Origin of the sequence: Bradyrhizobium sp. LjRoot220 (genome assembly GCF_964252915.1) — a bacterium.
In the GTDB taxonomy this organism is placed as follows: Bacteria; Pseudomonadota; Alphaproteobacteria; order Rhizobiales; family Xanthobacteraceae; genus Bradyrhizobium.
This window is the reverse complement of record NZ_CAXUPS020000001.1, coordinates 285,905-401,247: the sequence shown is the minus strand read 5'-3', so window position 1 is coordinate 401,247 and position 115,343 is coordinate 285,905. Positions and strand designations below refer to the sequence as shown.

Here is a 115,343-nt window from a genome sequence, read left to right as displayed (position 1 = left end):
AAGGTGGCGGATTTTGCCGCCTTTCCGGAATTGAAATTCCTGCACCGGTTCGAGCAGCTGCCCAGCGTGATCCTCGCGCTCATCTGTTTCCTGATCGGCGGATGGTCCGGCCTCGTGGTCGGGTTCGTCTGGAGCACCGTGCTGCTCTATCACGCGACCTTCTGCATCAATTCGCTGGCCCATGTTCACGGCCGCAAGCGCTACGTCACCGGCGATGATTCCCGCAACAACTGGCTGCTGGCGTTCTTCACGATGGGCGAAGGCTGGCACAACAACCACCACGCCTACCAGAGCAGCGCACGCCAGGGTTTTCGCTGGTGGGAAATCGACGTCACCTTTTACATTTTGAAGGCGCTGTCTTTCGTTCGCGTCGTCCGCGACCTGAAGACCCCGCCCGCGGAAGTGCTGCGCAACGAGCAGCGGCTCGGCTCGCGCGTCATCAATCGCGCCGCCGACGAACTCGTCGCCCGGTTCAACCCCGAACGGATTGCGCTGGCCGTGTCGGCGGCGCTGCATTCGTCCGAGTTGTCGGCGCTGCAGGAGACGCTGAGCCAGGCCCGATCGCACACGGCCGACGCGCTGGCGTCGCTGCATCCGAGGATCCCCACCCGCGACGAGTTGCTGGCGCAGGCGCAGGCGATGTTTGCGCGCACCCGCTCGCTCGATGAAATCGTCGATCGCGCGCACCAGCTGCTGCTGGGCGCGGTCGGCTCGCGGCTGGTTGCGGTGCGGGCGTAGGAAGAAGCGGCGAAATGGATTGGGCTCCAGTCCGCCCTGCGAGCCATTCGACCATCAATATCGAATGGAGCCGAGCGACATGACCACATTCATGGTCAAATAGCCGGGCGACGGATTCCACCAATCCGGCGCACCGGTGCCGGAGGAGCCTATGGTCGTGGACGTCGGCGGCTTGCTAAACGCCGATGCCAGGCCGCCGCCGTTGACCAATTCCAGTTCATTGATGCCCAGTTCATGATTGACCTTGGTCATGGCAACTCTCCATCCGTTGGCGCAAGCGATCATCGCTCGTGATGACCGCAGCCTATGCCGGCGGAGCAAACCCTTCCGTGACTGTCGTCACGCCGGCGAGGATGTCGGCATTCGCGCGGGCTTTGCCCGCCAATTCCGATTCAAATTTCAAACAGCCCCAGGTCGTCATTGCACTTCTCAGCTCTCTCCACGCGTCGTCCCTGCGAACGCCGATGCGCAATTGCGCATCGGGGGACCCATACCGCGTGGTCTCTCGATGAAGCTTCGATAGCAGAGACCTTTCGCAAAACTTCTCCCTGTGGTTATGGGTCCCTGCGTTCGCAGGGACGACGAGGAAATAGTTTCGCATTCTCGCGACGCATTACGCCCGAGGTTTGCTCGTAATTTTCGCACCTCTTCAAACCGTACGCTCCAGCACCTTTCGTCAAGGGCACCTTCGCGTCCATCGCAACCCGTCCAACGTCCGTGACGACGGCCGACGCCCTTCTGAGTAGGACGGGATGGCCAAGATATGTGCCACTGATTTGGCTTCCGCAAAAGCGAAATATTTTTTATTTCGGGGCTTGACATGAGTTCTGTAAATCGGAAGTGATTTGCCCGTCGGGTTGTTTTGTCGCATCCGAGCAATCCCCTCCGTCGTCATTCGATGCGCAATTGCGCATCTGAGGGCTCGCGAAGCGAGAAACCGGAAAATCCATCGGGCGACAGAGCGTGCGGTCCAATGGATCCTCTGATGTGCAATTGCACATCATCGCTTATGCGCGCCCCGGAATGACAGAGAGATAGCTGTAGGGGCGTCAGGGCGCGCCAATAACCGACCTCACTCCACGATTTTCCAGTACGAGTCCTTGCGGATCACCTTCCCATTGCGAAACGTGTAGAAGTCGCAACCATGGACTTCCTTTCTCGTTCCCTCGCGGGTGGTGCCTGTGAGCGTCCATTTTGAGATGCCAGTCTCAGTGGCCGAATCCACAAAATGCTCAGCATTGCCGTAGTGAACGTCGGGCAAGCCTTCAAAGCGCGTTGCCAGCGCTTCTCGTACGGCGCGCTTGCCCTCGAAACGGGCCCCCCAAGGCTTGCTTCCCCTCGGCATCTCCAGGACACAGTCGTCAGCAAAGAACGCCATGATGCGATCCAGATCGTGGGCGTTGAAGGCCTCACATAGCTCAATCAGCGTCGATCGAATGTCGTCCATCGCCTCTCTCCATGGCTATTGTATCGGTGCTCTATCCTCCGCCCACCAGCGCCAAAAACACCCGCCGCACCTCCGCCTGCGTCTCCCGCACCCGCGCCTGCAGGGTCGAGAAATCCGGTGTATCGCCCGCTCGCGCCATCACGCGCTGCAAGTTCTCCCCCGCCGTTTCCGGGTTGAATTTTCCGCTCACGCACAGCCGCAAAATCTGAGTCAGGTCGTGATAGAGCCGCGCCGCGGAGCGCAGCACTTCGGCTTCGGCCTGCGCGAGCACGCCGGATCGCGCGGCGTTGTCGAGTACCTGCAGCGTCGAGACGCTGAGAATTTCGGGCTTCTGAGCGGCATATGCGAGTTGCAGATACTGCGCGATGAAATCGATATCGACCAGGCCGCCGGCGGCGAGCTTCAGGTCCCAGATATCGTCCTCGCCTTTTTCCAGCGCGATGGCGCGGCGCATGTCGGCGACGTCGCCGGCGGTGCTGGCGGGATCGCGCCGCCGGATCAAGACGCCGCGGATGACATCCTCGATCCTCTTGCGGAACGCAGGCGAAGCCGAAATCACCCTCGCCCGGGTCAGCGCCATGTGCTCCCAGGTCCAGGCCTCGCGCTCCTGATAGTCGGCAAATGAATCGATCCGCGACGCCAGCGGGCCGGCGCGGCCCGACGGGCGCAGCCGCATGTCGACGTCATAGAGCACGCCGTAATTGGTGCGCGTCGTGAAGGCCGAGATCAGGCGCTGCGTCAGCCGCGCAAAATACTGTGCGCCGTGCAGCGACCATTCCCCGTCGGAATCCGGATGCTCCTCGTCGAAATCATAAAGCAGGATCAGATCGAGGTCGGAGGATGCCGTCATCTCGCGGCTGCCAAGCCGGCCCATCGCGAGGATCGCGGTCTCCTGCCCCTTGATGCGGCCATACTGGGTCGCGAACTGCTCGGTGACCAGGCCATGCACGGTGTGCACGATGCCTTCCGCAACGTCAGCAAAGGCGACGCTGGCCTGCTGCGCCGAAACCGTGCCGGACAGGATGCGGGTGCCGATCAGGAACAGGCTTTCCTGTCCGAACAGACGGAGGCGATCGAGGAAATCCTCGTAAGAATCCGCATCCTGCAATGTCGCCGCAAGGCGCGCGGACAATTCCTTCTGGTCCGGCATCGCGCCGAAGAAGCGCGGGTCGATCAGCCCGTCCATGATCTGCGGCTGGCGCGCCAGCATGTCGCCGAGCCGCGGCGCGGCGCCGAGGATCAGCGCCACCAGCGCCACCAGATCGCGGTTCTGGCTCAACAATGAGATCAAACGCCCGCCGCGCTGCAAGGCGCCGAGGAAACGGTCGAACGCCGCCACCGCGTCGTCGGGGTCTTCGGCATGCGCGAGGCCATCGATCAGGCCGGGAATGAATTCGACGAACGCGGTTTTGGTGGCCCCGTTGCGCAGCGCGCGATAATCGCCCGCCATCCATTGCTGCAGGGTCCCGGCGACCGCGATCGGCTTCTTGAAGCCGAGATTCGCCAGATGCTCGAGTAACCGCGGCTCCTCCGGCCCCGCGCCGTAATTGACGTCAGGCAATTTCACGGTGCCGGTCGGATCGCCCTCGAACAGCTTGCTGTAGTGCCCCTGCACTGTCTTGAGGTGCCCGAGCAGATCGTTTGCAAAAGCGGCACGGCTCTCATAGCCGAAGAAGTTTGCAAAACGCTCCACGGCTTCGGGCTCGTCGGGCAGCGCATGGGTCTGCTCGTCCGATATCATCTGCAACCGGTGTTCGACCCGGCGCAGATACTCGTAAGCCGCGGTGAGCTCTTCCTGGGCCTGAAACGTGATCCAGTTGCTGGTCGCCAGCACCTGCAACGCCTGCAGCGTCGGCCGCACCCGCAAATGCGGATGGCGGCCGCCCGCGATCAGTTGCTGGGTCTGGGCAAAGAATTCGATCTCGCGGATGCCGCCGCGCCCGACCTTGACGTTGTGACCTTCGACGGAAATCTCGCTCTGGCCGCGATAGGTCTGCATCTGCCGTTTCATGTCGTGGACGTCGGCGAGCGCCGCAAAGTCGAGATGCTTGCGCCACACGAAGGGGGACAATTCGGCCATCAGCGCCTCGCCGGCCCTGGGATCACCGGCGCACGGCAGCGCCTTGATCATCGCGGCGCGCTCCCAGGTCCGCCCTTCCCGCTCGTAATAATGCAGCGCCGCCTCGGTCGACATCGCGACCTGCGTCGAGGCGGGATCCGGCCGCAGGCGCAGATCGACGCGGAACACGTAGCCGTCGCCGCTGCGCTGCTGCAGCAGCCGCGCGAGGGCCTGCGTGACGCGCACGAAGAACGGCGCCGGCTCGATGTCGGCGACCAATGACGTCGCGGCGGGATCGAAAAACACGATCAGGTCGATGTCGCTGGAATAGTTCAGTTCGCCCGCGCCCATCTTGCCCATCGCGAGCACGATCAGGCCGCTGCCTTCCTCCGGCCGGTCGTGGTTGACGGCCGTCATCCGGCTTCGCGCAACCTCCTGGCGGAGCAGAAACCGCAACGCCGCCTGCACCGAGGCCACGGCAAGATCGGTCAACGCCGCCGTCACGCGCATCACAGGCCAGACCCCGCCGACGTCGCACAGCGCGATCATCAGCGCGGCTTCCGCCTTCATACGGCGGAGCAGATGCATCACTTCGGCCTCATTGGCCGCGGCGAACACGTCGTTGGTGGTTTTCTCGATCAGCGACGCCAGATGCGTCTCCGGGTCGCACGCCAGCAGGCGGAGCAGCCGCGCGGCGTCGGCGCGGACCAGGTCGAACAGAAAGGGCGAGAACTCCGTGATCCCGTGCAGAATGCGCCGCGCAAACGGCTGCTCCAGCACGGCGCGGAGCGCAACCGACTGCGCCGGCTCCAGTTCGGCGAGCCAGTCGTTCAAGGTTCGTTCGGCGTCGCTGGAAGCGGAGACATGCGGCCCGTCCACGAAGCGCGCGGCGAGGCCCTGTCCTTCCGCGTTGCCCGGCGCGGATGAGTTCATGCCACCTTCTGTGGCACATCCTGCGTTTGAGCCGCAAGCCTGTCACCGGAGGCGGCGCGCGCCGGAATGGCCAGCGTCGCGATCAACCCCGGATGGGCATCGCCGAGCCGGAGCTCGCCGCCGTGCAGGGTTGCCACCGCCGAGGCCAGGCTGAGACCAAGGCCGGAGCCCGGCAGCGTCCGGCTGGCCTCCAGCCGCACAAAGCGTTCCACCGCGTGCTTGCGATCGCCTTCGGGAATGCCTGGGCCGTGATCGGTGACACTGAGCAGCACGGAATCGGCCTCGCGCCGCGCCTCGATCAGGATCTCCCTGGAGCGTGCCGCCACGGCGGGGTCCAGCGGCTGCACCGCCGGATCCGGCTTGCCGTATTTGATCGCGTTCTCGACCAGGTTGGCCAGCGCCTGGCTGATCAGCTCGCGGTTGCCGTGAAGCGGCGCCGGTGCGGTCTTGACGCGCAGGGTCAGGCCGTCGTCTTCGGCCAAGGGCTCATAGAGTTCGTGAATGCCCCTGGCGACGTCGGCGGCGTCGAAATCGTCCATGTTGCCGCGCGCCTGTCCGGACTCGGCACGCGCGATCATCAACAGCGCATTGAAGGTGCGGATCAGGCCGTCGGATTCCTCGATGGTGCGTTCCAGCGCGGCGCGGTATTCGGCCTCGCTGCCGGAACTCGCCAACGCCTCCTCGGCGCGGTTGCGCAGCCGCGTCAGCGGCGTCTTCAGGTCATGGGCGATATTGTCGGAGACTTCCTTGAGGCCCATCATCAGGGCCTCGATCCGCTCCAGCATGACATTGAGGTTTTCCGCCAGCCGGTCGAGTTCGTCGCCGCTGCGCCCCACCGGCAGCCGGCCGGACAGATCGCCGGCCATGATGCGCCTTGTGGTGCCGGTCATGGCGTCGATCCGGCGCAGCACCCGCCGCGCCACGAAGACGCCGCCGCCGAGGCCGAGCACGATGACGACGAGCAGCGACCATTGCGCGGCCTTGGCGACGATGCCGAACAGCCGCCTGCGTTCTTCCAGGTCGCGGCCCACCAGCAGGCGAAAACCGTTGCTGAGTTCGGTGACGCGCACCAGCGCGCGGTGATTGGCGCTATCCTGCTCGTCGAGCCGGCGGTACGCCGTCTCGGACCAGCCGATGGAGGACATCACGCCAGGCGACAGCGATTCGACGTTGCCGCCGAACGCCGTCCCCGCGGGCGTGGTGACGAGATAGAGGTTGGCGCCGGGCCGCAGCGTGCGGCGACTAAGCGTGAGGGCAAGGCCCTGCAGCCCGCGGCGTGCGTAGATGATCTCAATCTCGCCGATCTCGGCGTTGACGGTGGCGGTGATCTGCTCGTTGATCATCCGGCGCGTATTCCAGGCGAAATAGCCCAGCAACGAGGCGGCAAACAGCGCAAACAGAAACAGATAGACCAGCGTCAGGCGAAACGCCGTAGTGCGGATCAGTTTACCGAATGCCGTCACGGATCATGTATCCGGCGCCGCGGATCGTATGCAGCAAGGGCCGCTCGAAGCCCTTGTCGATCTTGGAGCGCAGCCTCGAGATATGCACGTCAATGACGTTGGTCTGCGGATCGAAATGATAATCCCAGACGTTTTCCAAAAGCATGGTGCGCGTCACCACCTGCCCGGCATGCTTCATCAAATATTCGAGCAGGCGGAACTCGCGCGGCTGCAGCGTCAGCTCGTCCTTGCCGCGGGCGACGCGGTGCGACAGACGGTCGAGTTCGAGATCGCCGACCTTGTAGGTGGTTTCCTCGGCCGGACCGCCATGGCGGCGCGACAGCACCTCGACGCGCGCCAACAGCTCGGCGAATGAATACGGCTTTGGCAGATAATCGTCACCGCCGGCGCGCAGGCCCTTGATGCGGTCATCGACCTGCCCGAGCGCGGAGAGGATCAAGACCGGCGTGCGGTTGCCCTTTTCACGCAAGCTGCCGATCAGCGACAAGCCGTCGCGCTTGGGCAGCATGCGGTCGACCACCAGCACGTCGTAGTCGCCGCTGTCGGCGAGCGACAGCCCTTCCTCGCCATCGCTGGCGAGATCGGCGACATAACCGACTTCACGGAACGCCTTCACCAGATAGTCGGCGGACTCGCGGTCGTCTTCGATGATCAACAGGCGCATTTGGGAGGCGGTTGCGGTCACGTCAGTGGCTTTCTCTCACCATGGCGCGGGCCGCATGCCGATGCAAGGCAACGGGGAACCCGTGCAATTTTTTGTGTTTGATAGAGTGAAAAAAGCGGGCGGCGAGGCTGGGGGACCTCACCGCCCTTTTCCCTTCCGACGGAGGGGGGCGTATTCCATCGAAAGGTAGCTGGAGGGAGCGAGTTTTGGACCCGCTCCCCGGAAGGAGCCGTCGGCGGGGGCGACTGATGCCGGCGAAACCCTCCATCTCGTACTTAACCCTTGGCCACCGGCACTGCCACGAACCGCGACGAACCGCCGCTCTTCACGCGCATGAGAACGCTGCTCTTGTTGTCCGTGCGCGCCGCGTTGATCGCATCGCGCACTTCGTTGGCGGTGGCGACGCTCTTGCCGGCCACTTCCAGGATGACATCGCCTTCCTTGAAGCCGCGTTCGGCCGCCGCGCTCTTCGGGTCGACCTCAGTGACAACGACGCCTTCCTTGCCGGCGCCGGCCACGCTGTTGGCGGGGGCAACCGTCATGCCGAGCTTCGGCACGTCGGTTCCCTTGTTCGGCTTGGCCTTGTCGCTATCCTCGGTGTTGGCCTTGGCCTCGACCGTGTTCGGCAACTGGCCGAGCGTGAGGTTCACGACCTTGTCCTGACCCTTGTGCAGCACGTTGAGCTTCACAGCCGCACCCGGCGCCAATCCGCCAATGGTGCGGGCGAGTTCGCGCGCATCCTTGACCGGCTCGCCGTTGACGGCGGTGATCACGTCGCCGGATTCGATGCCGGCCTTGGCCGCCGGACCGTTGGCCTGCGGTTCCGCCACCAGCGCGCCTTCCGCCTTTTTCAGGCCGAGGCTGTCGGCGATATCAGCGGTTACGGGCTGGATCTGAACGCCGATCCAGCCGCGGGCGACCGAGCCCTTGTCCTTGAGCTGGGCGACCACGTTCTTCACGGTCGATGCCGGGATCGAGAACGCGATGCCGACGCTGCCGCCGGACGGCGAATAGATCGCGGTGTTGACGCCCATCACCTCGCCGGCCGTATCGAACGCCGGTCCGCCCGAGTTGCCCTTGTTCACGGGCGCGTCGATCTGGATGAAATCGTCATACGGACCGTTGCCGATGTCGCGGCCGGAAGCCGAGACGATGCCGGCGGTCACGGTGCCGCCGAGGCCGAACGGATTACCGACCGCGAGCACCCAGTCGCCGATCCGCGGCTTGGAATCGGACAGTTTCGCGAACGGGAAGTCGGTGCGGCCGGCGACCTTGATCAGCGCGATGTCGGTGCGCGGATCGGTGCCGATCACCTTGGCGGTGTAGCTCTTGCCGTCGTCCATCGTGACCTCGACCTTGTCGGCGCCATCGACGACATGGTTGTTGGTCACCGCATACCCGTCAGGCGAGATGAAGAAGCCGGAACCCTGGCCGGTCACCGGGCCACGGCCACGCGGTCCACCGCGCAAGCCCGGGGGCAAACCGTCAGGTCCACCGAAGCGGCGGAAAAAGCGTTCCATCGGCGAGCCCGGCGGGAACGGCGAGTCCTCATCCTTGTTGGCGCTGTCGTCCTTGTCCTTGCCGGCGAGCTTCTCGGCGATGTTGATCTTGACCGAAATCACCGACGGCTTGACGCGCTCGACGATGTCGGCAAAGCCGACCGGCCGCTCAACCTTGCGGACTTCGGTGTTGACCTGCGCGTGCGCCGCGCTGCTGAAAACATCGACCGGGCCCTGCGACGGGCTGAAACCATAAACCGCGGCACCGAGGCCGGCGACGACGGACGCCATCAGCGCGAATTTGCGCGCCGAGAACAGCGAGCGGCGCGGCGCGCCATAGGACGGAAGCGAGGAAAGATCGACGGGACGTTCGGTCATTTTTAGCAATCTCCAGATCCAGAATTCGACGGTGCGGGGGCGGGCACCTCGGACAGGACGGAAGATGGGGGTTGGCGCCTTACCGCGTGCTGGCGGGGGAATTAAACTTTTGTAATGCTGGGAAGGTATGCATGCGGCAGTTTAGCACAGGCAATCCAAAGGCTTAGCGCGGGCTGAGAATGCCATTTTTGCGAGGTGACAGCCTTCCCCGGCCCGGAAAAACCGAACCGGTTCCGCATCTTTGAACTCCAAGCAAATCGCTACCCGCGCACCGCGAAATGAATGTGGTTCGCCTTGTGCAGGCCCTCAGGTCTTCATCTTGAGCCGGCCCAAGAAATCCCGCTTGCCGAGGGGAACGCCGTTGGTGCGCAGGATGTCGTAGGCGGTGGTGGCGTGGAAATAAAAATTGGGCAGCGAGAACGACATCAGAAAACCTTCGGCCGTGAACGGCAATTTGCGCTCGCCGAGCGCGAAGACGACGTCGCGGCCGGCGAGCGCGTTGACCGCCTCCGGCGTCCACGCGGACAGCGCCTCGCGCGCCTGCGTTACATGCGCCTGCAGGCCTGCGAAGTTGAACGGGGTCTTGAACGACGGCGGATTGAAGACGCCCTGCTGCACGCCCTCGATGGCGCCGCGGGAATGCTGGACCACGGAAATGATCTGGAAGCGGAACGGCAGCATGTCCGAAGCGAGCCGCGTCTCGACGATCGCTTCCGGATCGATGTTGTTCTCTTCAAAATGGGAAAGCGCGCGATCGAGAAAGCCTGAGACGGCGCCGAGGGTTTGCAGATAGTTCGCCACGCTGGCGTCGTAGAGTGAAAGCGCCATTTCGGATTCCCCCTGGGCGATTGTTTGTGACGACCGCCAATGTAATGGCGGAACCGGCCGGCTTGCAATCGACGCAGGTTCAGGCCGGCTTTTCCGGCGAGGTTTCCTTCGAGGTCTCCTTGGCGATCAGCCGCTCCAGGCGGGCTTCTTCCTCGGCGGTCAGCTTGAGCAAATCTCGATCTTCCGTATCGGGGAATTTCGCGCGGCGCCGGCTGTAGATCCATAGCGCGAGGCCGCCACCCCCGAGCGCCAGCGGCGGCAACAGCCACAGCACCAGTGTATGCGGATTGAACCGCGGCCTCAGCAGCACGAATTCGCCGTAGCGCGCCACCAAAAAATCGATCACCTGCGTATTGCTGTCGCCGGCCGCAATCCGCTCGCGCACCAGCAGCCGCAAGTCGCGCGCCAGCGGTGCCTCGGAATCGTCGATCGACTGGTTCTGACACACCATGCAGCGCAATTCGCGCGACAGATCGCGCGCACGCGCTTCCTTGCCCGGGTCCGCCATGATCTCGTCGGGCTGCACGGCGAAAGCGGACGGGCATCCGATCAGGAGAAACGCGGCAAATGCGCTGGCCAGGAGCAGCTTCAATGGATCACTCCGCCGCCTGCAATGCGCGCGGAGCCTTGGCGGGCTTCGGCGCGCCGACGCGCAAGCGCCGGTCCGACAGCGACAGCAGGCCGCCAAACCCCATCAGCACCGGCCCCCACCAGATCAGCAGCACCAGCGGCTTGTGATAGATGCGCACCGCGACCGCGCCTTCGTTCGTGCTCTCGCCGAGCGAGATATAGAGCTGGCTGGCGCCGCGCGTCAGCAGCGCCGCCTCGGTGGTCGACGAACCCCGCGTGGTGAAATTGCGCTTCGACGGCGTCATCACGCTGAGTGTTTCGCCGTCGAGACTGACGGTGAACTGCGCGATCATCTCGCGGAAATTCGGTCCCTGCCGCTGCGTGACGCCATCGAGCTTCAGTTGGTACCCGGCAACCCTGGCGACGTCGTTCGGCTTCAGGGTGCCAATATATTCGCTGTTCCAGGTGGTCTCGCAGACGATCCCGATCAGGGCCACGCCGACGCCGGCATGCGCGAACGCGGAGCCCCAGGTCGCCCGCGGCAAGCCGCGCGCGCGGTGCATCGCGGTGGCAAAGGGGGCGCGGAACAAGGCCGTGCGTTCGGCCAGATCGGTCATCGCACCGGCGATGACGAAGATCGCAAGCCCGATCGCGAGCGGCGCAAAGGTGCTGCCGCCATAGGTCCACGCATACGCCACAGCAATCGCGATCAGTGCGGTGATGCCGGCCGCGATCAGCCGCTGCGCCGCGCCGAGCAGGTCGCCGCGTTTCCACGCTAGCAGCGGCCCGAACGACATTGCCATCATCAGCGGCACGAACAACGGCCCGAAGGTCAGGTTGAAGAACGGCGCGCCGACCGAAATCTTGTCGCCGGTCAACACTTCCAGCGCCAGCGGATACAGCGTTCCGATGAACACCGTCGCGCAGGCCGTGGTGAGAAACAGATTGTTGAGCACCAGCGCGCCTTCGCGCGAGACCGGCGCGAACAGCCCGCCCTGCTTCAGCGCCGATGCGCGCCAGGCATAGAGCGTCAGGCTGCCGCCGATGAACAGGCACAGGATCAGCAGGATGAACACGCCGCGCGTCGGATCGGTCGCGAACGCATGCACCGACGTCAGCACGCCCGAGCGCACCAGGAAGGTGCCGAGCAGCGACAGCGAGAAGGTCAGGATCGAAAGGAGGATGGTCCAGACTTTCAGCGCGTTGCGTTTTTCCATCACCACCGCCGAATGCAGCAGCGCGGTGCCGGCAAGCCACGGCATCAGCGAGGCATTCTCAACCGGGTCCCAGAACCACCAGCCGCCCCAGCCGAGTTCGTAATAGGCCCAGTAGGAGCCCATCGCGATCCCGAGCGTCAGGAATATCCACGCCACCAGCGTCCACGGCCGCACCCAGCGCGCCCAGGCCGCATCGATCCGACCCTCGAGCAGGGCTGCGACCGCAAACGAAAACGAAATCGAGAACCCGACATAGCCGAGATAGAGCATCGGCGGATGCACCGCGAGGCCGATGTCCTGCAGCACCGGGTTGAGGTCGCGGCCCTCGATCGGCGGCGCGGCGATGCGCAGGAACGGGTTCGAGGTCATCAGGATGAACAGATAGAACGCTGCCGCGATCCACCCCTGCACCGCCAGCACATAAGCGCGCAGCGACAGCGGCAAATTGTTGCCGAAGGCGGCGACAAGACCGCCGAACAGCGCCAGGATCGACACCCACAGCAGCATCGAGCCTTCGTGATTGCCCCAGACGCCGGTGATTTTGTAGAGCAGCGGCTTGGTCGAATGCGAATTCTCGAACACGTTGACGACGGAGAAATCCGACGAGACATGGAGCATGACCAGCGCCGTGAACGACACCGCCACGAACAGCAATTGCGCCAGCGCCGTGGAGCGCGCGACATTCATCAAGGCAGCATCGCCCCAGCGCGCGCCGGCGATCGGCACCGTCGACTGGATCAGCGACAGCGCCAGCGCCAGCACCAGTGCGTAATGTCCGGCTTCAGCGATCACTTCGACGCCCCCTGCGTTGGCGCCACTGACGCGCTCGGCTTGGCGCCGTAATCGTCCTTCCAGTGGCCCTGTTTCTTCAGCGCGTCGGCGACGTCCTTGGGCATGTAGGTCTCGTCGTGCTTGGCGAGCACGGTGTCGGCCCGGAACACGCCTGACGCGTCGATCGCGCCTTCGGCAACGACGCCCTGCCCTTCGCGGAACAGGTCGGGCAGGATTCCCTTATAAGCAACCGGCAAGGTTGCGGCGCCGTCGGCGACGCTGAAATTCACCGCCAGATTGTCGCCGCGCACCAGCGATCCCGGCTGCACCAGGCCGCCGAGGCGAAAACGCTTGCCGGCCGGAATCTGCTTCTCGGCCGCCATCGAAGGGGTCGAAAAGAACACGATCGAATCGCGCATCGCGTTCAGCACCAGCGCCGCCGCTACCGCGAGCACCGCGAGCGAGCCGCCGATCATGGTCAAACGCCGTTGCTTGCGCGTCATGTTATCCTCTGGTTCCCTGCGTGATGGTATCCATCAGCCATCAAGCCCGAGATTCTTCAGGCCCTCATTGAGCTGGCGCAAGCGTTCGGCATCGTTGGCAACCGCCTGGCGTGCGTCGGACTGGGCACTCACCGCCTTGTCGCGCTCGCCCATCACCATATAGGCCCGCACCAGCCGCAACCATCCCTCAACGTCGTCGCCGTTCTGCTTCAGCCTTGTGGCGAGGCGGTCGACCATCCCGCGGATCATGGTGCCGCGGTCGGCCTCGTTCATGTCCTTGGCCGCAGCCATCGCATCATTCGACAGTGCGGGTGCAGCCGGACCGCCGACCCGCACTAGTGCGGCCTGAACCAGCGGCCGCCACGGCGCATCGGGTGCGGCCTTGGCCAGCATCGCGCGCCAGATCGCGGCGGCGTCGGTGCGACGGCCGTCCTGCTCGGCGGCAAGCCCGAGGAAATAGCCGGCCTTGGGCTCGTCGGCGTTCAGCGCGGCCGCGCGTTCGAACTCGGCCTTGGCCTGCGAGGTCACGACGCCGCCCGCCAAGCCCGTCAGGGCTTCGCCGAGATCGGACCGGCGCTCGGCGCTGTCGCCATTGTAAGCGATCGAATTACGCAGCGCCCGGATCGCATCGTCGTAGCGGCCGAGCCGCACCAATGCCGGGGCCAGAACGCTCCAGCCGCGGCCATCGCTCGGATTTTTTTCCAGATGCGCCTCGACCTGCGCGATCAGATTGTCGATCGGCTGGTTGGCGTCGGGGGCGCGGCTGCGGCTGGCGAGCGGGAAATCACCGAGCTGCGGCGATCCGAACGAAAGGTAGAAAGCAACCGCAGCGATCGGCAAGCCCACCAGCGCCAAAACAGTCGACGAGCGGCGCAGCGTTTGATTGGCCTGCGCCGGCGCATCGTCGATGCCATCCGCGGCCGCCAGCAGGCGACGGCTGATCTCGACGCGCGCGGCATCCGCTTCCGAGGCCCCAATCAGGCCGGCGGCGACATCGCGATCGATCTCGGCGAGCTGATCCCTGTAGACGGCGGCCTCGCTGCCACCAGCCGGCGCCGCCGAGCCGCGGCTCAACGGCCAGAGCACGGCAAAAATCGCCGCGACCGTCATCAGCGCGAACACAAACCACAGCGTCATCAAGCGGTTCCCGGGCGGAACGGCGCCTTCGAAGCAGGCACCGATGCGCCGCTTTACACCACTGGCGGCAAGCCCGGCAATTGACAAATGCGGCAGAAAAACCGGGGAAACCGGCGCGATCGCAGGCTCAACCGTTCGGAGGGCGCCGGGTCCCGGCGGCGCGACCCGCGAACCTGCGAGAAACGTCGCGCAGATCCGGGACCTGCAAGCCCGGCAGGTTGGCAGACCAAGCCAGGGCAAAATCGTGTGGAAAGCCATGCCCAAATGCCAGATCGGCCTCGAGCTAGAGCATTTGCACCAAGACGTAGGCGATGCTACAAAATGAGGTGAATACGTTAATTTCCAGTCCCTTAGAGGCAAGACTGATGCGCCCCTGTAATGCTATTCAACGCCACGCCCTTCCTTTCAGCCTCGCGTTTCTTTCGATCCCGCTCTTGTTGCTGTCGTTACCGGCCGCTGCGCAGGACGCAACGGAGAGAACGGCGATCGCGGCGGCGCTGCTGCCGCGCGATCTCAGCCCCTGGGGCATGTTCATGCAGGCCGACATCGTCGTCAAAGCCGTCATGATCGGTCTGGTCTTTGCGACCCTGGTGACCTGGACCGTATGGCTCTCAAAGACGGTCGAACTGATCAAGGCGCGCCGCAATGCGCGGAGCGCTTTGCGCGAACTTTCCAACGCCCGGAACGTGGAAGACGCCGTGCGGCACGTGCCCGAGGGAACGGTTGCCCAGTTGCTCGAAGGTGCGATGGCGGAATTGAAATTGAGCAACGAGCGAATGGACAAGGAAGGGATCAAGACCCGGGTTACCTCCCGGCTTCAGCAAATCGAGGCGGCGGCAAGCAGGCGCATCGGGTTCGGCACCGGCGTGCTGGCGACCATCGGATCGACCGGCCCGTTCGTCGGACTGTTCGGAACGGTCTGGGGCATCATGAACAGCTTCATCGGGATCTCGAAGTCGCAAACCACCAATCTGGCGGTGGTCGCGCCCGGGATCGCTGAGGCGCTGCTGGCGACGGCGCTGGGGCTGGTGGCGGCGATTCCCGCTGTCATGATCTACAATCTGTTCGCGCGCCAGATCAGCGCGTACCGCGCGCTGCTCGGCGACGGATCATCGGAGATCACACGGCTGGTCGGCCGCGACCTCGACAGCGGCGCCATGGTGGTTCGGCGGCATCTCGCAGCGGCGGAGTAGCAGCGATGGCTGTCAGCGTTAACCAGAGCAATGGCGATCTTGCGGAGGTCCATGAGATCAATGTGACACCGTTCATCGATGTCATTCTTGTCCTGCTCATCATCTTCATGGTCGCAGCACCACTCGCAACCGTCGATATCGCCGTCGATCTTCCCGCGTCGAACGCGGAGCCGCAACCGCGTCCCGACAAGCCGGTCTATCTGACAGTCAAACCGGACCTTTCGCTGTCGGTCGGCAACGAGACCGTTGGCCGCGCCGCGCTGGCTGGCGTGCTCGATGCGAGCACCAACGGTCACAAGGACACCCGCATTTTCCTGCGTGCCGACAAGCTCGTCCCCTATGGCGAGGTGATGCATGTCATGAACATGCTGCGCGCATCCGGCTACCTGAAAGTCGCCCTGGTCGGATTGGAACAAGCCTCGTCGCCATGATGCAGCTTGCGGCCGAAGATCGTTCCGACCTGCAGCGCTGGATGGTGAGCGGCCTTGCGGTGCTGTGCATCTACGCTGGTGTGACCGCGACGCTCGCGACCTGGCGCTACCCCGACGACACCGCGGCGACGGAGCCTTCCGGCGCGATCGTGATCGACCTGGCGCCGCTGCCGGCAGCGCCGTCGACCACACAATCCGATGTCGCCCCCGGCCCGGAACAGGTGATGTCGGAACCGCAGCCCGTGGCAAAGCCCGAGGTGACGCCGCCCGATGACACACCGGAACTGCCCCCCGCTCCCAACCCGGATGCGGCCGTGGCGCTGCAGGCCAAACCGCAGCCGGACGTAACGCCGCAGCAGCAGGCGGCAGCCGCCACCACGTCGGCACCAGCGGCGGTCCCGGAGCGCATCGCGCCGGTGGCCGTGGCGCCTACACAAGGCGCGCCGAGTGCGAAAGATTCGGAAGCCGTGGTGACATGGCGAACCAAACTCCTCGCGATGATCGAGAAGAACAAGCGCTATCCGGAAGCCGCCCGGCCGCGGCGCGAGCAAGGGATAGCGCAGGTGTCGTTTTCGCTGGATCGCAAGGGCATGGTCGCCAACGCGCGCGTGACTCAAAGTTCGGGCTCAAATGCCCTTGACGAGGAAGCTGTCGCGCTGCTCAAGCGTGCGGAACCATTTCCCGCGCCGCCCGCAACCTTCCCGGGCGATTCCGTTGTCGTAAGGTTGCCGATCCGCTTCACCGTGAAATAGCGCGGTCGGCAGGCCGCGCGTAGCATTCTAATCCGCAACTACCGCGCCGCCGGCGCCGAATTTGTAATTCACACCGACCCTGACGCCATCACTGGTCACCCTTGTGTTGGAATCGAACGCAACGACCGTGTTGGCAGCGGTCGCCGGCGTGGAACGTACCGAACCGAAATCCATATGAAGATATTCGAGCTTGCCGGTCCAGTTGCCTGTCAGCCGGGTTTCGAAACCACCGCCGACGGCCCAGCCGAAACGGTAATTGTCGGTATCCAAAGCTGCCGTTGCCGGGGCTCCCGCATTGTCGAAACCCGCGACAGACGCAGACGTGGTGATCTTGCCGAACGGAACGCCTGCGGTGGCATAGGCAAGCAGACCCGGCGTAACGAGCGCTCCGACGCGCCCGCGAACGGAGGCGACCCATCCCAGACGGTAATCCAGGCTTGCCGTCACGGCTGCGTCGAACGGCGCCAGCGCCGCGTTGCAGACGTCGCCAGGGCATGTGGTGGTGTTGCGTCCGCGCTGGTTGCGGTATTCGAAATCGCCTTCGATGCCGGCGACCAATCGGCCGGATATCCAGTTGTAACCGGCCTGCCCGCCAAAACTCGCGGTGCCGCGCGTGGACGACAGGCGGCCGCCGTCAAGCGGCAGACCGGTTGCACCCTCGCTGAACACCGCGTTGGTGACAGCCGCGCCCCTGACATAGCCGACGTTGGCGCCGGCATAGATGCCGGCCCAGTTCCAGGCCGCATCGAGCGCCGGCTGCGATTTGTAGAACATGTTGCCAGCCGCCCCGCGCGCCAGCCCAAAGGACGAACCCGGCGCCCCGCCCGGCCCGTCGACACCGTATTTGACGTTGAGGAAAAGCTTGAAACCGCGTCCGGGCTGCAGGATCTCGTCCTTGTGGAATTGAACGGCATTGCGGATGTTGGCGTTGAGCAAATTGTCGCCGACCAACCCGGTTACGACTTCGACCGCTCCCCACGGCGAATCCTTCCAGAATTGCCGGTTCTCCACCTGCACCTTGAGCAGATCGTAGCTGGCCGTCGTCGTGTCGAATTGCGAAACGTCGTTCTGCGCGAAGGCGTGCAGCAGGCCGACACGGGCGAACCAGCTGTCGCTGCGCCAATAAGCACCGCCGCCGAGCCGCATCGGCGGGATGCGCGGCACATTGCTGCCGTCGGTGAAAGTCGCCCGAACGACATCGAATTGCCCATCAATACCAAAGGTACCGTTGGCGAGTGGCGCCACGTCCCATTGCCAGGCCAGTTCGCCGCCGCGAAACGTCGCATTGCGCTGATCGTAATTGGCCTGGGTGTAATCGATGCCGGCCCCGCATGATGCAAAGGTTTCCTGACAAAGGTTGCCGGTGGCGCGCGCGAAGATAAATTTGTCGTACGAGGTGTAGTAGACATTGGCGTCGAACCTGAAATCGCCGGCGGTGCGCTTCAAGCCGATTTCCGCCGTCTGCGCGGTCTCAATCCCCAGGTTTGCGTTGCCGATCTTGAACGTCTTCTCCGAACCGTCAGGACCTTGAGCGAACAATTCGAGCGCGCGCGGCGCCCGTTCGATCCGCTGCAGCGTCAGGCGCGCGACCATCGAAGACGGAAGATCCTTGATGATTCCGAAACTGACGCTCTTCGGCATGAAGTCGAGTTTGGCCGCGGCCCTGCCCGGGACATCCGGCGGCGGCAGAAAATTCGGCGGGAAAGTGAACGCCGTTCCCGCGATGTCGACGCCCTCGATGCGTCCCGCCAATTGCGTGCGCAGCGTATCCGTGTGCCTTACTTCATTGAGGAAATACGCCGCCGCGGTTCTGGTCTGGGCGGGCAGCAGGATCGCCTGGCCTGCCGTATCCAGTTGCTGGTAGGAAGCCTGCGCCCCGGCAATGCTGGTCAGCGCACCGATCGGCGTGGCGAACGGCGCAGATTCAAGCTCGATCTTGCCCTCGGTCTGCCGGTTCTTGAACGTGGCTGCAATCCCCTCAAAACCGGGACCGGCGAGCACGGTCTCGTCATGCCTGTATTCCCCATATCCGGTCCAGTACCTGACGGCCGCCAGTGCGGCCGCATCCGGTCGATACTCACCCTTGCTGGTAATTTTGGTCTGCTCGAGGTCGTTGTGCTGGCGCGCGGCCGCGGTCGCGATTCCCGGAACAAAATAGTCGCTGGTGAAGCGAGAGACGGCGATGCCGGCATAGCCGCCGTCGAACAAATAAGAACCGCCGATCGCCGCGCCCGCGCTTTCCGAGGCTGAATTGGGTTGTCTGCCGTTGCCGACGGGTGCGGGGATTGGCGGAACCAGATAGGGGTAGCTCGGGATGGCGTAATCGCTCGAGGATCGGCCGTAGACGTCGGCGTGAACAGCGGCGTTGCGACCGCCGGCGTCCAGCAACAGGCCGCTTTCCCATCCCCTGTTGACGCTCGTCACGCCCGATCTCAGTTCCGCGGCTACTCCACGCACTGGGGCGGCGGTCGGAATCCGGTTGTTGTTGACGTCGACAACGCCGCCGACGGCTTGCGAACCGAAGCGGAGCGCACCCGGTCCGCGAACGACGTCGACCCGCTGGATTGCGAGCGGGTCGATCGGCACCGCGTGGTCCTGCGCAATATCCGACACGTCGACCGCGCCGACGCCGTTCTCCTGAATGCGGACCTTGGCGTCCGACAAGCCGCGCAGAACGGGGCGGGACGATTCCGTGGCCAGTCCGGCGGCGGTCGCGCCGGGCATGTTGGAGAACAGGCTGCCAAACCCACCATTGCTGCTGCCGGTCTGGATTTGATTGCTTCCGATGGTCGACAAGGGCGCAAAGGGCGGATTGAAGGGCGAGGCAGCCGCGGTCGCCGGGGCGGGACCAGGCAGCGGCGCGGCGACGGCCGGTGAACGCCGACCGGGCTCGCCGCGCGCTGCGCGACGCGCCGGCCTGGGCTGGCGGCCCTCCACGGTCACTTGCGGCATGTCGATTTCGGCCGGAGCGGCAGCCTTGTCTTGCGCACCGGCGGCCGTGGCCGGTTGCGGCTGAGCTGCCTGCGAGGGACCGGTCTGCGCCGGGGTTTGTCCCGTTGCCGGCGCGGGCGCCTCGGCAGGCGCCTGAGGGGCGGCCTGGGGCGTCGTCGATGGCGCGGGCGCCACGGTTTGCGCCAAGGCCGCAACCGGGCTCAGACAAAGCACCGCAAGGGCGGACGTGCCCAGAAGAGCCATTCGGGTCGCACGCATCTTTATTCCCCAAACTCAATCGTGCTCAGGGAACCTGCCCGAATAAGCCACGACAGCAAAACGTAGGTTAGGCTACATCTTAATGTTGCCCCGTTAACTGTCAAGATACTGTCGCCAGTCGTCGCAAGCGCGCGCTGGCCTGTTGCGGTTTCGCGACACGCCACCAACTTGCAATGTGGTCGGCAGCACGCCATGGTCTGCCTCCCCTCGATGGATTCGCCTGGAAAGGTGCCGTGTTGCGCAAGCCCTCGACAGACCGGGCCAAACCGATGCAGCCGCTCCCTGCGGAACAGACCCAGGCGCGCCGCTTTGGAAAAGCGCGATCGGCGCGGTCGACCGCGGTTCTGGAAGATTATGTCGAACTGATCTCCGATCTGCTCGGAACCACCGGCGAGGCGCGCCCGACCGACATCGCGCGCCGGCTCGGCGTGTCGCACCCAACGGCGATCGACACCATCGCGCGGCTCAAGCGGGAAGATCTCGTGACGGCGCGGCCCTATCGCGGCGTGTTCCTGACCGAGAAGGGCGAGGCGCTCGCCAAACGTGTCCGCGCGCGTCACCGGCTCGTGGTGGATGTCCTGCTGGCCCTGGGCGTTCCGCAGGAAGCGGCCGAGGGCGATGCCGAGGGCATCGAGCATCACGTGTCTGACCTGACGATCAAGGCATTCGCCGAATTCCTTCGCGCGAACAAGGATCGACGCAAGGTGTAATGGCGCGGCGGCCCGCGCGTCCTGGAGCCTTTCCGTTCCGATTTAATCGGAACGGGATTCTGGATTCTTGATTTGACGCGTTTTCTTGACGCGAACCGGTATCCACCCCGGATCAAGTCCGGGGCAGGCTCTCGCTGGAAAACGCTCTACCCGTTGCGGGTGGACGTGGACTTGCGCTCGGCGGATTTGCGCTCGCCGGTGACGGCATTTTCGGCCGCCCTGCTCATCAGCGACGCATAATCATGGCCGAACAGGACATCGCAGAAGCGGATCGCCGCCTTGGCCTGCATCTGCCGGTAGGCGCGCCCCTTGGTGTCGCCGCCGCGCAGCGACTGCACCAGCGCCTCGGTGGAGTGCTCGACATAATGCTGCAGGTCGGAATAGGTCCGCAACGTCACCTCGTTGATCGCGAGTTCGCTGGCATAGGTGCGGCAAACCGCAACGAAATCGATCAGGGCCGCGGTTTCTTCGACGTCCGACGCGTCGATTTTGGGGGCCGACGAAATGTCCTTGTCGGCGCGCTGGCGCAGGATGCGCCGGACCCGGCCGGGCACGCTGTCGATTTCCGACTGCAGCGAATTGGAAATGTCGGCGCGGATCGACGTCAGCTGCCTGCCCCAGGTCGAATCGTTGCGCAGGTCGAGTTCGGTGCGCAGGCCGCGCACGCCGTCGTGCAGGGTCTTCAGCTGTTCGCCCACATTGTCGAACTGGCCGCGCCTGATGTCCGTGCGCAGGCAGGCCGCGAGGAAGGAGAGATCGTGCAGCGCGAGCGTGACGGCGATGCCGTGGGGCGTCGCGGCCACGCGAATTTCATCGTCGGAAGCCGCCATCTTGATCGCGAGGCGGATAATCTGCCAGGGCGCCGCCAGCCGTTGCATAATCAGCGACAACGCGAACGGCAGCAATTGCGGCGTCTGCAGCGAGGGAACATTGAGCGCCGAGGTCACCGACGCAATCTGGGAATCCGACAAGACCCGCACTTGGCTGGGAAGCCGGCTGCCCAGCGTATCCATCGCCTCGCGGGCCCGGAGCACCGCCCCGATCGACAGGAAGTCCTCGACGACGTTGGGCGGGCCGATACGCGAGAGCGAACGCTGCCTGTCGTCGCCCTGCACCGGCGCCGCGACCTTGGTGATTGCTTCCGCTGCGGCGAACTGGAATTTGCGCGTCTCGGATTCCAGCCCCGCCGTCGAACCGCTGTGCCTGATCTCGGCCAGCGCCGCTTCGAAGGCACGCGCCTGCTCCGGCGCGCCGTCGCGGGCCAACCATTGCCAGACCGGCAGCAGCGAGGAGCGCCGGATCTGGCCCGGCCGCATCGGGAAATTGCTTTCGACCAAAAACGGTTCGATCGGGCGAAACAGCAAGCGCGCCGGATCATCGGTCCGCGGCTGCACTTCTTCGTCTTCCTCGGTTCCGCGCACCACCTTGCGCAATTGCTCGAGCACGAGGGTAGCGACGGCGACTTCCTCGCCGCGCTCGATGGCGCGCTCGAACGAGCGCATCAGCAGCGCCTGCGCCTGAGGCGGGAGCTGGGCGAGATAGTCCCTCAGCCGCTCGGTCGATGTCTGGCTCATGCGCCCGGTGTGGATATGCCTGTGTCGTCCGGACGGCAAAGCGCGCCCAACCGCCATCATAAAAGTGTGCGCGTTAAGAAGTCGTTTAGGAATGATGAAATCACGGGCGGCCTGGCCGGTCTCCGACCAGATTCAATCGCTTTCCGCGCTCAAACCCCCGGCAGCACCAGTTCGGCCCGCAGCCCGCCGATCGGGGCGTCGCCGAGCGCAAGGCTGCCGCCATAAAGCGCGGCGAGATCGACCACGATCGAGAGCCCGAGGCCGGAGCCCGGCTTGGACTCGTCCAGCCGCTGACCTCGGCGCGAGACTTGGGCGCGCTCGGCGGCCGATAGCCCGCGGCCGTCATCATCGACGACGATTCGCAGCCGCGGGCCTGCCTTGGGGTCCAGCGCCGGCTCCACCTGCACCTCAATCAAGACCTGCGAGGCGGCCCATTTGCAGGCGTTGTCGACCAGATTGCCGGCCATCTCCTCCAGGTCCTGGCGTTCGCCGCGAAACTTCGCGTGAGGATCGGCCTTCAGATCGATCGCGACGGCGCGATCCCGGTGGATCTTTTCCATGGTCCGCCGCAACGCCTCGATAGCGGGCGCGACCTCGGTGACGGTGCCGACCACGGTGACGCGCGCGGCGATGCGCGCGCGCTCCAGATGATGGGCCACCTGATCGCGCATCACATCGGCCTGCTCCAGCACCTTGCTGGCAAAGGCACTGACGGGATGCGCGGCGGCCTCGTTGAGGATCACCGACAACGGCGTCTTGATGGCGTGCGCGAGATTGCCGACATGGGTGCGCGCGCGCTCGACGATTTCCCTGTTGGCGTCGATCAGCGCATTGGTCTCGCGCGCCAGCGGCGCGATCTCGACCGGAAAATTGCCCTCGAGCCGCTCGGCACGGCCGGAGCGGATATCGGCGATCGATTCCGAGATGCGCTTGAGCGGCGCAAGGCCGAAGCGGACCTGGAAGATCGTGGTCAGCAGCAGCACGATGCCGAGCGTCGCCAGGGTGCCGCCGAGGTAATAGTCGAAGCTGCGCGTCTCATCGAAGATCTCGGCGGCATCGCCGGCCACGCCGATCAGGAATTTGCCGTCCGCACCGAGGTCGACCGGCCGCTCCACCATCCGCAAATTCTGCCCCTCGGGGCCGTCGACATAGCCGAGACGGATGCCGGCCGCGGTCAGTTCGGCGCCGTGCTCTTCGAGTTTCGGCAGCTTCTTGTCCCACAGCGAACGCGACACCCGCGGTTCGGCCTTCTCGCCGTCGGTGCGCAGGACCTGCCAGTACCAGCCGGACAGCGGCAGCTCGAACAACGGCTCGCCAAGCGACTGGAACGGCTGGTCGGGCGGCTCGTCCGGCGTCGCGACCTCGGCGATCAGGGTGCGCAGATACAGATTGAGGCGGCGGTCGAAAGCCCGCTCGGTGGCATCGCGATAGACCGAGGACAGCACGAACCCGGTGATGACGAGGATCGCCACCACCCACGCGGTCGCCGACAGGAACAACCGTGTGGCGAGCGAGGACCCGCGCATCAGGACGCGATCCCGAACGAGAGGGGCCGGCTTTCGGAACTGATCATGCCCGGACAAAAGAGCAAGCGCGCTACTTCTTCAAGGCCTTTGATCACACGGTCGTCACACCCCGGGCGACGGCGGTGTCAGGAGATAGCCGAGCCCGCGCACGGTCTGGATGATATCGACGTCGAGCTTTTTGCGGATACGGCCGACGAACACTTCGATGGTGTTGGAATCGCGGTCGAAATCCTGGTCGTAGAGATGTTCGACCAGTTCGGTGCGCGACACCACGCGCCCGGTATGGTGCATGAGATAGGCGAGCAAGCGGTATTCGTGCGAGGTCATCTTGATCGGATTGCCCGATACGCTGACCCGGTTTGTGCGGGTGTCCAGCGAAACCGGGCCACAAACCAGTTCCGACTGGGCGTGACCGGTCGAACGGCGCAGCAGCGCGCGGATCCGGGCCAGGACTTCCTCGAGGTGAAAGGGTTTTGCCACATAGTCGTCGGCGCCGGCGTCGAAGCCCTGCACCTTGTCGCTCCAGCGGTCGCGGGCGGTCAGGATCAACACCGGCATCGCCCGTCCGCTGCGGCGCCAGGCCTCCAGCACGGAGATGCCGTCCATCTTGGGCAGGCCGATGTCGAGAACGACGGCGTCATAGGGTTCGCTGTCCCCGAGGAAGTGCCCCTCCTCGCCGTCGAACGCCCGATCGACCACATAACCGGCATCCGTCAGCGCCGTCGTCAGCTGACGGTTGAGATCGGGGTCATCCTCGACGACAAGCAGGCGCACGCTGGCCTCCAATGGTGAGCTTCACGAAACCTGCCTCAAGATGAGGCTCACCGGCGTGAACGGCCAATGAACGGGACGGATGGCGCCAGGTTACTTTTTCGTCATGGCGCCCTGCAACGGCGCGGCCGTCAGTCGCAGGCAAACGCCTAGCATACCGAATCGGATGCCCAAAGAGCCCCAAGGGGCGGCTAGCGACCGCCTTCCCCGCGGACCACGATCAATTCAACGGGGCCGCCCGGCCGGTCATCGTCGAACACCCCAACCGTCAGCCGCCCGGTTTTCCAGGCGGCTGTGTCGAGATTGGTGCGGCCCTCGTACAACAGCGGGCCTTCGGGATCATTGTCGTGGCCGTGCACGACGTGGAGTTCGCCGAACCCGCTCGCGTCGTCCTTCGGGTAGCGTTTCCACAACAGCGTCTTTTCGCTTTGCATTTGAAGCGGCACGCCAGGTTCGACGCCAGCGTGCACATAGAGCCGATGCGCATCGACATGCAGCAGCCGCAGGCGATCGAGCCAGGCGATATGGGCTGGCGGCACCGCGGCGGGATCGCCGCCATAGGACGCCAGCGCCGCATCGCCGCCCCGCTCCAGCCAAAAGGCCAGCTTCGCGGGGTCGCGCAGCCCTTCGACCATCATCGCATCGTGGTTGCCCTTCAGCACAACCAAGCTCCGGCCGCCGCCAATGCCGGGCAGCAGCCGCTCGATCACCTGCCGGCTCTGCGGGCCTTTGTTGACGTAGTCACCGATGGTGACAATGACACCGGCCTTGCCGGACGCGTGCGCTTCAATCTTGCCAAGGGCGCCGCTGAGCAGATCATCGCGGCCGTGAATGTCTGGAACGACGTAGGTGAAGCTCATGCCGCTTGCGCATTTCCGCTCATGGGGATGCGGGAGTGCTATGCCAATCGCACCTCACCGGCAAATCGAGACGGCGCCGTTTGGGGGCTCCCTGTGTCAGCTCGCACCGTTATTCGCGCCCTTCCTCAAACCCGGAAGAATACGAACCAGATCACGCCCAGGATCAGGATCGCGAGTCCGGTTGAGACGCTGAGGAGTGCAAGCACCGAGGGGCCGGGTTCGGCCTGACGGGCCTCGGTCGGGGTTTCGACAATCTGGCCACGTCGACGCGTTGCCATGGGGACCTCATTCTGAGTAAGTGCCTGTAATGTCCGGCTATTGCCTCGACACCACCTGTCAAAAGCAACGCATGATGGCAGCTGATGTTCCGGGCTTCGCACCCGGCATTTCGGGGCGGCGCGTCAAAAAAGGTCGCAGCCAAAATCCCCGGAACACGCCGCGCGGCCACGGTTAACGCCGTTGCCAGATTCCTTGCCCCGCCATGTTTGAAACCGGGTCGGCCGATGGTATTCTTGGCGGTCGTCTGTTGCGTCTGTCGGAGTTTCCCATGGCCCCCCGCGCCAACTGGAAGGGCTTTTTACGCCTTTCCCTCGTGACCTGCCCGGTCGCCCTGTATCCGGCGACGTCGGATACCGAAAAGGTCTCGTTCAACCAGATCAACCGCAAGACCGGCCATCGCATCAAATATGCCAAGGTCGATGCCGACACCGGCGAGGAAGTCGCCAACGAAGACATCATGAAGGGCTACAAGATCGACACCGATACCTACATCGAGGTGTCGAAGGACGAGCTTGACGACATCGCGCTGGAATCGACCCGCACCATCGAAATCGACGAGTTCGTGCCGAGGACCGATATCGACAGCCGCTATCTGATCCGCCCCTATTATCTCGTGCCGGACGGCAAGGTCGGCCACGACGCCTTTGCGGTGATCCGCGAAACCATCCGCAGCATGGACAAGGTCGCGATCGGCCGCGTGGTGCTGACCAACCGCGAACACATCATCGCGCTGGAGCCGTTCGATAACGGTTTGATGGGAACGCTGCTGCGCTACCCCTATGAGGTCCGCAGCGAAAAGGACTATTTCGACGACATCCAGGATGTGAAGATCACCAAGGACATGCTGGATCTGGCCAAACACATCGTCGAGCAAAAATCCGGATCGTTCGAGCCCGAGCAGTTCGAGGATCGCTACGAATCCGCGCTGGTCGAGTTGATCAACCAGAAGCGCAACGGCCTGAAGGTCACAGCGAAAGCGGCGCCGAAAACCGGCGGCAACGTCATCAATCTGATGGACGCGCTGAAACGCAGCCTCGCCAGCGAGAAACAGGCCGCGCCCGCCGCCAGGGATGCCGTGAAGGAAACGGCTAAAGCCAAGGGCAAGAAGCCGCGCAAGGCAGCCGCCGGCCAGCGCGAAATGCTGCTGCCGATCTCAGGCAGCAGCAAGCGCGCCGCCAAGGAGACGGTCAAGGAAGCGCCGAAGAAGGCCGAAAAGCCCGTGCGCGCGCCCGCACGCGCCAAGAAGGCCGGCTGATCGCGCAAGCCCGCCCAACCAATAGCGCGCGATGCCCTGGTCGACGCCGTTCGATGAGCCGATCGCGCTGCGCGGCGGCCGCACCCTCGTAACGCTGCAGCACGCCGCCGACTACGTCATGAAGCTGCCTGAAGCCGAACAGCACGAAGCGCGCTGGCAAACCGCGGTCGAGAACCTGATCAAGGCCGCCGAGACCGGCGGCGGCTGGCTGATGTTCGCGCGGATCGGAATGATGCAGGCGCTATATGCGGATGAAAACGACCGCTAGCACGGTCTCGTGGCGTGAAATGTCTAATCCCCTGCCGGCCGAAGCTGACGATGTGTGGACCCCAGGTCCCGAATAGCAGCTCCAGCATGATGCGAGCCGCCGATCGCTGCTATTTGAGCGAGGTGCTGACGGTGTCGAACTTGGTGCTGAGCGCAGTGCCGACGCCGTTGACGGCACCGACGATCACGATGCCGATGCCCATCGCAATGAGGCAATACTCGATCGCGGTCGCGCCGGACTCATCCTTGAAAAAAATCTTCAACAATCGACGCATGAAACACTCCTGTCGACGCCGCCGGAATTCTTCCCGCGCCAGGCTCCAAATTGGAACCCTAGATTGGAATGATTGACGGCGTTTTGACGAACAGGATGAACGACTGATTAAGCCGGATTCACGATTGCACCGGTATTCCTACGGTGCCAAAAGTTTACTCTGAATTGTGCGGAGGCTCGCCAAGGTCGGCCGATCGGCGTCTTCCGGAGCGAGCGCACATGCCCACGCAGAACCGTGAAACAGGAAAAAACTACATCGGCCTCTTGAGCGATGAGTTGGACGAGCAGCGCGCCGCCGAGGTGCGGTCCGGCAACGATCGCCGTGTGACGGCGTACGTCCTCGGCCTGATGGCGGCGATGTTCAACGCTCGCCGCACCGAAGCGAGGTAGTGCCCTCGCCTCGCCCGCGGAGCGCGGCCGGCTTCGAGGCCGCCGCGGCGAACACCAAGGCTCCCGACATCTTCTGATCGAATGGGGAACCGCTCGATTTCGGACGACGGTCTGCAGCCTCCGCTCCGGCGGCAAACGCATATCAGCACTTCCCGAAGCAAGCGCCGCCTGCGCTTTACGGTGAGGAAAATTCCTGTTCCAACTGTGAGAAATCGACCGGACGAACCGGTCTGCAAACAGGGGGAGACCGTCATGAAGCTCGGCACCGCGATTGCGGAAATCATGAAGCGCGAGGGGATCGAGATCCTGTGCGGCTATCCGGTCAACCATCTGATCGAATATGCCGCCAATGCCGACATCCGCCCGATAATGGTCCGCCAGGAACGCATCGGCATCCACATGGCGGATGCGATCTCCCGCGTCACCTCGGGCCATTCGATCGGCGCGTTCTGCATGCAGCACGGCCCTGGCGCCGAAAACGCCATGGGCGGCGTGGCGCAATGTTACGGCGAATCCGTCCCCGTGCTGGTGCTGCCGATGGGCTATGCGCGGCGGCTCGCCAATATCGACCCGAACTTCAACTCCAGCCAGGCGATGAAGGCGTTTTCGAAGTCCTCCGAGCCGATCATCCTTGCGGCCGAAGTCTGCAACATTTTCCGGCGGGCGTTTACAAAACTGAAGAATGGTCGCGGCGGACCGGTCATCGTCGAAATCCCGGCCGACATGTGGAATGAAGACGTTCCGGAACCGCTGAATTACACGCCGGTGCTGCGCACGCGCTACGGCGCCGACCCCGTTCACGTCAAGGAAGCGGCCGCGCTGTTGGTCGGTGCCAAGCGAGCGGTGATCTATGCCGGCCAGGGCGTGCATTACGCCAGGGCCTGGCCGCAACTGAAGCGGCTGGCCGAGCGTCTTGCCATCCCCGTTACCACCAGCCTTGGCGGCAAATCGTCGTTTCCGGAAACGCATCCGCTGTCGCTGGGCTCGGGCGGCCTTGCTGTACCGCGCGCGGTGCCCAAATTTCTTGCCGAGGCCGATGTGATCTTCGGCATCGGCTGCTCCTTCACCGAAACCTCGTTCGGCATCGCGATGCCGAAGGGCAAGACCATCATTCATTCGACGCTGGACCCCAACCATCTCAACAAGGATGTCGAGGCCAGGATCGGCCTGGTCGGCGATGCCGCCCTGGTGCTCGATGCGCTGCTGGAAGAGATCGGTAAGAGTGTCGCCAGCGATCGTGACGCCACCGCCGTCGCCGCCGAGATCGCCGCCTCGCACAAGGAGTGGTTGGCCAAATGGATGCCGAAACTCACCCACAACGAGGCGCCGCTCAATCCCTATCGCGTATTGTGGGACCTGCAGCACACTGTCGACATCAAGAACACCATCATCACCCATGATGCCGGCAGCCCGCGCGACCAGCTCTCGCCGTTCTGGAAATCGGTCGAGCCGTTGTCCTATATCGGCTGGGGCAAGACCACGCAGCTCGGCTATGGGCTCGGTCTGGCGATGGGCGCCAAGCTGGCAAAGCCCGACAAGCTCTGCATCAATGTGTGGGGCGATGCCGCGATCGGTTTCACCGGCATGGATTTCGAAACCGCGGTGCGCGAGCGGATTCCGATCATGTCGATCCTGCTGAATAATTTCAGCATGGCGATCGAGCTGAAGGTGATGCCGATCTCGACCGAGAAGTATCGCTCGACCGACATTTCCGGCGACTATGCCGCGATGGCCCGCGCCTTCGGCGGCTATGGCGAACGGGTGACCAAACCGGAAGACATCATTCCCGCGATCAAGCGCGGCATTGAAAAGACCAGGGAAGGCATCCCTGTGCTGTTGGAATTCATCACCAGCAAGGAGACCGAGGTCTCCCGGCCGGGAACCTGATAGCCGACCTGGCCGATAACCGCTTAGTCTGCTTCACATTTTGGCGCCCCGGCCTTAAGAAAGGGCCGGGATGGCGCTGGCCCGACCGCGCCTGGAATGGATTAATCTGCCACACGGGTACGCGCGAGGATGGCTCGATGTCATCGGCCTGCAGGGCTTGCTGTAGAATGGATTTGAGTGAATGACCGCGCTTCCCCCGGACGCCGTGGCCGATCTCTACAAGGTGGTTGCCGAGCTCGAGCAGAGACTCGAATCCAGCTTCGCCGCCCACGACGCGGCGATCGCCCGTCAGGCGGCGATGGACGCGGAAAACGGCCGGCTCATCCATGAACTGTGCATCGCGCGGGAGCGCCAGAACGCCAGCGCCGACATCTTAAGCACCATTGCCAGCGTATCGGGCGATGCCGAACGCGCGTTGTACCAGATCGCCGAAACCAGCGCGCGCCTGTTCGATGCGCCCAGCGCCACCATCCATATTGCCGAGGGCGACGGCTGGGCCAAGACCATCCGTGTCGGCGAAAGCTCGAGGCGCGTTGGCGCCGGCGTGCCGGAAACGCAGCTCAAGATCGGCGGCCGCAATATGCCCGGAACCATCGTGGGCGAGAACCGCCAGGTTCACGTGCCCGATGTCGACAATGTCGATCCTGAAATCGCAGATTGGCCGGGATTGCCGTATGTTCGCGCGGCCGGTACGCGCTCGATGTCCGGCTCACCGCTGCGGTGCGAGGGCAAAGCGATCGGCGCGCTAATCGTCTACCGCGATCAGCTTGCGCCGTTCACCGAGGATGAGCTCGCGCTTCAGCAAAGTTTTGCCGACCAGGCCGCAATCGCGATCGAGAATTCGCGGCTGTTTCGCGAGACAAGGGAAGCGCTGGAGCGGCAGACGGCCACGGCCGAAATCCTCAAGGTTATTGCCGCCTCTCCCTCCGACGCGCAGCCGGTGTTCGAAGCCATCGCTGATAGCGCCAAGCGCCTGCTCGGCGGGTTCTCCGCCACCGTGCTGCGCTTTCTCGGCGACGAGCTCCATCTGGTGGCGTACACGCCGACCGACCCCGCCGCCGATGCGGGACTGAAGGCCTCGTTTCCAAGATCGATCTCGGAATTCCCGACCTTCGCGCTGGTGCGCAATGGCGAGACCGTCCAGTTTCCCGACAGCGAAGCCGAGCAAGTCCCGGAGTTGAACCGGGAATTGGCGCGGCTACGCGGCTTCCGCAGTGTATTGTTCACGCCCCTGATGAACCGAGGCGTGCCGGTTGGCATGATCAGCGTCACCCGCGCGGAGCCCGGCGCCTTTGCCGCCGACCACGTGCAATTGCTGCAGACATTTGCCGACCAGGCGGTGATCGCGATCGAGAACGCACGCCTGTTCAACGAGACCAGGCAGGCCCTGGAGCGACAGACGGCAACGGCGGAGGTCCTCAAGGTGATCGCCGGCTCGCCGTCGGACGTGCAGCCGGTGTTCGATTCCATCGTAGCCAGCGCGAACCGGCTGATCGGCGGATTTTCCACCGCGATGTTTCGCTTCGTCGACGACCAGATCCAACTGTCCGCGTTCACACCGACGGACCCCGCGGGCGATGCGGTGCTGCAATCCTCGTTCCCGATGCCGCTTGGCCAGTTCCCGCCCTACCAACTGGTCCTCAACGGTGCGCCGGCGGAACTCGTCGATACCGAATTCGAGCCAGCCGCACGCGACATCGCACGTGCACGGGGGTATCGCAGCATGCTGTTTGCGCCGCTCATGAACGAGGGCAAGGCCATCGGCATCATCACGGTCACGCGTCGGGCACCCGGCTCGTTCGGCGAGCCGCACGTTCGGCTGCTGCAGATGTTCGCCGCGCAGGCGGTGATCGCGATGGAAAATGTGCGGCTGTTCAACGAGACGAGGGAGGCGCTGGAACAGCAAAAGGCCTCCGCGGATATCCTCAGGGTCGTCAGCAGCTCGGTCGCCGACACCCAGCCGGTATTCGACGAGATCCTGCGCAGCATCGAGCATCTGTTTGGCGGCGATGATCGCTTCATATACCTGGCAGGCGATGATGGACTGCTTCATATCGGCGCGGCGCACGGGGCCAACGCCGAACGCGTCCGCGCGCTGTACCCGGTGCCATTGGAGGGCACCGCGAGCGAGGTGGCCTTCCGCGAGCGCCGCCTGATCCATTACGCCGACGTATTCAACGATCCCGACGTTCCCACGGCCCTGCGCGAGATCGCCCGTCGCATCGGCAAAAACTATTCGATGGCGCTCGCGCCCATGCTGTGGGAGGGCCGTGCCATCGGCTCCATCTTCGTCGGCCGCACTTCCATGAAGGCGTTCAGCGAAAAGGAGTGCAGCCTGCTGTGCAGCTTTGCCGACCAGGCTGTCATCGCGATCCAGAACGCGCGGCTGTTCAACGAGACGCGGGAAGCACTAGAGCGGCAGACTGCAACGGCCGGAATCCTCAACGTCATCGCCGGTTCGCCAACCGACGTGCAGCCAGTGTTCGATGCCATCGCCGAAAGCGCCAAGCGGCTGCTCGGCGGCCAGACGGCGCTCGTCACCCGCGTCGTCGGCGACCAGCTTGACCTGGCGGCTCACACCGCCGGAAGCGAGGCCGGCGACGAGGCGATACAGAGTTCGTTCCCGACCCCGCTTGCTTCCTCCGGCATTCACAGCCGGGTGGCGCTGACGGGAACAATCGCGTTCCGCTCCGATATCGAAATCGAACCCGACGTCTCCGAGGCCGTCAAGGAAACAGCGCGCGCCCGGGGCTACCGGAGCATCATCTCCGTGCCGATGCTGCGCGAAGGGCTTGCGATCGGCACCATTGGTGTCTCGCGCGCCGAAGCGGGAGTGTTCACGGAGAGCCAGATCGATCTTCTAAAGACATTTGCCGACCAGGCGGTGATCGCGATCGAGAATGTCCGCCTGTTCAATGAGGTCAAGCAGCGCACTGACGACCTCACGGAATCGCTGCAGCAACAAACCGCGACTGCCGACGTGCTCAAGGTCATCAGCCGCTCGGCGTTCGATCTGCAGACAGTGCTCGACACGCTGGTTGAATCTGCCGCACGGCTGTGCGAGGCCGACAAGGGCGTCATCTTCAAGCGCGACGGCGATCTCTATCGGTGGTCGGCCAATTTCGGCAACCCGCCCGAACTCGAAACTTTCGCAAAGGCCAATCCGTTCAAGCCGGGGCGCTACGCCGTAACTTCCCGCGTGGCGCTGGAAGGTAAAACGTTTCACGTTGCCGACGTGCTTGCCGATCCCGAATACGGTGCCAGTCAATATCAAAAGCTGGGAGGCTATCGAACTATCCTCTGCGTTCCCTTGCTGAGAGAAGGCGTGCCCATCGGGGTGTTCGCGCTGACGCGATCGGAGGTTGAGCCGTTTACCGAACGTCAGATCGAACTGGTTCAGAGTTTCGCCGACCAGGCCGTGATCGCGATAGAAAACGTGCGGTTGTTCGACGAGGTTCAGACTCGCACCAAGGAACTGGCCGCCTCACTCGACGATCTGCGCACCGCGCAGGACCGGCTGGTACAAACCGAGAAGCTGGCCTCGCTCGGCCAACTTACCGCGGGCATCGCGCATGAGATCAAGAACCCGCTTAACTTCGTCAATAACTTCGCCGCCCTTTCAGCGGAACTGACCGACGAACTGAACGACGTGCTCAAGCCTGCCGATATCAGCGACAAGATCCGCGAGGAGGTCGACGAACTGACCGGCCTGCTCAAGGACAATTTGCAAAAGGTGGTCCAGCACGGCAAGCGCGCCGATTCCATCGTCAAGAACATGCTGTTGCATTCGCGCGAGGGAGGTGGCGATCACCGTCCCGCCGACATCAACGCCCTGATCGACGAAAGCCTCAACCTCGCCTATCACGGCGCGCGCGCCGAGCGAGCCGACTTCAACGTCACACTGCAGCGCGACTTCGATGCCAATGCCGGCATGGTCGAGGTGTTTCCGCAGGAAATCAGCCGGGTGTTCCTGAACCTGATCTCGAACGGCTTTTATGCCGTGAACAAGCGCAGGGTCGAGGCCGGCCAGGCCGGCTTCGATCCCGTGCTGATCGCCGCCACCCGCAATCTCGACGACGCCGTCGAGATTCGCATCCGCGATAACGGGATCGGTATCCCGCCCGAGGTAAAGGACAAGATGTTCAACCCGTTCTTCACCACAAAACCCGCGGGCGAAGGCACCGGCCTTGGTCTGTCGATGAGCCATGACATCATCGTGAAACAACATGGTGGCACCATCGACGTCGATACCGAGCCCGGACAATTCACCGAGTTTCGCATTGTTCTGCCGAGGACCAGCAATCTTCTCAACAAGAGCCGAGGTTCGACGTGAGTGTTCTGGTGCTTGTGGTCGATGACGAGCTCGACGTCGAGGCGCTGTTTCGCCAGCAATTTCGCAAGGATTTGCGCGCGCAACGCTTCGTGATGGATTTCGCCAATTCGGCGGCCGACGCGCTCGCCCGCATCGGCTCCACCATCGAGCACTCGCTGATCCTGATCCTGTCGGATATCAACATGCCCGGGATGACCGGGATCGAGATGCTGCCCAAGGTCAAGGAAATCCGGCCCGACGTTCCCGTCATCATGATCACCGCCTATGGCGATGCGGAGACCAGGCGCAAGGCGATCGCCAGCGGCGCGATAGGTCTATTGACCAAGCCGATCGACTTCGCCCTGCTCCGGGACGAAATCGATACGCGGCTGGCACAAGCGTTTTCGAGCGAAAGCCTGCCCCGGACTTGATCCGGGTGGGTACCGGTTCGCACAGCAATAAAGTTTACGCAGATTACGCAGACTTATATGCGGTAGAAAACGCGTCAAAATAAGAAATCTAGAGCTTTGGTTCTGATTTAATCAGAACCAAAGCTCTAGCGCCCTACTCCGCCATCTCGACCGGCGGCGCCGTATTGGGTCCGGCGAGCGGGCGCTCTTCCATCAGGATCATGCAGAGCGTGGCACCGCCCATCAGCGCGGCCGCCGCGCCGAACACGTAGCGAAACGCCGTTATCATGTCGGCGACGGGGATGGAATTGACGGGACCGTGGCGATGCTCGCCGACCAGCGAGACATCCGCGCCCAGCACCATCAGCAGGATCGCGGTGAAGGCCGCGACCGTGAACGACGAGATCAACGCGCGGAAGAAATTCATCGCACCGGTCACCGTGCCGATTTGCGCACGCGCCACCGAATTCTGCAGCGAAACCACGCTGACCGGAAAGGTGGTGCCGAGCCCGAGCGCGAAGATCGACAGCAGCACCAGCAATCCCCATAGCGGCAGCGTGGTGAGCGCCAGCGCGGCTCCCGAGACCGCGGCCAGCAAAGTACCTGTTATCGCGACACGCTTGTAGTGTTTGGCGCGCGCCATGGTCCGGCCGGCGATGGCAGCGCCGCAGGTCGAGACCGCGGCAAGCGGGATCAGCGCAAGCCCGGCCTCGCTGGCGCTGAGGTGATAGACCACCTCGTAATAGAGCGGCAAATTCACGGTTAGCCCGGTGATGGCGCCGAGCGCGCAGCCGCCGGCGGCCATCGCATAGGGCACCACGGTTCCGCCCATCAGCGGCAGCGGCAGGAACGGCTCGTCGGCCCTGCGTGCATGCCAGACGAAACTGAACGCCAGCGCGAGCGAAGCGCCGATCATCGCGATGATGGTCGGCGACAGCCACGGATAACGATTGCCACCCCAGGTCAGCACCAGCATCAACACGACTGCGGCCGCCATCAGCAAGACGCCGCCGAGCCAGTCGATCTTGCGCCGGCGGTGGAACACCGGGATCTTGTCCATCTTCGGCAACAGGAGCGCCAGCGCGCCGAGCGCGAGCGGCACGTTGATCCAGAAGATCATCGACCAGTGCAGATGTTCGGCGAACACGCCGCCGACGATCGGTCCGCCGATCCCAGCTGCGACCCACACGCCGCTGAAATAGGCCTGGTACTGGCCGCGTTCGCGTGGACTCACCACGTCCGAGATCACGGTCTGCACGACCGGCATGATGCCGCCGCCGCCGAGGCCCTGCAGGCCGCGCGCGAGGATCAGCATCGGCATGTTCGGCGCTAACGCGCATAGCACCGAACCTGCGATGAACAGGCTGAGCGCGACAATGATCATGGCGCGGCGGCCATAGATGTCGCTGAGCGTGCCGAACACCGGCGCGACCGCGGTCGATGCCAACAGGTACGCCGTGATCACCCAGGCGAGATTGGATACGTCGCCGAACTGACGGCCGATGGTCGGCAATGCCGTTGCGACGATGGTCTGGTCGAGCGCGGCCAGGAACATCGTCAGCATCAGGCTGATCAGGATGGTGCGGACCTCGTCCTGGGTCAGCGGTGCGCGCGGCGCAATCGGCGGCGCATCGCTGACATCGATGACCTCGGTCGTGATGTGCGAGAGTTCGCTTGAAATTTCGTCGGTTAATGTATCGTGGTCGGCAGGTTGACCGCTCCGCCGTTCGTACTTGTTCATTTGAGACGTAATATTTTTCTTCGCAGCTCAAAGCCGCCGAGATGGAATCGCTATATCGCGCATACTGTAGAACTCAAATTTCTCTCGCGGCAGACGCCTCTGCGCATGGGAGCATCCCGCGAGCGCAGCTTCGCAATCACGTGATCGACGGCTCGCGTGAAACGCTGCGATTTCGGCTGCTTTTAGAGCCCGCCCGCCTCATCCGGCGCGGCCTCGTAGAGACAGGCGAGTGCCGATAACCCCACCGCCGGGACCAGCGTGATGGCCCAGAATTTTCTCGGCAAAGGGACCGATCGGTCAGGCCATACAAGTCAACACCTTGAAGGGCGGGGTCGCGATTCAGCCTGAGCGCCGCGGCGACTTCCGGCCTAGCGTGGGCGGACGACAGCAAGGCCGGTGCCGACCGATCAGGGCGCGCGATCGAGGGACGGCCGCTGCCGATCCCCCGCCGCGGGGTTCTAAGTGCTATCTTTGCATGGGGTTGTTTTCGCGATTTTAGTTGGCGGAGCGAGGCGGGTTCACGCCGGCCGCTTTTTCAGCCGGGCACGTTTCGGCAACAGTGCCGGCCATTGCACGATGTGGTCCTCGAGATCTTCGTCGGCGATCTCGTTCTCGGTTCCCTGCACCCGCCCGCGCACGGAAACGCCGGCCTCATGCACGGTATTGGGATCACCCGAGATCAACGGGTGCCACCAGTAGAGGTCGCGGCCCTCGGAGACCAGTTTGTAGCCGCAGCTCGGCGGCAGCCAGTTCAGGGTTCGGACGTTTTCCGGGGTCAGCCGCACGCAGTCGGGAACCTTGGCGGAACGGTTCGGGTAGTCCTTGCAGGCGCACGAGCCCGAATCGAGCAACTTGCAGGAAACATGGGTGAAATAGATCTTGCCGGTATCCTCGTCCTCGAGCTTTTCCAGGCAGCAGCGCGCGCAGCCGTCGCACAGGCTTTCCCATTCGGCGCTGGACATCTCTTCCAACGTCTTGGTTTTCCAGAAGAATCCCTCCTGGGCGGAAACGGGCTTGGGCGGTGCGGTCATGAATTCAGGGTTTTGTGGATCGGATCGGTCTTGCGCCCTTCTAGGAGGTGCGATGCCCGCCGCGCAAGCAGGACAGCTCCAGCCTGCACAAAAAGCCGGGGGCAGCATTAGTCCTGATCATCAAAATAGTGAGCCAGACCATTGGTTTATAGCCCCCGCTCGGATAGAACAACCGCGAGTCCCCGAGGTTGCCGCGCGAGCCGTAAAAGCGCCTTGGGTTTGCCGCAACATGGAAGCAACACGTCTCGTTCGCGCCAAGCGCGCGCATGAGCGCCTACGAACCGATCAAGGGCCCCGGTGCGCCAGTTCATTCCAGCGCGATGGAAGCAAAAGATCCAGCATGTCATGCTGGATCTCGACGCGCGTATCGACTCGACGCTGTTCTCGTCGGGCAAGGGCGCCCGCGAACTCTATGAGCGCTTCTCGACCTTCATGGATCGCTTCTATGTCGGCCGCTGGAAGCGTTGGGTGTTCATCGAGCCGTTGTCGGAAGCCGCCACCATCGGTCTCGGCGGCCTGATCCTGATGCTGGCGCTCGCGGTGCCCGCGTTTCGCGAAACCGCCGACGACGACTGGCTGAAGAAGTCCGATCTGGCGGTGTCGTTCCTCGACCGCTACGGCAACCCGATCGGCAACCGCGGCATCAAGCACAACGACTCGATCCCGCTGGAAGATTTCCCGGACAATCTGATCAAGGCGACGCTGGCGACCGAAGACCGCCGCTTCTACGACCATTTCGGCATCGACATCGCCGGCACCGGACGCGCGCTCGTCACCAACGCGCAGGCCGGCGGCGTGCGCCAGGGCGGTTCGTCGATCACCCAGCAGCTCGCCAAGAACCTGTTCCTGAACAACGAGCGCACCATCGAGCGCAAGGTGAAGGAAGCCTTCCTCGCGATATGGCTGGAGACGCGCCTCACCAAGAACGAGATCCTGAAACTCTATCTCGACCGCGCCTATATGGGCGGCGGCACCTTCGGCGTCGACGGCGCGGCGCACTTCTACTTCAACAAGTCGGCGCGCGACGTCACGCTTGCTGAATCGGCGATGCTGGCCGGCCTGTTCAAGGCGCCGACCAAATACGCCCCGCACATCAACCTGCCGGCCGCCCGCGCCCGCGCCAACGTGGTGCTGGACAACCTCGTCGACGCCGGCTTCATGACCGAAGGCCAGGTGTTCGGCGCACGGCGTAATCCGGCCGTCGCCGTCGACCGCCGCGACGAGAATTCGCCGAACTACTATCTCGACTACGCCTTCGACGAAATGCGCAAGCTGGTCGACACGTTTCCGAAATCCTATACCGAGCGCGTGTTCGTGGTCCGCACCGCGATCGACATGACCGTGCAGCGTGCCGCGGAAGAAGCCGTCGAGAACCAGCTCCGCCAGTTCGGCCGCGACTATCATGCGACCCAGGCGGCGACCGTGGTCGCCGACCTCGATGGCGGCGTGCGCGCGATGGTGGGCGGACGCGATTACGGCGCCAGCCAGTTCAACCGCGCGGTCGACGCCATGCGCCAGCCCGGCTCGTCGTTCAAGCCCTATGTCTACACCGCCGCACTGTTGAATGGGTTCACCCCGAACTCGAAAATCGTCGACGGCCCGGTGTGCATCGGCAACTGGTGCCCGCAGAACTATGGCCACTCCTACTCGGGCTCTGTCACCCTGACGCAGGCGATCACCCGTTCCATCAACGTGGTGCCGGTGAAGATCTCGATCGCGCTCGGCGGCAAGTCGCCGAACCCGGCCAAGGCCGGCCGCGTCAAGATCACCGAGGTGGCGCGCCGCTTCGGCCTCACGGCGCCGCTGCCGGATACGCCGTCGATGCCGATCGGCTCCGACGAAGTCACCGTGCTCGAACACGCCGTCGCCTATGCGACGTTCCCGAACAAGGGCAAGTCGGTCAAGCCGCATGCCGTCCTGGAAGTGCGCACCGGCGCCGGCGATCTGGTCTGGCGCTTCGACCGCGACGGCAAGAAGCCGGTGCAGGCCATCCCCGCATCGGTTGCCGCCGACATGGCGGGCATGATGAGCCATGTCGTCAGCGAAGGCACGGCGCGGCGCGCCGCAATCGACGGCATTCCGACCGCCGGCAAGACCGGCACCACCAACGCCTATCGCGACGCCTGGTTCGTCGGCTACACCGGCAACTTCACCTGCGCGGTGTGGTACGGCAATGACGATTACTCGCCGACCAACCGCATGACCGGCGGTTCGTTGCCGGCGCAGACCTGGCACGACATCATGGTGGTCGCGCACCGCGGTGTGGAGGTCAAGGAAATCGCCGGCGTCGGCATGGGCGCGAAACTGCCGCAGGCCGCCCAACCCGCTCACGTCGCCGCCAATGCCAATGGTGCCTCGAAGATCCTCGAGACCAAGCCGGGACCGCCGCCGGTGCTCACCAAGCGCGGCGCCGATATCCTGGTGCGCGTCGAGAAGCTGCTCGACGAAGCCAGCAAGACCGCGGGCAAGACGTCGGCCAGCGAACCGGCCAGACCGACATCGTCGAGCGCGCTGGCCTTCCCTGACAATTACGTCGCAGCCGCCGGCGATCAGGCTCCATCGGCGCAGCGGAAGAACTAGTGCGGTGATTTTGCGGAGCACTGGCCTGTGCGGCTGATCTTCATCACTTTGCTCGCGCTGGCGCTCGCCACTGTCGTCGGCCTGGGCTCGACCTATATGACGGCGACGCGCGGCACCGATCTGGGCACGCTCACGATCGGCGCGTGGACGGCGCGGCCCAAGAGCGGCACCGCCGAAGTCGATCCCTATTCGCGCGCCTCGATCGCCCGCAGCGGTGAATTGCCGATCGGCACCGGCGACGGCATCGCTTTCTCGGCCACCTCAGACGACAAGAAGAAGCCGCTCGACGGACGTTGCGACGTCGTGGTCAGCGGCGTGACGCCGGCGGCGCGGTTCTGGACGCTGACGCTGTTCGACCGCAAGGGACACCTGGTTGCCAATTCGCTGCAGCGCTATGGCTTCACCAGCCAGGAAATCATCCGCAGCTCCGACGGCTCGTTCGAGATCCGCATCTCTGCGCGCTCACGCGCCGGCAACTGGCTGCCGACCGGCGGGATCGAGCGTTACGCGCTGATGCTGCGGTTGTACGATACGCCGGTAGGCGTGGCGACGCGGACCCAGCGCGACGCGCCGATGCCTTCCATCACCACGGTGGGCTGCCCATGATCCGGCTGCTGTTCACGATCATCGCGGGCGTGCTGCTCGGCGGCGTGGTGCATCTCGTCAGCGTGCTGGCGCTGCCGCGCATCGCCACCCAGGACGCCTATTCGCGGCTGACGCCGATGACCAGGGTCAACGCCGTGACGCCGCTCGCACTCGCCGACCCCAACAACGCGCCGATGCCGTTCATGGACCCGGCGTTCGCGGTTGCGATCTGCCGCTACGATTTGTCGGGTGGCCCGCTGAAGCTCACGGTGCCGGTCAGCCAGGCCTATACGTCGGTGTCATTCTACACCCGCAACGAGGTCGCCTATTACGCGATCAACGACCGCTCCGCCGGCCGCAAGGTGATCGAACTCGATTTGATGACCGAGGAGCAGCACAGCCAGTTGCCGGAGGATGAAGAAGTCACCGCCGCCGACCGGCTGATCATCGATTCCCCAACCACCACCGGATTGATCGTGCTGAAGGCGCTGGCGCCGGAGCCCGGCCTGATGCCGCAGGCGCAGGCTTCGCTGGCGGCGTCGCGCTGCACGATACAAACCGAAGCCCCGCCGCCGCCCAAGCAGCCCGAACCGGCACCGCCGCCGCCTGCCCCGGCACCAAAGGGCAAGCGTTGACGCCGCGCACCACGCGGGACCGCAAAGTTCAAGTGTGAGACATTAACCCTTCACGGTGACAGCGCGCCCGATCACGGGCTGGACGGCCACCGGCGGATTGGCGGTTTGCGCGGCGAGTTCGCCGATCAGGCGGTCGGCATCGGCCGCAATCCCGTCCGGCGCCTGGATCACCAGCCGCTCCAGCGCCCAGCGATAGGAGGAGATCCTCCGCTCGAGGCACTGCTGCACCCATTGCACGATCAGCGTGTTCTCTTCCATGCGGGCGACCGCGTCGGCCTGTTCGCGCGGCGACAGCTCCGACACCATCCTGAGGCTGGCGCTGCGCTTGCGGTCGAGTTCGATCACGCGGATGGCGGAGGCAAAGAACGGCTCGAACCGCGTGATGTCGTTGCGCACGTCCTCGATCAATTGCTGATAGCGCGACGTATGCGAGCGGTGCGGCTCGTCGATCAGGGCTCGTCCATAGGTGGTGCGGTCGAACACCACCTTCTGCCGCCACGGCGAGGGCAGCGGCTGGTAATCGCCGAACACGCTCTTCCAGGCCGGCCGCGACAGCGGCGGCTCGATCAGCGGGTAAGCAAGATCGCGAAGCTGGCGTTCGTTTTCGGTGAGCTGGAAATGCGACGGCTTGAGCCCGACACTGCCGGTCGCCTCGGCGCCCAGCCAGCGATGCATATCGTCGTTGCGGAAATCGGCGCGGGTGCGGCCGAAATCGCCGCCGCTGCAGCCGCCAAGGGCTGCACCCATCAGGATGAGTACAAGAGCCGGTCGTGACCGAAACCCGGCAGTCCGGATCGGATGGCACATCTCCGGCATTTCAAATGTCCGTTGTCAGGGGCGCCGACGGCGACGGCGGCCGGGAGCTGTACCTTCCTCCGGTCCGCGCCCGCCGCTCTCGTCGAGAGGACGTTCGATCCGGACAACCGGAAGGATCAGGATGGTCCCCATGCCATCGCGTGAAGCGCCATCCAGGATCGGCCGCCGCGCAGCTGCGTCCGCCGGAAATTCAATGATGGTGCCCATGTTCCGTTCTCTCTGGTTGCCGCACAGACCGTGATTTGGCCGGCGACATGCGATCATTCAGAACAGAACGTGGTTAACGGCATCTTAATCGCCGCCCGGCCCGGCCAATGAACGGCGGCTGTGGTTTATGCGATACCCGCAAAAGCTCGGCATTTTTTCAGGGGTTGTTTTCCTTAACCAGCCCTTAAAGCGCTTCCGCGTAGGCTCAACCAAGAGATTTCCAAGTCGCGTATACCTGACATGACCGCAGCAGCACTATTTCCGGGCTTCGACGGGCTGATGACGCTCTCCCGTCGCGAGGGCGTCGATATCCGCCCCACTTTGCTGCGCGTGCTGACCGACCTTTACGTGCAGGCCAGCGCACATTCCGCCGACGAAGAACGGCAGTTCGTCGAGTTGACGTCGCGCCTGATCGACCAGGTCGACGACGCCACGCGCGCGGCCGTGCGCGCCCGGCTTGCCGTCTATCCGGCGACACCCCTCGAGATCATGAACCAACTCGGACTGCGGCGCTCCCGCCCCGGTCAGACGGTGCCGCTCGCGCCGTCGATTGCCGCCGCAGCCCCGCCCGAAGCGGCTGCCCGGGTGCCGACCGAAGCGGAACTGCGGATGGCCTCCAGCCTGGCGATGCGGCCCAACGACGCCGCCGAAATCAGCGACATGTTCTTTGCGGCCACTGCCGGCGAGCGCGCCCAGATCCTGCACAATCTCAACGAGACGCCGCTAAAGGCCTCGGCGCGAATTCCGGCGGCGCGCGCCAAGCGTGCGATCGAGACGCTGGAGATGGCCGCGTTTGCCGAGGACGCCGACAGTTTCGCGCTGGAGATCGGCGAGGCGCTGATCCTGCCGGCGCGGATCGCGACGCAAGTGGTGAACGATCCCGGCGGCGAACCGCTGGCCTGCGCCGCCCGCGCGCTCGACATGCCGAGCGCCGCGTTCCAGCGGATATTGCTGTTCCTCAATCCGGAATTCGGCTCCTCGGTCCACCAAGTCTACCGGCTGTCGCGGCTCTACGACCGGCTGACCGAACGATCCGCGCTGGTGATGCTGGCGGCGTGGCGCGGCTCGACCATGGCGGTCACGCGCGCCAGATATCGCGCCGCGCTTTACGAAGACGAGCGCAATCGCGCCCGCTCCGCCCCCTCCCAGACGCGGCCCGCAGTACAGCCCGGAAGCGCGCCCAACGTGCGCACCGGCACCGACGGTTCGGGGCGGTAGACATAAAATATCGAAAACAACCCCATGCAAAGATAGGAACAGGCCGGCTCAGGCCTTCGCCAGATCGAGAAAATGCCGCCCTGCCCGGTCCTCGGTCTCGACGATCCAGGTGTCAGGATCGAACTTGATTTCCTTGGTAAGGCGCTCTTCCACCGACTGCTCCGGCACCGGCTGCGGCGACGCCGGCACGAACAGGCGCTCGGTCGGCCGGCTCTCGTCATAGACGGTCTGCGGCGCCGGCCCGTACAACATGGCGTTGCCGTCGAGGTGCGCCACCTTGACGAATACCGCACCGGCTTCTTCCGCGCCGCGGCGGCGCACGGCACCGAAGATGCCTTCGGTTTGGCAACGGCGCAGATAGGCCGCCACCCAGATACTTGATTTCAATCGCATGAGGCGGACGATAGGCCAGCGTTCTGGCTGGCGCCAGAGGTCACGGCCCGGCGCGATCCCTCGCTCAGTCATGATCTGCGTGCCGACCTCGCTCTCGCAGGAAGTCGGCACCGCTCTTGGTGCACAGGCCGGCGAAGCCAGGCTCCGCGAAGTCATTCTGAAGGGTGGCTTTAAGAGCGTGCGTCGCGCCACCGAGACGCCGTTCAACATGATCCTGGAAGCAAGGCCCTAGAGCGAAGGCCGACCCCTACTCGATCGGACGGCCGGTCATCGCGGTGAGTTCCTTCACCAGGCGGTCGGACATCTGTCCGGTCACCGGCAGCTTGCGATCGCGCTCGAATTTCGTGATTGCGGCCTGGGTGTCCGAGCCGATCGCGCCGGTCGGCTTCAACTGGCCATAGCCGTATTCGGTCAGCGCACGCTGCACCGACGCCACGCGGCGCGCGCCGGCGGATTGCGAGGAGGCCGGAATCGACGCCGGCGGCCTCATGACATGGGGTGTCGCAGCCGCAGCGGTCCCGGTCGGTTTGGCTGCCGGAACGGCAGTGCTGGAAGCTGCAGCGGGTGCCGAACCAGTCGATCTGACCACCAGATTGGTCATTGGATCAGTGGTCTTGGGGTCAGTAGATTTTGGATCAGTGGTTTTGGCGTCGGCGTTCCTGCTCTCGACGGGTTTCGATTCCGGCGGCGATGGCTCGGCGGGACGCACCGCGAGTTCAACCGGACGCGGACGAGGCAACGGGTTCACAGCCACCGGCGCGGCCGCCGGCAACGTCACGACCGAGCCGAACATCGGCGACGGATGACGGCCGGCCTGCAAAAACAAAGCGTTGGTGAGGATGGCACCGATGGCGGCAACCGCCAGCGCGCCGGCCAGCATGTCCTTCGGACTGTGCAAGAGCATGCGCATCACAAATCCACGCTCTTCCACGTCGATTGCAGCCGCTTTCGCGCCACGGCGGCGCGGCATCTCGTCGTCCTCGATCATTCGCTTAGGCACGTTTCTTCACCTGATGGGCTTGGTCTTGTAATCCCGATCGCAGCGCCGGCTTCAGCGTCGCGATGTTACTCGAAGGAGCTTGGCTCGACGGCATTTGGCTCGAATACTCTTCCGCCGCGGATGGCGTGAAGGCAAGCGGCAACACCACGGTTACCGTGGTCCCCTCATCCACCTTGCTCTGCACACTCACCTCGCCATGGTGCAATCCGACCAGGCCCTTCACGATCGACAACCCGAGGCCGGTGCCTTCGTGCTTGCGCTGATAGGTCTTGCCGGCCTGGAAGAACGGATCGCCGATCCGCTTGAGATCGTCGGGTGCAATGCCGACGCCGGTATCGGTGATGCGAAGCATCAGGCGCGAGCCCTCGACCGCAGCGGAGACCGTGACATTGCCGCCGCGCTCGGTGAACTTGATGGCATTGGCGACCAGATTGAGCACGATCTGCTTGAAGGCGCGCGGATCGCCCGTCATCAGGGGCAGGTCTTCCGGCGCACGGGTGACGAGATCGACGCCGTTCTCGCGCGCTTTCAGGGCCAGCAGGTTGCAGCAATGCAGCAACGCCGCACGCGGCGCGAATGGCTCCGGCGAGATCTCGAAATTGCCGGATTCCATCTTGGACATGTCGAGAATGCCGTTGACGACCGATAGCAGATGCTGCCCGGAATCGTTGATCAGCTGCGCGTATTCCTTGCGCCGCGCAGCATCGATCATCAGCACGTCTTCCTGAACGATCATCTCGGAGAACCCGATGATGGCGTTGAGCGGCGTGCGCAGTTCATGGCTCATGGTGGCGAGGAAACGCGTCTTGGACGCATCCGCCCGTTCGGCGGCGGTGCGCGCCAACTCCAGCGCGTGCTCCTGCACCTTGCGGTCGGTGACGTCGCGCATCACGGCGACGACTTCGGCCTCGGGCGAGGCAGGCTCGAGCGGCCGGCAACGCATCTCGACCCAGATGAAATCGGAGTTGCCCTGCCCGCGGCCAATATCGCGCCGCAGCCGGAACTCGACGCTGCGCGCCTCGCCGCCACGGGCGGCGTCCGACAACGCGGTCAGATAGGCCGGCCGATCGGCCACGTGGACGCGGTCGAACAGACCGTGACCTGCAAGCCGCGCAACTGAAGTGCCCAGCATGGCTTCCGCCGCCGGCGAAATGAACTGCACAGCGCCGTTGCGGCTGTGGCGTGAGATTACGTCGCTCATGTTGAGCGCCAGCAGGCGATAGCGGTCTTCCTCGACACTGAGCAGCGCTACGCTGGTACGCGCCAGCGATTCCGAGCCAAAGGCGAGACCGACGGCATAGAGCGTCGCCGCTGCGATTCCGGCCCCCATCAGGACGCCGCGCAGCGCCGCGTTCGGCTCCGCCACCGGCAACAGCTCGAAATGCCCGAGCGCGATCAATAGTGCCGCACAGGACAACGCCAGCGCGGAGGCAAATGCGACGACGCGGCGCGAGGCCGAGAGCGCGGCCTCGAGCGGAACCACGACCAGCCCGACCGCGGCAAAGGATTCAATGCCTCCGGTCGTCGCGGCGACCATTATGACGAGACCGGCCAGCGCCAGCGACGACAGAATGTGTGCGCCATCGTAACGGCCGGTGCGCGACAGGAACCAGGACAGCAGGATCGGTGCGATCAGCCAGGCGAAAGCCGCAACCTCGATCGCCGTCGGCGCACCGCGCATCGCCAGATAGACCGGGAACGCGGCAAAGGCAGCGAGGCTGCCGAGCAGCCGCGGCGCCATAAAGGCGCGATGACGCGCGCGCGTCAGCGCATCATATCGTGCGGACGGATGCAGCAACGCATCGAGACAATCGCGGATGATACTCAAAACACTCACGGCTTTTGCGCTTCGGCTTGTTGGTCTGGCAGGTTGGCTTTGCAGACGCGCCGGAACGCCCCCTTTATCGTTGGTCCACCGTGTCAGAGTGAACTTAAGCGAACGCTAAGGCACGCCAGCCGGGCGGCAAACGCCGTGCATTCGCGGAGCTTTCGCCCGTCACGGAACGCTCATTCGACGCGGATGGTGAACGACAGGTTTCCAGGGCGATCGATCTATGGTTTCGAAATGGTAGACGGCCAACGCACGCCCACTTTTTCGTGTGCGCGAACATCAATCGAAAATTTACGCCGAATCAAATCATTGGGATTTTCGGCGAAATTCCGGCGAATTTACCTCAATGCAAACACTTGCGATTTATCGACGGCTGATAGTCAGGAGCCAACCTGCGGACATAACCGCAACAGGACCAAAGAAACGACCGGGGTCGCGAGATGTTCTTTCTGCTTCGCATGGTGTTCTGGCTCGGGCTTGTGCTCGTGCTGCTGCCCAGAGAAAAGACGCCTGAATCGGACAAGCTGCCGCAGATCGGCGCGTCCGAAGCCGTATCGGCTGCGACCGCTGCCGTCTCCGACGTGGGCCAGTTCTGCAAGCGCCAGCCGGCGGCCTGCGAAGTCGGCGGCCAGGCCGCGACCGTGATCGGCCAGCGCGCCCAGGACGGCGCGCGCAAGCTGTATCAGATCATCACCGACAAGCCGGACAAGCCGGACAAGAAGACGCCGGATCACACCGGTTCAATCGCCGGCCCTGACGAGGCCGAAGCGAAGCTGGCTGAAGCCGCAGCACGCGGCGATACGCTGACGCAAGACGACCTTGCAACGGAGTGGCGCGGCACGTCCGCGCGCTGAGGGCTGGAAAATAGGCCCGGAACCGGTTCCATTTTCATCGCATTCGTCCCACCCGCATCCTATATAACGGCTTGGATAGAGGACGCGGGCCACGATGACGATCGACGAGATCAGGGAAAATTTTGAGCTGCTGGACGAGTGGGACGACCGTTACCGGTATGTCATCGAGCTCGGCCGCACGCTGGCGCCTATGCCGGAAGCCGAGCATTCGGCGGCCAACAAGGTCAACGGCTGCGCCAGCCAGGTCTGGCTCGCCAAGCAGTTCGACCGCAGCGGAAAAGAAGAACCGCGTCTGAATTACCTCGGCGACAGCGACGCCCACATCGTCCGCGGCCTGATCGCGATCCTGCTAACGCTCTATTCCGGGCGCACCCCGCAGCAGATCCTGTCGACGGATGCGATTGCGCTGTTCGACGAACTCGGATTTCGCGAGCATCTGACGCCGCAGCGCTCCAATGGCCTGCGCTCGATGGTCGAGCGTATCCGCGCCGATGCGCGCGAGGCGCTTGCGACGGCTACGTAGACGCCGTCGCTGCCTGCGACAAACGCGAAGCATTTGCGCAAAGAGCCAACGGCTCCCACAACGGGGCTATTTCCGCTTCCGCGCCTGCTGGCCGAGGCCCATTTTCTTGGCGAGTTGCGAGCGGGCTACCGCGTAATTCGGCGCGACCATCGGATAGTCGGGCGGAAGGCCCCATTTGTCGCGGTATTGCTCCGGCGTCATGTTGTACTGTGCGCGCAGATGGCGCTTCAGCGACTTGAAGCGCTTGCCGTCCTCGAGACAGATCAGGTACTCGGGGGTCATCGATTTCTTGACGGACACGGCCGGCTTTGCCGGTTCGAGCGACGTCTCGATCCGGCCGGTCGACACCCGAAGCAGCGCAGCGTGAACCTGGCTGATCAGGTTCGGGATGTCAGCGGCCGGCGTCGGATTGTTGCTGAGATAGGCCGAGACGATACTGGCGGTCAGTTCGACGGGCGTTTTGCCGGCGGAATCGGTCATGGCTCAACCTTCCTGGGAATCGCAAACGCCATCCTGGGATCGCGATGCGCGAGCGGTGTAGTGCTGAAAGTATCCGGCCGCGCCTATACGCGCACGGAATCCAGTACGACTTGGCAATATGAACGAATTACCCGAAATCTGACAAGAACAGCGGCGTTTTATTTTCAACCCGGACGCTGAGCCAAGTATTGTTCGCTTCAGGACCGCTGATCGAGATGGGTGCGCAACTCGTCGATGGAAGCAAAGCGCATCATGCCCTCGGGCATCTGGGCTTCGATCGAACCGTCCGAATAGAGCGAATAGGCCATGCCGTCGACGACGCCCGATTTCAGCACTGTTACGGCCGGCTGTTCCCCGCTTCGAGCGTCGGCGTCGGCGAAGGTCGACGGTGAGCGCGGGCCGCGCCGTTGCGGCGGCACCTCGCCGGGCTTGGAACGTTCCGATTTCGGCCAGGCATCGTCGAACGACGGCGGTTGCGCTTCGGCCGGCGGCGGGGGCGGCGGCGCCGCCGGCGGATTGGGGCGCAGATCCGGCGACAGCAGATCCGGCGGCAGCGGCTCGCTGGTCCTCACCTGCGCGCGCTCGCGCTCTTTTCGCGACGTCGAGGAAAACAACAGATTGCGCTTCGGCTTGGGCGCGGCCTCCGCCGGCTCAGGTGCCGTCGGCACATCGCCGCGCGGGCGCTCGCGTGTCGTCTCATCCTGCCATGGCGGCGGAGACAACGACGCGGCAGGCTCAACGCCGCCCGCACTCTCGACGGCCTCGGGCATGAGCGGAAAGCCGCCATCGCCCGGGGCTGTTACCATGGCCTCGCCGCGCGGCTGGGCTATCCCGGCACCGAGCCGCCGGCCGATGGTCTTCAGTTCCCGCACCGCCACCCAGAGCCCGAGCATGATCGCGCCCGTGCAAAACCCGGTCACGCCGGTGAGGATCAGCGTGTTGCCGGTGCTGAATTCGTTGATCGTGATTCCGTAGCCAATCGCCATCAGGCCCGCCAAAACAAGGCCGAGACCCGCGACCAACATGCCAACCATCATCGAACTAACCCCCCGGCTGCGCCCGAAATGCCCGCAAGCCGCCTACGCCACGATACCGTCATAATGTGTGCATCGCCAACCAGCAATTCTGCCCAGAGTTCCTCAAAAAACTGTTCGCGGCGAAAGCATTTCCGGGCAAAACTTAAGGTGCCGATCGTGCCATTCAGCTGGCGTTCAGCGCCGTCCGTATATCTACGGCCTACCAATTACCGCCGATTTATTGCATTGCATCAGGCGATTAGACCACAATTCTCAATTACTTGAAAATGGAACTGCGCTATATGGATGCCGGGGAAAGAGGCTCAAGAGCGCAAACGCTGGGCCAAAGGGGACACCGGATTAGCCAATAGTCATGTCAGCCATCACGACATCTGCCGTCGACACGCCCGTGCGGCGCTCGATGGAGCGGACTTGGGACGACCTTGCCATGGTCGTGCTGGCCGCGGTCACCCTGGTCGCGGGTCTGACCTTCCGTGATTACGGATTGGGCTGGGACGATTATACCCACGCCGAATATGCCGAACTGTTGCTGCGCATGTACGGTTCCGGCTTCAAGGATGTCGGCGCATTGTCGTTCGCCAATCTCTACATGTATGGCGGCGGCTTCGACATGGCGGCGGCGCTGCTCCACAAGGTCGTCCCGCTCGAACTGTTCGAAACCCGCCGCCTGCTCGGCGCCGTCGTCGGCGTCATCGGCCTTGCCGTGACATGGCGGCTGGCGCGGCGCGTCGGCGGTCCGCTGGCCGGGCTAGCGACGCTGTTGCTGCTGGCGCTGTGCCCGACCTTCTACGGCCACATGTTCATGAACCCGAAGGACGCGCCATTCGCGGTCTCGATGGTGATCCTGATCCTGGGGCTGGTTCGCCTCGCCGAGGAATATCCGCAGCCCTCGCCGCGCACCATCCTGATCGTCGGATTTGGTGCCGGCCTTGCCATCGGCTGCCGGGTTCTCGGCGGGCTGGCGGTGGTCTATGCCATGGTCGGTTTCGTGCCGCTGCTGATCGAGGAATTCCGTACCCAAGGCGCGCGCGAAGCCGCCCGTCGCTTCGGCCATGTGGTTTACGCGCTGCTGCCGGGTCTCGTGTTCGGTTACCTGCTGATGGGCCTGGTGTGGCCGTGGTCGATCATGGAGCCGGGCCACCCGTTCCAGGCACTGACCTATTTTTCGCATTTCTTCGAAAAGCCCTGGAAGGAAATGTTCGACGGCGCGCTGGTGTCGGTGCCGGACATGCCGTGGTCGTATCTGCCGACGCTGTTCGCGTTGCAGCTTCCCGAAGTATTGCTGGCGCTGTTGTTCGCCGGCATCGTCGGCACTTTCATGTCGCTGTCGCGCGGTGACGTGCCGGCCCGCCGCAAGACCATCCTGTTGATGCTGACGATGGCGGCAACGCTGCCGCTGGTGATCGCGATGGTAAAGCGGCCCGCGCTCTACAACGGCATCCGGCATTTCGTGTTCGTGATCCCGCCGATGGCGGTGCTGGCTGGCGTCGCCTTCGGCCTCGGCATGACCTGGCTGAAGGAAAACCGCCGCAGCTGGCAGCCCGCAGCACTCGCGGCGTTCGCGTTCGGCCTGTTGCTGCCGCTCAGCGAAATGATCCGCCTGCATCCATACGAGTACACCCACTTCAACCACATCGCCGGCACGGTCCGCGCCGCCGACAATTTCTTCATGCTGGATTATTGGGGCCTGGCGCTGAAGCAGGCTTCCGACGGCCTGCGCGAGGAACTGGTCGAACGGCAGGAAGCCGCGCCGAGCGGGCGCAAGTGGAAGGTTGCGGTGTGCGGCCCGCAGCGCCCGGCGCAGGTCGCGCTCGGTCCGGATTTTACCATCGGCTGGGACAGCAACGCCGCCGACTTCGCGATGACGCTGGGCGAGTTTTATTGCAAAGGCCTCACCGCGCCTGTCATCGTGGAAATCAAGCGCGACGACGTCGTGTTCGCGCGCGTCTACGACATCCGCGGCCGCAGCATTTCATCCCTGCTCTCCATTCCGGCACCGTAGCTTTCCTCAACGCTACGGCATAACAGCCAGCTCCTGGCCGCACCTTGCTGTGGCGCGGGCGCAGGGCTAGCTTGCGGGCGAAATCAACAACACACGGGAGAACCGGTCATGTCGCCAGCCGAAGCTCGCCTCAAGGAAATTCCGTCCGGCATGACCGACGCCGAGTGGAACCAGCGCGTCAATCTCGCCGCCGCCTACCGGCTGGTCGCGCTGTATGGCTGGGACGATCTGGTCGACACCCACATCTCGGCGCGGGTGCCCGGCCCCGAGCATCACTTCCTGATCAACCCCTACGGCCTGATGTTCGACGAGATCACGGCTTCCAGCCTGGTCAAGGTCGACCTCGACGGCAACCAGCTCACCCAGAGCGAGTACAGCATCAACCCGGCCGGCTTCACCATCCATTCGGCGATCCATGAGGTGCGCGAGGATGCCGGCTGCGTGCTTCATCTGCACACGCCCGACGGCACCGCGGTCGCGAGCTGCATGGAAGGCCTGCTGCCGATGAACCAGACCGCGCAACTGGTCACCCATGATCTTGCCTATCACGACTATGAAGGCATCGCGCTGGACCATGACGAGCGCCCGCGGCTGCAAAAGGACATCGGCAACAGGAACCACATGCTGCTGCGCAATCACGGCACGCTTACCGTCGGCCGCTCGGTCGCATCGGCTTTCGAGCGCATGTACCATCTGGAGCGGGCCTGCACGATGCAGGTGCGCACCCGCATGCTCGGGCCATCAGCCTATCCGGTCGAGCCGGCCGTGGTCGACAAGAACGCACAATTGTTCAGCAACCCTGATCGTGCGGAAATGCGCTCGACCAACCTGGTGTGGCCGCCGCTCTTGCGCAAGCTCGACCGCATCGACCCGAGCTACCGGACCTGACGCCCGCACGCGGGCGAACAGCGCGAAAGGTTCAGCGACGTGACTATTCTGGTGACCGGCAGTTCCGGCCATCTCGGCGAAGCGCTGCTCCGTACCCTGCAGGCTGAGCGGCGTGAAGCCATCGGTATCGACGTTCGACCCGGCGCGTTCACGCAAGCTTGTGGCTCGATCACCGACCGCGGCTTTGTGCGGCAATGCATGAAGGGCGTCACGGCCGTGCTGCACGCCGCGACGCTGCACAAGCCGCATGTGGTGACCCACAGCCGTCAGGACTTTGTCGACGTCAACGTCACCGGCACGCTCAACCTGCTCGAGGAGGCCACCGCCGCCGGCGTCACGGCGTTCGTCTACACCAGCACCACCAGCGTGTTTGGCGACGCGCTGGTGCCGCCACCGGGCGAGCCGGCCGCCTGGGTGACGGAAGACGTCGTCCCGGCGCCGAAGAACATCTACGGCGTCACCAAGGCGGCCGCCGAGGATCTGTGCCAGCTGTTCGCGCGCAACCATTCACTCGGCGCCATCGTCCTGCGCACCTCGCGGTTCTTTCCCGAGGAAGACGACAACCGCGCCATCCGCGAGTTCTATGCCGACGCCAACGTCAAGGCCAACGAATTTCTCTATCGCCGCGTCGATATCGAGGATGTGGTCAGCGCGCATCTGCTGGCCATCGACCGCGCGCCATCGGCAGGCTTTACGAAATACATCATCAGCGCCACGACGCCGTTCTCGCGTGACGACATCGTGGAATTGCGCCGCGACGCGCCGCTTGTGCTGCGCCGCTACGTGCCCGGCTTTGAGGCGGAATATGCGCGGCGTGGCTGGACGATGATTTCCGGTATCGACCGGGTATACGTCAACGCCAAGGCGCGCGCGGAACTCGGCTGGCAACTGCGCCATGATTTCCGCAGCCTGCTGGCGCGGTTGCAGACCGATGACGACATCCGCAGCCCGCTCGCCCGCGCCGTGGGCCGCAAGGGCTATCACGACCGCGTCTTCCGCGACGGGCCCTACCCGCTGGCGTAAGCGCCCATGCCGGAATTCACCGGCTATCGGAATTGAAAATTCAGGGAATTGGGTGTAGATTGTTCGCCAACGACCTCTGCACTACCGAATCAAAACGCCGCCCAATTCCGGGCGGCGTTTTTATTTGCGAAGCTATTTCGGCGTTTCCGCGAATGCCGCCAAAATCCGCGCCCAGGAGCGGATGCCCTTGTGAAAGCTCTTCAGGTCGTACTTCTCGTTCGGCGAATGGATGTTGTCGTCGTCGAGGCCGAAGCCGACCAGCACGGTATCCAGGCCGAGCGTGCGCTTGAAATCCGCGACGATCGGGATCGAGGCGCCCGAGCCGATCAGCAGCGCTTCCTTGCCCCACTCGTCGGTCAGCGCGCGCTTGGCGGCCGCCAGCGGCTTCATGTTCCAGTCGAGCGCGATCGCCGGCGCGTTGGAGTGATCGATGAATTCAGCCTTGCAATCGCCGGGCAGCCGCGTCGTCACATAATCGCGGAACGCTTTTCGGATTTTGTCGGGGTTCTGCCCCTCCACCAGCCGGAACGAGACCTTTGCGGAGGCTTCGGCAGCGATCACCGTCTTCGAGCCTTCGCCGGTGTAGCCGCCGATGATGCCGTTGATATCGCAGGTCGGGCGCGAGGAGACCTGCTCGATCAGGAGACGGTCCGTCTCGCCGGCCGGAAGCGAAAGGCCGATCGGCTTCAGGAATGACTCCGGCGTCAGATTGAGATTTTTCCACTGCGCCAGGATATCCGGCGGCAGATCCTTCACGCCATCGTAGAAGCCGGGAATGGTGATGTGCCCGTTGTCGTCGTGCAGGCCGCCGAGAATACGCGTCAGCACCCGGATCGGATTCTGCGCGCCGCCACCGAAGATGCCGGAATGCAGGTCGCGGTTGGCCGCCTTGATCTTGACCTCGTCATACACCAGCCCGCGCAATGACGTGGTGATCGCCGGCGTGTTCTGGTCCCACATGCTGGTGTCGCAGACCAGCGCGAAGTCCGCCTTCAGGTCAGCCTTGTTCTGTTCGAGGAACGGCACGAAGTTTTTCGAGCCGACCTCTTCCTCGCCCTCGATGACGATGGTGACGTCGACCGGCAGCGAGCCCGCGACCTGCTTCCAGGCGCGGCAGGCTTCGACGAAGGTCATCAACTGCCCTTTGTCGTCCTCCGCCCCGCGCGCGACAATGATCTTGCGGCCGTCGGCATGGTCGGTCACCACAGGCTCGAACGGCGGACGGTGCCACAGGTTCAAGGGATCGACCGGCTGCACATCATAGTGCCCGTAGAACAGTACGTGCGGCCGCCCATCCTTACTGCCGTTCATCCTGGCGACGATCGCAGGGTGCCCTGCCGTTGGACGCACCTCCGCCGTGAAGCCGAGCGTCGCGATGTCCCTGGCCAGATGATCGGCGGCCGCCTTGCAGTCGCCGGCAAAGGCCGGGTCGGCCGAGATCGACTTGATCCGCAGCAACGCGAACAGCCGTTCGAGGCTGTTGTCGAAATCCGCGTCGATGCGGTCGAGGACCGGTTGAAGCTGTGCGTTGGCCATCACTGATATCCCTTGGCTGTGGGCATTGTTGTCGGGGCGGTTTGTAGCCCGCTTGTGGACTGAGGCAAAGCGGCGGCGGCATACGCGGTGGGCGGATGCAGGATGTGCCAGACCAGCCCCGCCACCAGCAGCGCGGTTGAGGCCAGATTATTGCCGTAGGCCTGCAAGTCGTTCGGAAAGATTGGGAGAGACAGGCACAACATCCCGCCTGCGACGGCCAGAAGCGCCCAGGTGCCGGCCCTCACCGCAGGCCGCGGGTCATAAGCGGCGCGATGGATCAGAACCGTCATCGGAAAGAACAGCCACATGAAATAATATTGACGGGCCAGCGGCGAGGCGACCGTCATCAGGCAGAACAGGATGCCGAGTTCCTCGGCATCCGACCGTTCCGTCCGCCGCGACGCCGGTGGCATCACCGCGATGTAACCGATCCCGATCGCAAGCGAGACCGCCAGCACGATCCAGTTCGCGGTCTTGAAGTCGAGGTTGGCGACATTCATCGTGCGAACCGGCTTGGCCGGATCTTCCTGATTGTAGTTCATCGGCCGGGTCAGGCGGTGCGTCACCGCGATGATGGATTGATTGACCCACGACCAGTTCTGCTCGTCGCGCTGGCCGAACCCCTTTTCCGAGGTCGAGCCCACCATGCCCTGATACCAGGTCTTCAACTCGGCAACGTTGTGCTGGAAACCGCGGAACGGCGCCGGCAGCACGAACAGAAACACGACCAGAAACACCAGCATGCTCGCGGCGGCCGCCCACTGCCTGCGCCAGACCAGATAGGGCAACACCGCCACCGGAAAGACCTTGATCGCCGTGGCGAGCGCAAACATGCTTCCCGCCATCCATCCGCGCTGATCGCGCAGCAGCCAGAATCCGTACAGCATCAACGCCAGCAGGACGAGGTTGGGCTGTCCGAGGTCGAACATGTCGAACACGAAGGTAATGGTGACAAAGCCCGGCAGTGCTTCGAGCCAAGGGCCGGGCTTTTGACCCGACCCTGCCATCGCGTGCGAATACTGCGCCGTCATCCACCACGCGACCACGTTGAGGAACGACAGACACAGATAAAGCGGGACCTTGCCGAAGTAGCTCGGAATCGCCAGCAGCAGCGCCGACAGCGGCGGATAGATGAAGTCGAGGGTCCCCCGCGTCACCCGCAGGTAAAGATCGCCGCCGCTAAGCACTTGCTGGCCGGCCCAATACCAGAGCGCGTAATCTTTGGTTTTGCCGTTCCCCCAGATTTCGGGAACCAGAACGTCGGCCGTCAACCCGATGCAGGCAACGATAAAGAGGACATCCAGCGGACGTCGCAAAGATGGCCATCTAAGCACGAGGATAACTCACTTTCATGGTGGGTGACGGTGCACGGCGGCCGCACGCAGAAGCGACCACCATCTCTTGCACCATCCAGGGCGTCAATTCGGGATGATCATGGCTCTTGCTTGGCCCTGATCTCGTAAATCCTGGTAAGCAGACCCTTGTTCAGTGTGGCGTGGGCAATGGCTGCGAAATCGGGCTTTTGAGCGATGATCTCGGAGAGTTCTGAAGCCCTCAGAATCGCGAAGGCAGGCGGCTTCATATTCTCTATATCCTTCAGCCCCACCATGCGAACAGGGGCGGCGGCGTACGCCAGCGTGTTCAAATCGACACTGGTGGTGACATAGAGCGTAGCCGGCCTGGTTTCCCTGACCGCGGCGATCGCCTGCGCCGATACCTTCGATTGACTGAACGCGGCCGGAGCGAGTGGGATGATAATCCAGCCGAGCAGAATGAGGGCCGTCGATATCCCGGTCACCACCGTGTTGCTGACGGCAATGAGGTTGGACCGTGCGGCCCACCACCGGTCAAACAAGATCCCTCCCAAGACGGCGAGCGCCAGGTTGGCGGGCATCGCATAGCGCGTCGCGACACCGCCGGGCCAGATCAGCAGCATCATCGACGCGACCGTCGCATAAAGGATGACGGCAAGCACGAGATCGCGCTCGCGGCCGAAGGCGTTCCGCGCCAGCGCGGCGATTGCCGGAAATAGCAGGAGCGAACCTGGCAACCATTCCACCAGGAAGAGGCTGATGACAAAATCCAGGTGATCCCTGAACCATTGCATCATCGTCATTCCTTCGGACAACCGCGAATGGGCGATCCAGCCCGTTACGTCGCCGGGAATCATCACCATCCAATACCAGGCCGCAACGATCAGCCCGGCCATTGCGTTGGCCAGCACGAAGCCCGGCAGATCGCTCCAACGCCGCTTCACGAGCAGGTAGGTTCCGACGCCCAGCGCAAAATAGGCAATTGGCTGCGGGCCTTTGGCGAGGCCGGCCGCCGCGAGCAGAAGACCGATTGCGAGCCACCGGAAAATTGAAATGTATCCGGAGGAAACGCCCTTCCACCACAGGAAGAAACCTCCGAACAGCAGGACCGACAACGTCACATCAGGCTCGGCGGTGACGAACTTCTGACTGACCATCGGACAGGCAAACCAGCAAAGCGCGCCAAATACCGCAGGCGCTTTGCGGGTATGCGGCAACACCAGGTTGAAGACCATCAGCCCGCCGGCGAGCAGAAACAGCAAATGCGGCAAGCGGGCCGACCAAACCGAAACTCCACCCGAGAGCTTTCCGATGGCTGCGGCAATCCACGACAGCAGAACGGGGCGCTCGATGTACCGAACGCCGTACAGATGTGGCGACAGCCACTGCCCGTCCTCAACAGCGCCTCGCGCCAGTCCGATAACCGTGCCCTCTTCGAAATGGGCGCCCCGTAGCGAGACGGCTGGAAACGCCATCAGCGCCCAAAGCAACACGACCCAGACCCAGCCCGGAATATCGGCGCCTCGGAGATACGCGACCTGACGCAAGAACCACGTCCATACGTATTCCGTGACGGCCGTCGAGCCGCCAAGCTGGTCCGCCTTTCGCTCCATCTAATCCCCTAACCGGCAAGCCATCGGACCGCCGAATCCATGACATCCGGCGGTCGTCCAAATTGCGTTTCGGCGCTCCGTGAGACCCAAAAAGTTTATCGGCGCAGAAGTCCGCCAAGCGCGCCGCGCACCAGCGCCCGCCCGACCGAACTGCCGAGCGAGCCACCGACCGATTTGCCGAGATCGGCCACAACGCCGCCGATCACCTTGTTGGTGACAGAGCGCGTGACGTCTCGCGCAATGACCTGGCCGGTCGACAGCCGGCGGCGCCCGGTGTTGGTTCCGAAGATGGTGCCGACGATCGCGCCGATCTGTCCGAGGATTCCACCACCGCCACCGCCATCCGATCCTTCCGCCGGCGCGGCCGTTCCCGCCACGCGCTTCAGCAGCATCTCATAGGCGGAGTCAGCATCAACCGCGGTGTCGTATTTTCCTTTCACCGGGCTCTTGTTCATGATCGCCCTGCGTTCCTCCGGCGTGATCGGCCCGATCCGTCCCGTAGGCGGCCGGATCATCACACGCTCGACCATCGTCGGCGTGCCGCCGCCTTCGAGGAACGACACCAGCGCCTCGCCCTTGCCAAGTTCCATGATGACCCGCGCGGTGTCGAGCTTCGGATTGGGCCTGAAAGTCTGTGCTGCCGCCGCCACCGCCTTCTGGTCGCGCGGCGTAAACGCGCGCAGCGCGTGCTGCACGCGGTTGCCCAATTGGGCGAGCACCTTGTCGGGCACGTCGATCGGATTTTGCGTGACGAAATAAACACCGACGCCCTTGGAGCGGATCAGCCGGACCACCTGCTCGATCTTGTCCATCAGCGCCTTCGGCGCGTCGGTGAACAACAGATGCGCCTCGTCGAAGAAGAACACCAGTTTCGGCTTCGGCAGGTCGCCGGCTTCCGGCAATTCCTCGAACAGCTCCGACAGCATCCATAACAGGAAGGTCGCGTAAAGCCGCGGGCTCTGCATCAGCTTGTCCGCGACCAGGATATTGACGATGCCGCGGCCATCGCTGTTGGTTTTCATGAAATCCTTCAACAGCAATGCCGGTTCGCCGAAGAATTTCGCGCCGCCCTGGTTCTCCAGCACCAGAAGCTGGCGCTGAATGGTTCCAACCGTCGCCTTGGAGACATTCCCGAAGCCCTGTGCGGCCTTCCTGATCGGCGCCAGCAGATCCTCTTCGGCATCCGGGCCCTTCTTGGCAGTATTAGGCACGATGGCGTCCAGCAGCGCGCGCAGATCCTTCATATCGATCAGCGTCAGGCCGTTCTCGTCCGCGACACGGAACGCAACATTGAGGACGCCCTCCTGGACGTCGTTCAAATCGAGCATCCGCGACAGCAGCAATGGTCCCATTTCCGTGACGGTGGCCCGGACCGGATGGCCCTGCTCGCCGAACACGTCCCAGAATACGGTCGAGAACTGATCGGGCTGAAAGTTGAGCCCCATCTCGCCCGCGCGCTTGAGGATAAAGTCCTTGGCCTCGCCGACTTCGGAGATCCCGGACAGGTCGCCCTTGATATCGGCTGCGAAAACCGGAACACCGGCACGCGCGAACCCTTCCGCCATCACCTGCAGGGACACGGTCTTGCCGGTTCCGGTCGCACCGGTAACAAGGCCGTGCCGATTGGCGAGCGCGAGCGTCAGCCAGGCTGTCTGTTCGCCCTTGCCGATAAAAATTTTCTCGTCGGTATCGGCTGTCTTGCTATCGGGGGTCGCCATCACATCGCCTCTTCGCGCGCATCGGGGAAGTTCGGTCGCCAAGCAACGCCATCATATCGCATCCTGCCGGTCGATTGAAACCGTCCATGGACAGGACGTAGCCCGGGCCTTGCAGACCCTGTCTCATACTTTTCTCCAAGTCGGGTAGAATACAAAAGGCCGCAGTGCGGTAACATGGCGTGAATCCCGCATTCACTCTTGCATTGCTGCAACACCGACAAGCGATCTAGAACCAAAATCGCCTTCGCGTGCGCGGATCGCTTGTATTTCAGGTCGCAGGCGCTCAAGATAAATTCACAAGGTACGACCCGGTAACAAACCGGCTGAGGGCGGGGCAATATGGACGAACTGATTGGACGGCTGGCCACCAAGGTCGGCATCGATAGCGTTGTCGCTGAAAAAACCATCGGCATCGTTCTGAGTTTCCTCCGTAACGAGGGGCCTTCCGACAAGGTTCAGGCTCTGATCGACCAAATTCCAGGCGCCGAGGCTGCGATCGCTGCCTCGAACAGCAACAGCGGCCTCTCCAGATTGATGGGCGGCGGGCTGATGGCGCTCGGCACCAAGCTGATGGCGCTTGGTCTGGGCATGAACGAGATTCAGAACGTGGCGCGTGAACTTTTCCGGTTCGGCCGCGACAAAATCGGAGCGGACAAAATGGGCGAGATCATTTCGGGGACACCGGGGCTCAGCCAGTTCGCCTGAAACACCCCCTTCAGCCTGCGCACCTTCCTTTGCATCGAGTATCATGACATATCCCCTCTCCGAGATCGAAGGCCTGACCGCCTATTCCGCCTCGAAATTCAAATCGCTTGGCATTCGCACGACCGAGGCGCTGCTTGAAGCCGCCCGCACCGTCAAGGGACGCAAGGCGCTCGCCGCTAAGACTGGGATCAGCGAACAGCAACTGCTCGAATGGGCCAATTTCTCCGACTACATGCGGATTCCCGGGATGGGCAAGGCCAAGGTTGGGCTGGTGCGCGCCGCCGGCGTGCCGACGGTTCGCGAGCTTGCGCTGCGTAACCCGGCACGCCTTGCCCAGAACATGAAAGACGTGAATACCAGGCGCAAGCTGGTCCGCGTCATGCCGTCGGAGAAGTCGGTCGAGCAGCTGATCGCCCAGGCGCGCAAGCTTCAGCCGAAAATCAGCTACTAAAAGTCGGTCAGCCGACATACACTAGCGGGGTCGCACGCCTTGACTCGCCGGCGCGGACCGCGCAAAGCGACCGCATGATCGCAACGATGTCCAGACCCGCCACTGCGGCCGGCCCGGCCGGTCATTTTGATCTGCCGGCGCTGTCATCGCGGCCGTACCCCGCCGTGATGGGCGTGCTGAACGTGACCCCCGACTCTTTTTCCGATGGCGGACAGTTCGCGGCCCCCGAAAGCGCGCTGGCGCGGGCCCGCCAGTTGGTTGCCGACGGTGCTGACATCATCGACATCGGAGCGGAATCGACCCGGCCGTACGGATCGGAGCCGATCTCGGTAGAAGAAGAGTTGAAGCGGTTGCAACCGGTGCTACCGGAGGTAGTTTCGCTTGGGGTTCCCGTTTCGATCGACAGCATGAAGGCCGCCGTCGTGGCCTGGGCGCTCGATCATGGCGCCGTCATCGCCAACGATGTCTGGGGACTGCAGCGCGATCCCGCCATGGCCGGCCTCGTTGCGGCACGCCAGGTGCCTGTCATCATCATGCATAACCGCGACAGTGCCGACGCCGCGATCGACATCATGAAGGATATCGCCGCGTTCTTCGCGCGCTCGCTCGACATCGCCGAGAAGGTCGGTATTTCGCCTGGCAAGATCGTGCTCGACCCCGGTATCGGCTTTGGCAAGACGCCGGAACAGAGCATGACGGTTCTGGCGCGACTGGACGAACTGCAATGCTTCGGCCTGCCGCTGCTGGTCGGGGCCTCGCGCAAACGTTTCATCAGCGTGGTGACGCCGTCGGAACCGCATCAGCGCCTTGGCGGCTCGATCGCCGCCCATCTGATTGCAGCGAAGGGCGGCGCGCGGATCATCCGCACCCATGATGTCGCGGAAACCGTACAAGCGCTGCGCGTCGCAGCCGCCATTGAGGAACAGCGATGACCGATACGATCTTCATCACCGGTGTCGTGATCCATGCCCGCCATGGCGTGATGGAACACGAGACCGAAGTCGGCCAGCGCTTCGTGATCGATCTCGAACTCTCCGTCGACCTGTCGGAATCCTCGCGCACCGACCGCCTGGCCGACACCGTGTCCTATTCCAACGTGGTCGCGACTGCGACGGCGGCATTCAAGAACACCAATTACAAGCTGCTGGAACGCGCGGCCGGCGCGGTGGCCGATGCCATCCTGGCGGCATTTCCGCGCATCGTTGTGGTCGAGGTTACCGTCCACAAACCGCACGCGCCGATCGCCGCAATCTTCGACGATGTCGGCGTGGTGCTGACGCGCCACCGGCAGTCGCCCTGACATGGCGGACGTGCTGATCGCGCTCGGCGGCAATGTCGGCGACGTCCGCGCGACATTCCGCAAAGCCATCTCCAATATTTGCGGCATGACGCAGGCAGCCCTGCTGGCGCGATCATCGGATTATGTCACGCCGCCCTGGGGCAACGAAGCGCAGCCGCCCTTCATCAACGCCTGCATCGAAATCGACACCAGCCTCGATCCGCATGCGCTGCTGTTCACGCTGCACAAGATCGAGAAGAAATTCGGCCGCGACCGCGCCGCCGAGCAGCACTGGGGTCCGCGCCCTCTCGACCTCGACCTGATCGCCTATGACGACGTCAAGATCGACAAGCCGGAACTGACGTTGCCGCATCCCAGGCTTTTCGAACGCGCCTTCGTGCTGGCGCCGCTCGCCGAGATCGTGCCCGACCGTGTCATTGCGGGACGCCGTGTCAGGGACGCGCTGGCGGCGCTTTCGACCGACGGTATTTTGCGACTTCCCGACCTCGGCCAGCCCTGATCAGGCCCCGGGAGTTCCAAAACAACCGTTTGGCTTGGCGGCCGCCCCGTGGCAATTTCCGGCCAAATCAAGCGGCGACCCGAGGAACGATTGGCCTGATGACGAAGACCACTGACGAGTTGCGATTGGCCGCGGATTTTGCCCCCGCGAATTACGAAGACTGGCGCAAGCTGGTCGACGGGGTGCTGAAGGGCGCGCCGTTCGAAAAACTCGTCGGCAAGACATCCGATGGATTGAAGATCGATCCGATCTACCCGCGCGCGCGAGGCGCCGCGCCGGTCGCGGGCCGCCCCGCCGCCGCGCCCTGGCAGATCATGCAGCGCGCCGATCATCCCGACGCCAAACAAGCCAACGCGCAGGCGCTGCACGATCTGGAGAATGGCGCGACCGGGCTCACGCTGGTGTTCGCCGGCGCCAACGGCGCCCAGGGTTTCGGACTGGATCCTTCGGCCGAAGCCGTCGCGCAGATCCTCGACGGCATCTATCTCGACGCCGGCATCGGCATCGAACTTCAGATCGGTCCGCAGTCGCGGATGGCGGCGATCCACGTCGCGGAATATATCCAGCGCAAAGGGATCGACCCTGCGGCCTGCGATATCCGCTTCGGGCTCGACCCGCTCGGGGCCTGCGCGGTGTGGGGATCTAGTCCCTATGGCTGGTCCGAGATCGTGCCCGCCGTCACCGGCGCCATCAAGGGCCTCGCCCCGTTGGGCTTCAAGGGTCCGTTCGCGGCCGCCGATGGGCGCGTGATCCATGATGCCGGCGGTTCGGAAGTTCAGGAGCTGGCGTTCGTACTGGCATCCGGCGTCGCCTATCTGCGCGCGATCGAAACGGCCGGCATTCCGCTCGAAGATGCGCAGGGCATGGTCTATGCGCGGCTTGCCGCCGATGCCGACCAGTTCCTGACGCTGGCCAAATTCCGTGCGCTGCGGCTGTTGTGGGCGCGGATCGAACAGGCCTGTGGCCTCGTGCCCAAGCCGCTGTTCGTGGCGGCCGACACCGCCTGGCGCATGCTGACGCAACGCGACCCTTACGTGAACATGCTGCGGGCGACGATGGCGACCTTCTCCGCCGGGCTCGGCGGCGCCAACGCCATCACCGTGCTGCCGCATACGCTGGCGCTGGGACTGCCTGATCCGTTCGCCCGCCGCGCCGCGCGCAATACGCAGCTCGTGCTGCTGGAAGAATCCAACCTCGCCAAAGTGTCCGATCCCGCGGCCGGCTCCGGCGGCATCGAGACGCTGACAAAACAGCTTTGCGAAGCCGCGTGGTCGCTGTTCCAAGAGATCGAAAAGGCCGGCGGCCTATTCGCCTCGCTCGAGCAGAACCTGATCCAGCGCAAGGTCGCGGCGACGCGGGCGGTACGCGAGGCCAACATCGCCAAGCGGCGCGAGGTGCTGACCGGCGCCAGCGAATTTCCGAACCTGCACGAGGCCGAGATCGCGGTGCTGGATGCCAAGCCGATTGCGCTGGCGCCCTATGGGGAAGCCAAGTTCAAGTTCGATGCGCTGCCGCCAATGCGGCTGGCCGCGCCGTTCGAAGCGCTGCGCGACAAATCGGACGAGAAGCTCAAGAACGCCGGTGCACGCCCAAAAATCTTCCTCGCCAATCTCGGCACACCGGCCGATTTCACCGCGCGCGCCACCTTTGCAAAGAGCTTCTTCGAAACCGGCGGCATCGAGGCGATCGATACCCAGGGCTTTGCCGATCCGGTTGCCCTTGCGGCCGCATTCAAGGCCTCCGGCGCTGCCGTGGCGTGCCTTTGTTCCGCCGATAAGGTTTATGCCGCACACGCGAAGGCGGCAGCGCAGGCCCTTCACGCCGCCGGAGCGAAGCATATCTATCTGGCAGGCCGGCCGGGCGAGCAGGAAGCCGCTCTACGGGCCGCCGGCGTCGGCGATTTCATCTTTGCCGGCGGCGATGCATTGGCGATGCTGCAGGACGCCTGGAAGCGGATGGAGTGAGCATGGCATCGGAAAGAAAAGCTGTTCTGACCGGCGGCTGCCAGTGTGGCGCCGTGCGTTTCGCGCTTTATGCGAGCCCGGTGAAAATAGGATTGTGCCACTGCCGCATGTGCCAAAAGGCCGTGGGCGGCCCGTTCATTTCGCTCGCCGAAGTAAAGCATGAAGACTTTGCGTGGACCCGCGGCAAACCGGCCGCCTTTCGCTCGTCGTCGATCGCCGCGCGCGACTTCTGCGCTGCCTGCGGGACGCCGCTCAGCTATCGAGTGATCGATGGCAACGTCATTGAGATTACCACCGGCAGCTTCGACCGGCCGGACCTCGTGGTTCCGACCTACGCCACGGGCACCGAGTCCCATCTGGCCTGGGTCGGCAGGATCGGCGATCTGCCTGGCAAGAGCACCTTGGAGGGTGCCGGCAGCGAAGTGCTTAGCCGTATCGTCAGCCACCAGCATCCGGACCATGATTGAGGACTGACTGACGGTCCCCGTCGATTATGGTATTGCCCGAGAGAGGTTCGGCGAATGAAGCGAACTCTGGAATGGATTGCTTCGCTCATAGGAATAGGAGCGGACGGTCTCTCGCAAAATCATCAGAACGATCCCGTCTACAAGAAGAATGTCCAAAGATTGATTGAGCGAAATCAACAGTTCGAGGAAGAAAGCAAGAATAGATGACGCGCATCCCGAATTTTGCCGATGTCGCCTTCGAACCCGTCGCTGCAACGCAGCCCCCGGGCAACGCCGAGCCGTGGCTGACGCCTGAGGGCATCCTCGTCAAGCCCGCCTATAATGAGGCCGATCTCGAAGGCATCGACTTCCTCGAGACGTGGCCGGGCATTGCGCCCTATCTGCGCGGCCCCTACCCGACCATGTATGTCAACCAGCCCTGGACCATCCGGCAATATGCCGGGTTCTCTACGGCGGAGGATTCCAACGCGTTCTACCGCCGCAACCTCGCGGCCGGCCAGAAGGGTCTTTCGGTCGCGTTCGATCTGGCGACGCACCGCGGTTATGACTCGGATCATCCACGCGTCACCGGCGACGTTGGCATGGCCGGCGTCGCGATCGATTCCATTTACGACATGCGCACGCTGTTCTCCGGCATCCCGCTCGACCAGATGAGCGTGTCGATGACCATGAACGGCGCGGTGCTGCCGATCCTGGCGCTGTTCGTCGCCGCGGCCGAGGAACAGGGCGTAGCGCCGGAGAAACTGTCGGGCACCATTCAGAACGACATTCTGAAAGAGTTCATGGTGCGCAACACCTATATCTATCCGCCCGCGCCCTCGATGCGGATCATCTCGGACATCTTTGCGTACACTTCGCAGAAGATGCCGAAATACAATTCCATCTCCATCTCCGGCTATCACATGCAGGAAGCCGGTGCGACGCAGGACCTCGAGCTGGCCTATACGCTGGCCGACGGCGTCGAATATCTCCGCGCTGGCCTTGCCGCCGGCCTCGATGTCGACCGCTTTGCGCCTAGGCTGTCGTTCTTCTGGGCCATCGGCATGAATTTCTTCATGGAGGTGGCAAAAATGCGCGCGGCGCGGCTGCTCTGGGCCAAGCTGCTGACGCAGTTCAACCCGAAGGACCCGCGCTCGCTGTCGCTGCGCACGCATTGCCAGACCTCGGGCTGGTCGCTGACCGCCCAGGACGTCTTCAACAATGTGATGCGCACCACCATCGAGGCGATGGCGGCAACGCAAGGCCACACCCAGTCGCTGCACACCAACGCGCTCGACGAGGCCTTGGCGCTGCCGACCGATTTCTCGGCGCGCATCGCCCGCAACACGCAACTGTTCCTGCAGCAGGAGAGCGGCACCAACCGCATCATCGATCCCTGGGGCGGCTCCTACTACGTCGAACGGCTGACCCGCGATCTCGCCGCCAAAGCCTGGGGCCACATCCAGGAAGTCGAGGCGCTCGGCGGCATGGCAAAGGCGATCGAGGCCGGCGTGCCCAAACTGCGCATCGAGGAAGCCTCGGCGAAAACGCAGGCGCGGATCGACGCCGGACGGCAGGCCGTGATCGGCGTCAACAAATTCAAGCCGGTCAACGAGGCAGCCATCGACGTGCTCAAGGTTGAAAACTCCGCCGTGCGGCGGCTGCAGATCGACAAGCTCAAGCGGTTGCGCTCCGAGCGCAATCAAAAGGACGTCGACCAGGCGCTGGCGGCACTGACGCGCAGCGCCGGCGAAGGCAACGGAAATCTTCTGGCGCTGGCCATCGATGCGGCGCGCGCCAAAGCCACCGTCGGCGAAATCTCGGACGCGATGGAGAAAGTTTTTGGCCGCCACCGCGCGGAAATCAAATCCATCACCGGCGTCTACAAGCGGGAGGCGTCCACCATGTCCAACCGGGTCGAAAAGGTGCAGGCGCTGATCGATGCGTTCGAGGATGCCGAGGGCCGCCGGCCCCGCATTCTCGTCGCCAAGATCGGCCAGGACGGCCACGACCGCGGCCAGAAAGTGATCGCCTCGGCGTTCGCCGATGTCGGCTTCGACGTCGATATCGGGCCGCTGTTCGCCACCGCGGACGAAGCCGCCCGGCAGGCGGTCGAGAACGACGTGCATATCCTTGGACTATCGTCGCTGGCAGCCGCTCACCTCACCGCGGTGCCGGAATTGAAGGCCGCGCTGAAGAAGCAGGGCCGCGACGACATCATGATCATTATCGGCGGCGTGGTGCCGCCGCAGGATTACGATGCGCTCTATGCGGCCGGTGCGGAAGCGATCTTCCCGCCCGGCACCGTGATTGCCGACGCCGCCGAGGAGCTGATCCACAAGCTCAACGCAAGGCTGGGACATAGCGAGGCGGCGGAGTAACCTCACGCGGCCAGGCGCGGCCTTCCAGCGAAAGCCGCACATGGATACTTATCCGGGCCTCCCTGATTGCTACCACCGGATTTCCGGATTCAGGGTAATGTCCGCGGGCGATGATGTGCATCATCACGCAACCTTGCGAGCCCAGCGTAAAGCCGACTAGAATGCCGGACGACAAGAGCGCCCGCTGCCAGGGACGCCGCAGGGAGGACTACCATGACCAAAATTACGCGCCGCGCATTTGCGGCTTCATCCGTCGCAGCAGCGGCTTTCGCGGGTTTTGGTTTCAAGCCGGCGTCGGCGCAGGCCTATCCGGCACGGCCGGTGACCGTGATTGTGCCATGGGGCGCCGGCGGCGGCACCGATGCGACCGCGCGTATTGTGGCGGCACTGCTGGAGAAGGACCTCGGTCAGCCGTTCAACGTGGTCAACCGAACCGGTGGCTCCGGCGTGGTCGGCCATTCCGCGATCGCAACCGCGCCGCCCGACGGCTATACCATCGGCATGCTGACGGTGGAAATCTCGATGATGCACTGGCAGGGACTGACCGAACTGGGTCCAAAGAGCTACACCCCGCTGGCACTGATGAACGAGGACCCGCCCGGCATCCAGGTCCCTTCAGCATCGCCCTACAAGACGGTGAAAGAACTCGCCGACGCCATCAAGGCAGCACCCGTCGGCAAGTTCAAAGCCTCAGGCACCGGCCAGGGCGGCATCTGGCATCTGGCGCTGGTCGGCTGGATGCAGGCGCTCGGACTCCCCGCAAATCAGGTGGCCTGGGTACCGTCGAATGGCGCCGCGCCCGCGATGCAAGATCTCGCGGCCGGCGGTCTCGACCTGACCACCTGCTCGGTGCCGGAAGCGCGCGCGATCATCGAGGCCGGCAAGGCGCGCAGCCTTGCCATCATGGCGCCCAAGCGCAACCCGTCTTTCCCCGACGTGCCGACGCTCAAGGAGTCGATGGGCATCGACTATGCGACCGGGGCGTGGCGCGGCATTGCGGGTCCGAAGGGCCTGCCTGCGGATGTCGCGACCAAGCTCACGGCTTCGCTGAAGAAGGTCTACGACTCCAAGGAGTTCAAGGACTTCATGAGCAATCGTGGCTTCGGGACGGTGTGGGGTGACGCGGCGGAATTCGCGGCGTTCATGGAAAAGGGTGACGCCCAGATGGGCCAGGCAATGAAGGCTGCCGGCCTCTCCAAGGCCTGATCTGTCCCACCGGTGCACTTGCTCGGAAATCCGTAGGGCTCGTTTGATGCGTCTTCCCGATCAAGTCACGGGATTGTTTCTCGTCGGCCTCGGCACGGCTGCCGCTTATGGCGGCTGGCTGCTGCCGCCGGTGCCGGGCCAGCCGGTCGGCCCCAACGTATTCCCGCTGGTGATCGGATCGGGCCTCGCGCTGTGCGGATTGGCGATCACGTTCGGAGTCGGCCGCACCTTCGAGGAGGAAGAAGAAATTATTCCGCTCGAGGCCGGCCAAGCGCGGCCACCCAGCGGCAAGCTTTATGGCCTGCGCGCGCTGCTGCCGCCGGCGCTGCTACTGTTCTACGTCGCAGCAGCCGACCGGTTGGGCTTCATCATCACGGCCGCGTTGATCGTGTTCGTGACGTCGAGCGCGCTCGGCGCTCGCTGGAAGCTCTCGCTCCCCCTTGCTGTGCTGGCGCCGATCGCCATCCATCTGATTTTCAGCAAGCTGCTGCGCGTGCCGCTCCCGGCCGGGCTGTTGCCGATGCCTTGGTGACCGATGCTTAACACCCTGATTGACGCATTCGCGCTCATTTCCACCCGAGAGGTTATCGTCGCGATGCTGGCGGCATCGGTCTATGGGCTCGTCATCGGGTCGCTGCCCGGCCTGTCCGCGACGATGGCGACCGCCCTGCTGGTTCCGGTGACGTTCTACCTGTCACCGATTGCTGCGATAGCGACCATCGTGGCGGCGTCGACGATGGCGATCTTCGCCGGTGACATTCCCGGCGCGCTGCTCCGCATTCCCGGTACTCCCGCTTCGGCGGCTTACGCCGACGAAGCCTATGCCATGACTCGCAAGGGCGAAGCCGAATTGGCGCTCGGCGCCGGCGTGTGGTTCTCCGCCGTTGGCGGCATCGCCGGCACGCTCTCGCTGATGATCCTCGCGCCGCCGCTTGCCGAGATCGCGCTGTCGTTCTCGACGTTCGAATATTTCTGGCTCGCTTTCCTGGGCCTGATGTGCGCCACGCTGGTCGCACGCTCTTCGCCCGTAAAAGCCATCGCGAGCATGTTTATCGGCCTGCTCGTCGCCTGCGTCGGCATCGAAAATCCTGGCGGCGTGCCTCGCTTCACATTTGGAATGACCAATCTGTTCGGTGGCATCGAACCGATCCCGGCTCTGGTCGGCGTGTTTGCCGTCGCGCAGGTCATGCGTGCGATGCTGACACCCGAACCGCCGCCAATCCCGAAGCGCAGGTTCGGAAGCATCATGGCGGGCCAGTGGAGGCTCACCAAGAAGTATCACTTGCAGATGACCCGCGGCAACATCATTGGCATCATCATCGGGGTGCTGCCGGGCGCCGGGGCGGACATGGCCGCCTGGGTCAGCTACGCGATGTCCAAGCGCTTTTCGAAGGAGCCAGAGAAGTTCGGAACCGGCCATGTCGAGGGCCTGGTCGAAGCCGGCGCCAGCAACAATGCCAGCATCGCGTCGGGCTGGGTGCCATCATTGCTGTTCGGCATTCCCGGCGACACCATCGCGGCCATCGCCATCGGCGTACTTTACATGAAGGGACTGAACCCCGGCCCGACGCTGTTCACCGAGAAGGCGTCGAGCATGTATGCGATCTATCTCATGTTCATCATCGCCAACATCATCATGATTCCGCTCGGAATAGTCATGATCCGTCTGGCGAGCTACGTGTTGCGCGCGCCCCGGTCCTCGGTGATGCCCTTCATCATGTTGTGCTGTGCGGTCGGTTCGTTCGCCATCGGCAACAACACGTTCGGCGTCGTGACCGTCGCGGCTTTCGGAATCATCGGGTACGTGATGGAAGCCAACGGTTATCCGGTCGCCGCCATGGTGCTCGGTATCGTCATGGGCACCATGATCGAGCAGAGTTTCGTGACTTCGCTGATCAAGTCCGACGGCAGCGTGTTGCCGTTCTTCGAGCGCCCGATTTCTGCGATCCTCGCCGCCATGGCAATCGGCGCATTGATTTGGCCCGTGCTGCTTTGGGGGTGGCGACGGCTCAAAGCCACTTCGCCCGCGACCTCGTCCCCCTGATACATCCGTACGATCCCCTCGCCTGCACCGCGCAGCCGTTGTAAACCAAGGCATGAACCGGCCGATTGCTTCTCCCGATATCGAAAAGCTCGCCAAGGACCTGCGCGCCGGCAGCCGCGCCGCGCTGGCGCGAGCCATCACGCTGATCGAGAGCCGCCGCGGCGACCACCAGGCCGCCGCGCGCGACCTGGTGCAGGCGCTGCTGCCCGACACCGGCAAGGCTGTGCGCGTCGGCATCACCGGCTCGCCCGGGGTCGGCAAATCAACCACCATCGACGGGCTCGGCATGTTCCTGATCGAGCGCGGCCACAAGGTCGCCGTGCTCGCAGTCGACCCGTCCTCGGCGCGGACCGGCGGTTCCATTCTCGGCGACAAGACGCGGATGGCGCGGCTGTCGGCCTCCGACAACGCCTTCATCCGGCCCTCGCCGGCATCAGGCACGCTCGGCGGGGTCGCAGCCAAAACCCGCGAGGCGATGTTGTTGTGCGAGGCCGCCGGCTTCGACGTGGTGCTGGTCGAGACAGTCGGCATCGGCCAGTCCGAGACCGCGGTCTGCGACATGACCGACTTCTTCCTGGCCCTGATGCTGCCCGGCGCCGGCGACGAATTGCAAGGCATCAAGAAGGGCCTGGTCGAACTCGCCGACATGATCGCGGTCAACAAGGCCGATGGCGACAATGTCAAACGCGCCAATCTGGCGGCGGCCGAATATCGCGGCGCGCTGCATATTCTAACGCCCCGTTCGGAGCACTGGCATCCCCCGGTATTGACCTATTCGGCGCTCACCGGCACCGGCATGGACACGCTGTGGCAGAAGGTTCTCGATCACCGCACCGCCATGAATGCGTCGGGCGAATTCGCAGACAGGCGGCGCGCGCAGCAGGTGAAATGGATGTGGTCGATGCTGGAGCAGCGGATGATGGCGCGGCTGCGCGCCGACGCCACGATCCGTGCCAGGGTGAAAAAGACCGAGGCCGAAGTGGCCGACGGCCGCATCACACCGGCGGTCGCCGCCGAACAGATCGCGGAGATGCTGCGGTGAGCGACAGGCTTCGCATTCTCGTCACCGGTTTTGGGCCGTTTCCCGGCGCGCCGTATAATCCGACGCAGGGACTGGTCGAGCGGCTGTTGCGGCTGCGTCGTCCCGCTTTCTCCGACATCGAATTGTCCAGCCATATCTTTCCCGTGACCTACAAAGCGGTCGATCTCGAATTGCCTCAAGCACTCGCAAAATACCGGCCGCAGGCAATACTGATGTTCGGGCTGGCGGGCCGCACCGCGCATCTCCGCATCGAAACCCGTGCGCGCAACGCCGTGACTTTGCTGTGGCCGGATGCGGCGCAAACCCGCGTCCGCAAGGGATCGATCGGCCTCGGCCCGGATGCGTTGCGGTTTGGCCCGCATACGCTGCGGCTGCTGCGCGCCGCGCTCGGCACTGGCATCGATGCGCGGCCGTCGCGCGATGCCGGGAGTTATCTTTGCAATTATCTGAGCTGGCGCGCGATCGAGGCTGCCAGCACCGACGAGCATCTCCGCCTGGCGTCGTTCGTGCACATACCTCCGCTCGCACGCGGCGACGCGTTACGGCGCAAGGGCAACGCACGCATCACGCTGGATGAATTGGTCGATGCCGGCGAAGCGATGTTGCTGGAAATGGTTATGCTGGCAAGACGGGCGGCACGAGCTTCGTAGGGCGGGCAAAGCGCAAGCGTGCCCACCAACGCAGTGCGCGCAAGCGGCGTCAGTCCCAGTTAACCCTACCCGCAACAAACCCCCTGTTCCGCCCTCGCGTTCACCATGCGCCGGGGCATTTTCGCGCTACCTTTGGCGTGCGAATGCCACGGCCTGCATTGCGCGAGGATATCAAATCATGGACGCAAAACGCCGCCAGTTCATGGGGGTTTCCGCTGCCGGTATTGCCGGCGCAATGGCGATGTCGCCGGACAACGCGCGCGCCGCGCCGCCGGCCTCGGCGTTCGGACGCGACGCCACGCAATTTGGCGTGCGCCCCGGCAGCCCTGACGATCAAACCAGGGCGCTGCAGCGCGCGATCGATGAAGCCGCGCGGGCGCAGGTGCCGCTGTCGCTGCCGCCGGGCGTTTACCGCAGCGGGATGTTGCGGCTGCAAAACGGCTCGCAACTGGTCGGGGTGCGCGGCGCCACCAAATTCGTCTTCAATGGCGGCGCATCGATGCTGCAGAGCGAGGGCGCCGGCGGCATCGGGCTATCCGGCATCACCTTCGACGGCGGCACCGTTCCGCTGCCGACGCGGCGCGGTCTGATTCATTGCGTCAGTGGACGCGATATCCGTATCACCGACTGCGAGATCACCGCCAGCGGCGGCAACGGCATCTGGCTCGAGCAGGTCTCCGGCGACATCAGCGGCAATATCTTCACCAAGATCGCCACCACGGCGGTGGTGTCGTTCGATGCGCGGGGCTTGATCGTCTCGCGCAACACCATCATCGACACCAACGACAACGGCATCGAGATCCTGCGCACGGCGATCGGCGATGACGGCACGCTGGTGGTGGACAATCGCATCGAGGACATCAAGGCCGGCCCCGGCGGCTCCGGCCAGTATGGCAACGCCATCAACGCCTTCCGCGCCGGCAATGTGATTGTACGCGGCAACCGCATCCGCAATTGCGATTATTCGGCGGTGCGCGGCAATTCGGCCTCGAACATCCAGATATCAGGCAACAGCGTCAGCGACGTCCGCGAGGTCGCGCTGTATTCGGAGTTCTCGTTCGAAGGCGCCGTCATCGCCAACAACACCGTCGATGGGGCCGCCGTCGGCGTCTCCGTCTGCAATTTCAACGAGGGCGGCCGCATCGCGGTCGTGCAGGGCAACGTCATCCGCAATTTGCTGCCGAAGCGGCCGGTCGGCACCATTCCCGACGATGATGCCGGCATCGGTATCTATGTCGAAGCGGACAGCTCCGTGACCGGCAATGTGATCGAGAACGCGCCCTCGTTTGGGATCATCGCCGGTTGGGGAAAATATCTCCGCGACGTCGCCATCACGGGCAATGTGATCCGCAAGGCCTTTGTCGGTGTCGGCGTATCGGTGGTGCCGGGCGCAGGCACGGCGCTGGTCAACAACAACATGATTTCGGAAACCCCGCGCGGCGCCGTGGTCGGCCTCGACCACGCCCGCGCCATCACGACCGACCTGTCCGCCGAGGGCGCCCAGCGCTACGCGCAGGTGGTGATCGGGGCCAATGCGGTGCGGCGGTAGACCTACAGCGCGTTGCGCAGCAGCGGGTAGCGTTGCTGGATGACGTCGAGATCCAGCGTCGGCGGCGCGAGATCATCCAGCGCCGGCGCGTCGGGCACCGAGGGCGCCTCAGCGGAATCAGTGAGCACGCTTTCCAGCGCGGCGAGGACGTCGCCGGGGATTTCACGCGGCGGCTCGGCCGGAATGGGCGCGGGGCGCTGATACAGAGGAACCCGCTCGCGCAGCCGTTCGCCGTGATGCTGCACCGGCGCTCCGCGTCCGAGCCAGGAGAGGTCGACGGCGGTGTTGTCGAGCGAGGCCTCACGGGTCTCCAGCTTGCGCCAGAGCTCGACCGCGTCCTTGGCTTCCCGGATATTTTCGAGAAATGCGTGTTCGGTGTGAAACCGCCGCCAGCGGCCGGTCTCGAACAGTTCGGTTAGGTAGTCCAGCCGTTGCTCCGCAAGGTTACACCAGCGGGAAACGATATCGCGGCCACGCGCCACGTCTACGTGATGTGTCATAAACCTGCCCGTAAAGAGAAGAACGGACGCAGACGCAACCGAGACGAATCAACTGGACGTGATGGGGATATTCTGTGGAAAACTTCTTGCTTGTCCAGTACGTGGGATTACGGGCGACCATCCAGTGAAAGAAACCCGCATGAATAAGGGGTTACCCGCGCGATCCACGGTCAAGCCGCACAGCGGCATGGCCGCGTTGCGTGGCCAAGTTCTGATCTGATTGATGCGCCGTGACGGCGCGAACCCGGATTTGCCCTGCGGCGGGTGGGCCTTCGCACAGAAAACGATCTTGAAAAGAAAAGACCCGTCCGGGGGGACAACCGGACGGGTCAAGCCATATGGGCGCTTGGGGTGGATGGGCGCTCGCGCCTAATACAGCCGATGGGGAGGGATAACCGCTCCCACATTCATTAGTCGCAGCAGCTTTGCCGGACGTTCAAAAGGCCGATCGATTTTTTTAACTTTTTATCCGGGGCAAGGCGGCCGGAAATCAGCGCGCAGCGGGGCGATTGACGTTGTTTGCGGCCGATTTCTCCGACGCCATCGACGGCGCGGAATCGTTCATCGCCCGGCTCACGGAAGTGTTATCGGCGGCAGCCGGCGTCTTCTGTGAACCCGGAGCTCCCGAAACCGCAGCGAGCGGTACCGCCGGCGCAGCGGTCGAGGCGGTGACCGCCGCGAATGCATCGGCCTCGCCGGCCCCGAACAGATCGTCGCGGCCGGGCGCGCCAAGATCGCGGGCCGTCTTCGTCAGGATCGCGCGCAAATCGTTGGGCTTCAATGCAGGGTTGCGCTCCAGCATCAGCGCGGCCACGCCGCTGACATAGGCGGCAGAAAACGAGGTACCCGACGTGATCTGGTATTTATCGTCCGGCGCCGGCAGGAAAACATCCGCGCCGGGAGCTGCGATCGCGATATGGACACCGCGGTTCGATGCCGCGAACAGCTTTGCCTGCGCATCGGTTCCGCTCACCGCAATGACGTTCGGATTGGCCGCGGGATAGAGTGCTGGCGATTTGGCGCCGGCATTGCCGGCGGCGGCCACCATCAGGATCCCCCTGGCGGCGGTCGCGGCAACGCCGCGCTCGATCAGGGGATCCTTCGGACCGGCGAAACTCATGTTGATGATCTGCGCACCGTGCTCGGCCGCATAATCGAGCCCCTTCAGGATCACATAGGAGGTGCTTTCCGCGCCATTTGCGCCGCCGCCGAACGCGCGGATCGCCAATAGCCGCGCCTCCGGCGCGCTCCCCATCAGCTTGCCATGCGCCACGATCGCACCGGCAATGCCGGTGCCGTGGACATGCGGGCCTTCCTTGCTGCCGAGCGCGTCGAAGCTATCGGCAACCGAATTGACGAGTTCGGGATGTTTGACGTCAACGCCTGAATCGATCACCGCGATGGTAACGTTCATGCCCCGGACCAACTTGTGCGCCTGCGGCAAGCGAAGCTGTGTGACCGCGTATTGTGCGGCGTCGCCCTCGCTCGACCGCCTCTGATCCTGCAGGAAATAGCGGAAATTGAGCTGTACCGACTTCACGATGCCGCTGCTGTCAGCGGCGAGTTCACGGCGGACGAGGTCCACCGGGCGCTGATCGATGATGCGGAACAGGCCGATGGTACCGCCGATCAGCGGAAATTCCTGCGATGCGAGCCGCTCCAGCCCGTGACGCCGGGCCAGTTCATCGGCTTGCGCCGGCGATAACGCGCTGTCAATTTCGGCGACCAGTTCGTTGGGGATCGCGCGCGTGTCGATCGCCGCCTGCGGCGGCGCGTTGTTGCGCGGACCGTTAACGCCCTTCTTGGCCGTGGCCGAGGCGCCATTGCCGCCGCCATCGGCCGAGACCACCGGACGGTCGAAACATTCGCCGTCAGGGCCGCGATTGGCGTATTGGCAGACCGGATAGAGGTTGGGTGAAAAACGCAAGGGAAGCGACGGGTCCACGCCGACCCGCGAGATCTCGGGACGCGAGTGCGGTATTCGCCCGACGGACGTTCCCCCGCCTCCGCCGGGGTTGGTCGGCGGAGTTCGCGCGATGACGCCCACCGTGGGCCGATTGGCGATGACGGGTCGGTTCGCGATGACAGGCCGATTCGTGATCACGGGCCGGTTGGTGATGACAGGCCGGTTGGTGATGACCGGCCGCGACGTCACTGTCGGATTGATGGTCGGTACCCGGGAATCCATGCGCAGGCTCGGCGTGCGCATGATGCCTTGCGCGTAAGCCACCGAACCGCCGAGAAGGACAAGCGGCAGCGCCACCGCCGACAGTACCGATGCCGCGCGCCGCGCCCTTGTCCGCCAATTCACGCCAACATCGACCATGGGACCTCGGCTTGGTCAGATATGCGACCGACGCCTTACGGCGTCGGCACCGCAAGACTGACGATCTTCTCACCTTGCAACTTGCTCATCAAACTCTCGACTTCGTCCTTACCCAGCGCGCGATTGCCAAACTGCAGGCGGAACATGCCGCCCTTGGCGCCATCGACGATCGAGGCCTGATAATTGTCCAGGAGCGCGGTGATGTCGGCAATGCGCGCTTCCGGCGCAAACCGCACCAGCGCGCGCGGCGGCACCGCGACACCGAGATCGCGGGTAAGGGGCGCCGCGGTCTGATTCAGGCTCAGCGAAGCGGTCTGGAACGAAGCGGCCTGGTTCTTCATCAGCACCGCGCCGATCACGCCGGCCTGCAGCAGCAGCGCAACAGCGCCGAGGCTCGCCGACCAGGCCAGCGTCCGCGGCGAAAGCTTTGCGAAGAATTCCGAGACCCGCGCCGAAAGGCTGGTCGACAGCGACGGCTTGCGCACCGGCTCGCCGTCGATCGCCGCGAACAGCTTCTGCATGGCGCGCGCCGACGGCGCACCCAGGCTCTCGTTGAGATGAATGGTCTCGGCGTATTCTTCCTGGATAACGGCATATTGCCGGGCCAGGTCGGGATCGCTGGCGAGCGCCTCATCGACGCGGCGCGTATCGCGCGCGTTCAGCGTGCCGGCCGCGTGGAATGGCAGCAGCATCTCGATTTCGCTGGGCTCTTGGTCCAGCATTTTCTTGCTCATCGCCATCATGGCCAACCTCGTTCAATGCCGGCTGCCTTCAGCAGTTCGGCCAATTTCTTGCGCGCATAAAACAGGCGCGTCTTGACGGTGTTTTCGGGAATTCCGACGATTTCGGCCACCTCTTCCACGGACTTCTCGTGGTAGTAGACGAGATCGACGATCTCCCGATGCTCTGGCGAAAGTGATGTCAGGCACTTGCGCAACGCGTCACTGGTATCTTTCTTCTGCACCGCCACTTCCGGATCATCGGACGTATCCTCGATCGCGTTCGCGGTCTCATCGTCCAGTCCAACATCCTTCCGGCGCCTAAGTGCCGACAGGGCCTTGAACCGCGTAATCGCCAGCAGCCAGGTGGTAACGGCGGATCGGCCTTCAAACTTGCCAGCCTGGCGCCATACATCGAGAAACACCTCACTGATGAGGTCTTCCGCAACCTGTTCGTCCCTTACGAGCCGAAGCCCGAAACGGAACACCCTGACATGGTGCCTTCCGTAAAGCACCTGCATGGCGAGCCGGTCGCCTTGAGCGATCCGAGCGATCAGAATTTCGTCTGAAGCCGCCTGTGTCGCACTCAATTGCCGTCTCGCAAGGTTGGTCGGGGGGAGATGACGGAGGGTTCGATTGCCGAGGCAAGATTCTTCACATTACGGCAATGACCGGACTGCATGTGTGATCTACCCCACAGAGGATCGCCGGACGGCCGAGATGCCGGCGAGAACGAACGAAGGCCCGGAATTGGTACCATAATACGGAATTGCTTTCCTAGAGGTTGTGCGACCCGTTGCGACCTTACCAAAGGCTTGGCCCGCGGGGCAGCATCTTGTTGAGCTGCAGCGCGGGCGTCGCAGCCGTCCGAATCTGCCGAATTTCCGTTGCGAAACAGGGTAATGGCAGTGTTTTAACGGACCAGATTCGGTTCCAAAGGATACCAAACCTAAAGGCTTTCCCACGTAGATTCTTGAGCAGTTCCACCGACTGCGAGACCCATGGGCACTGCGGCCTTCTCATTCGTGAATCCGGCCGATCTGGATGGCGGCGTCGGTTCCCAGCCGACGGCGAAGGCGCTTGCCCGGCGCTCAAAGCAGCGCCGCCAGATTCTCGTGATGATCGGGGCCAGCTACGTGATCGACGCCGGGGTCCTGCTGCTCTATGCGCAGGCCGGCTCGACACCGCTCATGATCGCGCCGGCCTATGCGGCGTCCGGCCTGACACTGGTGATTTTCAGCGCCATCCTTTCGGAGTTCGGGTTCAACGAGCGCTTCAAGGATCATTATCTGGTCGCCCCGCAGGCGACCGTCTGCATGCTGATTGCGCTGGCGTTCACCTATCTCGCGCCGGAAGTCGGCGGGATGTTCCTGTGCACCCTGTTCATCGTGTTCAGCTTCAGTTCGCTACGCTCGAGCCCTGCGCAGACCATGGTGATCTGGACGGCGATGACGATCGGCCTGGCCGGGCTGTTCCTTTTGACCGACAAGCCGATCTCGATGCCGCACGGCAGTCATCTCGAGCGCTTTGCCACCCTGCTGGTGTTCGTCCTCACCATCGGGCGCTGCATGTTCCTCGGGATATTCTCCAGTTCGCTGAAACAATCGCTCTATCAGAGCGGGCTGAAACTCAAGGAAGCCTACAAACGGATCGAGGAACTCGCCGAACTCGACGAGTTGACCGGATCGTATAACCGCCGCTGCATCATGCGGATGCTGGATGAAGAGATCGCCCGCGCCGGCCGCACCGGCGCGCCCTGCTCGATTGCATTGATCGATCTCGACTGGTTCAAGCGCATCAACGACGCCTTTGGTCACCCGACCGGCGACGAGGTGCTGCGGACATTCGCCATCACGATGTTCGCCAACATCCGCGGCATCGACCGCTTCGGCCGCTACGGCGGTGAAGAGTTCTTGCTGGTGCTGCCCGACATGAGCACCGAGAACGCCGTGCGCACGCTCGACCGGCTGCGTGGGATCATTGCCGAGCTCGACTGGAGCGCATTCTCGCCCGACATGCGCGTGACCATTTCCGCAGGCGTCGCGACGCTGACGCCGGAGGAAACCCCGGACCTTTTCCTCGCGCGGGCCGATTGCGCGCTTTACGCAGCCAAGGCACGGGGACGCAATCGCATCGCCAGCGCCTGAACCGACCCTTTCAGTTCCGGTGGCGGAGAATCCGCCGCCGGCTCTTGCTCCAGGATAGAGTCATATGAGTTCGAAGTCCGCCACCGCACCCCTCAGCCTGCTCGACGAGCTGCAGACCACGCTCGCGCACGGGACCGTTGCCCGCCGGGTCGAGACCCTGCGCCGGGTAACCGACCTCTTCATCGACGGTGTGGTGGATTATTCGGACGAACAGGTCGGGCTGTTCGATGATGTCTTCCAATGCCTGATCGTCCACATCGAAACTTCAGCCAAGACATTGCTTGCCAACCGCCTCGCCCCGATCGACACGGCGCCGCCGCTGACGATCCGGGCGCTGGCATTCGACGACGTGATCGAGGTCGCCGGACCTGTGCTGTCGCAATCGGTACGGCTTGACGACAAGACCCTGATCGAGAATGCGCGCAGCAAGAGCCAGGCGCATTTGATGGCGATCTCGACGCGAAAAATATTGAGCGGCGCGGTCACCGACGTGCTGGTCCAGCGCGGCAACGATGAGGTGGTCCAGAGCACCGTCAACAATCCGGGCGCCGAATTCACCGAACGCGGCTTTACGCGGCTGGTCAATCGCGCCGAGGGAGACGACAACCTCACGACCTGCATCGGTCTGCGCCCGACGATCCCGCGGCATCTCTATTTGAAGCTGCTGGCCAAGGCGTCCGACACCGTGCGGCAGCGGCTGGAGGCGGCCAATCCACAACTGGCGGCGCAGGTACCGACCGCGGTCAAGGAGGCGACGCGGCGCGCGCGCTCCGCGCCGTCCGCAGTCACCAAAAACACCGAGATTGCCCACGCGCTGGTCAAATCGCTTTACCAGGACGGCCGGCTCGACGAATTCCAGCTGGCGTCGTTTGCCGAGGCCGGCAAATTCGACGAAGCCAACGCCTCCGTCGCAGCGCTGGCCAACGTGCCGGTGACGATCGCCGAGAACATGATGATCGAAACCCGCGCCGAAGGCGTGATGATCCTGGCGAAAGTGGCGAACCTTTCATGGTCCACCGTTCGGGCCATCATCAACATGCGCGACGAGTTATCGGGCGGGGAGTCCACCGACATCGCGGCGTGCAAGGACACCTATGAGCGGCTGCGGCCTTCGACCGCCCAGCAGGTGCTGCGCTTCCACCGCATGCAGCAAAACGCACCCGCGACGGCAGCTGCTAAGACCTGATCGGAACGATCTGGTCTTAGCTCTTTTGCGTTGACGCATTTTCTTCGCGCGAACCGGTTTCCACCCCGGGTCAAGTCCAGGGCAGGCTTTCGCTTGAAAACGCTCTTTAGAACCTGAGCAGTTTCGATCCGGCGAGGGCGCCGATCGCCGTCACCAGCGCGGTCGAGAGCGTATACCAGGTCGCCACGAACAGCGGTGAATCGTCCGTGCAATGCGACGCGTAGAGCGTCGCCGCCAATCCCGCCGACAACAGTCCCGCGACGGCGCCGGCCAGAGCTGGCCGCGACGGCGCGCCGTGACGCAAGCCAATCAGCGCGCCTGCCAGGATCGGCAATGACAGCAGCGGTATCGCCGTCATGCACATCCGCGAATTGTTGCCCACCAGCCGCGTCATCATCGGCAGCCGCTGCGGCATCATCATCTCGCCGCCGATGCCCGCGGTCAGAAGTCCGGCCGGGATCAACAGCAGCCAGCCGAAGCCGCGCAGCGAGGCTTCCGGCCGCGACAGATGCAGGCTGACGGCAATGGCCGCGATCGCCAGCGCCAGCGTCACGGCGAATTTCAGGTCGAAGAATGGATTGCGCATCGCGGTCATCACGTCGGACCGGATGCCAAGCTCGGTGAAAAACATCAAAAGCGAGACGGGAGCCGCCGCCATCAGCGCCAGCATCAGCGCAAAGCCGACCGGCCGCGCGCGATGCGCGTTGTCGGCCGCCAGGGTTTTGATGAGCTGATCGGTATCCATCATCATTGTTCCCGTAACTTCGCCGTCAGGCTGGTCAAGCCCCGATGCAGCGCTACCCGCACCGCGCCCTCGCTCATCGCCAGTTTGGCCGCGGTATCCTTGATCGAAGCACTCTCGACGGCGATCGACTGCAGGACGTCGCGCTGACGCGCCGGCAGCGACTGCAACTGGGCGGCGACCTCGCCCGCCGACGCCGTCTCAACCGGGGCCTCGCCCGGGAGCACCTCGGCAAAGTCGTCAATGTTGACGAACACCCGCCGGCCCCGGCGCCGCAGCGCATCGATCAGCTTGTTGCGGGCGATCGCAAACAGCCAAGGGGCAAACGGGGCGCTGACGTCCCAGGTGTGCCGCTTCAAATGGACCGCCAGCAAAATGTCCTGCACGATGTCCTCGGACTGATCGACCGGTTGACCTGCACGCGCCAGCCCGCGGCGCGCCGCGGCCCGGAGCACCGGCGTGACGGCCTTGAGCAGGCGATGATACGCCGCACTGTCGCCTGAAATGGCCGACCGCATCAGGCCGGTCCATTCGTCCTCACGTTCGCGCACGCGCGCTCCCACATTGCAATTCGTTCGTTTTTTCAATTTGTTACGCCAGGGCGCTCCGATCACGAATTCGTGATCCGCTAGCCCGAGCGTTTCTCGTCGCGCATCTGGTCCGGGAATCGGCCCGGCCGCTCCTTACTCGCTGGCTCATACCATCGATCGCTCCGCCTCGCACTCGCGAGCCCCCGGACCACGCAATCTCGCAACCAAAATACGCTGGGCTTATTCGCTCGCTGCAACACTGCTGCCCGGTTTTCGCCCGGTGTTGCCCGAAGATTCCCTTTTTCTGCCGCGCTGTGGACACGGGCAGGGTCTCATTTCGCTCTTGGGCGCGGGCAAATGGGGAGATTGCCACATGATGGTCAAAGCCAGCGGGCGCTCGGCGTTGATATTAGCAACAGGGCTCTTCGTATGTCTTGCGGGGCCATCTCCGGTAACGGCGGCCAGCACGGATCGCGCGGCCGCGACGTCGAAATCGGAAGGCGCGACGTCCGGAAAGGCCGTCCGGCAAGGCGTGCACCACTGGAAGCGGTACACGCGTCGATCGGGCAAATTCGCGTCCAAGCCTGCTGCCGAGACCAGGAAGGACGTCGCCGACGCCTCGGCTGACGGCGCGCTCACGATTCCGGCGTCCGTCGCCAATGCCAATGCACAACTGGCTTCCGCCGATGCGCCGGCCGACAGCGCCCGGGCGATGACGGCAAAGGCCAACACCATCCTGCTGGCGGCCGCCGACAAGCCGGCGGAAACGCAGCCCGCGGCTGGCGCAGTGGTTTCCTCCGATCAGCTCAACGATGTCGATCGGGCCCTGCAGCAGAACCCGGCCACGCAGACCGTCGCGATGGCCCCGGTCAAACCCACCGGCGCGGCGCCGGTTCTGGCTTCCAGCAGTGAGAGTTCGACCTGGGATCAGACCTCGCTGATCGGAAAAATCTTCATCGCCTTTGGCGCATTACTGACGATGGCCTCTGCTGCGCGCATGTTCATGGCGTAGGTATCGGGCACCGGACGCAGGCGAAACGGGCCGCCCCTTTCACCCCACTGTAACCCACTTGAAGCCCATCCCGTCAGGGGGCACATTGCCCGCCAGATCAGGCACCGGGGTGGACCATGGCTACGTTCGAACACATCATTGTCGAAAGCAAAGGCGCGGTTGGCATCATCACGCTGAACCGCCCGAAAATGCTCAATGCGCTGTCGTTCGGCGTGTTCCGCGAAATCGCCGCCGCGGTCGATGACCTCGAAGCCGACGACGCGATCGGATGCATCCTGGTCACCGGCAGCGAAAAGGCCTTTGCGGCAGGCGCCGACATCAAGGAAATGCAGCCGAAGACTTTCATCGACATGTTCTCCAGCGATTTTTCCGCCATCGGCGGCGACCGCATCGCCACCTGCCGCAAGCCGACGATCGCGGCCGTCAGCGGCTATGCGCTCGGCGGCGGCTGCGAGCTTGCGATGATGTGCGACATCATCATTGCCTCCGACACCGCCAAGTTCGGCCAGCCGGAGATCACGCTCGGCACCATTCCCGGCATCGGCGGTACGCAGCGGCTGACGCGCGCGATCGGCAAGTCCAAGGCGATGGATCTCTGTCTCACGGGGCGGATGATGGACGCCGCAGAAGCCGAGCGTTCGGGCCTGGTCAGCCGCGTCGTGCCGGCGGCCAAGTTGATGGGCGAAGCGCTGGCGGCGGCGGAGCAGATCGCCGCGATGTCGCGTCCCGCGGCCGTGATGGCCAAGGAAGCCATCAACCGGGCGTTCGAGACACCGCTGTCGGAAGGTATGAATGTCGAGCGCAATCTGTTTCACTCGACCTTTGCGCTGGAAGACCGCTCCGAGGGCATGGCGGCCTTCATCGAGAAGCGCAAGCCGGTGAACAAGAACCGGTGAGTTTCGCGAGCTCTTTCCACCTGTCGTCCCGGCCTTGCGCCGGGACGACGCTGGAGTTATTTCGCCGCCCTGCTCCGCGCCAGCGCCGCGCTGACCAGCGCGCGATAGGCGCGCTCGGCCAGTGTCGCGGGACGGTCGAGGCCCAGCCGCGCCAGACATTCGCTGTCGGCTGCATCCGGCTGACGCGTGAACCCCTGCCACAGCAACCCCGGCAACCGCAACGGCGTGCGTTGCGCCTCCCGCAGCAATTGCAGGGCCGGGATCAGCCGCTGTTCTGTCGCGGTGAAATCGCTGCCGAACGGGAATGACGGCAGCACGCCTGCCTCGCGCGCCGGCCTCAAGGCTGCTGCGATCGTTTCCGGGAAATTGTCGCGATGCGCGCGCGGAATTTCAAAATCCTTCGGCAGCTTGCCGGCATCCTTGGCCACTTTTGCGAGCTCGGCCTGGAAGCGGGAGTCGGTTATCGAAAGCATCGCCGCGACGGTTTCGGCATCGGATTTCCCTCTGACATCGGCGACGCCATATTCGGTGACGAAAACATCCCGTAAATGCCTCGGAATGGTCTGGTGGCCGTAGTTCCAGAGAATGTTGGATTGCGCCTTGGCGCCGGCCTGCCTTGTTGCTTCCAGCGCGAGAATCGATCGCGCACCCTCGAGTGCGAAAGCCTGCGCCACGAAATTATACTGGCCGCCGACGCCGCTCACGACCTGGCCGTTCTCAAGGCCGTCGGAAACCGCTGATCCCATCAGGGTCGCCATCATCGTATTGTTGACGAAGCGGGCATCGACCCGCGCACGACGCTTGATTTCCTCGTCGCCATAAAGCTGGTTGGTGAACGACACCGGCATCATCTGGATGCGCGCGATCTGTTCCGACGTCATCTCGCGCAGGGCGCGATAGAACGCTTTCGGCCCCAGGAAAAACGCGCCGTGCAGTATCACGCCGTCGACTTCGCGCTTGAGAACGCCGGCTTCGATCAGGCCGAGAAACGCTTCGAACAGCATTTCGCTGACGCCGTAGAGACCCTTCTCGAACGGTCCGGCTTGCGGCACCGCTTGTTCCGGCGCAAGGCGTTTCATGATGGCGTGGAATTGGGCATTGTCGCGGTGACGCACGATCAGGCCCTGCGCCAGTGCGTCGCTGACCTGCCCGATACCGATCTGCAGCGTGCCGCCATCGGGCACGAGCCCCGCGGCATGCAGGCCGATGGCATATTTGGTGTCGCTGATCGGCTCGGCCGGTGGCGCAAACAGCGGAAAATCCGTCTCGGGGCTGTCGAGCACCGCGCTGAATTCGTCGCCCGCGAGGTTGCCGGCGCCGGGCATGAACGGCAGCTCGGAATTGACCTGCCCCACCAATTTGAACGCGGCACGGCCTTCAGCGCGGGCGCGCAAAATGTCGAGCGTGGTATCGGTGTTGCAACTCAGGCTATAGCGCGCGACCCCACCCTCCACACGCTTCGCCACCAATTGGGTGACGACATTGAGCCCGCGCACCAGCAGATAGGATGAGGCATGCGTGTAGTTTGCGGAAATATAGTGCTGCTGCGGATACGGCGCGTGCAGCCACTTTCCGGCGAGGAAGAAAAATTCAATCACCTGGATGTTCGGTGGCAGCGCACCCGCATGCAGCGCCCCGGCGTAAGCAAGATCTGGATAACCGCCGAACAGCCGGTCGATGACGGGACCGATGAAGCGCTTTTCAAGCAGGCTACCGGGCTTCGGCTTTTCCAGCGTCAGCGCCGAGAAAAAGGTCAGGTTGATCGAACGATCGGCAACGGCACGCGCATAGAGCGCATTGATGATGTGGTTGGCCTTGCCGAGCCCGAGCGGCAACCCGACGACGAGGTTGGTTCCGACATCGCGAATGATATCTTCCGCGATCGCTTCGGGCTCGGAAAACAGTTTGGGCATCAAAATGCGGACCCGGCTTAACCCAAGCGCCGGCCGCCCTGGAATAGGACGCTGGCTGCTCCGAGCTATAACGCATTTGTTACCGAACTTCGCCTGTGACGAGACTGCAACAGCCAAGCACCGAATTCCTGTGCTGATGTCGCGCGACCGTTTGTCAGTGGCGACACCGCCCCTTAAAAAGGTAGATGTGACGAGGCCGTCGGCGGGGGCGGATGGGCCTGGTAGTTGCGGGATCAAATGGTTGTACGTGCCGTTAGTATTGGTCACGTGACAAGGCGCGTGCTTCGATCGGGCATTGGCCTTGGCGCGATGATTTGCCTGGTTTTTGCCGCCGCCGGTGCGCAGGCCGAGAACCTTCCGGACGCCCTGGCCAAGGCCTATCAGAGTAATCCGCAGCTCAACGCCGAACGCGCGCGGCAGCGCGCCACCGACGAAGGTGTGCCGCAGGCATTGGCGGGGTATCGGCCACAGATCGTCGCCAGCCTGACCGCCGGCCTGCAGGCCGTCCGCAACCTCTTGCCCGACAACACCATTCAGTCGGCGACCTTGAAACCCTGGACCATCGGGGTGACGGTGACCCAGACGCTGTTCAACGGGTTCAAGACCGCTAATAGTGTGCGGGTGGCGGAACTGCAGGTTTCGTCCGGCCGCGAGGCCCTGCGCAATGTCGGCCAGGGCGTGCTGCTCGATGCCGTCACTGTCTACACCAACGTGCTGGCCAATCAGTCGCTCGTCACCGCGCAGCGTTCCAACGTCGCGTTTCTGCGGGAAACGCTGGGCATTACCCAGAAGCGTCTCAACGCCGGCGATGTTACGCCGACCGACACCGCACAGGCTGAAGCCCGCCTCAATCGCGGCCTCGCCGACCTCAACGCCGCCGAGGTTGCCTTGGCCGTCAGCCAGGCGACCTATACCCAGGTGATCGGCAACGCGCCGGCGCAATTGAGCCCCGCCGAAGCCGTGGACCGCATTCTGCCGCGCAGCCGCGATGACGCTACCGGCCTCGCCTTCCGGCAACATCCGGCCGTGATGGCGGCTGCCTTTGACGTCGACGTCGCCTCGACCAGCATTCGCGTCGCCGAGAGCAGCCTGATGCCGACGATCACGTTGCAAGGCAGCGCCAGCCGCAGCAATCAAACGGATACCACGTTGGAGACCTCGAGGACCGACCAGGCCTCGATAGCCGGCCAGCTCAACCAGCCGATCTACGATGGCGGCATGGCGGCCTCACAGACCCGGCAGGCCAAGGAAATCTCCGCCCAAAGCCGGCTGGTGCTCGACCAGGTCCGCAACCAGGCGCGCACCGCGGCAGTCGGGGCCTGGGTTGCCAATGAAGGCGCCAAGGTCGCGGTGTCCGCTTCCGAATCCGAAGTCCGTGCGGCAACAGTCGCCTTGCAGGGCGTGCAGCGCGAGGCCGCGGGCGGCCAGCGCACCACGGTCGACGTCTTGAACTCGCAGCAGGATCTGATCTTGGCAAAGGCGCGATTGATCGGCGCGCAGCGCGACCGCGTGATCGCCTCCTACACCCTGCTCAGCGCCATCGGCCGGCTCGACGTCAAGACGCTGGGGCTCAACACGCCGGATTATCTGCCGGAAGTGCATTACCACCAGGTGCGCGACGCCTGGCACGGCCTGCGCACGCCATCCGGGCAATAATTCGCAACTTGTCGCAGGCGTTAACCGACCGCTGATCATGTCCGGCATTTTCCATCACCGGGAATCTGCAATAGCTTAGAACTCGATCCGATTTGACTGCCTTCGATTTTGAGCGATCCATTTCTGCGAGGCCTTGTGATCTCAAATATTCTGCGCTGGTCGGCCAAAACGCTGCTGGCGCTCCTGATACTGATCGTGCTCGCGACAACAGCGTTCCGGATGGCGGCATCGATCCGCGAAACCCACGCCCGCGCCGAGCTCGCGCCGCCGTCGGGCAAGCTGGTGCCGACCAGTTCCGGCGGTGTGTTCGTGCAGGAAAAAGGCCCGGCGGATGGAATTCCGGTCGTGCTGTTTCACGGCACCGCGGCCTGGAGCGAACTCTGGCGGCACACGACCAGCGTGCTCGCCGCCGCCGGCTTCCGCGTCATCGCGCTCGACCTGCCGCCATTCGGTTTCTCGGATCGTCCGGGCAGCTATACGCGGCAGGACCAGGCCGCGCGCATCAACGATGTTCTTGCTCACCTGAGGGCCAAGCCTGCGATCATCGTCGGCCATTCGTTTGGCGCCGGCGCCGCAACCGAACTCGTGATGCGATATCCGGACCGGGCGCGTGGACTCGTGCTGGTGGATGCGGCGCTGGGATTGACCACGGCTCCGTCAGACGCGCCATGGATCGTCCAGCCGAAATGGATTCGCGAAATACTGGTATCGCTCACCATCACCAATCCGGTGGCGACGAAGACGCTGCTGGAGGCCATGATCGCAAAAAAGGAACGTGCGTTGCCTGAGTTCGTCGCAATCCTGCAGCGGCCGACGACGCAGCGCGACACCACCTCCGACATCGCCGACTGGCTGCATTACTTCCTCGGCGCCGACCGCGAAGCCGTCAGTGCCGACCGCAACGCCTATGCGCGGATCAAACTCCCCGTCGCCATCCTGTGGGGTGACAAGGACAGCATTACCCCGGCTGAGCAGGCGCTTGATTTGCGAACGCTGCTGCCGCCGGAGACCACCCTGACCTTGCTGCCCGGGCTCGGCCACATTCCGCAAATCGAGGACCCGACTTTGTTCAACGACGCCCTGCTCAAGGCGCTCGGAAAACTCTAGACTCAGGCACAGATTCGAGAGGGCGGAGACATATGGACATCATCAGATTATGTGCCTGGGGCTATGCGGCCCTGCTCGGCTTCGTGATCCTGACCGGATACATTCCGGCCTTCATCGACCAGAACGACATGATCTTCGGCCTGTTCCGCCGCACCTGGTATGCCGACGGGCTGCATCTGGTTTCCGCGCTGTGGGCGCTTACGGCAGCGTTGACCTCTCGCCGTGCCTCGGAATTGTTTTTCCAATTGTTCGGCGCGTTCTACTTTGCCGACGGCTTGCTCGGTCTCTTCACGGGTTCGGGCTATCTCGACTTCGGCATCCTGATCAACGGTGTGCTCAACCTTCCGCTGGCGACGCGCTTTTTCGCCAATGCGCCGCATCTGACCCTCGGCGGCGTCGCGATCCTGATCGGGTATCTGCTGGCGCCACGGACGCGGGCCGCCGTTCATGCTTAAAGGGCTGCGGCGTATTCTTGCCGTCATCGCGATCCTGATCGCGGTCTCGGTGCTTGGGCCGCTCGCCTATATCGAGGGCACGTGCCGCCCCTCAACGTCAGCTTCGGCGTCACCTGTGCCGTCCGTGACGCTTCCTGCGATCAATGAACAGGGTTACCAGCGCAAGCAGAACAACACGTTCTTCACCTTTCCCGAATGGTACATCGTCTATTCCTTCGAGGATTTCGGCCGCTTCCTCGATCACTCCAGCGAAAGCCATTTCAACTATCTCGGGCACATCTTCGGGTTCTGGCGCAGCTTCTGCACCATCAATCAGGCGGTGCCGCCGGGCGGCGAATCGCTCACCGAAGTCAAGACCATGATCTATGTCATCGGCATCAGCTACTCGATCGAGTACGCGATCAAGGGGCTTTACGAAAACACCATCGGCCGCGTGTTCGAATGGATCCGGGGCGAGGAACGGACCCCGCAAGATCTGTACGCCCGCAAGGTGCTGCAGGACTACGCCGCGTTTCTCTACACCATTCCCTGGTACAAGTTTCCGTTTCGCGAGAAGCTCGACGGGTTGATGGCGATCTCGGCGCGGACCGAAAGCCCGCTGCGAACATGGGAGCGCACGTTCGCGCTCGGCACCGAATATTACCTCAAGGTCGGCTACGCCGCGCTGCTCCAGAAAGCGTTAGATGCCGGCGGCGACAGCGAACCGCGCGACATCATGTTCGTGGTCGCCACGCTGCCGCCGACGGTACTGGCGAAGGAGCCGCGTATCAAACCAATCCGTGCGCTGACGCCGCAATGGCAGCTGGCGCAGGCGCCGCGTTACAAGGACTTGACGGAAATCCTGCAGAGCCTGCTGGACCAGGGTTTTGGCTTTGCCGAGATCGCCGGCAACCGTGAAATCCTGATCACAGTCATCGCGCCAGACACCGCCAAGCTCGACGTCAGCGGGACCACGGAACTGTTTTCGCTGGAGCTCGATGGCAAACCCGGCTTCCGCAGAGCCGGCCTGAAGGCTGGGATCAACCGCCTCGTCGATATCAACCGCGACCTCAAGTCCAGGGGCGTGAGCATCGAGCATTTCTATGACTACTGAAGTGCGACATCGCAGCAGGCTGCGGCCATTGCGCCAGATCGCGGGCGCAGTGGCGCTCGTGGCATGCGGCTGGCTTGCCGTCGTAGTGGCCCTGACTTTCGGATCGGCGCCGGGCAAATCGATCGCGATCGTCGGCCCGCCGGCGCAGGCGCTGGCCATCATCGCCAAGGCCAACGGCCGGGTGCTCGCGGCCAACGACTATGTTACCTTTGCCCGCTCCGACGATGCCGGCTTCGTCGCCCGCCTCTATGCAGCGGGTGCGCTGCTGGTGCTCGACGCGGAACAAGCCGGCGGCTGCCGCGGGCTGCCGCCCAAGCGCAATGCGCGGCTGTGATCTTTCTTACCTCGCCCCGCTTGCGGGGAGAGGTCGGATCGCCCTTGCGATCCGGGTGAGGGGGTACAGGTCTAACCAATAATACCGGTATCGCGGATAGAGCCCCTCACCCCAACCCTCTAAGAGCGAGCTTCGCTCGTCTCGACCCCGCAAGAGTGGGGCGAGGGAGTTGACGCAGATCACGACGCATACTTCTGATAGAACGTGTTCGTGAACAATTCCGCCGGATCATACTTGCGCTTGGCTGCGAAGAAGTCGTTGATCTCTGGGTAGGACCGCTGCAACTGGTCCTTCGAATAATACAGCTGATAGGGCAGGAAGAAGCGGCCCTTGTGCGCGATGGTGATATCGATCAGCTCTTCGGTCGCCTTCTTCATCCGCTTGTTGCCTTCATCATCCGTGGTCTGGTTGATGTAAAGCACCAGCGAGAATGCCGGCTCCGGCGAATAGGTCAGGAAGTTGTCTTCCTGATGCACGATGCGCACCGACGCGTTCAGCAAATTGGTCTTGTTGTCGATCAGCACCTTGCGCATGCCGTCGACGAAGGAGACGAACTGGCTGCGCGGGATGAAATATTCGTGCAGGATGTCGGTGTCGTCAGGCAACGCGTTGCGCAAGTACGGCACCGAGTCGTGCATCGGGTCGTTGCGGTTGACAAGGCAGGCTTCCGCCGACCCGATCGCCTGCGCCCGCGTCACCGTGCAGGTTTCCATGCGGTGCTCGATGTGCTTCTCGGACAGCCATTTCATTTCCTGGAACAGCGGGCCCTGCTTGGACAGGTTGATCGTCAGCCGTCGCAGCTTGGTGCCTGAGACCTCGCCCAGCGGTTCGCGCTTGAAATCCGACCCGTCAACCTTGGTGTAGGTATAGAGCAGCAATTCCCTGAGAAAACTGCTCGGCGCGGTCGAGAGGTGCCCGTACATCAGGCCGATGTTGGCATCCTTCTCGATCTCCTTGGCGAACAGGCCCGGAAACTCCTTGTAGTCCATCACGCGCCGTCCGGTCTGGTAGACCAGGTTGTCTGATATATCGAGTTCGGCCTCGACGATGACGCCGAACAGGCCGTAGCCGCCGACCACGAGGTTGAACAGGTCCTTGTTCTCGGTTTCCGACACCGTGCGCAGCGTACCGTCCGCCAGCATCACCCGCATCGACTTGATCGATTTTCGCAGCGCGCCGGCCTGATGGTCCATGCCGTGGGCGTTGACCGAGATCGAGCCGCCGACGCTGAAAATATCGGTCGACTGCATGGCACGCACCGCAAAGCGCGGGTGCAGCAGGTTCTGGATCTCGTGCCAGGTCGCGCCCGGCTGCACGGTGATGGATCGCCGGCTCTCGTTGAGCACGATCTTGTTGAAGCCGCGCATGTCGAGCACAATGCCGCCCTTGCGGAACGCCTGCCCGCCCATGCTGTGGCGCACGCCGGCGGTGGTGACCGAGAGCTTGTGATCCCGCGCGAACGTCAGCGTTTTCTCGATGTCATCGACGCTGCGCACCTCGACCACCCCGTAGATTTCTGTCTTGTTGAGGCAGCTTGCATCGTTGATGCTGCCGCCGAGCTGCGACCACTTGACGTCTTTCAGCGGCGCAATCGCCTTGATCCGTTCTAGGTCGATTTTGGCCTGCTCGCCCCCGCCGGCCGCCGGCCCGCAATCCTTTTCGCCATTGGGATCGGCGGCAAGCGCCTGCAGTTTGCGGTAACTGTAAATGCCGGTCAGCACGACAATCACCGCGGCGACCGATGCCCCGGTTTTGAATTTCTGTGAAAATGTTCGCATGAATTGATTCCAGGTGATGCCTGATAGTCCGGGCGGGCGGACGATTAGTCAAACGGCATAGCTTATGGTTCGATAAGCCGTTGATCTTACCGAACGATAAATCCGGACATTCAGATGAGAAGCCGCCGCATTCACATCATGGGCCGTCAGGTTCGAGCGTTACCAGTCTCGGCCGAGCTCTCGCCGATTCACCTGCCGTGCCCACGTAGCAATCGCCCCTGAGATCAGGTTTTCAAGATCGCCGCTCGCTCCATTTGCCGGAGCGGGTCGCGATCATAATTCCGCAGCCACTCGCCGCTTTTGCGCAGGCCGCCGAACGGGAACAGGTGGAAGCCCGCGATCGGCGCCGTCGCATCAGCGGGCGCAATGCACAGGCCTCTGACGACGTCATCCGGCCCAGTGTCGGTCAACAGACGGCCGAACCGACCGATCTGGCCGCGCAACGCGCGGATTGAATTGCCGATGCCGCAACGGAGTGCGAACTTTGTCAGCGTCGCCGGTGTCGCCGGACCGGCCAGACCGACGATCACCGGAAGATCGATGCTGGCGGCATTGAGCGCCGCGATCCATTGCAGGATCGGCGCGCTCTCGAAACAGAATTGCGTGACGACATCGACCTCGATGTTGGTCTGCCGGCCCCAGTCCCGCCAAGCGCCGAGCACTTTCAGCGCGTGGGCGTGATCGAGGAATGGATGGCCCTCGGGATGGCCGGCCACGCTGAGGCGCGCGATACCATGGGTCTCGATCAATCCGCTGGCGCCAACGTCCAGCGCCGATTTGAAGGGGCCCTTGGCGGCCGCGACGTCGCCTGCAATCAGCACAATGCGCGTGACGGCGGCCTCGCCGCGCAGCCGCGCCAGGAAATCATCGAGCGCGGGCTGCGAGACCATTTCACGGGCAGCGATATGCGGCACCGGATTATAGCCGGCACGGCGCAACGCAGTCGCTGTCTCGACGTTGTGGCGATAATTGTCGCCGGGCAGGAACGTGATGGTGACATCGATGCCCGGCGCGAAATTATCGCGCAACTCCGGCAATTGACGGCCATGCGAGGAAATCTCGACGCTGGCCGAAGCCAGTTGCGCGGCGAACTCGCTGGAGCGGGTTTGGTCGGGCGCGGTCATGGACGCCTCCCCCGGTCAGGCCGGCGCGCGGCGGCGCGAGATCACATAGGTTTCGTCGTTGAACCAGAGGCCGCCGTGTTTCTTCAGGACCTTGTCGGTGGCCTCCAGATAGCGGCCGCCGCGCACGACTTCCGACAGGCGGACATCCTCGATCTGCGCGACGTAAATCGCGGCATTCCAGGCCGCGAACAGCGTCGAGGTTCCGATCGGCCCGCTGACCTCATCGGGCAGCGTGTGCATGTGGTAGCGGAAGATCGAGCGCGCGTCGGACGATGCGTTGAAATTGTAATGCCGCGCCGCTGCGCCAAGCTCGTGCTTGACCTGGCGCAGGATCGCGTAGCGGTCGGTCTTGAAGGGATCGTCACCCGGCCAGACCTGATCGATGATCTCGATGCCGGGATCCTTGCCGTGCGAATGAATGCCGATCAGCCGCCCGCCGGGCCGCAGCGATTTCACCAGCGGCGTCACCACCTTGGAGGCCTTGAACTCGACGCTGGCCCGCGCCCGGTAGGGCTGTGAGGCGATGACGAGATCATAATCGGCCATCACCCGTCCCGGCCGCGGCATGATCGGATCGAGCAGGAACGAATGATCCTCCCGCCGCAGCGTCAGCACGATCGGCCGTTGATAGACCGGATTGCCGGTGGTCAGGCTGATGCCCGCGCGCCAGTTCTCGGCGAGGAATCCCTCAAGCTCGCCGATCTGCTCGGCGAAGCCGTGCGCGGTGTTGCCCGACAGCGTGACGTCTTTCCAGATCAGGCCCTGGGCTGCGGTCGCCGAACGCGGCGTCAGCCACGGTGCTTCGGCGTAATAGAGATTGGTGACCACGAGCACGGTGGCGGGGTGCTCGAACAGGCGGTCCGCCATCTTCTCCAGCATGAGGCGCACGTCCTCGTAGCTGATCTCCTTGGCCACGACATAGAGCGGCATGGTCGGGAAGCGCGCATGCACTGCCCGCATCACCCGCGACAGCACGGTGCCGTCGCCGACCCCGGCATCGAAGATCCGCAGCGCCGGCGGTGTCGGCTGCAGGTTGCCGAGCTCGAGCGATATGCGGTGGCCGACCTCGGTCTTCTCGCTGCAGGTCGAGACGAACAGCAGGTATTTTTGGCGGTTGTCGAAGAATCGGAAGCCTGGCGGGGCGACGGCCGGGGCGGCACCATTGACGGGTTTAACAGCTGGCGACGGCAGGTTCTGCGCCGACGGCGCAGCGGGGCGGTGCTCGGTCAGATAGGCGCGGACCTTGTCGAGCGTGCCGGTCGTGATCTTGGCGCCGTCGCGCAGCCGCGATACCAACTTGCCGTCGTTGACGACCAGCCGCCCGAACGTGGACTCGGCGGTCTGCGTCGCGCGGCAATAGTCGCGGATCTCGCCGAGAATCTGCTCGGCGGTGGCGCCCGATGGCGCGCGCTGATCCCGACCCTGGCCCTGGCTTTCCTCGATCCGCACGGTGTTCTCCCGCGGTTGTATGGAGCCGGTATCAGGGGACGGCGGCTAGCTCACGTCAACCACAAACGGAGTGGGCAGAAAACATGGGCACATGCCCATAGCCTGGCGGTAGGCCAGCATCAGCGCGCCCTACGCGAGAATACCGAAATCAGCACCGGCAACGTCACCAGGATGACGATCGGCGCCAGCATCATGCCGGTGACGACCACCACCGCCAGCGGCTTTTGCACCTGCGAACCGATCCCCGCCGACAACGCCGCCGGCAGCAGCCCGACGCCGGCGACGACGCAGGTCATCAGCACCGGCCGCAATTGCAATTCGCCGGTGCGGATTACGGCCCGCGTCCGCTCGTATCCCTCGTCGATCAATTGATTGTACTGCGACAGGATGATGATGCCGTCCATCACCGCGATGCCGAACAGCGCGATGAAGCCGATCGCCGCCGACACGCTGAAGGCAATGCCCGAAATCAGCAGCCCGAGCACGCCGCCGAAGATCGCCATCGGGATCACGCTCATCGCGAGCAGCGTGTCGACCATCGAACTGAAATTGAAGAACAGCAGCACCGCGATCAGCGCCAGACTTAACGGCACCACGATCGAGAGCCGCTTGATCGCGTCCTGCAGATTGCCGAATTCACCGACCCACTCCACCCGCGATCCCGGCGGCAACTGGACCTGCGCAGCGACCTTGTCCTGCGCCTCCTGGATCGCGCTGCCGAGGTCGCGTTCTCGGACCGAGAACTTGATCGGCAGATAACGTTCCTGCCCTTCGCGGTAGATATAGGCGGCGCCCGAGATCAGGTTGATCGAGGCGACTTCGCTGAGCGGAATCTGCGTGACGCTACCATTCGGGCCCGGGGCGCCGATCCGCAAATTGTGGATCGCTTCCGCGCTCTTGCGGTATTCCGGCGCAAGGCGAACGATGATCGGGAAATGCCGGTCGCTGCCGGGCTCATAGATGTCACCGGCGCTGTCGCCGCCGATCGCGACCTTGATGGTGGCGTTGATATCGCCCGGCGACAGGCCGTAGCGCGCCGCCCGCGCCCGATCGATGTCGATCTGGATCGTCGGCTGGCCGAGCGAGGTGAATACCGCCAGATCCGTCACGCCCTGCACGGTGGCGAGGACGGATTTGATCTTGTTGGCGGTGTCGGTCAGCGCTTGCAGATCGTTGCCGAATAGTTTGATCGAGTTCTCGCCCTTGACGCCCGACACCGCCTCCGAGACGTTGTCCTGCAGATACTGCGAGAAGTTGAATTCGACGCCGGGAAATTTGTCCTGCAACTGCGCCAGCAACTGCGCGGTCAATTCTTCCTTGTCACGCGTGCCCGGCCACTCGCTCGCGGGCTTTAGCGGCGCAAAGAACTCGGCGTTGAACAGGCCGGCGGCGTCAGTGCCGTCATCGGGACGGCCGTGCTGCGACACCACCGATTCCACCTCGGGACGGCTTCGGATCAGCTTGCGCATCTCGTTGACGTAGCTGTTGCCTTCCTGCAGCGAGATGGTCGGCGGCAGCGTGGCGCGGATCCACAGATTGCCCTCTTCCAGCTTGGGCAGGAATTCCAGTCCGAGCAGCCGCGCGAACATGATGGTCGCGAGGACGAGGACCGCAGCGCCTGCCATCACGAGCTTGCGGTTGGCGATCGCCCAGTTCAGCACCGGCAGATAGAGCCGGTCGAGCTGCCGCATGATCCAGGTTTCGGTTTCCTCCATATGCGAGGGCAGGATGATGGCGCTCAGCGCCGGTGTCACAGTGAAGGTCGCCAGCAATCCGCCCGCCAGCGCATAGGCATAGGTCCGCGCCATCGGTCCAAAGATGTTGCCTTCGACGCCGCTGAGCGTGAACAGCGGCAGGAAGGCGGCGATGATGATGGCGGCGGCAAAGAAGATCGAGCGCGACACGTCGGCAGCGGCGGATAGGATGGCGTGGCTCTTCATGTCCATCGTGGTGTCGAAGGAGATGTGGCTGCGCTCGGCTTCCGACAGGGCAGCGGTCTGCGACAACCGGCGGAAGATCGCCTCCACCATGATCACGGTGGCATCGACGATCAGTCCGAAATCGATCGCGCCGACCGAGAGCAGATTGGCGGATTCGCCGCGCAGCACCAGGATGATCACGGCAAAAAATAGCGCGAACGGGATCGTCGCGCCGACGATCAACGCGCTCCTGAGATCGCCGAGGAAGATCCACTGCAGCAGCACGATCAGGATGATCCCGACCACCATGTTGTGCAGCACGGTGTGGGTGGTGATGTCGATCAGATCCTTGCGGTCGTAGATCCGCTCGATCTGGACGCCCGGCGGCAGGATGCTGGAATTATTGATGGACGCGACCAGCCGCTCGACGCGGGCAATGGTCGGCGCGCTCTGTTCACCGCGCCGCATCAGCACGATGCCCTGGACGATGTCGTCATCCTGGTCGAGGCCGGCGATTCCGAGCCGTGGCTTCTCGCCGATGGTGACATGCGCGATGTCGCTGACCAGCACCGGATTGCCGCCCGATTGCGACACCATGGTGTTGTTGAGATCGTCGATCGAGCGGATCAGGCCGACGCCGCGCACCACGGCGGATTGCGCGCCGATATTGACGGTGTTGCCGCCGACATTGATATTGGCGTTGCTAACGGCCTGCAGCACCTGCGGCAGCGTCAGCCCATTGGCAACCAGTTTGTTGAAGTCGACCTGCAGCTCATAGGTCTTGGTCTTGCCGCCCCAGCCGGTGACGTCGATCACGCCGGGCACGGCGCGGAAGCGACGCTGCAGCACCCAGTCCTGCAGCGTCTTGAGGTCGAGCACGCTGTAGTTCGGCGGGCCCTTCAGCCGGTAGCGATAGATTTCGCCGACCGGACTGAGCGGCGAAATGCCGGGCTGCACGTTGCCCGGCAGCGGCGCGAGTTGCGACAGCCGGTTCAATACCTGCTGCAGCGCCTCTTCATAGGTGTAGTCGAACGAGAACTGCAGTTTGACGTCGGACAGGCCGTACAGCGAGATGGTGCGGATGGTGCGCAGGTTCTTGATGCCGGCAAGCTGAGTCTCGATCGGGATCGTGATGTAGCGCTCGATCTCCTCCGACGACAGCCCCGGACTTTGCGTCACGATATCGACCATCGGCGGGGTCGGGTCGGGATAGGCTTCGATGTTGAGCTGCCTGAACGCGATCAGGCCGCCGACCATCACCGCGACGAACATGCCGACCATCAAATAGCGGCGGCTGACGGCAAGGGCGACGAGGCGATCCATTCAGCTTCCGGACGCGGCGCGGTCGATAAACAGTGCACCCTTCGTTACGATCTGCTCACCGGGCTTCAGATTGCCGATCACTTCGACGAGATCGCCATTGGCGAGGCCCGCTTTGATCTGACGCAGTTCAATCGTCTGGTCCGCATGCGCGACCCAGATCCGGACCTGGTCGCCCTCGTAGATCAACGCCTGCTTCGGCACGCCGACCGCCGGATGATCGCCGGCCGAATAGATCGTCACATTGGCGAACATTTCCGGCTTGAGCACGCCGTTGGTGTTGTCGATGGTGGCGCGGACCACGAGCCGCCGCGTCGCCGGATCGATCGCGGTGGAAACGTAATTGACGCGCGCCGACAGCGTTTTGTTCGGCAACGCCAGCACGTTGAACGTGACGTCCTGCCCGATCGCGACGTTGGCGGAATCGGTCTCGCGCACGAAGGCGACCAGCCAGACGGTGGAGAGATCGCCGATCACATAGACCGGATCGCTGGCGCCGGAGTTCACATACTGGCCGGGACCGATCTTGCGCTGGACCACGGTGCCGGCGATGGGCGCGAAGATGGTGGTCTCCGGATTGATGCGGCCCTTCTCCTGAAAGGTCGCGATGTCCTCATCGGTGAGGCCGAGAATGCGCAGCTTGTTGCGCGCGGCCTCCATCGCCGTCTGCGACGAGCGCATGTCGTTCTGCGCCTGGATCAGCGTCGCCTGGCTCTGCTGATAGTCCTTGAGCGGGACGGCCTTGCCTTCGAACAGGTCCTTGGCGCGCTGGCCCTGCAGTTGGGCCAGATCGAGCGCAGACTTCGCCTTGTTCATGGCACCTATCGCGCCGATGAAATCGTTCTGCGCCTGAACGTTGTCGGCGGCCTCGATCACGAACAGCGGCTGGCCTTTAACCACACTGTCGCCGGGCCGGACCAGCAGCCGGGTGACCCGGCCGGCATAGGGCGAGAACACTGGCGTCGAGCGATCCTCATCGATCGCGATCTTGCCTTCGGTGACGTGCTCGGCGCGGAAGCCGCGCGCAGTAACCGGCTGGATGGTCAGGCTGGCCCATTCGGCCGGCGACGGCTTATAGCGCTGCAGCCCGCCCTTGCGGGACTGGCTCGACACCTCGGAATGCCTGGGTTTGGTTCCACTGAGCTGCAGGAAGCCATAGACGCCCGCGCCTGCGAGCGTCAGCAAGGCTATCGCCACCACCGCTCGCCGGCGAATAAGCACCTGTAATTCCTTAATAAATCTGCTTCGCATGCGGGCTATTCAATAACCAATAGCGACAATTTGTCTCACCTACTCATAAGGCCTAATCCGAGTTCCAAACAAGCTAAAAAACCAGCACGGCCGTTAAATTCTGGAGAGGCAGGCTTGAGGGCCGGCTTGAAAATCTATTCACGCGGCGGCCATTGCGGCGGATGACTGCCGAGCGGCATCGCCGGGCGGGCCCAGAATGCGGGGGTTTTCGACAACAGCGCCGAATGGCGGACCGACCGCAGGGCGCCAAAGCCGGAAGCCGCCTCCTCGATGAAAAGCGTCACGGTTTCTCCCTCCAAGTCCGCGGTCTTGAAGCCGTCGGCGACGCGGCCGAGATTCCACAGCCATCGGCCGGTCTGCGCCAGCGACACCCGAACATGCCAGCTGCCGCCTTCGCGCGATTGCCGCGCCTTCGCCATCATGGCGCCGAACGCCATGAGGTAACCGGTGGCGTGATCCAGCATCTGCGCCGGCAATTCCTTTGGCCCGTCAACGCCGGCCGCCTGCCCTTCGGCATGGTTGAAGCCGGTCGACGTCTGCACCAGCGAGTCGAAGCCGCGCCGTTCCGCCCAGGGGCCGGCATGACCATAGGCCGACAGTGTCACGTAGACGATCCCCGGGCTGATGCGGGCCGCCTCTTCCGGCGCGAAGCCAAGGCCGGCGATGGCGCGCGGCCGATAGCCCTGCGAAATAATATCGGCCTGCGCCAATAGATCGCGAAACACCGCGCGGCCCTGCGCGCGCTTGAGTTCGACAAAGCTCGTCAGCTTGCCGCGCCCGGTATCGATGGTGAGCCAGGGAATTGCCGGCAGGTCGGGACCTGAGATCAACAGCACATCGGCGCCATGGGCGGCGAGCGTGCGGCCGGCGACCGGACCCGCGATCACGCGCGACAGATCGAGCACGCGAACGCCCGCGAGCGGCCGCTCGCCCTTCGGCCACGGTTTTGGCGCGGCGTCGCCGATCTTCTCGATTCCGATCAGCGGCAATCCGGCAAGCGCCCTGGCGTGCGGCGTTGCCGACCATTCTTCATATGAACGCATCATCGACACCACGCCGCCGCCGGCATAGGCCGCGGTCTCGAACGGCTCGCCGTCCCACTGCATCAGCGCGGCCTGGACGTCCTCACGCTCCGGCTTGCAGTTCAGCACCTGGCAGACGGCGTCGCGGTGATGCGGGAAATTGGTGTGCAGCCGCACGAAGCGCGCGTCGCGCGTCTTGTAGATGCCGGCAATCGCGTCCCAGGCCGGCGGCGGCGGTTTGTCGTCGACGCGCAGATAACGCTCCGAGCGGCATTCGACCACGGCGTGGCGCATGTCGACGGTAACGTCCTGCGATTGCCCGCTGCGCAGCTTCCAGATCTCGGCGGCGGCAAGGCCTGTTGCTGCGACGCTGGCCTGCGCCGCGGCTGCGACACGAAACGACGACGGCAGTTGCGGCTCTTCGCCGGTCAGCTTGACTGCGTCGAGTGCGGAAACGTCGCCGCCGGCTGATGTCCAGATATCGCGGAGGATTTCTGATGTGCTTTTCACAGGCGTCTCGCTCCCTTGCTTAGGGGATGTGCCTCACCGCGGAAGAAGTTGCAATCGCCACCAGGCCGGTTCTACGAACTGTCATCCCCCGCGAAGGCGGGGGATCCAGTACGCCGCGGCCTCCCGGTTGTACCATCGACGTCTCTGGAATACTGGATCACCCGCATGCGCGGGTGATGACAGCTGAATGTGAGTTCGCGATCTCGCGGCGCGTTGCGCCCGAGGTTTGCTGTTGAACTTCCCGCCCTCTCCAAACAGAGGGCGCAGGGAAGACCGGGTGCGCGCTGCACCCGCGGTCCCGTGTGCGGTTTGTAGATAGAAAGCTGCACACGAGCATACAGGGCAGCGGAGAACACCCGGCCTTCCCTGCGCAATGGCTTTACGGCTTATAACGAGCTCTCCCCGGAGAACGGCTCTTTTGCCTCCGTTGCGCCCTGAAAACTATTGTCTCCAGGTGCATTGACGCCAGCACCGCGACGTCAGGACCACACGTCTTCGCCGTACGCTATCCGCCACGGTCGTCTCCGTGACATCAGCGTCCACCGCAACCCGTCCAACGTCCGTGACGACGGCCGACGCCCTTCTGAGTAGGACGGGATGGCCAATATGTACCCTGATTTTGTATTCTGTAAAAGCGAAATATTTTTTATTTTGGGGCTTGACATTGGTTCTGAATAACAGAAGTGACTGCCCGGCTCGCCAAGGACCTATGCGGTATTTTTTATACGGCCATGTTTGGCTTGTATATCGGCATGATGCAAAACCGTCAGACAGGCAGCTTGCCCGCCTTGCGGTTCTGCTACAATGTCGCAGGGCAACAAAGCAGAACAACAACAAACGCCAACAACGGAAAGACAACATGGATCTCGGTCTGAAGGGAAGAAACGCCATCGTGCTCGGCGGCACGCGCGGCATTGGACGGGCGATTGCCGATACGCTGGCCGGCGAAGGCGCCGGCGTCGCCGTCTGTGCGCGCAACGCCGATCAGGTCGCAAGTGCCGTTGCCGAACTGAAGGCCCGGGGCGTGAAGGCGACCGGTGCACCGGTTGATATAACCGACGCGGCCGCGCTGAAATCCTGGATCGCGGGCGCCGCGCAGGAGCTCGGCAGCATCGACATGCTGTTCTCCAACGCCGGCGCCATGGCGCAAGGCGGCGACGTCGCCTCGTGGGAGCAGAATTTCCGGCTCGACGTGCTCGGCGCCGTCAACGCATTCGAATCCGCGCGGCCGTTCCTGGAGGCGAGCGGCGAGAAGAACGGCGACGCCGCCTTTGTCATGATTTCATCCATCTCGGCGGCGCAGGCCGACAACGCCAGCTCCTACGGCCCGATCAAGGCGGCGCTGGTGCACATGGCGAAGGGCCTGGCGCGGCAATACGCCCCGAAGAAAATCCGCGTCAACGTGGTCTCGCCGGGCACGGTCTATTTCAAGGGCGGCGTCTGGCACATGGTCGAGCAGAACATGCCGAAGCGCTACCAGGACACGCTGGCGCGCAACCCGACCGGCCGCATGGCGACGCCGCAGGAAATCGCGAACGCCGCCGTGTTCCTGGCAAGCCCGGCCTCCTCGTTCACGACGGGCTCGAACCTCATCGTCGACGGTGCGATCTCGAACCGGGTGAATTTCTGAGGGCCAGTCCGGAGAACGTTTGCCCATCGCCAGGGATTGACTTGACGATTGGAACGGCAAGACATTGGCTTGCTCTACTTTAGCTTGCGCTCCTGTGCGGAGCGCGTTATTTTGACATCACTCAATCCTGAAAGGAGGGCCGCGCGATGACGTCGTTTTTCCGGCACTATCGCCAGCGTGGCCCGGTCAACGCCCTGCAAATGCGTTTGCAGGGCTGACCAGAGACTTCTACCGAACTTCTTCCTGGTCTGCCCTTCGTGGCCATGCGGCGTTGCGCGTTCTTGTGCTCGCGCCTGCATTCTCATCCATCGCCGCGCTTTGACACCGACATCCGCCGACGGCTGCATGCCCCGGATATCGTGTTCGCCGGCAAGACCAGAGAACGATCATGACGCTTATTACTATCCGCAATCTCGGCGTGACGCTGAGCGCGCCGCTGTTTTCCCGGCTGAACCTCGTCGTCAATCCCGGCGACCGGATCGGGCTTGTCGCCGCCAATGGTCGCGGAAAGACCACCCTGCTGCGCTGTATGGCAGGCACCATGGAAGCGAGCGAGGGCGAGATCATCCGATCGCGCGGGCTGACGGTGGGCTGTGTCGAGCAGAACGTGCCGGAAGCGCTGATGGAGACACCCCTCTATGCAGCCGTGCTCGAGACGCTCTCCACCGAACAACGGCTCAGCGAAAGCTGGCGGGTCGATGTTGCCCTGGAATCGCTCGAAGTGCCCGAGGCGTTGCGGCAGCGGCCGCTGAAACAGTTAAGCGGCGGCTGGCAGCGGCTTGCCATGCTTGCGCGTGTGCTCATGACGGAGGCCGACGTGCTTCTGCTCGACGAGCCAACCAACCATCTCGACCTCACCAGGATCAGCCGGCTTGAGAACTAGCTGAACGCGCTGCCGCGCGAGTTGCCCGTCGTCATATCCAGTCACGACCGCGCCTTTCTCGATGCGACCACGAACCGGACGCTGTTCCTGCGGCCGGAGCAATCACAGCTGTTTTCATTGCCCTATACACGGGCACGCGCCGCCCTCCGTGAAGTGGACGCATCGGACCAGCGGCGCTATCAACATGACCTGAAGTCTGCCCAGCAGCTTCGCCAACAGGCCGCGAAGCTCAGCAATATCGGCATCAATTCCGGCAGCGACCTGCTGTTGTCAAAGACCAGGCAGTTGAAGCAGCGGGCCGGGAAACTGGAAGATGCGGCGAAGCCTGCGCATCTCGAACGATCCGCCGGCGCAATCAGGCTTGCCAATCGCGGAACCCACGCCAAGGTGATGGTGACGCTGGACGACGCCACAGTCGAGACGCCAGATGGCAGGCTGCTGTTTCGAACCGGCAAGCAGTTCATCTGCAAGGGAGACCGGATTGTGTTGCTGGGATTGAACGGGTCCGGCAAGACCCGGCTTGTCGCCATGCTGCGCGCAGCAATCGAAAATCGGGACGCGGTGCAAGCCGGCTTCAAGGCCACGCAGTCGCTCGTTCTCGGCTATTGCGATCAGGCTCTTGCCGGTCTTGCAGATGCCGACACACCGGCACACGCGATCGTCCGTCGCTTCGATGTCGGCGATCAGCGTGCGCGCACTTTGCTCGCGGGCGCCGGCCTCTCGATCGAGATGCAGGGCCGTCCGATCGGCCAGCTTTCCGGCGGACAGAAGGCGCGTCTGGGCATGCTGTTGCTGCGGCTTGTGCAGCCAAATTTTTATTTGCTGGATGAACCCACCAATCATCTGGATATCGAGGGGCAGGAAGCATTGGAGGCTGAATTGATGGTGCATCAGGCAAGCTGCCTTTTGGTGTCACATGACCGCAACTTCGTGCGAACGGTGGGCAATCGCTTCTGGCTGATCGAAAAGAAGAAGCTGGTCGAACTGGAGGAACCGGAAGGGTTGTTTGCAGCAGTCAGTGCAGGGAGTTAGCCGCGCGACAGCCCTGTTTGCTGTGTGACAGGCGTTACGGCGGCAACGCGGCCGACGCTGGGCACCTATCACCAGCAATTCTCATTTTGAGAATATCCGGGATTTGGCGGCGGCCAGCCGCCGCTATCGCAAGCGGCCAACCAGCGCAACCAGCTCGCCTTGCCGATGGGTGTCGGTCTTGCGGAAGATCGCTTTGAGGTGCGACCGCGCGGTTTCATGCGCGATTGCCATTTCCTGCGCGACTTCTTCCAGCGACTTGCCGCCGGCCAGGCACAGCGTAATACGCGCTTCCGATGGCGTCAGGTGAAAGGCCTGGCGCAGCATCGCCGACTGTTCGGCCTCCGCTTCATCGAAGCCGGAGAAGATGAGAATGGCGCGAGCCCCGAGAAACGGGCTGCGCGCCGCGCCATCGACCGGGAGAATGCGGATCACGATGGGCAGCTTGCCGTCGCGCCGGATCACGATGGGCGCGACGCCAAGCGCATCGAGGTCGGAGGAGGTTCTCAGCCGGTCGAGGAAATTGTTGAACGCCGATTGCGCGCGCCCGTCGGTGATAACGAGGCGCTGGCCAATGACCTGAATATCGCCGCCAAGCGCGGCTTCCGCTGCTGGATTGATGTCGACGACCGATCCGAACCGGTCGAGCGCAATCGCGGCACGCTTGATGAAGGTCAACGCATTGGTGATGCCGGACAGCACGCCCCTTCCGACCGCGGTCGAAAGCGTGGCCGTCTCGGTCAACCGTTGCGACAGGCCAGCTAGCGCCATTTTTTCGGATTCGTCAAAAGCGCCCTCGGCGATCGAGCGCTGGATGGAAAAACCCCACAACGCCGGTCCCGCAAAAAAACCGACAACCGCAAACCAGCGCAGCCCGAAACTGTTCGCATGCGCATACAGGGGATCGCGGAGCATTTCAGTCTCGGACGTGAAGATGTCCTGGTCGCTGACGATCTGACGTCCTGCCATCAACAGCGGCACGCCGCGAACCGCACGGATGTCGTTTTCGTGGTAGTGATTGTCGAAATAGGCCTTGAAGAATTCCCGCCCGGACTCCGTCATCGGCACGTCGGGAGTCCGGACGTCGCTTTGCAGCAGACAGGCGCTGGTCGAACCGCTGGCGCTGCAAACGTCCTGCATCAGGACCGGCCACAGCGCAGGGTCGAGCACCGCTTCTCCAAGCCGGTTGCTGATGGACTGCAACCGGTCAACGTCCACCTTCGTCCCCATTGGCTATGCCTATGCCATCGTTTCAGCCACGCGCTTCGAAACCGGTGTCCAAATCGGGTTACGCGGCCCGCTTCCAAGCGGCTCCACGTTCCGACAAGGGATCGTCAAACGCCACCCCCATTTGGGTGAGACCGGCAGGTAACGTTACCATCGCTTCTGGGGCGGGTTGACCGATTTTGACTCGATGCACCGCCTCGCGTCGGCTAGATTAGGGATCACCCGGGGCTAGAGGTTTCATCAACAATCAATTTGTTCTTCCGGGACGGCCGCTGGATGTACGTCCAGCGGCCATTTTAATGTGCGGGGTGCGCCATGGCGTTCGCGCCTCAATGAAAATCCCGCGACGGTGGCAATATCCGGACGTTGCGCGGATGGCGGATCTTGTGCGCTGACGTCTCGGGGTGATCGCGGCGATCGTCGTTGAGCGGTTCGATCAACGCGGGGCCGGTCGGCACCGGATGCTTGCGGCTGAGTGCGTCGTTGGCCAGACCGATCAGATCGTGCGAGCGGTCGAACAGCCGCTGCGCGACCAGATGCGTCACCTGTTCCGGACTGCTCTGGATGTAGCCCTCGACCATGATCAGGCGTGCACCCATCACTTCCTTGCGGTATTTTTCCATCACCGCCGGCCACACCACGATGTTGGCGATCCCGGTTTCATCCTCCAGCGTCATGAAGACAACGCCCTTGGCGCTGCCCGGACGCTGCCGCACCAGGACCACGCCGGCGCAGCGGACATGCTTCCGGTCGTTGCGATGCGCGATGTGTTCGCAAGGCACCACGCGCTCTCTTGAAAGCATCGCGCGTAAAAATTCCAGCGGATGGCCCTTCAGCGACAACCGGATGGTCTGATAGTCGGCGACCACCTGCTCCGGCAGCGGCATGTCAGGCAAAGGCTTTGCATTCTCGTCCGGCTGCTCGCGCGCGACCGCCGCCTCGAACAGCGGCAGCGGCACGTCGTCGGGCAGCCGCCGCACCGCCCACAGCGCGGCGCGGCGATCGAGCCCGAGGGAACGGAACGCGTCGGCATCTGCCAGCAGGATCAGCGCGCGCTTGGGCAACGCGGTGTCGCGCGCGAATTCCTCCAGCGAGGTGAACGGACAGCGTGTGCGGGCGGCGATGATGCGGTCGGCCCAGTCTTCTGCGCTCTCGTCATTCTCCGATGCGCAATTGCGCATCGTAGGCGCGCGTAGCGCGAGCCCGGAATCCATTTTACCACGCGGATGCGGCGCAATGGTTTCCGGGCTCGCGCCAAGGGGCGCGCCCCGGAATGACAGTTGAGATTTCTTCAAACTCTCCTCATCCGGATCGGTCCATTTGAAACCGTCAATCTGGCGAAACCCGAGCCGCACCGCGCAATATTTTCCTTCGCCCTCTTCCAGCGTGTTCTGCGCAAAGCTATACGACACGTCGATCTCGCGTACTTCGACGCCGTTCTTGCGGGCGTCGCCGACGATCTGGGCCGGGGCGTAAAAGCCCATCGGCTGCGAGTTCAACAGCCCGCAGCAGAACGCGTCGGGATGGTAATGCTTGAGCCATGACGAGACATAGACGAGCTGCGCGAAACTTGCGGCATGGCTTTCCGGAAAGCCGTAGGAGCCAAATCCCTTGATCTGGTTGAAGCAATTATTGGCGAACTCGGGATCGTAGCCGCGGCGGATCATGTTGCCGACCATCTTGGCTTCGAACTTGCCGATGGTCCCGAGATTGCGGAACGTCGCCATGGCGCGGCGCAGCCCGTTGGCTTCTTCGGAGGTAAATTCCGCAGCCTCGATGGCGATACGCATCGCCTGTTCCTGGAACAAGGGAACGCCCAGCGTCTTGTGCAGGACGTTACGCAGCTCATCCTTGTTGCCGCCCTTTGGATAGGGATACTCGATATCCTCCGGCCGCATTTTGCGGCGCTTGAGATAGGGATGCACCATGTCGCCCTGGATCGGGCCGGGCCGCACGATCGCAACCTCGATGACGAGATCGTAAAAAGTTCGCGGCTTCAGGCGCGGCAGCATGTTCATCTGGGCGCGGCTCTCGACCTGGAACACGCCGAGCGATTCACCTCTCTGCAGCATTTGATAGACTGCGTCGTCATCCTTCGATTTGATATCGGCCAGCTCGTATCGCTTACCCTTGTGATCGGCGATGAGATCAAAACATTTGCGGATGCAGGTCAGCATGCCCAGCGCCAGCACGTCGACCTTCATCATGTTCAGCGCGTCGACGTCGTCCTTGTCCCATTCGATGAAGGTGCGGTCGTCCATCGCCGCGTTGCCGATCGGCACGTAAGTATCGAGCCGGTCCTGCGTCAGCACATAGCCGCCGACATGCTGTGACAGATGCCGCGGGAATTCGATCAGTTCGGTCGCAAGCGCCACCGCGAGCTCGATCATCGCATTTTGCGGATCCAGTCCGGCCTGCCGAACCTGCATCTCGTTGAGGCCCTTGCCCCAGCTGCCCCACACCGTATCGGCCAAGGCCGCGGTGACGTCTTCCGTCAGCCCCAGCGCCTTGCCGACATCGCGGATCGCGCTGCGCGGGCGGTAATGAATGACGGTGGCAATGATCGCGGCGCGGTGGCGGCCGTAGCGCCGATAGACATATTGCATCACCTCTTCGCGGCGCGAATGCTCGAAATCGACGTCGATGTCGGGCGGCTCCAGCCGCTCCTTGGAAATGAACCGCTCAAACAGCAGATCGACCTTGGTCGGGTCGACCGAGGTAATGCCGAGCACGTAGCAGACCGCCGAGTTCGCCGCCGATCCCCTGCCCTGACAGAGGATGTTCTGGCTGCGCGCATAATGGACGATGTCGTGCACGGTGAGGAAATAATGCGCGTAGTTGAGCTCGGCGATCAGCGCCAGTTCCTTGCGCAAGGTGGCGCGGAGCGTGTCATCGATCTCTCCACCAAAATAACTGATAACACCCTGCCATGTCAGGTCTTCCAGATGCTGCTGCGCGGTCTTGCCCGGCGGTACCGGCTCGTCCGGATACTGGTATTTGAGTTGGTCGAGCGAGAAGGAGATACGATCGGCAAAGCGCATGGTTTCCGCGATCGCGTCCGGCAGACCGCGGAACAGCCGCGCCATTTCATGCGGCGGCTTGAGATAGCGTTCCGCATTGGCCTCGAGCCGCTTGCCGATCGCTTCGATGGTGGTTTTCTCGCGGATACAGGTCAGCACGTCCTGCAGCGGACGGCGCGCGGCATCGTGGTACAGCACCTCGTTGGTTGCCAATAGCGGCACCTTTGATGTCAGCGATATCAGATGCAGCCGCGCCAGCCGGCGGCGGTCGTCGCCGCGATACAACAGGCTCGCGGCCAGCCACACGCCATCGGCGCGGCTGGCCTTCAGACGGTCCAGGATTTTCAGAGATTCCGGAGAGTCGAAGCGATGCGGCAGCGTCAGCACCAGGAGCTGGCCTTCGCTGAATTCCAGGAGGTCATCGAGTTTCAGATGGCATTCCCCCTTGGCGATCCGCTCGGTATCGCCGCCGCGTTTGCCGCGGGTCAAGAGCTGGCACAGCCGGCCATAGGCGGCGCGGTCGCGCGGATAGACCAGAATATCCGGCGTGCCGTCCATGAAGACGAGGCGCGATCCGATCAGAAGTTTTGGCTTGTATAAAACCTCGGGATTGTCGAGTTCCTTGTAGGCGCGCACCACGCCGGCCAGCGTGTTGTGGTCGGCGATCCCGATCACGGGAATGCCAAGCCGGCTCGCCTCGTGCACATAGGCGCGCGGATCGGAGCCGCCGCGCAGGAAGGAGAAATTCGTGGTGATGCCGATTTCGGCATAAGCTGCGTTGTTCATGCGAATAGCCCGTGCACGAACCATTTGGGCGGGACGGGTTCGCCTTCCTGCTCTGCTTGTTCGCCTTCATAGAGCCCGTCGCGATAGACCCAGAAGCGCCGTCCTTCAGCGTCCTCAATGCGGAAATAATCCCGCGTCAGCGCCTCGCCATTCTGTTTCCACCATTCCATCGCGATGCGTTCGGGGCCTTCCACCCGCACCACCGCGTGCGTCACGCGGCGCCAGGTGAATTGATGCGGCGGCCCGTCGGGCACGGACGCAAACGGCACCTTGATGGGCTCCGGTTTTTCGAACAGCCGCAGCGGCCGCAATGGCGGCTCGCTCGCGATCCGCTCAGGCCAGGCAGCCTGCGTCGCGGCGGCCAGATGATGCTGCGCTGATACCGCCAACACCGCGCGTTCCGGAATATGGGTGTCCTGCGGCAGATGCACGACCACGCGCTTTCCGCCGATCCGCGCGGCGATGCGGTCGATCAGGGCCGCCAGTTCGTCATTGTCATGGATATTGGCGTCGAGATCGCGCTGCTGCTGCACCACGATTTCGGTGCGGCTGGCGGACAGACGGATGAGATCGAAGCCAAAACCGGGATCGAGCGGATCGTTCAAGGCATCGAGCCGCTCGCGAAACAGCCGGTCGATCACCTCAGGCTTGGTCACGGGGCGGCCGGTATCGACCAGGATCGTGCGCACCGCGCCGTCGGTGCGGAAGAAACTCGCCTCCAGCCGCCGCGCGCCCTTGCCCTGCTTGTCCATCGCGGTGACCAGCGTACTGGCCAGCGCCGACAGGTTCATCACGATCACATTGTCGGTGGCAACCGGTTCGGGAAAGCGTTTCTCGACGATGTAATCCGGCAGCGGTTTTCGTGGGCTGATCGGCGCATCGCCCTGCCCCAGCGCGTGTTCGAGCAGGACCGTGAAGCTTGCGCCAAATCTGGCCGTGATCTCGTGGCGCGCGCGCGCGGCGACGTCGCCAATGGTTTTCAACCCGGCGCGGCGAAGACCGCTGGTGATGGCGGTATCGGCGCCGAGGGCTGCGACCGGCAGCGGGCCGACGGCGTCAGCTTCCTCGCCATCGGCAATGATTTTCCCTGAAACATGCCGCGTCATGGTGCGCGCGCAGATCGAGGTTCCCGCGATGCCGGCGCTGACGACAAAACCTCTGCGGGTCAGCGCGCCGCACAGGGTCTGCAGCAGCGCGCGCTCGCCGCCGAACAGATGGGCGCAGCCGGTGATGTCGAGATACAGCCCGTGCGGGGGATCGAGCGCCACCAGCGGCGTGAAGCGATCGCACCAGTCGGCGATATCGCCAAGCGTTTTGGCGTCCGCAACCGGGTCGGCATCGAACACCGTCAATTCCGGGCAGATGGCGCGGGCATTGGCGAGCGGCAGACCGATCTCGAGACCGGAACGCGCCGCGAGATCGTCGAGCGCATAGATCTGCAGCGCGTTGTTTTGTTTGGCGACGACGACGGTGGGGGTGTCTCGTTGCATCTCTTCCGCTTGCGGGGATGCGATCCTGGCGGAGGAAACTCTCTCCACACGAACAGTCTGACTCGCGGCGGCACCCCCACCCCAACCCTCCCCCGCAAGCGGGAGAGGGAGCGCACCGTTCGTGTCGTGAGAGTTTTGCTCACGCGCTTCGTCTGAAAACGCTTTGCGCTTGATGCGGTCGATGGGCAGGCGTGGCAGCCAGAGGCTGAGGATTCGCCGCCGGTTCGCTGAAAAGGCACTCATCACATTTCCATTCCATGATCCACCGCCCAACCGGGCCGTGACGGTTACGAATGAGCTCGGCGTCGAACATTGGCGCGCCCCATGCCTGCCAAGGCGCCGCAGACCTTGAAGACGCTGATGGCGGCGAATGCGCCGCGCGCACGATCCATCTGGTCTCCGCGGTCGAGGGCGACGGCACGGCCGCCAGCCGCAACAGCAACGCGGTGACGCCGGAAGCCTGCGCGGCCAATGTCAGTTTGCGGCTGGCGACGAGATCGAGCTGCCGCGGCTCGCCCCAGACTTCCAGCACCACGGCGCCGAGCGCATCGCAGGCCAGCGCGTCGGCGGCGGTCCGCAACGCGGCATCGACGTCCGCGGCGCGCACGGTCACCAGCAGCCGCGGATCCAGCCCGAGTTCGGCCAGCCCGCTCATCGAGAGCGCGCCGGATTCGATTTCCGAAAAATCCTGCCGTACCCAGACCAGCGGCCGGCGCGAAATCACCCGTCCCGCAAGGCCGGCGATAAATCCGCTCGCCGCCGCCCCCTGATGTCCTTCGGCAAAGACTTCATGCACCGCGGCGCGGGCGAGGCCGCCGCACAGCGTCGCATCGGCCTCGGCATGGCCGAGCGCCACTTTATGGAGCGCATGCATATCCACGCCCGCCTCGATGCGCTCGATGCGGCCGCGCAAACTCGCAAGCGTGCTCATGCGTGCGCCGGTCATGCGCCGTTCCTCGGAATTCTGGAGCCGTTGCGGTTCTTGGGATGAACCTGCTGCTGGCTCATTTGTTCATGATATGTTCTAATATAAAGCTAACAGGGCCTGCAGAGTCAATCGGGATTGCGACTCTGGCGATTCATGAATGGAATCAAAGAGATTCTGAGATGAAACCGGCATACTCAATCACCCTCGACTGCGAAACCGATTTCGACGGCTGGCGGAAAGCGGCACGGGCCCTGGCACTGACCGAAGTGCAGCCCCTGGATGTGACATGGCGGGTGCGCGGCACCACGCCCGAACCTTTCGAACCATCCGCCTCGCCGCTCGAACCACCGCACGGCGCTTTCAGCGTATCCGCAAAATTCGTTGAGTTGGCGCAGGCCGCGATCCTGCACCGCGATGGCGAGCGCTTCGCTCTTCTCTATCGCCTGCTGTGGCGGCTGCGCGGCGATCACGATTTGCTCAATGTTGCGACCGATCCCGACGTTGCGCGCGTCTCGGCAATGGCCAAGGCCGTGCATCGCGACACGCAGCGGATGCAGGCCAGCGTCCGTTTCCGCGAAATCGGCCGCGAGCATAAATCGCATTTCGTCGCCTGGTTCGAACCGGAGCATCATATCGTCGAGCTGGCTGCGCCCTTCTTTGCCCGTCGCTTTGCGGACATGCCCTGGTCGATCCTGACGCCGGACGTCTGCGCGCATTGGGATGGCCATGCCGTCTCGATCACGCGCGGCATCGACACGTCCGAGGCGCCGACAGAAAATCGCCTGGAAGAAACCTGGCGGCGCTATTACGCCAGCGTCCTAGATCCGGCCCGGCTGAAGGCGAATGCGTTGCAAACCGGGATATCGCGGAAATACCCGAGGAACCCGCAGGGCTCATCGATTAAGCCTCTGACCGAAAGCGCCGAAGGCTTGCCCGGCGCGATGATCGCGAATGCCGCAACGGAGCCGCCCATGCGCCGCAAGCAGGCTGCCGACGATATCGAAATCCTGCGCGAAGAAGCCGCCGATTGCCGCGCCTGCCCGCTCTGGAAGAACGCGACCCAGACCGTGTTCGGCGAAGGCCCGCAAGCCGCTGAGATCATGCTGGTCGGCGAGCAGCCCGGCGACAAGGAAGACCTCGCGGGCAAACCGTTCGTCGGACCGGCCGGCCAATTGCTGGACCGCGCGTTAAAAGAGGCCGGCATCGACCGCTCAAAGGTCTACGTCACCAACGCGGTGAAGCATTTCAAATTTGTGCCGCGCGGAAAAATCCGCCTGCACCAGAAGCCGAATACGCCCGAAATCAAGGCCTGCCGCCAATGGTATGAACGCGAACGCGCCGCGATCAACCCCGCTTTGGTGGTCGCGATGGGCGCTACCGCGGCGCAGAGCGTGTTCGGGAAAATCACCCCGATCGGCAAAAACCGCGGGCATGCAATCAATCTCGACGACGGTACGAGGGCGCTGGTGACGGTGCATCCGTCCTATCTTCTGCGCGTACCCGATGCCGACGCCAAGGCGCGGGAATACCAGCGCTTCGTCGGCGACCTCAAAATCGCGGCGGCATTGCTGCGAAAATCGGCGCGCGCCGCCTGAAGTTCCCGCGCATTCTGGAACCGCAAATTCCTGTTACCGCCCGCTCGAAAAATGACAAAATAGATGTACAACCTTCAATTGATGGAGGATACTATCTCATTCTCTGGGGAGGATTTTGGGACGTCCTGTTCACGCCATGACGTTCCCATAAGGTCGGCGCGCTGTACGGCTTCCTCTAGCCCCGGTGCTGCACAGCGCGCGGCCTGCCCCTCGTCAGCCACGACGGCGGCTGACGCAACAAAAAAGGCCCGCTCCGCGCGGGCCTTTTGCTTTTGGCGCTAATCTCACCTCACGCCGGCAGCGCGTTCTCCACCAGCTTGATCCAGTATGACGTGCCGTGGACGATCGCCTCGTCGTTGAAATTGTATTCGGGGTGATGCAGGCCCGCGGTATCGCCATTGCCGCAGAAGATGAACGCGCCGGGACGTGCCTCCAGCATGTAGGAAAAATCCTCCGCACCCATCAGCGGCGGGGTCTCGTGCACATTGGCCTCGCCGGCGATCTCCCTGGCGATCCTGGTTGCGAACTCGGTTTGCGAAGCGTGGTTGACGGTGACGGGATAACCACGCTTGTAGGTGAGGTCGATTTTCGCGCCGGTGATTTGCGCCACGCCGGCGACCACCTCGCGCACCCGCTTCTCGACCAATGCGCGAACTTCCGGCGTCAACGTCCGGATCGTGCCGCGCAATTCAGCGGTTTGCGGGATCACGTTGCGGGCGTTGCCGGCCTGGAATTCGCAGACCGAGATCACCGCCGACTCCAACGGATCGATGCTGCGCGACACGATCGACTGCAGCGCGGTGACCACCTGCGCCCCGACCAGCACGGAATCGATGCAGATATGCGGCCGTGCCGCGTGGCCGCCAAGCCCGGTGATCTTGATATCGAGTTCATCGGTCGCCGCCATGATCGGGCCGGAGCGAATGGCGAAGCTGCCGACCGGAATGCCCGGGCCATTATGCATGCCATAAACCTGATCGATGCCAAAACGATCCATCAGGCCGTCCTTGATCATCGCGTCGGCACCGGCGCCACCCTCTTCGGCCGGCTGGAAGATCACGACCGCATCGCCGGCGAAATTGCGGGTCTCGGCGAGATAGCGGGCCGCCCCGAGCAGCATCGCGGTGTGGCCGTCATGGCCGCAGGCATGCATCTTGCCTGATATCTTGGAGGCATAAGGCAGGTTGGTGGCTTCCTCGATCGGCAGCGCGTCCATGTCGGCGCGCAGCCCGATCACCCTGATGTCGCCCTTGCCGGCCGGCTTCTTGCCCTTGATGACGCCGACGACGCCGGTCCGGCCGAGGCCGGTCGCGACCTCGTCGCAGCCGAATTCGCGCAAGCGGTCGGCCACGAATGCCGCAGTGCGGTGCACGTCATACAGCAATTCGGGGTGTTGATGGATATCGCGGCGCCAGGCCTGAATATCGGGTTGAAGGTCGGCGACGCGGTTGACGATGGGCATTGAAATTCTCTGCTTCCGGGTTGAACGCCCGTCCTGTCTAGCATGCAAGACGGGCTCGACCCAGCACTCTGCCGCAGAGCCCCATTCCGCCCCGGGGTGCTCGCTTGACCGAAATCCCGGCGCAGCCTTTGCCGGCCCGAAGACCCTCTCATTGGCGTCGTTTGAAAAGCCGGTGAACGGCCTCACGCTGCCAGCGTGTTCTCGACCAGCTTGATCCAGTACGAGGTGCCGAACACCAGCGCCTCGTCGTTGAAATTGTATTCGGGGTGATGCAGCCCAGCGCTGTCGCCGTTGCCGCAGAAAATCAACGCGCCCGGCCGCTGCTCCAGCATGAAGGCGAAATCCTCGCCGGCCATCAGCGGCGCCATCTCCTCAACGTTGGCGTCGCCGGCGATTTCCCGGGCGGCGCGAACAGCGAGGTCGGTCTGAGCGACGTGGTTGACCGTCACCGGATAGCCGCGGTTGTAGGTCAGGTCGATCTTGGCGCCCGTGATCTGCGCTATGCCGGCGACGACCTCGCGCACGCGCTTTTCCACCAGTTTCCGCACCTCGGCGTTCAGGGTGCGGACGGTGCCTGCCAGCTCAGCGGTGTGCGGGATCACGTTGCGGGCATTGCCGGCGTGAAACTCGCAGATCGAAATGACAGCCGATTCCAGCGGATCGACGCTGCGCGACACGATCGACTGCAGCGCATTGATCAGCTGCGCGCCAACCAGCACCGAATCGATGCATTTG

General features: G+C 63.7%; 95 protein-coding genes and 2 pseudogenes (2 of these 97 running past the window's edge). 47 read left to right on the top strand and 50 right to left on the bottom strand.

Annotated elements, in window-relative coordinates:
- Nucleotides 1-738, top strand: partial view of an acyl-CoA desaturase gene (locus tag ACSQ84_RS01735; protein ID WP_436209921.1) — the 3' portion only. It extends 429 nt beyond the left edge of the window; only the last 738 of its 1,167 coding nucleotides appear in the window; the start codon falls outside the window, past its left edge; the stop codon is at nucleotides 736-738.
- 54 nt (nucleotides 739-792) lie between these two features.
- On the opposite strand, the gene ACSQ84_RS01730 is transcribed toward ACSQ84_RS01735, so the two are convergent.
- The 11 genes from ACSQ84_RS01730 to ccmI form a co-directional block, all read right to left on the bottom strand.
- Nucleotides 793-990, bottom strand: a complete 198-nt coding sequence (locus ACSQ84_RS01730; protein WP_436209920.1) for a hypothetical protein — start codon at nucleotides 988-990, stop codon at nucleotides 793-795.
- Between the two features lie 820 nt (nucleotides 991-1,810).
- Nucleotides 1,811-2,185 carry a nuclear transport factor 2 family protein gene (locus tag ACSQ84_RS01725; protein ID WP_436209919.1) on the bottom strand — a complete coding sequence of 125 codons (375 nt, stop codon included), beginning with the start codon at nucleotides 2,183-2,185 and terminating at the stop codon, nucleotides 1,811-1,813.
- A gap of 31 nt (nucleotides 2,186-2,216) precedes the next feature.
- Nucleotides 2,217-5,177: a bifunctional [glutamine synthetase] adenylyltransferase/[glutamine synthetase]-adenylyl-L-tyrosine phosphorylase gene (locus tag ACSQ84_RS01720; protein ID WP_436209918.1), complete on the bottom strand. Its 2,961-nt coding sequence runs from the start codon at nucleotides 5,175-5,177 to the stop codon at nucleotides 2,217-2,219.
- Complete coding sequence (locus ACSQ84_RS01715) at nucleotides 5,174-6,640, bottom strand: sensor histidine kinase (RefSeq protein WP_436209917.1); 1,467 nt, start codon at nucleotides 6,638-6,640, stop codon at nucleotides 5,174-5,176. Before ACSQ84_RS01715 ends, ACSQ84_RS01720 begins: the two co-directional genes overlap by 4 nt.
- Nucleotides 6,624-7,304 carry a response regulator transcription factor gene (locus ACSQ84_RS01710; RefSeq protein WP_074280906.1) on the bottom strand — a complete coding sequence of 227 codons (681 nt, stop codon included), beginning with the start codon at nucleotides 7,302-7,304 and terminating at the stop codon, nucleotides 6,624-6,626. The genes ACSQ84_RS01715 and ACSQ84_RS01710 overlap by 17 nt, the downstream gene beginning before the upstream one ends.
- A gap of 275 nt (nucleotides 7,305-7,579) precedes the next feature.
- The gene (locus tag ACSQ84_RS01705) at nucleotides 7,580-9,181 is read right to left on the bottom strand and encodes a Do family serine endopeptidase (RefSeq protein WP_436209916.1); all 1,602 of its coding nucleotides are present in this window, start codon (nucleotides 9,179-9,181) and stop codon (nucleotides 7,580-7,582) included.
- Nucleotides 9,182-9,487: 306 nt separating this feature from the next.
- The gene (locus tag ACSQ84_RS01700) at nucleotides 9,488-10,009 is read right to left on the bottom strand and encodes a DUF1993 domain-containing protein (RefSeq protein WP_436209915.1); all 522 of its coding nucleotides are present in this window, start codon (nucleotides 10,007-10,009) and stop codon (nucleotides 9,488-9,490) included.
- A 79-nt stretch (nucleotides 10,010-10,088) separates the two neighbouring features.
- Entirely contained in the window at nucleotides 10,089-10,601 is a 513-nt protein-coding gene (locus ACSQ84_RS01695) for a cytochrome c-type biogenesis protein (RefSeq protein WP_436209914.1), read from the bottom strand.
- A gap of 4 nt (nucleotides 10,602-10,605) precedes the next feature.
- A complete protein-coding gene (locus ACSQ84_RS01690; RefSeq protein WP_436209913.1) occupies nucleotides 10,606-12,588 on the bottom strand; it encodes a heme lyase CcmF/NrfE family subunit in 1,983 nt (660 codons plus the stop codon).
- Nucleotides 12,585-13,070 carry a cytochrome c maturation protein CcmE gene (gene ccmE, locus ACSQ84_RS01685; protein ID WP_436209912.1) on the bottom strand — a complete coding sequence of 162 codons (486 nt, stop codon included), beginning with the start codon at nucleotides 13,068-13,070 and terminating at the stop codon, nucleotides 12,585-12,587. The genes ACSQ84_RS01690 and ccmE overlap by 4 nt, the downstream gene beginning before the upstream one ends.
- A 33-nt stretch (nucleotides 13,071-13,103) precedes the next feature.
- Nucleotides 13,104-14,207, bottom strand: a complete 1,104-nt coding sequence (gene ccmI / locus ACSQ84_RS01680) for a c-type cytochrome biogenesis protein CcmI (RefSeq protein WP_436209911.1) — start codon at nucleotides 14,205-14,207, stop codon at nucleotides 13,104-13,106.
- Nucleotides 14,208-14,641: 434 nt separating this feature from the next.
- Between ccmI and exbB the strand changes: the two genes are divergently transcribed.
- Genes exbB through ACSQ84_RS01665 form a run of 3 tightly spaced genes read left to right on the top strand, consistent with a single transcriptional unit; the run spans nucleotide 14,642 to nucleotide 16,583 of the window.
- Nucleotides 14,642-15,400, top strand: a complete 759-nt coding sequence (gene exbB, locus ACSQ84_RS01675; protein WP_436209910.1) for a tonB-system energizer ExbB — start codon at nucleotides 14,642-14,644, stop codon at nucleotides 15,398-15,400.
- A gap of 5 nt (nucleotides 15,401-15,405) precedes the next feature.
- On the top strand, nucleotides 15,406-15,831 hold the full coding sequence (gene exbD, locus ACSQ84_RS01670; RefSeq protein ID WP_436209909.1) for a TonB system transport protein ExbD: 426 nt from the start codon (nucleotides 15,406-15,408) through the stop codon (nucleotides 15,829-15,831).
- The gene (locus tag ACSQ84_RS01665) at nucleotides 15,828-16,583 is read left to right on the top strand and encodes an energy transducer TonB (protein ID WP_436209908.1); all 756 of its coding nucleotides are present in this window, start codon (nucleotides 15,828-15,830) and stop codon (nucleotides 16,581-16,583) included. Before exbD ends, ACSQ84_RS01665 begins: the two co-directional genes overlap by 4 nt.
- 27 nt (nucleotides 16,584-16,610) lie before the next feature.
- Here the strand turns inward: ACSQ84_RS01665 and ACSQ84_RS01660 are convergent, their stop codons facing one another.
- Nucleotides 16,611-19,793, bottom strand: coding sequence for a TonB-dependent receptor domain-containing protein (locus ACSQ84_RS01660; RefSeq protein ID WP_436209907.1), 3,183 nt, complete (start codon nucleotides 19,791-19,793; stop codon nucleotides 16,611-16,613).
- A 233-nt stretch (nucleotides 19,794-20,026) separates the two neighbouring features.
- Here ACSQ84_RS01660 and mntR point away from each other — a divergent pair, with 233 nt between their 5' ends.
- Nucleotides 20,027-20,503 carry a manganese-binding transcriptional regulator MntR gene (gene mntR, locus ACSQ84_RS01655; RefSeq protein WP_436209906.1) on the top strand — a complete coding sequence of 159 codons (477 nt, stop codon included), beginning with the start codon at nucleotides 20,027-20,029 and terminating at the stop codon, nucleotides 20,501-20,503.
- A gap of 146 nt (nucleotides 20,504-20,649) precedes the next feature.
- Here the strand turns inward: mntR and ACSQ84_RS01650 are convergent, their stop codons facing one another.
- The 5 genes from ACSQ84_RS01650 to ACSQ84_RS01630 form a co-directional block, all read right to left on the bottom strand.
- Entirely contained in the window at nucleotides 20,650-22,077 is a 1,428-nt protein-coding gene (locus ACSQ84_RS01650; RefSeq protein ID WP_436209905.1) for a hypothetical protein, read from the bottom strand.
- Between the two features lie 149 nt (nucleotides 22,078-22,226).
- A complete protein-coding gene (locus ACSQ84_RS01645) occupies nucleotides 22,227-23,603 on the bottom strand; it encodes an ATP-binding protein (protein ID WP_436209904.1) in 1,377 nt (458 codons plus the stop codon).
- A gap of 102 nt (nucleotides 23,604-23,705) precedes the next feature.
- Entirely contained in the window at nucleotides 23,706-24,377 is a 672-nt protein-coding gene (locus ACSQ84_RS01640) for a response regulator transcription factor (RefSeq protein WP_436209903.1), read from the bottom strand.
- 188 nt (nucleotides 24,378-24,565) lie between these two features.
- Entirely contained in the window at nucleotides 24,566-25,234 is a 669-nt protein-coding gene (locus tag ACSQ84_RS01635; RefSeq protein ID WP_436209902.1) for a metallophosphoesterase, read from the bottom strand.
- A 125-nt stretch (nucleotides 25,235-25,359) separates the two neighbouring features.
- Nucleotides 25,360-25,512 (bottom strand): hypothetical protein, encoded by a 153-nt coding sequence (locus ACSQ84_RS01630; protein WP_436209901.1) that lies wholly within the window; start codon nucleotides 25,510-25,512, stop codon nucleotides 25,360-25,362.
- 269 nt (nucleotides 25,513-25,781) lie between these two features.
- Here ACSQ84_RS01630 and ACSQ84_RS01625 point away from each other — a divergent pair, with 269 nt between their 5' ends.
- The gene (locus ACSQ84_RS01625; protein ID WP_436209900.1) at nucleotides 25,782-26,768 is read left to right on the top strand and encodes a Ku protein; all 987 of its coding nucleotides are present in this window, start codon (nucleotides 25,782-25,784) and stop codon (nucleotides 26,766-26,768) included.
- 31 nt (nucleotides 26,769-26,799) lie between these two features.
- A complete protein-coding gene (locus ACSQ84_RS01620; protein WP_436209899.1) occupies nucleotides 26,800-27,036 on the top strand; it encodes a hypothetical protein in 237 nt (78 codons plus the stop codon).
- Between the two features lie 109 nt (nucleotides 27,037-27,145).
- On the opposite strand, the gene ACSQ84_RS01615 is transcribed toward ACSQ84_RS01620, so the two are convergent.
- Nucleotides 27,146-27,310 (bottom strand): Flp family type IVb pilin, encoded by a 165-nt coding sequence (locus ACSQ84_RS01615; RefSeq protein ID WP_436209898.1) that lies wholly within the window; start codon nucleotides 27,308-27,310, stop codon nucleotides 27,146-27,148.
- A gap of 218 nt (nucleotides 27,311-27,528) precedes the next feature.
- Between ACSQ84_RS01615 and ACSQ84_RS01610 the strand changes: the two genes are divergently transcribed.
- The 4 genes from ACSQ84_RS01610 to ACSQ84_RS01595 all read left to right on the top strand — a co-directional run bounded on the left by ACSQ84_RS01610 (nucleotide 27,529) and on the right by ACSQ84_RS01595 (nucleotide 34,329).
- On the top strand, nucleotides 27,529-27,699 hold the full coding sequence (locus ACSQ84_RS01610) for a hypothetical protein (protein ID WP_436209897.1): 171 nt from the start codon (nucleotides 27,529-27,531) through the stop codon (nucleotides 27,697-27,699).
- 252 nt (nucleotides 27,700-27,951) lie between these two features.
- Nucleotides 27,952-29,586, top strand: coding sequence for a thiamine pyrophosphate-requiring protein (locus ACSQ84_RS01605; protein WP_436209896.1), 1,635 nt, complete (start codon nucleotides 27,952-27,954; stop codon nucleotides 29,584-29,586).
- A 181-nt stretch (nucleotides 29,587-29,767) separates the two neighbouring features.
- On the top strand, nucleotides 29,768-33,919 hold the full coding sequence (locus ACSQ84_RS01600; RefSeq protein ID WP_436209895.1) for a GAF domain-containing protein: 4,152 nt from the start codon (nucleotides 29,768-29,770) through the stop codon (nucleotides 33,917-33,919).
- On the top strand, nucleotides 33,916-34,329 hold the full coding sequence (locus ACSQ84_RS01595) for a response regulator (RefSeq protein ID WP_436209894.1): 414 nt from the start codon (nucleotides 33,916-33,918) through the stop codon (nucleotides 34,327-34,329). The genes ACSQ84_RS01600 and ACSQ84_RS01595 overlap by 4 nt, the downstream gene beginning before the upstream one ends.
- Nucleotides 34,330-34,462: 133 nt before the next feature.
- Here the strand turns inward: ACSQ84_RS01595 and ACSQ84_RS01590 are convergent, their stop codons facing one another.
- On the bottom strand, nucleotides 34,463-36,049 hold the full coding sequence (locus ACSQ84_RS01590) for an MDR family MFS transporter (RefSeq protein WP_436209893.1): 1,587 nt from the start codon (nucleotides 36,047-36,049) through the stop codon (nucleotides 34,463-34,465).
- Nucleotides 36,050-36,567: 518 nt separating this feature from the next.
- Nucleotides 36,568-37,080 (bottom strand): YcgN family cysteine cluster protein, encoded by a 513-nt coding sequence (locus ACSQ84_RS01585; protein WP_436209892.1) that lies wholly within the window; start codon nucleotides 37,078-37,080, stop codon nucleotides 36,568-36,570.
- A gap of 297 nt (nucleotides 37,081-37,377) precedes the next feature.
- Between ACSQ84_RS01585 and ACSQ84_RS01580 the strand changes: the two genes are divergently transcribed.
- Genes ACSQ84_RS01580 through ACSQ84_RS01570 form a run of 3 tightly spaced genes read left to right on the top strand, consistent with a single transcriptional unit; the run spans nucleotide 37,378 to nucleotide 40,880 of the window.
- On the top strand, nucleotides 37,378-39,660 hold the full coding sequence (locus ACSQ84_RS01580; RefSeq protein WP_436209891.1) for a transglycosylase domain-containing protein: 2,283 nt from the start codon (nucleotides 37,378-37,380) through the stop codon (nucleotides 39,658-39,660).
- Nucleotides 39,661-39,687: 27 nt separating this feature from the next.
- A complete protein-coding gene (locus tag ACSQ84_RS01575) occupies nucleotides 39,688-40,266 on the top strand; it encodes a DUF1214 domain-containing protein (protein ID WP_436209890.1) in 579 nt (192 codons plus the stop codon).
- Nucleotides 40,263-40,880, top strand: a complete 618-nt coding sequence (locus ACSQ84_RS01570) for a DUF1254 domain-containing protein (protein WP_436209889.1) — start codon at nucleotides 40,263-40,265, stop codon at nucleotides 40,878-40,880. Before ACSQ84_RS01575 ends, ACSQ84_RS01570 begins: the two co-directional genes overlap by 4 nt.
- Nucleotides 40,881-40,922: 42 nt before the next feature.
- Here the strand turns inward: ACSQ84_RS01570 and ACSQ84_RS01565 are convergent, their stop codons facing one another.
- Nucleotides 40,923-41,696 carry a hypothetical protein gene (locus ACSQ84_RS01565; protein ID WP_436209888.1) on the bottom strand — a complete coding sequence of 258 codons (774 nt, stop codon included), beginning with the start codon at nucleotides 41,694-41,696 and terminating at the stop codon, nucleotides 40,923-40,925.
- A gap of 15 nt (nucleotides 41,697-41,711) precedes the next feature.
- Nucleotides 41,712-41,903, bottom strand: a complete 192-nt coding sequence (locus ACSQ84_RS01560) for a hypothetical protein (RefSeq protein ID WP_436209887.1) — start codon at nucleotides 41,901-41,903, stop codon at nucleotides 41,712-41,714.
- A gap of 240 nt (nucleotides 41,904-42,143) precedes the next feature.
- Between ACSQ84_RS01560 and ACSQ84_RS01555 the strand changes: the two genes are divergently transcribed.
- Entirely contained in the window at nucleotides 42,144-43,121 is a 978-nt protein-coding gene (locus ACSQ84_RS01555) for a DUF2336 domain-containing protein (protein WP_436209886.1), read from the top strand.
- Nucleotides 43,122-43,169: 48 nt separating this feature from the next.
- Here ACSQ84_RS01555 and ACSQ84_RS01550 read toward each other — a convergent pair whose 3' ends face one another.
- Nucleotides 43,170-43,514, bottom strand: a complete 345-nt coding sequence (locus ACSQ84_RS01550) for a DUF1491 family protein (RefSeq protein ID WP_436209885.1) — start codon at nucleotides 43,512-43,514, stop codon at nucleotides 43,170-43,172.
- Between the two features lie 64 nt (nucleotides 43,515-43,578).
- Here ACSQ84_RS01550 and ACSQ84_RS01545 point away from each other — a divergent pair.
- A pseudogene (locus ACSQ84_RS01545) lies at nucleotides 43,579-43,746 on the top strand (SAM-dependent methyltransferase); the annotation flags it as partial.
- Nucleotides 43,747-43,761: 15 nt separating this feature from the next.
- Here ACSQ84_RS01545 and ACSQ84_RS01540 read toward each other — a convergent pair.
- Complete coding sequence (locus ACSQ84_RS01540) at nucleotides 43,762-44,514, bottom strand: peptidoglycan-binding protein (RefSeq protein WP_436209884.1); 753 nt, start codon at nucleotides 44,512-44,514, stop codon at nucleotides 43,762-43,764.
- Entirely contained in the window at nucleotides 44,507-46,351 is a 1,845-nt protein-coding gene (locus ACSQ84_RS01535) for a PAS domain-containing sensor histidine kinase (protein WP_436209883.1), read from the bottom strand. Before ACSQ84_RS01535 ends, ACSQ84_RS01540 begins: the two co-directional genes overlap by 8 nt.
- A gap of 434 nt (nucleotides 46,352-46,785) precedes the next feature.
- Between ACSQ84_RS01535 and ACSQ84_RS01530 the strand changes: the two genes are divergently transcribed.
- Together ACSQ84_RS01530 and ACSQ84_RS01525 are read left to right on the top strand one after the other, a co-directional pair.
- Nucleotides 46,786-47,199: a DUF5330 domain-containing protein gene (locus ACSQ84_RS01530; RefSeq protein WP_436209882.1), complete on the top strand. Its 414-nt coding sequence runs from the start codon at nucleotides 46,786-46,788 to the stop codon at nucleotides 47,197-47,199.
- A gap of 94 nt (nucleotides 47,200-47,293) precedes the next feature.
- The gene (locus tag ACSQ84_RS01525; protein ID WP_436209881.1) at nucleotides 47,294-47,722 is read left to right on the top strand and encodes a SufE family protein; all 429 of its coding nucleotides are present in this window, start codon (nucleotides 47,294-47,296) and stop codon (nucleotides 47,720-47,722) included.
- Between the two features lie 66 nt (nucleotides 47,723-47,788).
- Here the strand turns inward: ACSQ84_RS01525 and ACSQ84_RS01520 are convergent, their stop codons facing one another.
- Nucleotides 47,789-48,202: a MucR family transcriptional regulator gene (locus tag ACSQ84_RS01520; RefSeq protein WP_436209880.1), complete on the bottom strand. Its 414-nt coding sequence runs from the start codon at nucleotides 48,200-48,202 to the stop codon at nucleotides 47,789-47,791.
- Nucleotides 48,203-48,399: 197 nt separating this feature from the next.
- On the bottom strand, nucleotides 48,400-49,227 hold the full coding sequence (locus tag ACSQ84_RS01515; protein ID WP_436209879.1) for a DUF308 domain-containing protein: 828 nt from the start codon (nucleotides 49,225-49,227) through the stop codon (nucleotides 48,400-48,402).
- Nucleotides 49,228-49,591: 364 nt separating this feature from the next.
- Between ACSQ84_RS01515 and ACSQ84_RS01510 the strand changes: the two genes are divergently transcribed.
- The 3 genes from ACSQ84_RS01510 to ACSQ84_RS01500 all read left to right on the top strand — a co-directional run bounded on the left by ACSQ84_RS01510 (nucleotide 49,592) and on the right by ACSQ84_RS01500 (nucleotide 53,152).
- Nucleotides 49,592-51,241, top strand: a complete 1,650-nt coding sequence (locus ACSQ84_RS01510; protein WP_436209878.1) for a glycosyltransferase family 39 protein — start codon at nucleotides 49,592-49,594, stop codon at nucleotides 51,239-51,241.
- A 108-nt stretch (nucleotides 51,242-51,349) separates the two neighbouring features.
- Nucleotides 51,350-52,129 carry a class II aldolase/adducin family protein gene (locus tag ACSQ84_RS01505; RefSeq protein WP_436209877.1) on the top strand — a complete coding sequence of 260 codons (780 nt, stop codon included), beginning with the start codon at nucleotides 51,350-51,352 and terminating at the stop codon, nucleotides 52,127-52,129.
- A 39-nt stretch (nucleotides 52,130-52,168) separates the two neighbouring features.
- Nucleotides 52,169-53,152 (top strand): NAD-dependent epimerase/dehydratase family protein, encoded by a 984-nt coding sequence (locus ACSQ84_RS01500; RefSeq protein ID WP_436209876.1) that lies wholly within the window; start codon nucleotides 52,169-52,171, stop codon nucleotides 53,150-53,152.
- Between the two features lie 132 nt (nucleotides 53,153-53,284).
- Here the strand turns inward: ACSQ84_RS01500 and ACSQ84_RS01495 are convergent, their stop codons facing one another.
- The 4 genes from ACSQ84_RS01495 to ACSQ84_RS01480 form a co-directional block, all read right to left on the bottom strand.
- Entirely contained in the window at nucleotides 53,285-54,688 is a 1,404-nt protein-coding gene (locus ACSQ84_RS01495; RefSeq protein ID WP_436209875.1) for a M20/M25/M40 family metallo-hydrolase, read from the bottom strand.
- A complete protein-coding gene (locus ACSQ84_RS01490; RefSeq protein ID WP_436209874.1) occupies nucleotides 54,688-56,004 on the bottom strand; it encodes a glycosyltransferase family 87 protein in 1,317 nt (438 codons plus the stop codon). The genes ACSQ84_RS01495 and ACSQ84_RS01490 overlap by 1 nt, the downstream gene beginning before the upstream one ends.
- Before the next feature lie 116 nt (nucleotides 56,005-56,120).
- On the bottom strand, nucleotides 56,121-57,476 hold the full coding sequence (locus ACSQ84_RS01485) for an ArnT family glycosyltransferase (protein WP_436211143.1): 1,356 nt from the start codon (nucleotides 57,474-57,476) through the stop codon (nucleotides 56,121-56,123).
- Between the two features lie 233 nt (nucleotides 57,477-57,709).
- Nucleotides 57,710-59,332 (bottom strand): helicase HerA-like domain-containing protein, encoded by a 1,623-nt coding sequence (locus ACSQ84_RS01480; protein WP_436209873.1) that lies wholly within the window; start codon nucleotides 59,330-59,332, stop codon nucleotides 57,710-57,712.
- Between the two features lie 339 nt (nucleotides 59,333-59,671).
- Between ACSQ84_RS01480 and ACSQ84_RS01475 the strand changes: the two genes are divergently transcribed.
- The 14 genes from ACSQ84_RS01475 to ACSQ84_RS01410 all read left to right on the top strand — a co-directional run bounded on the left by ACSQ84_RS01475 (nucleotide 59,672) and on the right by ACSQ84_RS01410 (nucleotide 73,569).
- Complete coding sequence (locus tag ACSQ84_RS01475) at nucleotides 59,672-60,037, top strand: DUF2267 domain-containing protein (protein WP_436209872.1); 366 nt, start codon at nucleotides 59,672-59,674, stop codon at nucleotides 60,035-60,037.
- A 43-nt stretch (nucleotides 60,038-60,080) separates the two neighbouring features.
- Complete coding sequence (locus ACSQ84_RS01470) at nucleotides 60,081-60,488, top strand: DUF4332 domain-containing protein (RefSeq protein WP_436209871.1); 408 nt, start codon at nucleotides 60,081-60,083, stop codon at nucleotides 60,486-60,488.
- A gap of 74 nt (nucleotides 60,489-60,562) precedes the next feature.
- Complete coding sequence (gene folP / locus ACSQ84_RS01465) at nucleotides 60,563-61,420, top strand: dihydropteroate synthase (RefSeq protein ID WP_436209870.1); 858 nt, start codon at nucleotides 60,563-60,565, stop codon at nucleotides 61,418-61,420.
- On the top strand, nucleotides 61,417-61,788 hold the full coding sequence (gene folB, locus ACSQ84_RS01460) for a dihydroneopterin aldolase (RefSeq protein ID WP_436209869.1): 372 nt from the start codon (nucleotides 61,417-61,419) through the stop codon (nucleotides 61,786-61,788). The genes folP and folB overlap by 4 nt, the downstream gene beginning before the upstream one ends.
- A gap of 1 nt (nucleotide 61,789) precedes the next feature.
- Nucleotides 61,790-62,287, top strand: coding sequence for a 2-amino-4-hydroxy-6-hydroxymethyldihydropteridine diphosphokinase (folK, locus tag ACSQ84_RS01455; protein WP_436209868.1), 498 nt, complete (start codon nucleotides 61,790-61,792; stop codon nucleotides 62,285-62,287).
- A 98-nt stretch (nucleotides 62,288-62,385) separates the two neighbouring features.
- The gene (locus ACSQ84_RS01450) at nucleotides 62,386-64,251 is read left to right on the top strand and encodes a methylmalonyl-CoA mutase family protein (RefSeq protein ID WP_436209867.1); all 1,866 of its coding nucleotides are present in this window, start codon (nucleotides 62,386-62,388) and stop codon (nucleotides 64,249-64,251) included.
- A gap of 2 nt (nucleotides 64,252-64,253) precedes the next feature.
- A complete protein-coding gene (locus ACSQ84_RS01445) occupies nucleotides 64,254-64,718 on the top strand; it encodes a GFA family protein (RefSeq protein WP_436211142.1) in 465 nt (154 codons plus the stop codon).
- 203 nt (nucleotides 64,719-64,921) lie between these two features.
- The gene (scpA, locus tag ACSQ84_RS01440) at nucleotides 64,922-67,078 is read left to right on the top strand and encodes a methylmalonyl-CoA mutase (RefSeq protein WP_436209866.1); all 2,157 of its coding nucleotides are present in this window, start codon (nucleotides 64,922-64,924) and stop codon (nucleotides 67,076-67,078) included.
- Nucleotides 67,079-67,291: 213 nt separating this feature from the next.
- Complete coding sequence (locus ACSQ84_RS01435; protein ID WP_436209865.1) at nucleotides 67,292-68,284, top strand: tripartite tricarboxylate transporter substrate binding protein; 993 nt, start codon at nucleotides 67,292-67,294, stop codon at nucleotides 68,282-68,284.
- A 46-nt stretch (nucleotides 68,285-68,330) separates the two neighbouring features.
- On the top strand, nucleotides 68,331-68,816 hold the full coding sequence (locus tag ACSQ84_RS01430) for a tripartite tricarboxylate transporter TctB family protein (protein WP_436209864.1): 486 nt from the start codon (nucleotides 68,331-68,333) through the stop codon (nucleotides 68,814-68,816).
- A gap of 3 nt (nucleotides 68,817-68,819) precedes the next feature.
- Nucleotides 68,820-70,328, top strand: a complete 1,509-nt coding sequence (locus ACSQ84_RS01425; RefSeq protein WP_436209863.1) for a tripartite tricarboxylate transporter permease — start codon at nucleotides 68,820-68,822, stop codon at nucleotides 70,326-70,328.
- A gap of 52 nt (nucleotides 70,329-70,380) precedes the next feature.
- Nucleotides 70,381-71,370 (top strand): methylmalonyl Co-A mutase-associated GTPase MeaB, encoded by a 990-nt coding sequence (gene meaB, locus ACSQ84_RS01420; protein WP_436209862.1) that lies wholly within the window; start codon nucleotides 70,381-70,383, stop codon nucleotides 71,368-71,370.
- The gene (locus ACSQ84_RS01415; protein ID WP_436209861.1) at nucleotides 71,367-72,020 is read left to right on the top strand and encodes a pyroglutamyl-peptidase I; all 654 of its coding nucleotides are present in this window, start codon (nucleotides 71,367-71,369) and stop codon (nucleotides 72,018-72,020) included. Before meaB ends, ACSQ84_RS01415 begins: the two co-directional genes overlap by 4 nt.
- Nucleotides 72,021-72,198: 178 nt before the next feature.
- Nucleotides 72,199-73,569, top strand: coding sequence for a TIGR03808 family TAT-translocated repetitive protein (locus tag ACSQ84_RS01410; RefSeq protein ID WP_436209860.1), 1,371 nt, complete (start codon nucleotides 72,199-72,201; stop codon nucleotides 73,567-73,569).
- 2 nt (nucleotides 73,570-73,571) lie between these two features.
- On the opposite strand, the gene ACSQ84_RS01405 is transcribed toward ACSQ84_RS01410, so the two are convergent.
- From ACSQ84_RS01405 to ACSQ84_RS01390, 4 genes are all read right to left on the bottom strand, one after another.
- Complete coding sequence (locus tag ACSQ84_RS01405) at nucleotides 73,572-74,069, bottom strand: TIGR03809 family protein (protein WP_436209859.1); 498 nt, start codon at nucleotides 74,067-74,069, stop codon at nucleotides 73,572-73,574.
- 490 nt (nucleotides 74,070-74,559) lie between these two features.
- Complete coding sequence (locus ACSQ84_RS01400; protein WP_436209858.1) at nucleotides 74,560-76,395, bottom strand: S8 family serine peptidase; 1,836 nt, start codon at nucleotides 76,393-76,395, stop codon at nucleotides 74,560-74,562.
- Between the two features lie 35 nt (nucleotides 76,396-76,430).
- Nucleotides 76,431-77,138, bottom strand: coding sequence for a hypothetical protein (locus ACSQ84_RS01395; RefSeq protein ID WP_436209857.1), 708 nt, complete (start codon nucleotides 77,136-77,138; stop codon nucleotides 76,431-76,433).
- Nucleotides 77,135-77,704 (bottom strand): sigma-70 family RNA polymerase sigma factor, encoded by a 570-nt coding sequence (locus tag ACSQ84_RS01390; protein ID WP_436209856.1) that lies wholly within the window; start codon nucleotides 77,702-77,704, stop codon nucleotides 77,135-77,137. Before ACSQ84_RS01390 ends, ACSQ84_RS01395 begins: the two co-directional genes overlap by 4 nt.
- Nucleotides 77,705-78,115: 411 nt before the next feature.
- Between ACSQ84_RS01390 and ACSQ84_RS01385 the strand changes: the two genes are divergently transcribed.
- A complete protein-coding gene (locus ACSQ84_RS01385; RefSeq protein ID WP_436209855.1) occupies nucleotides 78,116-79,261 on the top strand; it encodes a GGDEF domain-containing protein in 1,146 nt (381 codons plus the stop codon).
- A gap of 64 nt (nucleotides 79,262-79,325) precedes the next feature.
- Entirely contained in the window at nucleotides 79,326-80,447 is a 1,122-nt protein-coding gene (locus tag ACSQ84_RS01380; protein ID WP_436209854.1) for a DUF2336 domain-containing protein, read from the top strand.
- A gap of 106 nt (nucleotides 80,448-80,553) precedes the next feature.
- Here the strand turns inward: ACSQ84_RS01380 and ACSQ84_RS01375 are convergent, their stop codons facing one another.
- On the bottom strand, nucleotides 80,554-81,192 hold the full coding sequence (locus tag ACSQ84_RS01375) for an NrsF family protein (protein ID WP_436209853.1): 639 nt from the start codon (nucleotides 81,190-81,192) through the stop codon (nucleotides 80,554-80,556).
- Nucleotides 81,193-81,194: 2 nt separating this feature from the next.
- Nucleotides 81,195-81,740, bottom strand: a complete 546-nt coding sequence (locus ACSQ84_RS01370; protein ID WP_436209852.1) for a sigma-70 family RNA polymerase sigma factor — start codon at nucleotides 81,738-81,740, stop codon at nucleotides 81,195-81,197.
- A 352-nt stretch (nucleotides 81,741-82,092) separates the two neighbouring features.
- Here ACSQ84_RS01370 and ACSQ84_RS01365 point away from each other — a divergent pair, with 352 nt between their 5' ends.
- Both ACSQ84_RS01365 and ACSQ84_RS01360 read left to right on the top strand, forming a co-directional pair.
- Nucleotides 82,093-82,731, top strand: a complete 639-nt coding sequence (locus tag ACSQ84_RS01365) for a hypothetical protein (protein WP_436209851.1) — start codon at nucleotides 82,093-82,095, stop codon at nucleotides 82,729-82,731.
- A 116-nt stretch (nucleotides 82,732-82,847) separates the two neighbouring features.
- A complete protein-coding gene (locus ACSQ84_RS01360; RefSeq protein WP_436209850.1) occupies nucleotides 82,848-83,627 on the top strand; it encodes an enoyl-CoA hydratase in 780 nt (259 codons plus the stop codon).
- A 56-nt stretch (nucleotides 83,628-83,683) separates the two neighbouring features.
- Here ACSQ84_RS01360 and ACSQ84_RS01355 read toward each other — a convergent pair whose 3' ends face one another.
- The gene (locus tag ACSQ84_RS01355) at nucleotides 83,684-85,540 is read right to left on the bottom strand and encodes an acetyl-CoA hydrolase/transferase C-terminal domain-containing protein (RefSeq protein ID WP_436209849.1); all 1,857 of its coding nucleotides are present in this window, start codon (nucleotides 85,538-85,540) and stop codon (nucleotides 83,684-83,686) included.
- A gap of 309 nt (nucleotides 85,541-85,849) precedes the next feature.
- Between ACSQ84_RS01355 and ACSQ84_RS01350 the strand changes: the two genes are divergently transcribed.
- The 5 genes from ACSQ84_RS01350 (at nucleotide 85,850) to ACSQ84_RS01330 (ending at nucleotide 90,185) form a co-directional block, all read left to right on the top strand.
- Nucleotides 85,850-87,196 (top strand): TolC family outer membrane protein, encoded by a 1,347-nt coding sequence (locus ACSQ84_RS01350; protein WP_436211141.1) that lies wholly within the window; start codon nucleotides 85,850-85,852, stop codon nucleotides 87,194-87,196.
- A gap of 135 nt (nucleotides 87,197-87,331) precedes the next feature.
- Nucleotides 87,332-88,303, top strand: a complete 972-nt coding sequence (locus ACSQ84_RS01345) for an alpha/beta fold hydrolase (protein ID WP_436209848.1) — start codon at nucleotides 87,332-87,334, stop codon at nucleotides 88,301-88,303.
- 32 nt (nucleotides 88,304-88,335) lie between these two features.
- Nucleotides 88,336-88,758 (top strand): hypothetical protein, encoded by a 423-nt coding sequence (locus tag ACSQ84_RS01340; RefSeq protein WP_436209847.1) that lies wholly within the window; start codon nucleotides 88,336-88,338, stop codon nucleotides 88,756-88,758.
- Nucleotides 88,751-89,851: a hypothetical protein gene (locus tag ACSQ84_RS01335; protein WP_436209846.1), complete on the top strand. Its 1,101-nt coding sequence runs from the start codon at nucleotides 88,751-88,753 to the stop codon at nucleotides 89,849-89,851. Before ACSQ84_RS01340 ends, ACSQ84_RS01335 begins: the two co-directional genes overlap by 8 nt.
- Nucleotides 89,841-90,185 (top strand): hypothetical protein, encoded by a 345-nt coding sequence (locus ACSQ84_RS01330; protein ID WP_436209845.1) that lies wholly within the window; start codon nucleotides 89,841-89,843, stop codon nucleotides 90,183-90,185. Before ACSQ84_RS01335 ends, ACSQ84_RS01330 begins: the two co-directional genes overlap by 11 nt.
- A 179-nt stretch (nucleotides 90,186-90,364) precedes the next feature.
- On the opposite strand, the gene ACSQ84_RS01325 is transcribed toward ACSQ84_RS01330, so the two are convergent.
- From ACSQ84_RS01325 to ACSQ84_RS01300, 6 genes are all read right to left on the bottom strand, one after another.
- The gene (locus ACSQ84_RS01325; RefSeq protein ID WP_436209844.1) at nucleotides 90,365-91,963 is read right to left on the bottom strand and encodes an FAD-binding oxidoreductase; all 1,599 of its coding nucleotides are present in this window, start codon (nucleotides 91,961-91,963) and stop codon (nucleotides 90,365-90,367) included.
- Nucleotides 91,964-92,187: 224 nt separating this feature from the next.
- Nucleotides 92,188-93,087 carry a hypothetical protein gene (locus tag ACSQ84_RS01320; RefSeq protein WP_436209843.1) on the bottom strand — a complete coding sequence of 300 codons (900 nt, stop codon included), beginning with the start codon at nucleotides 93,085-93,087 and terminating at the stop codon, nucleotides 92,188-92,190.
- A 15-nt stretch (nucleotides 93,088-93,102) separates the two neighbouring features.
- Nucleotides 93,103-94,530, bottom strand: a complete 1,428-nt coding sequence (locus tag ACSQ84_RS01315) for a hypothetical protein (RefSeq protein ID WP_436211140.1) — start codon at nucleotides 94,528-94,530, stop codon at nucleotides 93,103-93,105.
- Nucleotides 94,531-94,655: 125 nt separating this feature from the next.
- Nucleotides 94,656-97,778 (bottom strand): efflux RND transporter permease subunit, encoded by a 3,123-nt coding sequence (locus ACSQ84_RS01310; protein ID WP_436209842.1) that lies wholly within the window; start codon nucleotides 97,776-97,778, stop codon nucleotides 94,656-94,658.
- Nucleotides 97,779-99,026 carry an efflux RND transporter periplasmic adaptor subunit gene (locus ACSQ84_RS01305; protein WP_436209841.1) on the bottom strand — a complete coding sequence of 416 codons (1,248 nt, stop codon included), beginning with the start codon at nucleotides 99,024-99,026 and terminating at the stop codon, nucleotides 97,779-97,781. It lies immediately after the preceding gene.
- A 134-nt stretch (nucleotides 99,027-99,160) separates the two neighbouring features.
- The gene (locus ACSQ84_RS01300; protein ID WP_436209840.1) at nucleotides 99,161-100,558 is read right to left on the bottom strand and encodes a CoA transferase; all 1,398 of its coding nucleotides are present in this window, start codon (nucleotides 100,556-100,558) and stop codon (nucleotides 99,161-99,163) included.
- Nucleotides 100,559-101,417: 859 nt separating this feature from the next.
- Between ACSQ84_RS01300 and ACSQ84_RS01295 the strand changes: the two genes are divergently transcribed.
- Nucleotides 101,418-102,188 (top strand): SDR family NAD(P)-dependent oxidoreductase, encoded by a 771-nt coding sequence (locus ACSQ84_RS01295; protein ID WP_436209839.1) that lies wholly within the window; start codon nucleotides 101,418-101,420, stop codon nucleotides 102,186-102,188.
- Between the two features lie 388 nt (nucleotides 102,189-102,576).
- Nucleotides 102,577-104,103 (top strand): annotated as a pseudogene (locus ACSQ84_RS01290) (ABC-F family ATP-binding cassette domain-containing protein).
- A gap of 123 nt (nucleotides 104,104-104,226) precedes the next feature.
- Here ACSQ84_RS01290 and ACSQ84_RS01285 read toward each other — a convergent pair.
- The 4 genes from ACSQ84_RS01285 to ACSQ84_RS01270 form a co-directional block, all read right to left on the bottom strand.
- Nucleotides 104,227-105,330 (bottom strand): helix-turn-helix transcriptional regulator, encoded by a 1,104-nt coding sequence (locus ACSQ84_RS01285; RefSeq protein ID WP_436209838.1) that lies wholly within the window; start codon nucleotides 105,328-105,330, stop codon nucleotides 104,227-104,229.
- Between the two features lie 326 nt (nucleotides 105,331-105,656).
- Nucleotides 105,657-109,133, bottom strand: coding sequence for an error-prone DNA polymerase (locus ACSQ84_RS01280; RefSeq protein WP_436209837.1), 3,477 nt, complete (start codon nucleotides 109,131-109,133; stop codon nucleotides 105,657-105,659).
- Nucleotides 109,130-110,866 (bottom strand): Y-family DNA polymerase, encoded by a 1,737-nt coding sequence (locus ACSQ84_RS01275; RefSeq protein WP_436209836.1) that lies wholly within the window; start codon nucleotides 110,864-110,866, stop codon nucleotides 109,130-109,132. The genes ACSQ84_RS01280 and ACSQ84_RS01275 overlap by 4 nt, the downstream gene beginning before the upstream one ends.
- Complete coding sequence (locus ACSQ84_RS01270; RefSeq protein WP_436209835.1) at nucleotides 110,763-111,569, bottom strand: ImuA family protein; 807 nt, start codon at nucleotides 111,567-111,569, stop codon at nucleotides 110,763-110,765. The genes ACSQ84_RS01275 and ACSQ84_RS01270 overlap by 104 nt, the downstream gene beginning before the upstream one ends.
- A gap of 161 nt (nucleotides 111,570-111,730) precedes the next feature.
- On the opposite strand from ACSQ84_RS01270, the gene ACSQ84_RS01265 reads away from it, so the two are divergent.
- Nucleotides 111,731-113,146: a UdgX family uracil-DNA binding protein gene (locus ACSQ84_RS01265; protein WP_436209834.1), complete on the top strand. Its 1,416-nt coding sequence runs from the start codon at nucleotides 111,731-111,733 to the stop codon at nucleotides 113,144-113,146.
- A 289-nt stretch (nucleotides 113,147-113,435) separates the two neighbouring features.
- On the opposite strand, the gene ACSQ84_RS01260 is transcribed toward ACSQ84_RS01265, so the two are convergent.
- Both ACSQ84_RS01260 and ACSQ84_RS01255 read right to left on the bottom strand, forming a co-directional pair.
- A complete protein-coding gene (locus tag ACSQ84_RS01260; protein ID WP_436209833.1) occupies nucleotides 113,436-114,608 on the bottom strand; it encodes a M20 aminoacylase family protein in 1,173 nt (390 codons plus the stop codon).
- Nucleotides 114,609-114,790: 182 nt separating this feature from the next.
- Nucleotides 114,791-115,343 carry the end of a M20 aminoacylase family protein gene (locus ACSQ84_RS01255; RefSeq protein WP_436209832.1) on the bottom strand. 620 nt of this gene lie beyond the right edge of the window, so only the last 553 of its 1,173 coding nucleotides appear in the window; the start codon falls outside the window, past its right edge; its stop codon occupies nucleotides 114,791-114,793.

Coding starts and splice junctions, on each gene's coding strand:
- ccmI (WP_436209911.1), bottom strand. CDS start 14,207: ATGACGCTGTGGTTTGTGTTCGCGCTGATGACGGTCGCGGCGATTTTT.
- ACSQ84_RS01450 (WP_436209867.1), top strand. CDS start 62,386: ATGACGAAGACCACTGACGAGTTGCGATTGGCCGCGGATTTTGCCCCC.
- meaB (WP_436209862.1), top strand. CDS start 70,381: ATGAACCGGCCGATTGCTTCTCCCGATATCGAAAAGCTCGCCAAGGAC.
- ACSQ84_RS01395 (WP_436209857.1), bottom strand. CDS start 77,138: ATGATGGCGATGAGCAAGAAAATGCTGGACCAAGAGCCCAGCGAAATC.
- ACSQ84_RS01650 (WP_436209905.1), bottom strand. CDS start 22,077: ATGAGCCAGACATCGACCGAGCGGCTGAGGGACTATCTCGCCCAGCTC.
- ACSQ84_RS01610 (WP_436209897.1), top strand. CDS start 27,529: ATGCCCACGCAGAACCGTGAAACAGGAAAAAACTACATCGGCCTCTTG.
- ACSQ84_RS01600 (WP_436209895.1), top strand. CDS start 29,768: ATGACCGCGCTTCCCCCGGACGCCGTGGCCGATCTCTACAAGGTGGTT.
- ACSQ84_RS01435 (WP_436209865.1), top strand. CDS start 67,292: ATGACCAAAATTACGCGCCGCGCATTTGCGGCTTCATCCGTCGCAGCA.
- ACSQ84_RS01405 (WP_436209859.1), bottom strand. CDS start 74,069: ATGACACATCACGTAGACGTGGCGCGTGGCCGCGATATCGTTTCCCGC.
- ACSQ84_RS01270 (WP_436209835.1), bottom strand. CDS start 111,569: ATGACCGGCGCACGCATGAGCACGCTTGCGAGTTTGCGCGGCCGCATC.
- ACSQ84_RS01705 (WP_436209916.1), bottom strand. CDS start 9,181: ATGACCGAACGTCCCGTCGATCTTTCCTCGCTTCCGTCCTATGGCGCG.
- ACSQ84_RS01335 (WP_436209846.1), top strand. CDS start 88,751: ATGCTTAAAGGGCTGCGGCGTATTCTTGCCGTCATCGCGATCCTGATC.
- ACSQ84_RS01525 (WP_436209881.1), top strand. CDS start 47,294: ATGACGATCGACGAGATCAGGGAAAATTTTGAGCTGCTGGACGAGTGG.
- ACSQ84_RS01325 (WP_436209844.1), bottom strand. CDS start 91,963: ATGCGAACATTTTCACAGAAATTCAAAACCGGGGCATCGGTCGCCGCG.
- ACSQ84_RS01515 (WP_436209879.1), bottom strand. CDS start 49,227: ATGTTGGTCGCGGGTCTCGGCCTTGTTTTGGCGGGCCTGATGGCGATT.
- ACSQ84_RS01425 (WP_436209863.1), top strand. CDS start 68,820: ATGCTTAACACCCTGATTGACGCATTCGCGCTCATTTCCACCCGAGAG.
- ACSQ84_RS01430 (WP_436209864.1), top strand. CDS start 68,331: ATGCGTCTTCCCGATCAAGTCACGGGATTGTTTCTCGTCGGCCTCGGC.
- ACSQ84_RS01375 (WP_436209853.1), bottom strand. CDS start 81,192: ATGGATACCGATCAGCTCATCAAAACCCTGGCGGCCGACAACGCGCAT.
- ACSQ84_RS01320 (WP_436209843.1), bottom strand. CDS start 93,087: ATGACCGCGCCCGACCAAACCCGCTCCAGCGAGTTCGCCGCGCAACTG.
- folP (WP_436209870.1), top strand. CDS start 60,563: ATGATCGCAACGATGTCCAGACCCGCCACTGCGGCCGGCCCGGCCGGT.
- ACSQ84_RS01475 (WP_436209872.1), top strand. CDS start 59,672: ATGGACGAACTGATTGGACGGCTGGCCACCAAGGTCGGCATCGATAGC.
- ACSQ84_RS01630 (WP_436209901.1), bottom strand. CDS start 25,512: ATGGCAACGCGTCGACGTGGCCAGATTGTCGAAACCCCGACCGAGGCC.
- ACSQ84_RS01645 (WP_436209904.1), bottom strand. CDS start 23,603: ATGCGCGGGTCCTCGCTCGCCACACGGTTGTTCCTGTCGGCGACCGCG.
- ccmE (WP_436209912.1), bottom strand. CDS start 13,070: ATGACGCGCAAGCAACGGCGTTTGACCATGATCGGCGGCTCGCTCGCG.
- ACSQ84_RS01590 (WP_436209893.1), bottom strand. CDS start 36,049: ATGAACAAGTACGAACGGCGGAGCGGTCAACCTGCCGACCACGATACA.
- ACSQ84_RS01495 (WP_436209875.1), bottom strand. CDS start 54,688: ATGGCCAACGCACAGCTTCAACCGGTCCTCGACCGCATCGACGCGGAT.
- ACSQ84_RS01330 (WP_436209845.1), top strand. CDS start 89,841: ATGACTACTGAAGTGCGACATCGCAGCAGGCTGCGGCCATTGCGCCAG.
- ACSQ84_RS01720 (WP_436209918.1), bottom strand. CDS start 5,177: ATGAACTCATCCGCGCCGGGCAACGCGGAAGGACAGGGCCTCGCCGCG.
- ACSQ84_RS01625 (WP_436209900.1), top strand. CDS start 25,782: ATGGCCCCCCGCGCCAACTGGAAGGGCTTTTTACGCCTTTCCCTCGTG.
- ACSQ84_RS01550 (WP_436209885.1), bottom strand. CDS start 43,514: ATGCGATTGAAATCAAGTATCTGGGTGGCGGCCTATCTGCGCCGTTGC.
- ACSQ84_RS01710 (WP_074280906.1), bottom strand. CDS start 7,304: ATGCGCCTGTTGATCATCGAAGACGACCGCGAGTCCGCCGACTATCTG.
- ACSQ84_RS01510 (WP_436209878.1), top strand. CDS start 49,592: ATGTCAGCCATCACGACATCTGCCGTCGACACGCCCGTGCGGCGCTCG.
- ACSQ84_RS01310 (WP_436209842.1), bottom strand. CDS start 97,778: ATGGATCGCCTCGTCGCCCTTGCCGTCAGCCGCCGCTATTTGATGGTC.
- ACSQ84_RS01280 (WP_436209837.1), bottom strand. CDS start 109,133: ATGAACAACGCAGCTTATGCCGAAATCGGCATCACCACGAATTTCTCC.
- ACSQ84_RS01295 (WP_436209839.1), top strand. CDS start 101,418: ATGGATCTCGGTCTGAAGGGAAGAAACGCCATCGTGCTCGGCGGCACG.
- ACSQ84_RS01660 (WP_436209907.1), bottom strand. CDS start 19,793: ATGCGTGCGACCCGAATGGCTCTTCTGGGCACGTCCGCCCTTGCGGTG.
- ACSQ84_RS01360 (WP_436209850.1), top strand. CDS start 82,848: ATGGCTACGTTCGAACACATCATTGTCGAAAGCAAAGGCGCGGTTGGC.
- ACSQ84_RS01410 (WP_436209860.1), top strand. CDS start 72,199: ATGGACGCAAAACGCCGCCAGTTCATGGGGGTTTCCGCTGCCGGTATT.
- ACSQ84_RS01340 (WP_436209847.1), top strand. CDS start 88,336: ATGGACATCATCAGATTATGTGCCTGGGGCTATGCGGCCCTGCTCGGC.
- ACSQ84_RS01385 (WP_436209855.1), top strand. CDS start 78,116: ATGGGCACTGCGGCCTTCTCATTCGTGAATCCGGCCGATCTGGATGGC.
- ACSQ84_RS01285 (WP_436209838.1), bottom strand. CDS start 105,330: ATGGGGACGAAGGTGGACGTTGACCGGTTGCAGTCCATCAGCAACCGG.
- ACSQ84_RS01355 (WP_436209849.1), bottom strand. CDS start 85,540: ATGCCCAAACTGTTTTCCGAGCCCGAAGCGATCGCGGAAGATATCATT.
- ACSQ84_RS01305 (WP_436209841.1), bottom strand. CDS start 99,026: ATGCGAAGCAGATTTATTAAGGAATTACAGGTGCTTATTCGCCGGCGA.
- ACSQ84_RS01265 (WP_436209834.1), top strand. CDS start 111,731: ATGAAACCGGCATACTCAATCACCCTCGACTGCGAAACCGATTTCGAC.
- ACSQ84_RS01275 (WP_436209836.1), bottom strand. CDS start 110,866: ATGAGTGCCTTTTCAGCGAACCGGCGGCGAATCCTCAGCCTCTGGCTG.
- ACSQ84_RS01530 (WP_436209882.1), top strand. CDS start 46,786: ATGTTCTTTCTGCTTCGCATGGTGTTCTGGCTCGGGCTTGTGCTCGTG.
- ACSQ84_RS01635 (WP_436209902.1), bottom strand. CDS start 25,234: ATGAGCTTCACCTACGTCGTTCCAGACATTCACGGCCGCGATGATCTG.
- ACSQ84_RS01615 (WP_436209898.1), bottom strand. CDS start 27,310: ATGCGTCGATTGTTGAAGATTTTTTTCAAGGATGAGTCCGGCGCGACC.
- folB (WP_436209869.1), top strand. CDS start 61,417: ATGACCGATACGATCTTCATCACCGGTGTCGTGATCCATGCCCGCCAT.
- ACSQ84_RS01570 (WP_436209889.1), top strand. CDS start 40,263: ATGATCCGGCTGCTGTTCACGATCATCGCGGGCGTGCTGCTCGGCGGC.
- ACSQ84_RS01725 (WP_436209919.1), bottom strand. CDS start 2,185: ATGGACGACATTCGATCGACGCTGATTGAGCTATGTGAGGCCTTCAAC.
- ACSQ84_RS01505 (WP_436209877.1), top strand. CDS start 51,350: ATGTCGCCAGCCGAAGCTCGCCTCAAGGAAATTCCGTCCGGCATGACC.
- ACSQ84_RS01480 (WP_436209873.1), bottom strand. CDS start 59,332: ATGGCGACCCCCGATAGCAAGACAGCCGATACCGACGAGAAAATTTTT.
- ACSQ84_RS01445 (WP_436211142.1), top strand. CDS start 64,254: ATGGCATCGGAAAGAAAAGCTGTTCTGACCGGCGGCTGCCAGTGTGGC.
- ACSQ84_RS01620 (WP_436209899.1), top strand. CDS start 26,800: ATGCCCTGGTCGACGCCGTTCGATGAGCCGATCGCGCTGCGCGGCGGC.
- ACSQ84_RS01665 (WP_436209908.1), top strand. CDS start 15,828: ATGATGCAGCTTGCGGCCGAAGATCGTTCCGACCTGCAGCGCTGGATG.
- scpA (WP_436209866.1), top strand. CDS start 64,922: ATGACGCGCATCCCGAATTTTGCCGATGTCGCCTTCGAACCCGTCGCT.
- ACSQ84_RS01365 (WP_436209851.1), top strand. CDS start 82,093: ATGATGGTCAAAGCCAGCGGGCGCTCGGCGTTGATATTAGCAACAGGG.
- ACSQ84_RS01485 (WP_436211143.1), bottom strand. CDS start 57,476: ATGGCGTTTCCAGCCGTCTCGCTACGGGGCGCCCATTTCGAAGAGGGC.
- ACSQ84_RS01380 (WP_436209854.1), top strand. CDS start 79,326: ATGAGTTCGAAGTCCGCCACCGCACCCCTCAGCCTGCTCGACGAGCTG.
- ACSQ84_RS01555 (WP_436209886.1), top strand. CDS start 42,144: ATGACCGCAGCAGCACTATTTCCGGGCTTCGACGGGCTGATGACGCTC.
- ACSQ84_RS01400 (WP_436209858.1), bottom strand. CDS start 76,395: ATGGTCGATGTTGGCGTGAATTGGCGGACAAGGGCGCGGCGCGCGGCA.
- ACSQ84_RS01730 (WP_436209920.1), bottom strand. CDS start 990: ATGACCAAGGTCAATCATGAACTGGGCATCAATGAACTGGAATTGGTC.
- ACSQ84_RS01560 (WP_436209887.1), bottom strand. CDS start 41,903: ATGGGCACCATCATTGAATTTCCGGCGGACGCAGCTGCGCGGCGGCCG.
- ACSQ84_RS01700 (WP_436209915.1), bottom strand. CDS start 10,009: ATGGCGCTTTCACTCTACGACGCCAGCGTGGCGAACTATCTGCAAACC.
- exbD (WP_436209909.1), top strand. CDS start 15,406: ATGGCTGTCAGCGTTAACCAGAGCAATGGCGATCTTGCGGAGGTCCAT.
- ACSQ84_RS01585 (WP_436209892.1), bottom strand. CDS start 37,080: ATGACCGCACCGCCCAAGCCCGTTTCCGCCCAGGAGGGATTCTTCTGG.
- ACSQ84_RS01470 (WP_436209871.1), top strand. CDS start 60,081: ATGACATATCCCCTCTCCGAGATCGAAGGCCTGACCGCCTATTCCGCC.
- ACSQ84_RS01260 (WP_436209833.1), bottom strand. CDS start 114,608: ATGCCCATCGTCAACCGCGTCGCCGACCTTCAACCCGATATTCAGGCC.
- ACSQ84_RS01350 (WP_436211141.1), top strand. CDS start 85,850: ATGATTTGCCTGGTTTTTGCCGCCGCCGGTGCGCAGGCCGAGAACCTT.
- folK (WP_436209868.1), top strand. CDS start 61,790: ATGGCGGACGTGCTGATCGCGCTCGGCGGCAATGTCGGCGACGTCCGC.
- ACSQ84_RS01520 (WP_436209880.1), bottom strand. CDS start 48,202: ATGACCGATTCCGCCGGCAAAACGCCCGTCGAACTGACCGCCAGTATC.
- ACSQ84_RS01605 (WP_436209896.1), top strand. CDS start 27,952: ATGAAGCTCGGCACCGCGATTGCGGAAATCATGAAGCGCGAGGGGATC.
- ACSQ84_RS01565 (WP_436209888.1), bottom strand. CDS start 41,696: ATGCCGGAGATGTGCCATCCGATCCGGACTGCCGGGTTTCGGTCACGA.